The sequence below is a fragment of the Amycolatopsis sp. lyj-23 genome, from assembly GCF_046549135.1.
Classification (GTDB): Bacteria; Actinomycetota; Actinomycetes; order Mycobacteriales; family Pseudonocardiaceae; genus Amycolatopsis.
In genome coordinates this window covers 1-110,540 of record NZ_JAJPWN010000016.1, presented here as the reverse complement: position 1 = coordinate 110,540, position 110,540 = coordinate 1, and the positions used below count along the sequence as shown (strand labels likewise).

General features: G+C 71.6%; 111 protein-coding genes (1 of these 111 running past the window's edge). 56 read left to right on the top strand and 55 right to left on the bottom strand.

Features of this window, described 5'->3' with window-relative positions:
* On the top strand, positions 1-1,081 hold the 3' portion of the coding sequence (locus tag ACLJPY_RS34990) for a citrate synthase 2 (RefSeq protein WP_410595253.1). Its footprint begins 68 nt before the window's first position; 1,081 of the gene's 1,149 nt are visible here — the last part of the coding sequence; the start codon falls outside the window, past its left edge; the stop codon is at positions 1,079-1,081.
* 7 nt (positions 1,082-1,088) lie between these two features.
* Here the strand turns inward: ACLJPY_RS34990 and ACLJPY_RS34985 are convergent, their stop codons facing one another.
* Together ACLJPY_RS34985 and ACLJPY_RS34980 are read right to left on the bottom strand one after the other, a co-directional pair.
* Positions 1,089-1,691 carry a TetR/AcrR family transcriptional regulator gene (locus tag ACLJPY_RS34985; protein WP_410595406.1) on the bottom strand — a complete coding sequence of 201 codons (603 nt, stop codon included), beginning with the start codon at positions 1,689-1,691 and terminating at the stop codon, positions 1,089-1,091.
* 14 nt (positions 1,692-1,705) lie between these two features.
* A complete protein-coding gene (locus ACLJPY_RS34980) occupies positions 1,706-2,992 on the bottom strand; it encodes an SDR family oxidoreductase (RefSeq protein WP_410595251.1) in 1,287 nt (428 codons plus the stop codon).
* Positions 2,993-3,193: 201 nt separating this feature from the next.
* Between ACLJPY_RS34980 and ACLJPY_RS34975 the strand changes: the two genes are divergently transcribed.
* Genes ACLJPY_RS34975 through ACLJPY_RS34955 form a run of 5 tightly spaced genes read left to right on the top strand, consistent with a single transcriptional unit; the run spans position 3,194 to position 7,986 of the window.
* Entirely contained in the window at positions 3,194-4,033 is an 840-nt protein-coding gene (locus ACLJPY_RS34975; protein ID WP_410595249.1) for an ABC transporter ATP-binding protein, read from the top strand.
* Entirely contained in the window at positions 4,030-4,851 is an 822-nt protein-coding gene (locus ACLJPY_RS34970) for an ABC transporter permease (protein WP_410595247.1), read from the top strand. Before ACLJPY_RS34975 ends, ACLJPY_RS34970 begins: the two co-directional genes overlap by 4 nt.
* The gene (locus tag ACLJPY_RS34965) at positions 4,848-6,005 is read left to right on the top strand and encodes a sensor histidine kinase (RefSeq protein WP_410595405.1); all 1,158 of its coding nucleotides are present in this window, start codon (positions 4,848-4,850) and stop codon (positions 6,003-6,005) included. Before ACLJPY_RS34970 ends, ACLJPY_RS34965 begins: the two co-directional genes overlap by 4 nt.
* Positions 6,002-6,622, top strand: a complete 621-nt coding sequence (locus tag ACLJPY_RS34960) for a response regulator (protein WP_410595245.1) — start codon at positions 6,002-6,004, stop codon at positions 6,620-6,622. The genes ACLJPY_RS34965 and ACLJPY_RS34960 overlap by 4 nt, the downstream gene beginning before the upstream one ends.
* Positions 6,623-6,645: 23 nt before the next feature.
* Positions 6,646-7,986: a serine hydrolase domain-containing protein gene (locus ACLJPY_RS34955; protein WP_410595243.1), complete on the top strand. Its 1,341-nt coding sequence runs from the start codon at positions 6,646-6,648 to the stop codon at positions 7,984-7,986.
* A gap of 46 nt (positions 7,987-8,032) precedes the next feature.
* On the opposite strand, the gene ACLJPY_RS34950 is transcribed toward ACLJPY_RS34955, so the two are convergent.
* Together ACLJPY_RS34950 and ACLJPY_RS34945 are read right to left on the bottom strand one after the other, a co-directional pair.
* Entirely contained in the window at positions 8,033-8,350 is a 318-nt protein-coding gene (locus ACLJPY_RS34950) for a hypothetical protein (RefSeq protein ID WP_410595241.1), read from the bottom strand.
* A 10-nt stretch (positions 8,351-8,360) separates the two neighbouring features.
* Complete coding sequence (locus ACLJPY_RS34945; protein ID WP_410595239.1) at positions 8,361-9,230, bottom strand: hypothetical protein; 870 nt, start codon at positions 9,228-9,230, stop codon at positions 8,361-8,363.
* Between the two features lie 68 nt (positions 9,231-9,298).
* Here ACLJPY_RS34945 and serC point away from each other — a divergent pair, with 68 nt between their 5' ends.
* Positions 9,299-10,432 carry a phosphoserine transaminase gene (gene serC / locus ACLJPY_RS34940; protein WP_410595237.1) on the top strand — a complete coding sequence of 378 codons (1,134 nt, stop codon included), beginning with the start codon at positions 9,299-9,301 and terminating at the stop codon, positions 10,430-10,432.
* On the opposite strand, the gene ACLJPY_RS34935 is transcribed toward serC, so the two are convergent.
* Positions 10,425-11,660, bottom strand: coding sequence for a glycosyltransferase 87 family protein (locus ACLJPY_RS34935; protein ID WP_410595235.1), 1,236 nt, complete (start codon positions 11,658-11,660; stop codon positions 10,425-10,427). The genes serC and ACLJPY_RS34935 overlap by 8 nt on opposite strands.
* A gap of 124 nt (positions 11,661-11,784) precedes the next feature.
* On the bottom strand, positions 11,785-12,354 hold the full coding sequence (locus ACLJPY_RS34930) for a TetR/AcrR family transcriptional regulator (RefSeq protein WP_410595233.1): 570 nt from the start codon (positions 12,352-12,354) through the stop codon (positions 11,785-11,787).
* Between the two features lie 116 nt (positions 12,355-12,470).
* Between ACLJPY_RS34930 and ACLJPY_RS34925 the strand changes: the two genes are divergently transcribed.
* A complete protein-coding gene (locus ACLJPY_RS34925; protein WP_410595231.1) occupies positions 12,471-13,493 on the top strand; it encodes an aldo/keto reductase in 1,023 nt (340 codons plus the stop codon).
* 57 nt (positions 13,494-13,550) lie between these two features.
* Here the strand turns inward: ACLJPY_RS34925 and ACLJPY_RS34920 are convergent, their stop codons facing one another.
* The 4 genes from ACLJPY_RS34920 to ACLJPY_RS34905 form a co-directional block, all read right to left on the bottom strand.
* Positions 13,551-14,684, bottom strand: a complete 1,134-nt coding sequence (locus tag ACLJPY_RS34920) for an ABC transporter permease (protein WP_410595404.1) — start codon at positions 14,682-14,684, stop codon at positions 13,551-13,553.
* 71 nt (positions 14,685-14,755) lie between these two features.
* A complete protein-coding gene (locus ACLJPY_RS34915; RefSeq protein ID WP_410595229.1) occupies positions 14,756-15,442 on the bottom strand; it encodes an ABC transporter ATP-binding protein in 687 nt (228 codons plus the stop codon).
* Positions 15,439-16,533, bottom strand: a complete 1,095-nt coding sequence (locus ACLJPY_RS34910; protein WP_410595227.1) for a peptidoglycan-binding protein — start codon at positions 16,531-16,533, stop codon at positions 15,439-15,441. Before ACLJPY_RS34910 ends, ACLJPY_RS34915 begins: the two co-directional genes overlap by 4 nt.
* Positions 16,530-17,075: a hypothetical protein gene (locus tag ACLJPY_RS34905; protein WP_410595225.1), complete on the bottom strand. Its 546-nt coding sequence runs from the start codon at positions 17,073-17,075 to the stop codon at positions 16,530-16,532. The genes ACLJPY_RS34910 and ACLJPY_RS34905 overlap by 4 nt, the downstream gene beginning before the upstream one ends.
* 113 nt (positions 17,076-17,188) lie before the next feature.
* On the opposite strand from ACLJPY_RS34905, the gene ACLJPY_RS34900 reads away from it, so the two are divergent.
* From ACLJPY_RS34900 to sepH, 3 genes are all read left to right on the top strand, one after another.
* Positions 17,189-17,851 (top strand): response regulator transcription factor, encoded by a 663-nt coding sequence (locus ACLJPY_RS34900; protein WP_410595223.1) that lies wholly within the window; start codon positions 17,189-17,191, stop codon positions 17,849-17,851.
* Entirely contained in the window at positions 17,848-18,996 is a 1,149-nt protein-coding gene (locus tag ACLJPY_RS34895) for a sensor histidine kinase (RefSeq protein WP_410595221.1), read from the top strand. The genes ACLJPY_RS34900 and ACLJPY_RS34895 overlap by 4 nt, the downstream gene beginning before the upstream one ends.
* A 230-nt stretch (positions 18,997-19,226) precedes the next feature.
* Positions 19,227-20,072, top strand: a complete 846-nt coding sequence (sepH, locus tag ACLJPY_RS34890; RefSeq protein WP_410595219.1) for a septation protein SepH — start codon at positions 19,227-19,229, stop codon at positions 20,070-20,072.
* Here the strand turns inward: sepH and ACLJPY_RS34885 are convergent.
* Genes ACLJPY_RS34885 through ACLJPY_RS34875 form a run of 3 tightly spaced genes read right to left on the bottom strand, consistent with a single transcriptional unit; the run spans position 20,069 to position 21,921 of the window.
* Entirely contained in the window at positions 20,069-20,422 is a 354-nt protein-coding gene (locus ACLJPY_RS34885; protein WP_410595217.1) for an MmcQ/YjbR family DNA-binding protein, read from the bottom strand. The two genes, sepH and ACLJPY_RS34885, sit on opposite strands and share 4 nt — an antisense overlap.
* Positions 20,423-20,472: 50 nt before the next feature.
* Entirely contained in the window at positions 20,473-21,084 is a 612-nt protein-coding gene (locus ACLJPY_RS34880; protein WP_410595215.1) for a DUF2537 domain-containing protein, read from the bottom strand.
* A 30-nt stretch (positions 21,085-21,114) separates the two neighbouring features.
* Entirely contained in the window at positions 21,115-21,921 is an 807-nt protein-coding gene (locus ACLJPY_RS34875; protein ID WP_410595213.1) for a TrmH family RNA methyltransferase, read from the bottom strand.
* Between the two features lie 210 nt (positions 21,922-22,131).
* On the opposite strand from ACLJPY_RS34875, the gene ACLJPY_RS34870 reads away from it, so the two are divergent.
* From ACLJPY_RS34870 to ACLJPY_RS34850, 5 genes are all read left to right on the top strand, one after another.
* Entirely contained in the window at positions 22,132-23,631 is a 1,500-nt protein-coding gene (locus tag ACLJPY_RS34870; protein WP_410595211.1) for a glutamate-cysteine ligase family protein, read from the top strand.
* A gap of 15 nt (positions 23,632-23,646) precedes the next feature.
* Complete coding sequence (locus ACLJPY_RS34865; protein ID WP_410595209.1) at positions 23,647-24,243, top strand: TetR/AcrR family transcriptional regulator; 597 nt, start codon at positions 23,647-23,649, stop codon at positions 24,241-24,243.
* A gap of 73 nt (positions 24,244-24,316) precedes the next feature.
* Positions 24,317-24,976 carry a heme oxygenase (biliverdin-producing) gene (locus ACLJPY_RS34860; RefSeq protein WP_410595207.1) on the top strand — a complete coding sequence of 220 codons (660 nt, stop codon included), beginning with the start codon at positions 24,317-24,319 and terminating at the stop codon, positions 24,974-24,976.
* 189 nt (positions 24,977-25,165) lie between these two features.
* A complete protein-coding gene (locus tag ACLJPY_RS34855) occupies positions 25,166-25,789 on the top strand; it encodes a superoxide dismutase (RefSeq protein WP_003088226.1) in 624 nt (207 codons plus the stop codon).
* A 103-nt stretch (positions 25,790-25,892) separates the two neighbouring features.
* Positions 25,893-26,705, top strand: coding sequence for an arylamine N-acetyltransferase family protein (locus ACLJPY_RS34850; protein ID WP_410595205.1), 813 nt, complete (start codon positions 25,893-25,895; stop codon positions 26,703-26,705).
* 238 nt (positions 26,706-26,943) lie between these two features.
* Here the strand turns inward: ACLJPY_RS34850 and ACLJPY_RS34845 are convergent, their stop codons facing one another.
* A complete protein-coding gene (locus ACLJPY_RS34845) occupies positions 26,944-28,200 on the bottom strand; it encodes an MFS transporter (protein ID WP_410595203.1) in 1,257 nt (418 codons plus the stop codon).
* A 113-nt stretch (positions 28,201-28,313) separates the two neighbouring features.
* Positions 28,314-28,745, bottom strand: a complete 432-nt coding sequence (locus ACLJPY_RS34840; protein WP_410564292.1) for a MarR family winged helix-turn-helix transcriptional regulator — start codon at positions 28,743-28,745, stop codon at positions 28,314-28,316.
* A 107-nt stretch (positions 28,746-28,852) separates the two neighbouring features.
* On the opposite strand from ACLJPY_RS34840, the gene ACLJPY_RS34835 reads away from it, so the two are divergent.
* The gene (locus ACLJPY_RS34835; protein ID WP_410595201.1) at positions 28,853-29,434 is read left to right on the top strand and encodes a hypothetical protein; all 582 of its coding nucleotides are present in this window, start codon (positions 28,853-28,855) and stop codon (positions 29,432-29,434) included.
* Here ACLJPY_RS34835 and ACLJPY_RS34830 read toward each other — a convergent pair whose 3' ends face one another.
* On the bottom strand, positions 29,435-30,904 hold the full coding sequence (locus ACLJPY_RS34830) for an NCS2 family permease (RefSeq protein WP_410595403.1): 1,470 nt from the start codon (positions 30,902-30,904) through the stop codon (positions 29,435-29,437). It lies immediately after the preceding gene.
* A gap of 82 nt (positions 30,905-30,986) precedes the next feature.
* On the opposite strand from ACLJPY_RS34830, the gene ACLJPY_RS34825 reads away from it, so the two are divergent.
* Entirely contained in the window at positions 30,987-31,214 is a 228-nt protein-coding gene (locus ACLJPY_RS34825; protein WP_410564771.1) for a DUF2530 domain-containing protein, read from the top strand.
* On the opposite strand, the gene ACLJPY_RS34820 is transcribed toward ACLJPY_RS34825, so the two are convergent.
* Together ACLJPY_RS34820 and ACLJPY_RS34815 are read right to left on the bottom strand one after the other, a co-directional pair.
* Positions 31,211-34,018 carry a sacsin N-terminal ATP-binding-like domain-containing protein gene (locus ACLJPY_RS34820; protein WP_410595199.1) on the bottom strand — a complete coding sequence of 936 codons (2,808 nt, stop codon included), beginning with the start codon at positions 34,016-34,018 and terminating at the stop codon, positions 31,211-31,213. The two genes, ACLJPY_RS34825 and ACLJPY_RS34820, sit on opposite strands and share 4 nt — an antisense overlap.
* On the bottom strand, positions 34,015-36,201 hold the full coding sequence (locus tag ACLJPY_RS34815; RefSeq protein WP_410595197.1) for a DUF3027 domain-containing protein: 2,187 nt from the start codon (positions 36,199-36,201) through the stop codon (positions 34,015-34,017). Before ACLJPY_RS34815 ends, ACLJPY_RS34820 begins: the two co-directional genes overlap by 4 nt.
* Here ACLJPY_RS34815 and ACLJPY_RS34810 point away from each other — a divergent pair.
* From ACLJPY_RS34810 to ACLJPY_RS34800, 3 genes are read left to right on the top strand one after another with little or no spacing between them, the layout of a single operon-like run.
* A complete protein-coding gene (locus ACLJPY_RS34810; protein WP_410595196.1) occupies positions 36,130-36,897 on the top strand; it encodes a glutaminyl-peptide cyclotransferase in 768 nt (255 codons plus the stop codon). The two genes, ACLJPY_RS34815 and ACLJPY_RS34810, sit on opposite strands and share 72 nt — an antisense overlap.
* Before the next feature lie 50 nt (positions 36,898-36,947).
* Positions 36,948-39,128: an MFS transporter gene (locus tag ACLJPY_RS34805; RefSeq protein ID WP_410595194.1), complete on the top strand. Its 2,181-nt coding sequence runs from the start codon at positions 36,948-36,950 to the stop codon at positions 39,126-39,128.
* 9 nt (positions 39,129-39,137) lie between these two features.
* Positions 39,138-39,614: a DUF2771 family protein gene (locus ACLJPY_RS34800; RefSeq protein ID WP_410595192.1), complete on the top strand. Its 477-nt coding sequence runs from the start codon at positions 39,138-39,140 to the stop codon at positions 39,612-39,614.
* Here the strand turns inward: ACLJPY_RS34800 and ACLJPY_RS34795 are convergent.
* Positions 39,611-39,997: a cold-shock protein gene (locus tag ACLJPY_RS34795; RefSeq protein WP_013230216.1), complete on the bottom strand. Its 387-nt coding sequence runs from the start codon at positions 39,995-39,997 to the stop codon at positions 39,611-39,613. The genes ACLJPY_RS34800 and ACLJPY_RS34795 overlap by 4 nt on opposite strands.
* A gap of 131 nt (positions 39,998-40,128) precedes the next feature.
* Here ACLJPY_RS34795 and ACLJPY_RS34790 point away from each other — a divergent pair, with 131 nt between their 5' ends.
* Positions 40,129-40,365, top strand: a complete 237-nt coding sequence (locus ACLJPY_RS34790; RefSeq protein ID WP_410595190.1) for a hypothetical protein — start codon at positions 40,129-40,131, stop codon at positions 40,363-40,365.
* On the opposite strand, the gene ACLJPY_RS34785 is transcribed toward ACLJPY_RS34790, so the two are convergent.
* The gene (locus ACLJPY_RS34785) at positions 40,362-40,982 is read right to left on the bottom strand and encodes an HAD family hydrolase (protein ID WP_410595187.1); all 621 of its coding nucleotides are present in this window, start codon (positions 40,980-40,982) and stop codon (positions 40,362-40,364) included. The two genes, ACLJPY_RS34790 and ACLJPY_RS34785, sit on opposite strands and share 4 nt — an antisense overlap.
* Positions 40,983-41,128: 146 nt before the next feature.
* Here ACLJPY_RS34785 and ACLJPY_RS34780 point away from each other — a divergent pair, with 146 nt between their 5' ends.
* The gene (locus ACLJPY_RS34780; RefSeq protein ID WP_410595185.1) at positions 41,129-41,737 is read left to right on the top strand and encodes a TetR/AcrR family transcriptional regulator; all 609 of its coding nucleotides are present in this window, start codon (positions 41,129-41,131) and stop codon (positions 41,735-41,737) included.
* On the top strand, positions 41,734-42,702 hold the full coding sequence (locus tag ACLJPY_RS34775; protein WP_410595183.1) for a R2-like ligand-binding oxidase: 969 nt from the start codon (positions 41,734-41,736) through the stop codon (positions 42,700-42,702). The genes ACLJPY_RS34780 and ACLJPY_RS34775 overlap by 4 nt, the downstream gene beginning before the upstream one ends.
* A gap of 39 nt (positions 42,703-42,741) precedes the next feature.
* On the opposite strand, the gene ACLJPY_RS34770 is transcribed toward ACLJPY_RS34775, so the two are convergent.
* Positions 42,742-44,400 (bottom strand): AMP-binding protein, encoded by a 1,659-nt coding sequence (locus ACLJPY_RS34770; RefSeq protein WP_410595182.1) that lies wholly within the window; start codon positions 44,398-44,400, stop codon positions 42,742-42,744.
* 488 nt (positions 44,401-44,888) lie between these two features.
* On the opposite strand from ACLJPY_RS34770, the gene ACLJPY_RS34765 reads away from it, so the two are divergent.
* From ACLJPY_RS34765 to ACLJPY_RS34720, 10 genes are all read left to right on the top strand, one after another.
* Positions 44,889-46,505 carry an AAA family ATPase gene (locus ACLJPY_RS34765; protein ID WP_410595180.1) on the top strand — a complete coding sequence of 539 codons (1,617 nt, stop codon included), beginning with the start codon at positions 44,889-44,891 and terminating at the stop codon, positions 46,503-46,505.
* 8 nt (positions 46,506-46,513) lie between these two features.
* Complete coding sequence (locus ACLJPY_RS34760) at positions 46,514-46,711, top strand: DUF2997 domain-containing protein (protein ID WP_410595178.1); 198 nt, start codon at positions 46,514-46,516, stop codon at positions 46,709-46,711.
* Positions 46,699-47,274: a 4Fe-4S single cluster domain-containing protein gene (locus ACLJPY_RS34755; RefSeq protein ID WP_410595176.1), complete on the top strand. Its 576-nt coding sequence runs from the start codon at positions 46,699-46,701 to the stop codon at positions 47,272-47,274. Before ACLJPY_RS34760 ends, ACLJPY_RS34755 begins: the two co-directional genes overlap by 13 nt.
* Positions 47,271-47,714 carry a hypothetical protein gene (locus tag ACLJPY_RS34750; protein ID WP_410595174.1) on the top strand — a complete coding sequence of 148 codons (444 nt, stop codon included), beginning with the start codon at positions 47,271-47,273 and terminating at the stop codon, positions 47,712-47,714. Before ACLJPY_RS34755 ends, ACLJPY_RS34750 begins: the two co-directional genes overlap by 4 nt.
* Positions 47,711-48,907, top strand: coding sequence for a hypothetical protein (locus tag ACLJPY_RS34745; RefSeq protein WP_410595172.1), 1,197 nt, complete (start codon positions 47,711-47,713; stop codon positions 48,905-48,907). Before ACLJPY_RS34750 ends, ACLJPY_RS34745 begins: the two co-directional genes overlap by 4 nt.
* 23 nt (positions 48,908-48,930) lie before the next feature.
* The gene (locus ACLJPY_RS34740) at positions 48,931-49,632 is read left to right on the top strand and encodes an ESX secretion-associated protein EspG (RefSeq protein ID WP_410595170.1); all 702 of its coding nucleotides are present in this window, start codon (positions 48,931-48,933) and stop codon (positions 49,630-49,632) included.
* A gap of 72 nt (positions 49,633-49,704) precedes the next feature.
* Positions 49,705-50,202: a hypothetical protein gene (locus ACLJPY_RS34735; RefSeq protein ID WP_410595168.1), complete on the top strand. Its 498-nt coding sequence runs from the start codon at positions 49,705-49,707 to the stop codon at positions 50,200-50,202.
* Positions 50,199-50,759, top strand: coding sequence for a DUF3558 family protein (locus tag ACLJPY_RS34730; RefSeq protein ID WP_410595166.1), 561 nt, complete (start codon positions 50,199-50,201; stop codon positions 50,757-50,759). The genes ACLJPY_RS34735 and ACLJPY_RS34730 overlap by 4 nt, the downstream gene beginning before the upstream one ends.
* Before the next feature lie 14 nt (positions 50,760-50,773).
* Positions 50,774-52,189, top strand: a complete 1,416-nt coding sequence (locus ACLJPY_RS34725; RefSeq protein ID WP_410595164.1) for a hypothetical protein — start codon at positions 50,774-50,776, stop codon at positions 52,187-52,189.
* Between the two features lie 131 nt (positions 52,190-52,320).
* Positions 52,321-52,695, top strand: coding sequence for a YccF domain-containing protein (locus ACLJPY_RS34720; RefSeq protein ID WP_410595162.1), 375 nt, complete (start codon positions 52,321-52,323; stop codon positions 52,693-52,695).
* Here the strand turns inward: ACLJPY_RS34720 and ACLJPY_RS34715 are convergent.
* Entirely contained in the window at positions 52,692-53,492 is an 801-nt protein-coding gene (locus ACLJPY_RS34715) for a metallophosphoesterase family protein (RefSeq protein WP_410595160.1), read from the bottom strand. The two genes, ACLJPY_RS34720 and ACLJPY_RS34715, sit on opposite strands and share 4 nt — an antisense overlap.
* A 37-nt stretch (positions 53,493-53,529) precedes the next feature.
* A complete protein-coding gene (locus ACLJPY_RS34710; protein WP_410595158.1) occupies positions 53,530-54,324 on the bottom strand; it encodes an HAD-IIA family hydrolase in 795 nt (264 codons plus the stop codon).
* A gap of 190 nt (positions 54,325-54,514) precedes the next feature.
* On the opposite strand from ACLJPY_RS34710, the gene ACLJPY_RS34705 reads away from it, so the two are divergent.
* Complete coding sequence (locus tag ACLJPY_RS34705) at positions 54,515-56,290, top strand: multicopper oxidase family protein (RefSeq protein WP_410595156.1); 1,776 nt, start codon at positions 54,515-54,517, stop codon at positions 56,288-56,290.
* Between the two features lie 4 nt (positions 56,291-56,294).
* Here ACLJPY_RS34705 and ACLJPY_RS34700 read toward each other — a convergent pair whose 3' ends face one another.
* The 5 genes from ACLJPY_RS34700 to ACLJPY_RS34680 are packed head-to-tail and all read right to left on the bottom strand — an operon-like array spanning position 56,295 to position 59,971.
* Complete coding sequence (locus ACLJPY_RS34700; protein WP_410595154.1) at positions 56,295-57,362, bottom strand: sulfate/molybdate ABC transporter ATP-binding protein; 1,068 nt, start codon at positions 57,360-57,362, stop codon at positions 56,295-56,297.
* Entirely contained in the window at positions 57,359-58,126 is a 768-nt protein-coding gene (locus ACLJPY_RS34695) for an ABC transporter permease (RefSeq protein WP_410595152.1), read from the bottom strand. The genes ACLJPY_RS34700 and ACLJPY_RS34695 overlap by 4 nt, the downstream gene beginning before the upstream one ends.
* Before the next feature lie 58 nt (positions 58,127-58,184).
* On the bottom strand, positions 58,185-58,994 hold the full coding sequence (modA, locus tag ACLJPY_RS34690; RefSeq protein ID WP_410595150.1) for a molybdate ABC transporter substrate-binding protein: 810 nt from the start codon (positions 58,992-58,994) through the stop codon (positions 58,185-58,187).
* A 59-nt stretch (positions 58,995-59,053) separates the two neighbouring features.
* The gene (locus ACLJPY_RS34685; RefSeq protein WP_310968721.1) at positions 59,054-59,458 is read right to left on the bottom strand and encodes a molybdopterin-binding protein; all 405 of its coding nucleotides are present in this window, start codon (positions 59,456-59,458) and stop codon (positions 59,054-59,056) included.
* A 33-nt stretch (positions 59,459-59,491) separates the two neighbouring features.
* A complete protein-coding gene (locus ACLJPY_RS34680) occupies positions 59,492-59,971 on the bottom strand; it encodes a MarR family winged helix-turn-helix transcriptional regulator (protein ID WP_410595148.1) in 480 nt (159 codons plus the stop codon).
* Positions 59,972-60,121: 150 nt separating this feature from the next.
* Here ACLJPY_RS34680 and moaA point away from each other — a divergent pair, with 150 nt between their 5' ends.
* From moaA to ACLJPY_RS34665, 3 genes are all read left to right on the top strand, one after another.
* Entirely contained in the window at positions 60,122-61,129 is a 1,008-nt protein-coding gene (gene moaA / locus ACLJPY_RS34675) for a GTP 3',8-cyclase MoaA (protein WP_410595146.1), read from the top strand.
* A gap of 10 nt (positions 61,130-61,139) precedes the next feature.
* Complete coding sequence (locus ACLJPY_RS34670) at positions 61,140-61,391, top strand: MoaD/ThiS family protein (RefSeq protein ID WP_410595144.1); 252 nt, start codon at positions 61,140-61,142, stop codon at positions 61,389-61,391.
* A gap of 1,021 nt (positions 61,392-62,412) precedes the next feature.
* On the top strand, positions 62,413-63,057 hold the full coding sequence (locus tag ACLJPY_RS34665; protein ID WP_410595142.1) for a transglycosylase family protein: 645 nt from the start codon (positions 62,413-62,415) through the stop codon (positions 63,055-63,057).
* A 195-nt stretch (positions 63,058-63,252) separates the two neighbouring features.
* Here the strand turns inward: ACLJPY_RS34665 and ACLJPY_RS34660 are convergent, their stop codons facing one another.
* The 4 genes from ACLJPY_RS34660 to ACLJPY_RS34645 all read right to left on the bottom strand — a co-directional run bounded on the left by ACLJPY_RS34660 (position 63,253) and on the right by ACLJPY_RS34645 (position 66,333).
* Positions 63,253-64,173, bottom strand: coding sequence for a molybdenum cofactor biosynthesis protein MoaE (locus ACLJPY_RS34660; protein WP_410595140.1), 921 nt, complete (start codon positions 64,171-64,173; stop codon positions 63,253-63,255).
* Positions 64,170-64,640, bottom strand: coding sequence for a cyclic pyranopterin monophosphate synthase MoaC (moaC, locus tag ACLJPY_RS34655; protein ID WP_410595138.1), 471 nt, complete (start codon positions 64,638-64,640; stop codon positions 64,170-64,172). The genes ACLJPY_RS34660 and moaC overlap by 4 nt, the downstream gene beginning before the upstream one ends.
* Before the next feature lie 20 nt (positions 64,641-64,660).
* Positions 64,661-66,049 carry an NAD-dependent malic enzyme gene (locus ACLJPY_RS34650; protein WP_410595136.1) on the bottom strand — a complete coding sequence of 463 codons (1,389 nt, stop codon included), beginning with the start codon at positions 66,047-66,049 and terminating at the stop codon, positions 64,661-64,663.
* Between the two features lie 104 nt (positions 66,050-66,153).
* Positions 66,154-66,333 carry a hypothetical protein gene (locus ACLJPY_RS34645; RefSeq protein ID WP_191315889.1) on the bottom strand — a complete coding sequence of 60 codons (180 nt, stop codon included), beginning with the start codon at positions 66,331-66,333 and terminating at the stop codon, positions 66,154-66,156.
* 89 nt (positions 66,334-66,422) lie between these two features.
* Here ACLJPY_RS34645 and ACLJPY_RS34640 point away from each other — a divergent pair, with 89 nt between their 5' ends.
* The gene (locus tag ACLJPY_RS34640; protein ID WP_410595134.1) at positions 66,423-68,660 is read left to right on the top strand and encodes a helicase-associated domain-containing protein; all 2,238 of its coding nucleotides are present in this window, start codon (positions 66,423-66,425) and stop codon (positions 68,658-68,660) included.
* Between the two features lie 55 nt (positions 68,661-68,715).
* Entirely contained in the window at positions 68,716-69,300 is a 585-nt protein-coding gene (locus ACLJPY_RS34635) for a hypothetical protein (protein WP_410595132.1), read from the top strand.
* On the opposite strand, the gene ACLJPY_RS34630 is transcribed toward ACLJPY_RS34635, so the two are convergent.
* The 6 genes from ACLJPY_RS34630 to ACLJPY_RS34605 form a co-directional block, all read right to left on the bottom strand.
* Positions 69,297-70,574 carry a DUF742 domain-containing protein gene (locus ACLJPY_RS34630; RefSeq protein WP_410595130.1) on the bottom strand — a complete coding sequence of 426 codons (1,278 nt, stop codon included), beginning with the start codon at positions 70,572-70,574 and terminating at the stop codon, positions 69,297-69,299. The genes ACLJPY_RS34635 and ACLJPY_RS34630 overlap by 4 nt on opposite strands.
* Positions 70,575-70,580: 6 nt before the next feature.
* The gene (locus ACLJPY_RS34625; protein ID WP_072476021.1) at positions 70,581-70,997 is read right to left on the bottom strand and encodes a roadblock/LC7 domain-containing protein; all 417 of its coding nucleotides are present in this window, start codon (positions 70,995-70,997) and stop codon (positions 70,581-70,583) included.
* Between the two features lie 378 nt (positions 70,998-71,375).
* Complete coding sequence (locus ACLJPY_RS34620; protein WP_043776338.1) at positions 71,376-71,984, bottom strand: GTP-binding protein; 609 nt, start codon at positions 71,982-71,984, stop codon at positions 71,376-71,378.
* The gene (locus tag ACLJPY_RS34615) at positions 71,965-72,744 is read right to left on the bottom strand and encodes a DUF742 domain-containing protein (RefSeq protein ID WP_410595128.1); all 780 of its coding nucleotides are present in this window, start codon (positions 72,742-72,744) and stop codon (positions 71,965-71,967) included. Before ACLJPY_RS34615 ends, ACLJPY_RS34620 begins: the two co-directional genes overlap by 20 nt.
* A gap of 25 nt (positions 72,745-72,769) precedes the next feature.
* Positions 72,770-73,231: a roadblock/LC7 domain-containing protein gene (locus ACLJPY_RS34610; RefSeq protein WP_003085376.1), complete on the bottom strand. Its 462-nt coding sequence runs from the start codon at positions 73,229-73,231 to the stop codon at positions 72,770-72,772.
* Between the two features lie 20 nt (positions 73,232-73,251).
* Positions 73,252-76,407 (bottom strand): nitrate- and nitrite sensing domain-containing protein, encoded by a 3,156-nt coding sequence (locus ACLJPY_RS34605; RefSeq protein WP_410595126.1) that lies wholly within the window; start codon positions 76,405-76,407, stop codon positions 73,252-73,254.
* 724 nt (positions 76,408-77,131) lie between these two features.
* Here ACLJPY_RS34605 and ACLJPY_RS34600 point away from each other — a divergent pair.
* The 5 genes from ACLJPY_RS34600 to ACLJPY_RS34580 all read left to right on the top strand — a co-directional run bounded on the left by ACLJPY_RS34600 (position 77,132) and on the right by ACLJPY_RS34580 (position 81,309).
* Positions 77,132-78,139 carry an ABC transporter substrate-binding protein gene (locus tag ACLJPY_RS34600; RefSeq protein ID WP_410595124.1) on the top strand — a complete coding sequence of 336 codons (1,008 nt, stop codon included), beginning with the start codon at positions 77,132-77,134 and terminating at the stop codon, positions 78,137-78,139.
* Between the two features lies 1 nt (position 78,140).
* Complete coding sequence (locus ACLJPY_RS34595) at positions 78,141-78,911, top strand: ABC transporter permease (RefSeq protein ID WP_410595122.1); 771 nt, start codon at positions 78,141-78,143, stop codon at positions 78,909-78,911.
* Positions 78,908-79,741: an ABC transporter permease gene (locus ACLJPY_RS34590; protein WP_410595120.1), complete on the top strand. Its 834-nt coding sequence runs from the start codon at positions 78,908-78,910 to the stop codon at positions 79,739-79,741. Before ACLJPY_RS34595 ends, ACLJPY_RS34590 begins: the two co-directional genes overlap by 4 nt.
* A 20-nt stretch (positions 79,742-79,761) precedes the next feature.
* Positions 79,762-80,622, top strand: coding sequence for an ABC transporter ATP-binding protein (locus ACLJPY_RS34585; protein ID WP_410595118.1), 861 nt, complete (start codon positions 79,762-79,764; stop codon positions 80,620-80,622).
* Positions 80,623-80,733: 111 nt separating this feature from the next.
* Positions 80,734-81,309 (top strand): dihydrofolate reductase family protein, encoded by a 576-nt coding sequence (locus tag ACLJPY_RS34580; RefSeq protein ID WP_410595116.1) that lies wholly within the window; start codon positions 80,734-80,736, stop codon positions 81,307-81,309.
* 12 nt (positions 81,310-81,321) lie between these two features.
* Here the strand turns inward: ACLJPY_RS34580 and mdlC are convergent, their stop codons facing one another.
* The 8 genes from mdlC to ACLJPY_RS34540 all read right to left on the bottom strand — a co-directional run bounded on the left by mdlC (position 81,322) and on the right by ACLJPY_RS34540 (position 91,371).
* Positions 81,322-82,908 (bottom strand): benzoylformate decarboxylase, encoded by a 1,587-nt coding sequence (mdlC, locus tag ACLJPY_RS34575; RefSeq protein ID WP_410595114.1) that lies wholly within the window; start codon positions 82,906-82,908, stop codon positions 81,322-81,324.
* A 9-nt stretch (positions 82,909-82,917) separates the two neighbouring features.
* Complete coding sequence (locus tag ACLJPY_RS34570; protein ID WP_410595112.1) at positions 82,918-83,076, bottom strand: DUF397 domain-containing protein; 159 nt, start codon at positions 83,074-83,076, stop codon at positions 82,918-82,920.
* The gene (locus ACLJPY_RS34565) at positions 83,076-83,921 is read right to left on the bottom strand and encodes a helix-turn-helix domain-containing protein (RefSeq protein WP_410595110.1); all 846 of its coding nucleotides are present in this window, start codon (positions 83,919-83,921) and stop codon (positions 83,076-83,078) included. Before ACLJPY_RS34565 ends, ACLJPY_RS34570 begins: the two co-directional genes overlap by 1 nt.
* Before the next feature lie 81 nt (positions 83,922-84,002).
* Positions 84,003-85,652 carry a protease pro-enzyme activation domain-containing protein gene (locus tag ACLJPY_RS34560; protein WP_410595108.1) on the bottom strand — a complete coding sequence of 550 codons (1,650 nt, stop codon included), beginning with the start codon at positions 85,650-85,652 and terminating at the stop codon, positions 84,003-84,005.
* A 166-nt stretch (positions 85,653-85,818) separates the two neighbouring features.
* Positions 85,819-86,781, bottom strand: coding sequence for a hypothetical protein (locus tag ACLJPY_RS34555; protein ID WP_410595106.1), 963 nt, complete (start codon positions 86,779-86,781; stop codon positions 85,819-85,821).
* 44 nt (positions 86,782-86,825) lie between these two features.
* Positions 86,826-87,038, bottom strand: coding sequence for a hypothetical protein (locus tag ACLJPY_RS34550; protein ID WP_410595104.1), 213 nt, complete (start codon positions 87,036-87,038; stop codon positions 86,826-86,828).
* Between the two features lie 417 nt (positions 87,039-87,455).
* A complete protein-coding gene (locus ACLJPY_RS34545; RefSeq protein ID WP_410595102.1) occupies positions 87,456-88,133 on the bottom strand; it encodes a copper homeostasis protein CutC in 678 nt (225 codons plus the stop codon).
* A gap of 13 nt (positions 88,134-88,146) precedes the next feature.
* Complete coding sequence (locus tag ACLJPY_RS34540; RefSeq protein ID WP_410595100.1) at positions 88,147-91,371, bottom strand: nitrate- and nitrite sensing domain-containing protein; 3,225 nt, start codon at positions 91,369-91,371, stop codon at positions 88,147-88,149.
* 187 nt (positions 91,372-91,558) lie between these two features.
* Between ACLJPY_RS34540 and ACLJPY_RS34535 the strand changes: the two genes are divergently transcribed.
* On the top strand, positions 91,559-92,524 hold the full coding sequence (locus ACLJPY_RS34535) for an ABC transporter substrate-binding protein (protein WP_410595098.1): 966 nt from the start codon (positions 91,559-91,561) through the stop codon (positions 92,522-92,524).
* Here the strand turns inward: ACLJPY_RS34535 and ACLJPY_RS34530 are convergent.
* Positions 92,521-93,132 carry a hypothetical protein gene (locus ACLJPY_RS34530; RefSeq protein ID WP_410595096.1) on the bottom strand — a complete coding sequence of 204 codons (612 nt, stop codon included), beginning with the start codon at positions 93,130-93,132 and terminating at the stop codon, positions 92,521-92,523. The genes ACLJPY_RS34535 and ACLJPY_RS34530 overlap by 4 nt on opposite strands.
* A gap of 72 nt (positions 93,133-93,204) precedes the next feature.
* On the opposite strand from ACLJPY_RS34530, the gene ACLJPY_RS34525 reads away from it, so the two are divergent.
* The 6 genes from ACLJPY_RS34525 to ACLJPY_RS34500 all read left to right on the top strand — a co-directional run bounded on the left by ACLJPY_RS34525 (position 93,205) and on the right by ACLJPY_RS34500 (position 99,526).
* On the top strand, positions 93,205-94,851 hold the full coding sequence (locus tag ACLJPY_RS34525; RefSeq protein ID WP_410595094.1) for a DNA repair helicase XPB: 1,647 nt from the start codon (positions 93,205-93,207) through the stop codon (positions 94,849-94,851).
* Positions 94,852-95,042: 191 nt separating this feature from the next.
* Positions 95,043-95,804, top strand: a complete 762-nt coding sequence (locus ACLJPY_RS34520; RefSeq protein WP_410595092.1) for a DUF4253 domain-containing protein — start codon at positions 95,043-95,045, stop codon at positions 95,802-95,804.
* Between the two features lie 1,015 nt (positions 95,805-96,819).
* On the top strand, positions 96,820-97,665 hold the full coding sequence (locus tag ACLJPY_RS34515; RefSeq protein ID WP_410595090.1) for a DUF72 domain-containing protein: 846 nt from the start codon (positions 96,820-96,822) through the stop codon (positions 97,663-97,665).
* Between the two features lie 53 nt (positions 97,666-97,718).
* Complete coding sequence (locus ACLJPY_RS34510) at positions 97,719-98,648, top strand: o-succinylbenzoate synthase (protein ID WP_410595088.1); 930 nt, start codon at positions 97,719-97,721, stop codon at positions 98,646-98,648.
* 88 nt (positions 98,649-98,736) lie between these two features.
* The gene (locus ACLJPY_RS34505) at positions 98,737-98,955 is read left to right on the top strand and encodes a PspC domain-containing protein (protein WP_410564197.1); all 219 of its coding nucleotides are present in this window, start codon (positions 98,737-98,739) and stop codon (positions 98,953-98,955) included.
* 250 nt (positions 98,956-99,205) lie between these two features.
* Entirely contained in the window at positions 99,206-99,526 is a 321-nt protein-coding gene (locus ACLJPY_RS34500; RefSeq protein WP_410595086.1) for a hypothetical protein, read from the top strand.
* 48 nt (positions 99,527-99,574) lie between these two features.
* On the opposite strand, the gene groL is transcribed toward ACLJPY_RS34500, so the two are convergent.
* The 5 genes from groL to ACLJPY_RS34475 form a co-directional block, all read right to left on the bottom strand.
* On the bottom strand, positions 99,575-101,203 hold the full coding sequence (gene groL / locus ACLJPY_RS34495; RefSeq protein ID WP_043776303.1) for a chaperonin GroEL: 1,629 nt from the start codon (positions 101,201-101,203) through the stop codon (positions 99,575-99,577).
* Positions 101,204-101,443: 240 nt separating this feature from the next.
* Positions 101,444-102,913, bottom strand: coding sequence for a serine/threonine-protein kinase (locus ACLJPY_RS34490; protein ID WP_410595084.1), 1,470 nt, complete (start codon positions 102,911-102,913; stop codon positions 101,444-101,446).
* 64 nt (positions 102,914-102,977) lie between these two features.
* Positions 102,978-103,184 carry a cold-shock protein gene (locus tag ACLJPY_RS34485; RefSeq protein ID WP_003085446.1) on the bottom strand — a complete coding sequence of 69 codons (207 nt, stop codon included), beginning with the start codon at positions 103,182-103,184 and terminating at the stop codon, positions 102,978-102,980.
* A gap of 111 nt (positions 103,185-103,295) precedes the next feature.
* Complete coding sequence (locus ACLJPY_RS34480) at positions 103,296-103,919, bottom strand: AIM24 family protein (RefSeq protein ID WP_410595082.1); 624 nt, start codon at positions 103,917-103,919, stop codon at positions 103,296-103,298.
* Positions 103,919-104,596: a TIGR00266 family protein gene (locus ACLJPY_RS34475; protein WP_410595080.1), complete on the bottom strand. Its 678-nt coding sequence runs from the start codon at positions 104,594-104,596 to the stop codon at positions 103,919-103,921. Before ACLJPY_RS34475 ends, ACLJPY_RS34480 begins: the two co-directional genes overlap by 1 nt.
* A 73-nt stretch (positions 104,597-104,669) precedes the next feature.
* On the opposite strand from ACLJPY_RS34475, the gene glp reads away from it, so the two are divergent.
* Positions 104,670-105,863, top strand: a complete 1,194-nt coding sequence (gene glp, locus ACLJPY_RS34470; RefSeq protein WP_410595078.1) for a gephyrin-like molybdotransferase Glp — start codon at positions 104,670-104,672, stop codon at positions 105,861-105,863.
* Here the strand turns inward: glp and ACLJPY_RS34465 are convergent.
* Positions 105,817-107,070 carry an MFS transporter gene (locus ACLJPY_RS34465; RefSeq protein ID WP_410595076.1) on the bottom strand — a complete coding sequence of 418 codons (1,254 nt, stop codon included), beginning with the start codon at positions 107,068-107,070 and terminating at the stop codon, positions 105,817-105,819. The genes glp and ACLJPY_RS34465 overlap by 47 nt on opposite strands.
* Positions 107,067-107,627, bottom strand: coding sequence for a helix-turn-helix domain-containing protein (locus ACLJPY_RS34460; protein WP_410595074.1), 561 nt, complete (start codon positions 107,625-107,627; stop codon positions 107,067-107,069). Before ACLJPY_RS34460 ends, ACLJPY_RS34465 begins: the two co-directional genes overlap by 4 nt.
* Before the next feature lie 72 nt (positions 107,628-107,699).
* On the opposite strand from ACLJPY_RS34460, the gene ACLJPY_RS34455 reads away from it, so the two are divergent.
* Positions 107,700-107,984, top strand: coding sequence for a GlsB/YeaQ/YmgE family stress response membrane protein (locus tag ACLJPY_RS34455; RefSeq protein ID WP_410595072.1), 285 nt, complete (start codon positions 107,700-107,702; stop codon positions 107,982-107,984).
* A gap of 39 nt (positions 107,985-108,023) precedes the next feature.
* Here ACLJPY_RS34455 and ACLJPY_RS34450 read toward each other — a convergent pair whose 3' ends face one another.
* Positions 108,024-108,254: a hypothetical protein gene (locus tag ACLJPY_RS34450; RefSeq protein ID WP_410595070.1), complete on the bottom strand. Its 231-nt coding sequence runs from the start codon at positions 108,252-108,254 to the stop codon at positions 108,024-108,026.
* 247 nt (positions 108,255-108,501) lie between these two features.
* Here ACLJPY_RS34450 and ACLJPY_RS34445 point away from each other — a divergent pair, with 247 nt between their 5' ends.
* Positions 108,502-109,227 (top strand): phosphatidylserine decarboxylase, encoded by a 726-nt coding sequence (locus ACLJPY_RS34445; RefSeq protein ID WP_410564182.1) that lies wholly within the window; start codon positions 108,502-108,504, stop codon positions 109,225-109,227.
* A gap of 3 nt (positions 109,228-109,230) precedes the next feature.
* Entirely contained in the window at positions 109,231-110,175 is a 945-nt protein-coding gene (gene pssA, locus ACLJPY_RS34440) for a CDP-diacylglycerol--serine O-phosphatidyltransferase (protein ID WP_410595068.1), read from the top strand.
* Positions 110,176-110,540 lie beyond the last annotated feature (365 nt).

Genomic DNA, 110,540 nt, shown 5'->3' with positions numbered 1-110,540 from the left:
GGAGGGTGTCGTCGCCTTCCACACCGAAATCGCCGAACCCGACCGGGACGGCGGTGCCCTGCGCTACCGCGGCGTCGACATCGAGGACCTCGCCGGCAAAGTGACCTTCGGCGACGTGTGGGGCCTCCTCGTGGACGGCCGGTTCGGCCACGGCCTCCCGCCCGCCGAGCCGTTCCCGCTGCCGGTGCACACCGGTGACGTCCGGGTGGACGTCCAGGCCGCGCTGGCCATGCTCGCCCCGATCTGGGGCTACCGCCCGCTGCTCGACATCACCGACGAAGAGGCCCGCGAGCAGCTGGCCCGCGCCTCGGTGATGGCGCTGTCCTACGTCGCCCAGTCGGCGCGCGGCATCGGCCAGCCCGCGGTGCCGCAGACCCGCGTCGACGAGGCCCACTCGATCACCGAGCGGTTCCTCGTCCGCTGGCGCGGCGAGCCGGACCCCGCGCACGTCAAGGCCCTGGACGCCTACTGGGTGTCGGCCGCCGAGCACGGCCTCAACGCCTCGACCTTCACCGCCCGCGTCATCGCCTCCACCGGCGCCGACGTCGCGGCGGCCATGTCCGGCGCCATCGGCGCGATGTCGGGCCCGCTGCACGGCGGCGCGCCGGCGCGCGTGCTGCCGATGATCGAAGAGGTCGAGCGCACCGGGGACCCCGAGGGCCTGGTCAAGGGCATCCTCGACCGCAAGGAACGCCTGATGGGCTTCGGCCACCGCGTCTACCGCGCCGAGGACCCGCGGGCGCGGGTGCTGCGCCGGACCTGCCGGGAGCTCGGCGCCACCCGCTACGAGGCGGCCGCCGCGCTGGAGCAGGCCGCGCTGAAGGAGCTGCGCGAGCGGCGCCCGGATCACCCGATCGAGACCAACGTCGAGTTCTGGGCCGCGGTCATCCTGGACTTCGCGCAGGTGCCGCCGCACATGATGCCCGCGATGTTCAGCTCGGCCCGCACCGCCGGCTGGGCCGCGCACATCCTGGAGCAGAAGCGCACCGGACGCCTGGTGCGGCCGTCGGCCAAGTACGTCGGCCCGGCGCCGCGCAGCCCCGAGGACGTCGAGGGCTGGGAGCTCGTCACCAAGCACTGACGCTTTCTCACGAACCGGCCGTTACCCCCGTGGTACCGGCCGGTTCGTGCTGCGCGGTGGTGGTGAGCATGGCCGTGAGCTGGTCGACCAGCCAGGTGTCGAGGGCTTCCCGGGGCACCGTGCGTTCCTGCAGCCAGCTCAGCAGCGCGCCTTCGACCACCGCCGTCCAGCAACGCAGGGTCAGCGACAGCAGCGGCGAGGGCTCGGCGACGCCGATGGCGTCGAGGATCAGGGCCACCGCGCGGTTGCGGACCTCGTCGATCGCCGCGTCCGTTTCGGACGTCGCGATCACCGAACCGCTGCGCAGCAAGGCGATGTACCCCGCGCGGTAGTGGTCGGCGACGTCGATCAGGCCGCGGACGGCGGCGCGCAGCCGCACCTCCGGCGGGCCCTCCTCGAGCCCGGCCAGTCCGTCGATCAGCCCGTCGGTGACCGTGCGCAGCGCCTCGACGTGCAGCTCTCGCAGGTTGGCGAAGTACCGGTAGAACAACGGCCGCGACACTTCGGCGCGCGCGACGATGTCGTCCACGGTGACCAGCTCCGGTGCCCGCGAACCGAACAGGTCGAGCGCGGCGCGGATCAGGTCGTCGCGACGGGCCTGCGGCGACATCCGCCGCGGCCGGCTCACGGCGTGAGGCCCTTTTCCGCGGCACGCAGGATTTCCCGCAGCACGGCCGCCGACGCCAGGGGGATGACCTGGCCGCCTTCGGCGCGCTCGGCGAGCATCGCCGCGAACGCGCGGGAGCCGTGGACGCCCGCATCGTCGACGACGATGTCCGGGACGCCGTGCTCGGCGCGGACCCGCTCGGCGAAGCGGCGCACGGCCGCACCGTCCGAAGTGTCCACTGTGTACTCGGCGACACCGTGACCCTCCAGCAGCTTCAGCGTTTCCGCGGCACCGGCTGCGTCGGCGACGATGACGTCGGCACCTTGCTCGGCGAAGGCGAGCGCGGTCGCCCGGCCCAGCCCGCCGCCCGCCCCGGTGACCACGACGAGACGGTGCTCGAACGGCCCGGCGTCCACCCGGGCCCGCCGCAGCCCGCGGCTCTCGAAACCGCTCTCGGCGTATTCGATCAGTTCGGCGGCCGCGGTGGCGACCACCTCCGGCCGCGCCCGGGTCACCCAGTGCGTCCCGACGATCCGGCGGATCCGCAGGTCGGGCACCCAGCGGGCGACCTCGGTCTGCAGCGGCGTCGTGACGTAGGCGTCGCCGGTCGGGGCGAGCACCTGAACCGGGATCTCGGCGGGCCGGGGCGCGGGCCGCGAAAGCCGGGTGAACATGTTCGCGCGGTAGAGCTCGAGGCCGTGCAGGCCGTCGGACTTCTCCGGCGGCGCCGCGTCCGGTTCCATCCGCTGGATCTGCTTGCCCAGCAAGCCGGTGCGCCACAACAGGTCCGGGATCAGCGGTACCTGGAACGCGAGGATGTACCACGAATGCAGGAACTGGCTCAGCGCGTTCTTGAGGCTTTTCGGCGTCGGACGGCGCAGCTGGGCGCGGAACCACGCGCCGGCGTGGTCGAGGCTCGGGCCGGAGAGGGACGTGTAGGAGGCGATCCGCCCGCGCAGCACGTCGCCGGTGACGGCGTGCCAGGTCTGGATCGAGCCCCAGTCGTGGGCCACCAGGTGCACCCGGCCGGTCGGCTGCACCGCGTCGACGACCGCCCGCAGGTCGTCGGCCAGCTGGTCCAGCCGGTAGGACGCGCGTCCCGACGGCTTGTCCGACTGTCCCGCCCCGCGGACGTCGTAGGTGACGACCCGGTGTTTCCCGCCCAGCGACGCGGCTACCCCGCCCCACATCGAGCTGTTGTCCGGATAGCCGTGCACGAGCACGACCGTGGGCCCGTCGACTCGCCCGTCGATGGTGACGGAGAGGCGGACACCGTCGCTGGCGGTCACCCAGTTGTGAGACATTCTGTCATGTTAGACAACTTGTCAACAGGGGGTTCACCCACGCGGCGGTTCCGCGGGCGGGGATGCTCGGGTTTTTGCTGGCATGACAGCGTTTTCGTGGTTTCCCGTGGAACCAAAGCGCCCGTGTCCACCGAACGGTGGACAGCCGGATTCAGCCGCCTGTTGGTCGGATCCGGCCCCCTGGACGACCACGCTTGGGCCATGACCACAGCAGTGAGCGTGCGCGGCCTGCGCAAGCAGTACCCGGGCCACCTCGCGGTCGCGGGGCTCGATCTGGAGATCGAGCAGGGCGAGGTCTTCGCGCTGCTCGGCCCGAACGGCGCCGGCAAGACCACGACCGTCGAGATCCTCGAGGGGCACCGGCGGCGGACGGACGGCGAGGTCAGTGTCCTAGGCGAGGACCCCGGCAAGGCCGGCCGCGCGTGGCGGGCGCGCCTGGGCATCGTCCTGCAGACGGCGACCGACGCCGCCGAGCTGAGCGTCGCCGAGACCGTCCGGCACTTCGCGAAGTACTACCCCGATCCGCGCGACCCCGACGAGGTGATCGAGAAGGTCGGGCTCACCGAGAAGGCCGGAACGCGGATCAAGGCCCTCTCCGGCGGTCAGCGCCGCCGCGTCGACGTCGCGCTCGGCATCGTCGGGCGGCCTGAGCTGCTCTTCCTCGACGAGCCGACCACCGGCTTCGACCCCGAGGCGCGCCGGCAGTTCTGGTCGCTGATCAGCGACCTCGCCGCCGAGGGCACCACCATCCTGCTGACCACCCACTACCTCGACGAGGCCGAAGCGCTCGCCGGCCGGGTCGCGGTGATCGCGCGCGGCGAGATCGTCGCACAGGGCACGCCGCAGAACCTGGGCGGACGGGCGGCCGCCGAAGCCACCGTGCGCTGGGTCGACGAACGCGGCGAGCACGTCGAGCGCACGGCGTACCCGACCAAGCTCGTCACCGAACTCTCCGCTGGGGGTGGCGAGCTCGCCGGGCTGACCGTGACCAGGCCGAGCCTGGAGGACATCTACCTCGACCTGATCGGAGACAACGCATGACCGCCGCGGCCTCGCCACAGACCCTTCCCGGCCCGCTGGCGCTCGGCCTGGCCCGCGGCGGCACCGAGCTGCGGCAGTTCTTCCGGAGCCGGGAGCAGGTGGTCTTCACCTTCTCCCTGCCCGCGGTGCTGATGGTCCTGCTCGGGTCCATCCTGGACGGTCCGACCCGGCTCGGCGGCGTCACGTCCGGCCAGCTGCTCGCGGCCGGGATGATCGGCTCCGGCATCGTCTCGACGTCGTTCAACAGCATCGCGACCGGCGTCTCGGCCGACCGCGAGACCGGGTCGCTCAAGCGCCTGCGCGGCACGCCGATGGCGCCGGCGTCGTACTTCGTCGGCAAGATGGCGCTGGTCGCGGTGTCCAGCCTGGCCCAGACCGTGCTGATGGCCGCGGTCGCCGTGCTGCTGTTCGGGCTGCGGCTGCCGTCCGACCCGGCGAAGTGGCTGACGCTGCTGTGGGTGTTCGCGCTCGGCATCGTTTCGTGCACGCTGCTCGGGATCGCGGTCAGCTCGCTCGCGAAGTCCACCAACGGCGCCGTCGCCATCGTGCAGATGCTGTACCTGGTGCTGCAGTTCATCTCCGGCGTGTTCGTTTCGCCGATCACGAACCTGCCGAAAGTTATGGTGGACATCGCGTCGTTCTTCCCGCTGAAGTGGATCTGCCAGGGCTTCCGGTCGGTCTTCCTGCCGGACGACGCCGTGAGGATGGAGATGGCCGGGTCATGGGAGCTTCCGCGGGTGGCGCTGGTGCTGGCGATCTGGTGCGTGGTGGGAGCGGTGCTGGCGCGGCTGACGTTCCGGTGGACCGACGCGAAGTGAAGGACGCCTGGGACCGGTTCAACTGGCTCTGGGAAATCCTCTTCGCGGTGGCGTACCTGGCCACGACGCTGCTGGTCGTGCTGGACGAAAAGGACCCGGTGCGCACGGCGGTCGCGGTCGGGGCGCTGACCGGGCTGGCGCTGACCTACCTGGTGTGGGGCCGCCGGGTCGTCCGCGACGACGGGCACGTGCGGGCGCGGTGGACCCTTTCCCTGGTCGTGCTGGCGCTGGTCGCGGTGGCCATGTTCGCCAACACGACGTCGAGCTTCATCCTGTTCATGGTCTGCCCGCTGGTGTTCTCGACGCTGGAGTTCCGGCCGGCCGCGGTGCTGACCACCGTGGCGATCCTGCTGAGCCCGGCGTCGTCGATCGCCAACGAGGGCCTCCGCGGGCCGGCCCTGCACATCCTGCTGCCGATGACCGCGATCCTCGTCGTCTTCGGCGTGCTGTCCGGGAAGTTCATCCTGCACGTCGTCGAGGAGAGCCGGGGGCGCGCCGAGCTGATCGCGAAGCTCGAAGCGAGCCAGGCGGAAGTCGCACGGCTGTCCCGGGAGGCCGGTACCGCGACCGAGCGCGAACGGCTCGCCCGCGAGATCCACGACACGCTCGCGCAGGGGTTCACCAGCATCGTCACCCTCGCCCAGGCCATCGAGTCCGAACTGGACACCGACCCGGCGGCGGCGCGGCGGCACGCGGAGCTGGCCGCCCGCACCGCGCGCGACAACCTCACGGAGGCCCGCGCGATGGTGGCCGCGCTGGCGCCGGCGGACCTCGCGGCGGGCTCGCTGGTGGACGCCGTCCGGCGGCAGGCCGACCGGCTGGCCGATTCGTCCGACGTGGCGGTCCGGTACGAAGTGGACGGTCCGCTGCCCGCGCTCGGCATGGCCGGCGAAGTCGTCCTGCTGCGCGGCGCGCAGGAGGCGCTGAACAACGTGCGGCGGCACGCGGCCGCGTCGGCCGTCTCGGTGCGGCTGTCCGCTGTGGACGGTTCGGTGCGGCTGTCGGTGCGCGACGACGGCGCCGGCTTCGACCCGGACCACGCCACCGGTTTCGGGTTGCGCGGCATGCGGTCCCGCGCCGAGCAGGTCGGTGGCAGACTGAGCGTCCGGAGTGGCCCGAGCGGCACCGAACTCACCCTGGAGGTGCCGGCTTGATCCGCGTCATGCTCGTCGACGACCACCCGGTCGTCCGCGAAGGCCTCCGCGGCATGCTGGAAGCGGAGCCGGACCTGACGGTGGTCGGCGAAGCGGGCTCCGGCGACGAGGCCGTCGCGCTCGACCGGGTCGCCGTTCCCGACGTCGTGCTGATGGACCTGCGGATGCCGGGCCTCGACGGCGTCGGCGCGACCAAGCGGATCCTGCGCGAGCAGCCCGGCCGCCGGATCGTGGTGCTGACGACGTACGAAACGGACGCGGACATCCTGCGCGCGGTGGAGGCCGGCGCGTCGGGTTACCTGCTGAAGGACGCGTCCCGCGTGGAGCTGGCGAACGCGATCCGCGCGGCGGCCCGCGGGGAGACGGTGCTGGCGCCTTCGGTGGCCGGGAAGCTGGTCAACCGGGTCCGCAACCCCGAGCCGCAGCCGCTGTCGGCCCGCGAGGTGGAGGTGCTCCGGCTGGTCGCGAAGGGCGGCACGAACGCCGACATCGGCCGCGCGCTGCACATCAGCGAGGCCACGGTGAAGACCCACCTGCTGCGGGTGTTCGGCAAGCTCGGCGTCTCGGACCGGACGGCCGCGGTGACCACGGCGATGGCCCGGAACCTGCTGGGTTGAGCCGACCGCGGCAGAATGCCTTCATGCTTGCCTCGACCGAACTCGCCCTGTTCCGCCGGATCGCCCACGAGCAGGCCGCCTGCCGGGCTCCGTCGCTGGTCGCCGCCGTCGTGCGGGACGGGGGGATCGTCTGGTCCGGTGGCCGGGGCCGCGTCGGCGGCGAAACCCCGGGCACCGACACCCAGTACCGGCTCGGCTCGATCACCAAGACCCTCGTCGCCACCGCCGTCATGCGGCTGCGCGACGAAGGCCTCCTCGACCTCAACGACCCGCTCGAAAAGCACGTCCCCGGCACGCCGTTCGGGGCCGCCACCGTCGCCCAGCTGCTGTCCCACACCTCCGGCCTGACGTCGGAGTCACCGGGCCTGTGGTGGGAGCGCACGCCCGGCGCCGACTGGGACGCGCTCGTCGGCAGCCTCGCCGAAGGCGCGACCAAGCACCGGCCGGGCGCGCGGTTCCACTACTCGAACGTCGGCTACGGCGTCCTCGGCGAGCTGCTCTCCCGCCACCGCGGCAAGGGCTGGCTCTCCGTGCTCGACGAGGAAGTCCTCGGCCCGCTCGGCATGACCCGCACGACGCCGCACCCGGTGGGCGCGCACGCCGACGGCTTCGCCGTGCACCCCTTCGCCGACGTCCTGCTCCCCGAGCCCAGCCCGGACGCCGGCGCGATGGCCCCCGCCGGTCAGCTGTGGTCGACGGCGCAGGACCTCGGCCGCTGGACGGCGTTCCTCGGCGGCGAAACCGGCGGCGTGCTCGCGCCGGAGACCGTGGCCGAGATGCGGACCATGGTCACCGTCGACGACACCGACGTCTGGACGACCGGGTTCGGGCTCGGCCTGATGCTCGTGCGCCACCAGGGCCGCCGGTTCGCCGGGCACACCGGCTCGATGCCCGGGTTCCTCGCCGTGACGCTGGTCGACCCGGCCGCGCGGACCGGCGCGCTCGTGCTCACCAACTCGACGTCCGGGGTCGGCATCACCCAGCTGTGCCTCGACCTCATCACGATGACCGACGAGCTGGAGCCGCGGCTGCCCGCCGAATGGCTGCCGTCGCCGGTCGACCCCGTGCTGCTCGCGCTGACCGGGCTCTGGCACTGGGGGCCGACGCCGTACCACCTGCGCGTCCAGGGCGACGGCCTGCTGCAGCTGGCGCCGGTCGAGGGCGCCGGGCGCGGCTCGCGGTTCCGGGCCACCGGCGAGGACACCTACGTCGGCCTCGACGGCTACTACGCCGGCGAGACGCTCCGGGTGGGCCGAAACACCGAGGGCGTCGCCACGCACCTCGACCTGGCGACGTTCGTCTTCACCCGCACGCCGTACGACCCGGCCGCGCCGGTGCCGGGCGGCGTCGAAGACTGGCGCTGACCCGGAACGGGTCCCGCTCGCACCCCCAGGGTGGCGAGCGGGACCCTCAGTTCAGGGCGGCCGTGCCCGCCGCGTACGCGACCGCGGCGGCGAACCGGTTGGCGATGCGCTTGCCCTCGCCCCAGTCCCAGACACCGAGCTTGAGCACCGTGTCGATCGTGAGCGCCGAGCCGCCGTCGGCGTGCGACACGGTCACGTTCACGTGCTGGCCCCAGCTCAGCAGCGACATCCCGGTGCGGCAGGTGGCGAACGCGCGCGGACCGTCGTAGACCGGCTGCTTGCCGCCGATCGCCGCGACCCCGGCCGGGAGCGCGTTCCACAGCACTTGCGGCGGTACCGGATACCTCTGCTGCACAGTTGTCACGGGCGGCACGCTACCGGTGTCCGGCGGGGTCGGTAACCGTGTTTTTACCCCCACGGCGGTGGACCCCGATGAGCCCGATGGCGTAGCTGTCGCCGTCCGGCAGACCGACGATCAACCCCGGCGAAGGCCACCCTGCGAGCCAGAGCCGGCGCCGGTCCCGCAGCTCGGCGGCGATGTCGGCGGGCACCGCGGGCAGGTGGAACTTGATCCGCACGTCCTCGGGCAGCACGGCCCAGCCGTCGACCGGCTCGCCCGGGCGCACGTCGAAGGCCGCGGCCGTGACCGGCGTCCAGCTGCCGCTCGCCAGGGGCCGGGCCGCGAAGAGGAGGTCCGAGCGCCACAGCGCGAGCGCCACCACGGCGACCACGCCGGGCACCGGCAGGAACCACGGCAGCCAGCCACCGGTCACGACGATGGCCGCGACCTCGGCCGCCAGCGCGAAGACGGCGACCGCCCACACCGACGCGGTGGCGAACGCGAGCCGTCGACGCAGGACGGTCCGCCGCGTCACCGGCCGCTTCGGCAGCAGCTTGGTCAGGCCGTACGCCGACCCGCCGAGGAAGAGCGCGACGAACACCCCGGCGTACACGATGTCCGCGCCGTGCGGCGGGTGCTCGACGAGCCCGTCGGCGATCGCGGCGGCCACCAGCAGCCACAGCACCGCGAACGCGGCCACCTTCAAGCGGCGGCGCGGCGAGCCGGTGCGGGCCTCGCCGGTCGCCCACCACGGCAGGGGCCGGACGAAAACCAGCACCAGCGTCACCACGAACCCGACCGGCAGGCCGATCGCGGTCGTGTCCGTCCAGCCTTCGATCGCGAGGTGCGCCACGGCCACGACGGCGAACCACGCGAAGAAGTACCAACGAGGTCGATCGGTCATCGATTCCACATGTCGGACTCGATCGCACCTGTGTTAGCAGCTGGATCCCGACCTGAGAGACTGGCCACATGACCGACGCTGAGTTGACCATCCCCGCCGACCTCAAGCCGGCCGACGGCCGCTTCGGCTGCGGCCCGTCGAAGGTCCGCGCCGAGCAGCTGAGTGCGCTGGCGGAGTCCGGCTCCACCTACCTCGGCACGTCGCACCGGCAGAAGCCGGTCAAGTCCCTCGTCGGGCGCGTCCGTGCCGGTCTGTCCGAGCTGTTCTCCCTGCCCGAGGGCTACGAGGTGATCCTCGGCAACGGCGGCACGACGGCGTTCTGGGACGCGGCCGCCTTCGGCCTGGTCCGCGAGCGCGCGCAGCACTTCACCTACGGCGAGTTCTCCTCGAAGTTCGCCACCGTGACCAAGGGCGCGCCGTTCCTGGCCGACCCGATCGTCGTCAAGGCCGAGCCGGGCAGCGCCCCGGAGATCGCCTACGAGGCCGGCGCCGACCTGGTCGGCTGGGCCCACAACGAGACGTCCACCGGTGTCGCCGTGCCGGTCCGCCGCCCCGAAAACCTCACAGCCAGCGACGGAGCGCTGGTGGCGATCGACGCCACCTCCGGCGCCGGCGGCCTCCCGGTCAAGGCCGAGGACTTCGACGTCTACTACTTCGCGCCGCAGAAGTCGTTCGCCGCGGACGGCGGGCTGTGGATCGCGCTGGCCTCCCCGGCCGCGGTCGAGCGGATCGGCGAGATCGGCGGGAGTGACCGCTGGATCCCCGAGTTCCTGTCGCTGACCACCGCGCTGGACAACTCCCGCAAGGACCAGACGTACAACACCCCGGCCGTGGCCACACTGTTCCTGCTCGCCGAGCAGATCGAGTGGATGAACGGCCAGGGCGGCCTCGAGTGGACGACCTCGCGCACGAAGGACTCCTCGTCGCGGCTGTACGAGTGGGCCGAGAAGACGAGCTACACCACGCCGTTCGTGCAGGACCCGGAGCTGCGCTCGCAGGTCGTCGGCACGATCGACTTCTCCGACGACGTCGACGCCGCCGCGGTGGCGAAGGTGCTGCGGGCCAACGGGATCGTCGACACCGAGCCGTACCGCAAGCTGGGCCGCAACCAGCTGCGCGTCGGCCTGTTCCCGGCGATCGACCCGGACGACGTCACCAAGCTGACGCAGGCCGTCGAGTACGTGGTCGAGCGGCTCAGCTGACCTGAGGCTCCTTGGCGGGGACCTCCGCCGCTTCGGCGGTGGGGGTCCCCTTCTTCGTGCCCAGACGACTTGCGCCGAACGCGGCCAGGGCCAGCAGGAGCAGGCCGAACAGTTCGTAGGACTCCGTCGCCAGCCACCAGCCGAAAGAAGGCGCCGGACGCGGGGCGAACCACATCGGGCCGGCGATGAACAACGCCAGTCCCGCGACGACGACCGCGGCCGCCACCCACCGGGCCGCCCGCCCGAAACGCCACGCGTACCACCCGGCGAGGACGAGGATCGGCACGCACCACGTCCAGTGGTGGGTCCACGAGATCGGCGAAACCAGCAGCCCGCCGAGCGCACAGGCGGTGAGCCCGAGCACCGGCTCGGCGGCGCGCACGATGATCACCGCGACCACGGCCATCACGGCGAGCGCGGCCAGCACCCAGACGAACTCCGGCAGGCCCGCGCGGGTGACCAGGCCGTACAGCGACTGGTTGCCAACGTAGTCGACGCCGCCGATGCGGCCCGCGTCGAAGACGAGCTTCGTCCAGTACGTGAAGGACGCCGACGGCCGCAGCAGCCACAGCAGCGCCCCGGCGACGACGAACCCGGCGACCACCCGCGCGGCCGACCGGAAGTCGCGGCGGAACAGGAAGTACACGACGAAGACGGCGGGGGTCAGCTTGATCGCCGCGGCCACGCCGATGAGCAGGCCCTTCGTCCGCTTGCGCTCGCCGGGCAGCAGGACGTCGAGCACCACCAGCACCATGAGCAGCGCGTTGATCTGACCGAAGCCGAGGGTCGAGCGCACCGGCTCCAGCAGGGCCCCGGCGAGCTGCGCGCCGATGGCGACCAGCGCGGCCACCGCCCGGCCGCGGACCTTCGCGGCGTCGGTTAGCGAACCGTTGAGCGTCGCGACGTAGAGGTAGGCCACGACGCCGGTCGCGAGGATCGACGCGATGCTGACCAGCTTCATCGTCACCGCGAAGGGCAGCAGGGTGCCGGGCAGGAACACGGCCGCGGCGAACGGCGTGTAGGTGAACGGCAGCAGGATCTGGTGCGTGGTCGGCACCCAGGCGTCGTACGGCGAGCCCTGCTCGGCCAGCGCCTTCGCGCCGCCGAGGTAGACCTCCAGGTCGAGGCCGTCGAAGCGCTTCAGCACGAGCACCAGGACGACGGCGGCGACCTCCAGGACGACCAGCGCTCCCGCGAGCTTCCGCCCGGACCACCCCGCCAGCGCCACGCGTCCCCCTCAGCCAGGTCTTCGACCGGCCGAGATTACCGGTCGCGCCCCGGTCGGCTCGGCTGACCACCGGTTACGCGCTCCGGCAACGGGCTCACGAGGCCGCCCCTCTCGCCGCCGCCCGTCAGCCGGCGCCGTAGCGGAGGCCGTCGACGAGGACGGCGACCATGCGCCGGGCGTGCGCCGGCTCGCGACCGGGTACGGGACGGCACAACAACGCGATCGCGTGCAGGAGGTCCTCGGCGCCGAGGTCGCCGCGGATCGCGCCGTCGGCGGCCGCCGCGTCGAGCAGCGCGGTGAGCGTGGGGCCCAGCCGCTCCATGAAGTAGCCGGGCAGCCCTTCGAACGCCGGATCGCCCGAGTGCAGGGCCGAGGCGAGCCCGCGTTTGGTCTCGAGCAGCTCGACGAACCGGTCGATCCAGAGCTCGAGCGCCCGCGCGGGCGGGTGGGCGGCGCTCAGCTCGGGGCCGGCGTCGGCGACGGCGTCGATCCCGGTCCGCACGACGGCTTTCACCAGGTCCGAGCGCTGCGGGAAGTGCCGGTACAGCGTGCCGACGCCGACTCCGGCGAGGTCGGTGATCTCCTTGGCCGGCGCGTCCACACCGGAGGTGTCGAAGACCGTCCGCGCCGCCTCGAGCAAGGCCTCGACGTTGCGCTGGGCGTCCGCGCGCCGCCGCCGGGTCTCCTGGGTCACTTCGCCCCTCTCGGTTGCCTAACCGGAAAGCCTTTCCGTATAGTTCCGGAATAGGTTTCCACTTACGGCCAGCGTACGGCACCCGCGCCGGCCGGCACCTCGGCGGGAGAGAACCCATGCAGTACCGCACCCTCGGCCGGACCGGGATCAAGGTCAGCCCGTACGCGCTCGGCGCGATGATGTTCGCGACGTCCTTCGGCAACCCCGACCCGGACGACTCCGCCCGCATGATCCACAAGGCACTGGACGCGGGCCTCAACTTCATCGACACCGCCGACGCCTACGGCGACTCCGAAGAGGTCGTCGGCAAGGCGTTGCGTGGCCGCCGCGACGACGTCGTGCTCGCCACCAAGTTCGGCCGCCAGGTCGGCGACGACCCGCAGCACCAAGGCGCGTCCCGGCGCTGGATCGTCACCGCCGTCGAGGATTCGCTCCGGCGCCTGCGGGTCGACCACATCGACCTCTACCAGCTGCACCGCACCGATCCCGCGACGGACATCGAGGAAACGCTTTCCGCGCTGACCGACCTGCTCCGCGCCGGCAAGGTCCGCGCGATCGGCACGTCGCAGAGCCTCGCGTCCGACATCGTCGAGGCCCAGTGGGTCGCCGAACGGCGCGGCCTGGCGCAGTTCCGCGCCGAGCAGGCGGCCTACTCCATCCTCAACCGCGGCGTCGAACGCGAAGTGCTGCCGCTGGCCCAGCGCTTCGGCATGGGCACGCTGATCTGGGGACCGCTCGGCCAGGGCCTGCTCACCGGGCGCATCCGCAAGGGCGAGCGCAACGACCTGCGCCGGGCCCACCTGCTCAAGCACCTCAGCGACGAACGCCGGCTCGACGTCGTCGAGCAGCTCGTTCCGCTGGCCGCCGAAGCGGGCCTGCCGATGACCCACCTCGCGATGGCCTTCGTGATCGCCCACCCCGGCGTCACCAGCGCGCTGCTCGGCCCGCGGACCATGCCCCAGCTCGACGACCTGCTGGACGGCGTCGAGGTCCGGCTCACCGACGACGTCCTCGACCGCATCGACGAAATCGTGCCGCCCGGCACCAACATCGGCGCGCTGGACCAGAACTACCAGCCACCGGCCGTGCACGACCCGGGCCTGCGCCGCCGCCCGCTCGCCGAGCGCGCCGCGGCCTAGGTGGAGAAGGGCGTCCGGATCCGCTGCCACCAACGGATCCGGACACCCATCACTCGGCTACGCGAGGGCCTGCGTGGGCGCCAGCCGGGCCGCCCGCATCGCCGGGTACGCCCCCGCCACCGCACCCACCAGCGCCGCCACCCCGACGCCGCCGGCCAGCGTGCCTGCCGGCAGTACCGCCGGCCAGCCCTGGCTGAGCGCGTACCCCGCCGTCACCAGGACGCCGGCCAGCACCCCCGCCAGCCCGCCGAGCCCGGACAGCAGCACCGACTCGGCCAGGAACTGGCCCCGGATCTGCCGCTTCGTCGCCCCCAGCGCCCGGCGCAGGCCGATCTCGCGCCGGCGCTCCAGCACCGAGATCACCATCGTGTTCGCCACCCCGACCCCGCCGACCAGGAGCGCGACGCCGCCGAGGCCGAGGAACAGCGCGCTGTAGGTCGTGTCCGTCAGCTTCTGCGCCGCCAGTGCGTCCGACGGACGGCGCACCTGGACCTCGTTCGGCGCCTGCGGGTTCAGCGTCGCGGCCAGCACCGACCGGACACCGTCCACTTGGGACTCCTCGGCTCGCACGTACACGGTGGACGGGTGGCCGTCGAACCCGAGCAGCCGCTTCGCGACGTCCCAGCCGACCAGCGCCGAACGCTCGACCTCCGGCGCGAGCGGCATCGGCGCGAGGATGCCCACCACGGTGAACCACTGCGTGCCGATCAGCACCTGCGGGGGCCGCGCGGGGTCGACGTGGTCGATGCCCAGCCGGGCCGCCGCCTGGGATCCGAGCACCGCCACCGGGTAGTCCTGGTTGCCGGTGGCCAGGAAGGCCCCGGCCCGCACCTTGCCGCCCAGCACGGCGAGCAGGTCCGGCCGCGCCGCGTACACCGCGAGCCCGGACGTGTCGTCCGGCGCGATCTTGTCGCTGCGGCGGACGCTCGCCGACGTCGTCCCGGTGCCGGCGGCCGCCCGCACCGGGCCGATCCGCTTGGCCATCGCGACCGCGTCGTCCGGCAGCTTCGCGTTGTCGCCGAACAGCGTCTGCCCCGGCCCGGCGGTCAGCAGGTTGGGGCCGAGCGCGGCCAGCCGGTCGTGCAGGGCCTGCGCCCCCGACGCCGGGATCGCCAGCACCGCCACCATCGCGGCGACGCCGATCGCGATACCCAGCGCGGACAGCACCGCCCGCACCGGCCGCGTGCGCATGCCGTGCGCGCCGAGCGCGACGACGTCCGGCGGCTTGAGCCGGGCCGGTTCCGGGAGCTTCACCGCCGCGGTCACCGCGCACCCACCAGGCCGGTGTCGAGCCGCAGGTGGCCGTCGAGCAGCTCGATCCGGCGGGGCATGCCCGCGGCGATCTCGCGGTCGTGGGTGATCACGACGATCGTGGTGCCGCCGGTGGACAGCTCCCCCAGCAGCGCGAGCACGGACGCGCCGGTGCCGGTGTCGAGGTTGCCGGTCGGCTCGTCGGCCAGCAGGATCGCCGGGTCGTTGACCACGGCCCTGGCGATGGCGACGCGCTGGCGTTCGCCGCCGGAGAGCTCGCCCGGGCGGTGCCACGCCCGGTGCCCGAGCCCGACCCGGTCGAGCGCGGCCAAGGCCCGCGCGCGCCGCCGTCGCCGCGGCACCCCCGCGTAGAGCAGGCCGGTGCACACGTTGTCCACCGCGCTCATCCCTTCGTCGAGGAAGAACTGCTGGAACACGAACCCGATCCAGCGGGAGCGCAGCGCCGAAACCTTGCGGTCCGGCAACGCGGCGACGTCGTGGCCGCGCAGCTCCACCCGGCCCGACGACGGCCGGTCGAGCGTGCCCATCAGGTGCAGCAGGGTGGACTTGCCGGACCCGGACGGCCCGACGATGCCCACCATTTCGCCGTCTTCCAGGGAAAGCGAGACGCCGTCGAGCGCGGCGACCCCGCCGGGGTAGGTGCGCGTGACCTCGTGCACGCGCAGCACGGGCGTCACGACGTCGTCACCACCCGCATGCCCGCGGCCAGCCCGCTGCCGCTGACCTCGACCTTCCCGCCGCTGAACAGTCCGGTCCGGACGGCGACCAGCCGTCGCTGCCCGTTGTCGTCGACCTCGACCGCGTACCCGCCTTCGGCGAGCGCGAGCAGCGCGCCGACCGGGACCGCGAGCACGCCGGAGTGGACGTCCTTGGTGAACCGGACGCTCGCGGGGGCCGAGTCCAGGCGGCCGGCCGCGGCCGGGTCGTCGAGCCGGACGGTCACGGTGATCTTGGGCTTGCCGTCGTCCTGGCCCGCCTGGTCCTTGCCCTCGACGGCGGTCCGCCCGACGTCGGTGATCGTGCCCGGCGTCGTCTTCCCGTTGATCGTCACCGACGCCTTCGCACCCGGCTGGGCGAGACTCTGCTTGGCCGCGTCGAGCTTCACCTGCACCGACCGGACGGTGCCGGTCGTCTTGAGGAGCTCGCCCTGCGCGGGCGCGCCCGGCTTCGCCGCCAGTGCCGAGACGCGGACTTCGCCCGCGGTCAGCACGACGTCGCCTTGGCCGAACGCGCCGGTCTGGTCGAGGCCGAGGGATTTCTGCCACTTCTTCAGCGCGGCCGCCGTCGCCGCGGTGAACTTCTTGTCCGGCGTCCCGAACCCGCCGAAGCCGCACGCCTTGAGGTTCTCCTCCAGCTGCTTGACGTCGGCGCCGTCGTCCACACCCGTGGCGAGGTCGCGGTAGAACGGCAGGGTGCCGTAGAACAGCGGCACCGGCTTCGCGTCCACGCCGTACACCGCCTGGCAGCGGGTCAGGGTGGCGCCGGCGTCCGGCAGCGACGTGATCGTGCCCGGCTTGCGGCCGCCGACGACCGATTCCTCGCCGTAGCCGAGGGTGCCGTCGGCTTCCTCTTCTTCGCTCAAGTCGGTCTTGGCCACCTCCGCGGTCTCGACCGCGGGCGGGGCGGCCTCCTTGACCGGCGTCGCACTCGACACCCGCGTCAGGATCACGACGGAGCCGGTGCCCAGCACCACGACGACGACCGCGGCGGCGATCAGCCAGCGGGCCCGGCCACGGCGGCGGGGCTTCAAGTGCGTCACCTCGTTCACTTGGCTGCCTCGGAGTGGACGCTCATGCCGAGCCCGCACGCCTTGGCGGCTTCTTCGAACTTCTTCGGGTCGTCACCCGGGCCACCGATGCGCATGGCGCCCTTGCCGCTCGGGTCGGGGTCCGGCATGTCGACGCCGTGCTCGCGCATGCACTTGGCTTCCTTGCGCATCTTGTCGAGCTCCTCGGCGCTCGGCGGCTTCATCTCGCCGCCGTTGGGCAGGAAGCTCTTGCACGCGTTGTGCGCGGCTTCGGCCTTCGAGCGGTCGGCGTCGCCGCCCTCGCCGGGACCGACCGCGATCATGCCCTTGCCGTCACCGGCCGGCTTCGGGTCGGGCATGTCGACGCCGTGCTCGCGCATGCACTTGGCGAACTCGCGCATCTTGTCCACGTCGCTCTTGCCGCTGCTGTCGGCCGCGGCGGGCCCGCCCGTCTGGGACGGCGTCGAGATCGAGGCGACCTTCGACCCGTCGTCGGTCTTCGCGCCGCAGCCCCCGAGCAGCAGAGCCGCCCCGAGCGCCGCGACGACCATCCGTGTCCGCATGGTGCGCTCCTTTCGTGTCTTGACGGGTCACAGGTCTACGGAGCGGGGGATTCCGGCGCGCTAAGCGAAGTCGCTTATGCGGCCCTTATGGCCCGCGTGCGCAGACTGGACGGGTGCGAGTGCTGGTGGTGGAAGACGAACGGCTGCTGGCCGACTCGGTCGCGGAGGGGCTGCGGCGCTTCTCGATGGCCGTCGACGTCTGTTACGACGGCGAGCAGGCCCTGGAACGCGTGGGCGTGCACGGCTACGACGTCGTGGTCCTCGACCGCGACCTGCCGAAGGTGCACGGCGACGAGGTCTGCGCCGCCGTGGTGAAGGCGGGCGGCGAGGCGCGCGTGCTGATGCTGACCGCGGCCGCCGACGTCACCGACCGTGTCGCGGGCCTGGGTATCGGCGCCGACGACTACCTGACGAAGCCGTTCGCGTTCGCCGAGCTGGTCGCCCGGGTCCAGGCGCTGTCGCGGCGCGCGCGGCCCGCGCTCCCGCCGGTGCTGGAACGAGACGGTGTCGTCCTCGACCTGCCGCGGCACCAGGCCGCCCGCGACGGCCGGTTCCTGCTGCTCTCGCCGAAGGAGTTCGCCGTGCTGGAGGTGCTGATGCGGGCCGAGGGCACGGTGGTGAGCGCCGAAGACCTGCTGGAAAAGGCGTGGGACGAGCACGCGGACCCGTTCACCAACGCGGTCCGCGTCGCGGTGATGACGTTGCGGCGCAAGCTGGGCGACCCGCCGGTGATCGAGACCGTGCCGGGCGCCGGGTACCGGTTCGGCACGCCGTGAACGGCTTTTCCGTCCGGACGAAGCTCACCGCGTGGTACGGCGCGCTCTTCCTGGTCGCCGGGCTGGTCCTGGTCGTGATCAACTACCTGCTGGTGCAGAGCACGCTGCCGGACCCGGCCCGGTTCGCCACGACGGCGGTCGCCGGCGACGTGACGTTCGGGGTCGCGCAGCGGCCGGACTCCCTGTCGCCCGTGCCGGCGGTGCAGCTGGTCAGCGGGTCGCTGGACGAATACCGCACGTCGACGCTCTCGACGCTGCTGGTCGGCTCGGCGATCGCGCTGGTGGCGACGGCGGCGCTGGCGGTGTTGTTCGGCTGGCTGATGGCGGGCCGCGCGCTGCGGCCGCTGCACGACATCACGTCGGCCGCGCGCCGGCTGGAGGCGGGCAAGCTCGACCGGCGGATCAACCTGGAAGGGCCGCCGGACGAGCTGAAGGAGCTGGCGGACACGTTCGACGGCATGCTCGACCGGCTCGCGGAGTCGTTCGACAGCCAGAAGCGGTTCGTCGCGAACGCGTCCCACGAGCTCAGGACGCCCCTGGCGGTGCAGCGGACGCTGATCGAGGTGGCGATGGCCGACCCCGAGGTCCCGGCGGAGCTGAAGAAGCTCGGCACGCACCTGTTGCACACGAACGAGCGCAGCGAGCGGATGATCGAGGGCCTGCTGATCCTGGCCCGCAGCGACCGCGGCCTGCACGCACGCGCCCCGGTCCGCCTCGACGAGGTGGCCGCCTCGGTGGTCCGCGCGACGGCAGCTTCGGCGGCCGCGGCCGGGGTGACGGTCGAGACGCGGCTGCGGCCGCGGGTGGTGGCGGGCGACCCGGTGCTCCTCGAACGGCTGGTGACGAACCTGGTGGTCAACGCGATCACGTACAACGCGTCGGGCGGCTGGGTGTACGTCGAGGTCCGCGGCGACCCGGCACTGGAGGTGCGGAACTCGGGACCGGTGGTACCACCCGAAGCGGTCCCGACGCTGTTCGAGCCGTTCCGGCGGCTCGGCGGCGCGGAGCGCACCGGCGACACGCGCAACGCGGGCTTGGGCCTGTCGATCGTGCGGTCGGTCACCCAGGCCCACGGCGGCCACGCCGAAGCCCAGCCCGGCCGCCGCGGCGGCCTCACGGTGACGGTCCGGCTGCCGCACGGTTGACGGGGGCCGCCGGGCCGGGACCGCCGGCCGCTTCTTGATCCACTCGATCGTGACTTTCCGTGTCCGGCGTGTCACCCCGTCCCCCCTGACCTGGGTCCGCGACGATGCGGAGGACACAACATGAACAGTGGGCAGTTCGGTGCGGACTCGGCGCGCCTCGCACGTCAAGCCGACGCGCCGTTCTAACGTGGGTACCCACAACGGTGAAGAAGATCGGGGAGGCGAGAACAATGCGGGCGCTGCGAGTGGTCGGACTGCACGAGGACGGGAAGTCCATCGTGCTCGAAGACCCGGCGAGCCGTACTCGTTTCCTGCTCCCGGCTGATGAGCGACTGCGCGCGGCGGCGCGGGGTGACATCACCCGCCTCGGCCAGATCGAAATCGAGTTGGAGAGCCAGATGCGGCCACGCGAGATCCAGCAGCGCATCCGGGCCGGCGAGTCCGTCGAGCAGGTCGCCGCGAGCGCCGGTGTCTCGACGCAGCGCGTCGAGCGCTACGCCTACCCGGTCCTGCTCGAGCGGTCCCGGACCGCCGAGCTGGCGCAGAGCGCCCACCCGGTCCGCGAGGACGGCCCCGACGTGCAGACGCTCGGCGAAGTCGTCGCGCACAGCTTTGGCGTCCGCGGGCACGACTACTCGCAGGCCACCTGGGACTCCTGGAAGGGCGACGACGGCCGCTGGGTCGTCGTGCTCCGGTGGAAGGCCGGGCGGTCGGACAACCGCGCGCACTGGGCCTTCTCCCCCGGCGCGCACGGCGGCACGGTGACGGCGCTCGACGAGAACGCCGAGGTCCTCCTCGACCCGAACGCCTACCGCGCCCCCCGCACGGTCCGCGCACTCCCGCCGTCCCGCGACGCGGAGTTCCAGCCGACGCTGGACTCGGTCGAACCGGAACGCGCCGAGCTCCCGTCGGCCGAGCCGGACCCGGACGACGACACGCGCGAAATCCCACGCGTGCCGACGGACCCGGACGAGGACGCGGCGGTGCCGGAACCGCGGCCGAAGGCCAAGAAGAGCCACCCGATCGTGCCGTCGTGGGAGGACGTGCTGCTCGGAGTCCGTTCGCAGCGCGGCTAATCCAGCCGCGCCGCGAGCGTCTTCGGCGCCACCTGCCGGTACGCCTCGCGCACGATCCGCTCCACCTCCGCCCAATCGACGTCGACGTCCAGCCGGACGCCGATCCAGCCGCGGTGCCCGACGTACGCCGGCCGGAAGAACCGGCCGGGCTCGGTGCGCACGAGCTCCTCCTGCGCCCCGGGCGGCGCCGGGCACCAGAAGGCGAGCCTGCCGTCGCCGTGGTGGTCGTCGGCGAACATCGCGAACGTCTTCTTGCCGCGCACGAACCACGCCGGCGACCCGTGGCTCAGCCGCTCGGTCGCCTCCGGCAGGTCGAGGCACAACTTCCGCAAAGCGTCCAGCTGCTCCATCACGCAAGGCTACGTGTCACGCTGTTCCGGCCCGCCGGCCGGCGGCGGCGTCAGAAAGCGATGACCAGCACGCCGATCCACGCGACCACGACACCGGCCGCCGCGCCGTAGGCGGCCCAGCGCAGGATCGGCGTGCGGCGGATCAGCCACAGCGACGGCGTGATCCCGGCCGTCACGATCACCGAGGCGACCAGCGCCAGCCAGCCGCTGGTTTCGCGCGCCAGCGTCGAGGCCAGCGCCAGCATGGCCACGACGACCACGGCCGCGATGAACGCCGAGACGGTCAGCCCGGTCAGCCACGGCGTCGGCTCGCCGGGTGGGCCGGGCGGCCCGAGCACCGAGCGGAGGAACCGCTGGCCGGGTTCGGCGGACGGCGCGGGCGGCTCGACGACCGTGTCGGCCCCGGTCACCGGGTCCACGAACCGCACGGCGGTGCCCATCACCGCGGCCAGTCGCCCGGCCAGCTGGCGGCCGCGCTGCGAAACCACCGCGCCCGCCTCCGCGCCGGGATCGGCGGTGACCGCGGACGCCACGCGCGCCCACTCGTGCAGGGCCTGCGCCAGTTCGGCGCCGATCGCGAGCTTGTGCGGGTCCACTTCGCGTGCGTGCTCCCCGCCCGGTCCGGCCAGCACGGCGCGCTCGCCGCGGATCCGCAGCTCCATGTGTCCCTCCCCACCTCGGAAAGCAGAACTTTAGCCGCCCCGGGCCAGTTCGTAGAAGGCAACGGCGGCGGCGGTGGCGATGTTCAGTGAATCGACTCCGGCCGGCATGGGTATCCGGACGGCATGATCCGCCGCCGCGAGCGCCGTCTCGGTCAGCCCGGGACCTTCCGCGCCGAAGAGCAACGCCACCCGCCCGGGCGCGTGCTCCCGCAACGCGGGCAGCGGGATCGAGCCCGGGCGCGGCGTGAACGCCGCGACGGTGAACCCGCGCGCCCGGAGGTCGTCGAGCCCGCCCGGCCAGTCCGTCAGGTGCCCGAACGGCACGCGCAGGACGTGCCCCATCGACACGCGCACGCTGCGCCGGTACAGCGGGTCGGAACAACCGGGGCCGAGCAGCACGCCGCCGACGCCGAGCGCGGCCGCGTTGCGGAACAGCGAGCCGAGGTTTTCGTGGTCTCCCACGCCTTCCAGCACGGCGATCGGCCCCGTTCCCGCCGTCACTTCGGAAACCGTCGAAGGCGCGGGCCGGTCGGCGACGGCGATTATCCCGCGGTTGAGGTGGAACCCGACGACTTCGGCCATCGTCTCCGCGGAGGCGACGTACTGCGGCACGTCGAGCCCGGCCAAGCCGTCCGCCAGCTCGGCGAACCGCCGCTGCACGCCCAGCAGCGCCCGTACCGGGTAGCGGGACGCCAGCAGCCGGGACACCACGACGGTGCCTTCGGCGATGACCAGCCCCCGGCCACCGGGCCGGTCGGGCCGACGGTCCGCAGTGGACAGGTCGCGGAAATCGTCGACGCGGGGGTCCCCGGAGTGGTCGATGTGGATCACGCCCATCCGACCAGTCTGTCATCCGCTTGCCGGGCGCTTCACTGGTCCGAACGTCCACCCCCGGGTGGTACGAACGGGGCTATTTTGCTTTCGGTTAACCGCCCGTGACGGAGAGCACCAGTTTGGCCGCTAGCCCGGGTGCATCGGCTGTGTAACGGTTGTCCGCCGGGGCCTGAAACACGTCCTAGTCCACGCCGACACGAAGCAGGGATGGTCATGGGGATGGACCTCGAGGTTCAGTCGTTCAACACGCTGGACCGAGGAAGGTACCGCCGGAAGGTGCAGCGTTGCCTGGACACGCTGGCCCGGATGCTCACCGACGGCAGCTTTTCGTTCCCCCGCAAGAACATCGGCCTCGAAGTCGAGCTGAACCTCGTCGACCGCGAGCTGCGCCCGTCGATGACGAACACCGCGGTGCTGGAGGCGCTCGACGACCCGTCGTTCACCACCGAGCTGGGCCAGCACAACATCGAGCTGAACGTCCCGCCGCGGCCGCTGGCCGGCGATTCCGCGCTCCAGCTCGAAGACGACCTGCGCGCGTACCTCGACACCGCCGCGACGAAGGCCCGCGACACCGGCTCGTCGCTGGCGATGATCGGCATCCTGCCGACGTTGAAGCACGAGCACTTCGACCAGAAGTGGCTCACCAACAAGACCCGGTACTCCACGCTGAACGACCAGATCTTCGCCGCGCGCGGCGAGCGCACGGTGCTCGCGATGGAAGGTTCGGCGCTGCCGGGCCAGCAGCCCGAGCGCTTGCGCAGCTACGCCGAGTCGATCCTGCCCGAGGCCGCGTGCACCAGCGTTCAGCTGCACCTGCAGGTCGCGCCCGAGGAGTTCGCGGCGCACTGGAACGCGGCCCAGTGCCTGGCCGGGCTGCAGATCGCCCTCGCGTCGAATTCGCCGTTCCTGCTCGGCAAGGCCCTCTGGCACGAGACGCGGATCCCGCTGTTCCTGCAGGCGACCGACACGCGGCCGGAGGAGCTGAAGAACCAGGGCGTGCGGCCGCGGGTTTGGTTCGGCGAGCGCTGGATCACGTCGATCTTCGACCTGTTCGAGGAGAACGTCCGCTACTTCCCCGGCCTGCTCCCGGAAACCGACGCCGAGGACCCCATCGAGGCGCTCGACGCGGGGCAGGCGCCGAAGCTGACCGAGCTGCGCATGCACAACGGCACGATCTGGCGCTGGAACCGGCCGGTGTACGACGTCGTCGACGGCCTGCCGCACCTGCGCATCGAGAACCGGGTGCTGCCGGCCGGCCCGACGGTGGTCGACACGGTGGCGAACGCGGCCTTCTTCTACGGTGCCCAGCGGGCGCTGGCCGAGGCGGAACGCCCGGTGTGGAGCCAGATGTCGTTCCAGGCCGCCGAGGAAAACCTTTACGCGGGCGCGCGGCGCGGCTTCGACGGGCAGCTGTACTGGCCGGGCATCGGCTGGATCCCGCCGGACGAGCTGGCGCTGCGCGTGCTGCTGCCGCTCGCCCACGAGGGCCTGCGCCGCTCCGACGTCTCCGACGAGGCCCGCGAGCGCTACCTCGGGATCATCGAGCGCCGGTGCCTGGCGCGGCGGACCGGGGCGACCTGGCAGCGTGACTACGTCGTGCGGGCCCAGGAACGCGGGCTGGACCGCGAGGCGGCGCTCGGCCTGATGCTGGGCCGCTACCTCGAGCTGTCGGAGTCCGGCGAACCGGTTCACACGTGGCCGGTGGCCGATTGACGCTAGCCTGGGCGGATGCCGAAGATTCTCGGTGAGTCGCTGGAGGCGCACCGGCGCGAGGTGCGGGCCCGGGTCTTCGACGTCCTGCGGGCGCAGCTCTACGAGCGCGGCTTCGACGCGATCACCCTCGCCGGGGTCGCCTCGGCGGCCGGGGTGGGCCGCACGGCGCTGTACAACCACTTCCCGGACAAGGAAAGCCTGCTCGTCGCCTTCGTCGAGGACGAAGCGGCGCAGTACGTCACCCGGCTGACCGAAGCCGTCGAGGCCCAGGCCGATCCGGTCGACCAGCTGGCCACCTTCGTCCGGCTGCAGCTGCGGGTGCTGGCCGAGTACCACATGCCGCCGGGCACGGCGCTCGCGTCGGCTTTGGCGCCCGCGGCGTACCGGCGGATCAGCGCGCACGCCGACCCGATCACCGACCGCCTGCGCGCGATCCTCGCCGGCGGGGTCGACCTGGGCCGCTGGCCGGCCGAGGACCCGGACGTGCTGATCCCGATGATCACCGCGGCGCTGGGCAACCGCGCCCTGGTCGACGGGCCCGCCGGCCGGCTCGAAGACGTCGTCGAGGCGGCGGTGCGGTTCGTCCTGCGGGCGGTGGGCGCCACAGTTTAGGGTGGCCTAAGTCCGAATCATGCCCTACGATCTTTCTGACAGCCTGTCAGATCGATCGCCGGGAGGCCTGCCCATGTCGGTGACCACGGACGCCCGCCCGTTTTCGGCGACCCTGCGCGCCTCGACGCTCGAGGTGCACGAGAAGGCGAACTACTCGACGTACATGCGAGCCTTGCTCGGCGGCGAGCTGACGCAGGAGGGGTACGCCCGGCTGGCGGTCCAGTACTACTTCGTCTACGGCGCGATCGAGGCGGCCAGCGACGCGATGGCCGGCGACCCGATCGGCGGCGAGTTCGTCTTCGACGAGCTGCGGCGGCTGCCCAGCCTGGAGCGCGACCTCGCCCACCTGGTCGGCCCGGACTGGCGCTCGACGATCACGCCGCTCGCTTCGACGCAGGCGTACGTCGATCGAGTGCGCGAAGCCTCGTCGTGGGCCGGTGGGTACGTGGCGCACCACTACACGCGCTACCTCGGCGACATCGCGGGCGGCCAGGCCATCCGGCGGCTGCTGGAGCGGCAGTACGACGTCGCCGAGGCGGGCACGCTCTTCTACCACTTCGACGGCATCGGCAGCGCCCCGCGGTTCCGCGACCAGTACCGCGCGAAGCTGGACAACGCGCCGTGGGACGAGGCCGAGCGGGCGCGGGTGATCGACGAGACCGTAGTGGCGTTCGAGTGCAACGTCGCGGTGTTCGACGAGCTGGCGTCGAAGCTGGACGAGTTCCGTGCCTGATCTCACACGCCGTTGACCTCCAGTTAACTCCAGGTTGCAGGCTCGGTTTCGGGTGCCGGGCCCTCGGGTACGCCACCCACGAGCCGGTCATCCCAGGCGGTGATCACGACACGCCCCCGCTCGCCGCGGAGGGGCGTGTGCTACTAGGTTCGGTACCGGAAACTTGTGTCGAAGACAGAAGGAGGGCCAATGGCCCGCTACGAGCTGCCCGATCTCGACTACGACTACGGCGCCCTCGCGCCGCACATCTCCGGCGAGATCAACGAGCTGCACCACAGCAAGCACCACGCGACCTACGTCAAGGGCGCGAACGACACGCTCGACAAGCTCGAAGCCGCCCGCGAAGCGAACGACTTCGGCTCGATCGTCGGCCTGGAGACCACGCTGGCCTTCAACCTGGCCGGCCACGCCAACCACGTCGTGTGGTGGAAGATCCTGTCGCCGGAGGGTGGCGACAAGCCGACCGGCGAGCTGGCCGCGGCGATCGACGAGGCGTTCGGCTCCTTCGACAAGTTCAAGGCGCAGTTCACCGCCGTCTCGACCACGATCCAGGGCAACGGCTGGGGCGCGCTGTCCTGGGACCCGATCGGCAAGACGCTGATCACCCAGCAGCTGCGCGACCACCACAACAACCTGATCCTGCCGACCGTGCCGATCCTGCTGGTCGACGTCTGGGAGCACGCGTTCTACCTGGACTACAAGAACGTGAAGCCGGACTACGTCAAGGCCCTGTGGAACATCTTCAACTGGGCCGAGATCAGCAAGCGCTTCGACAACGCCGTCGCGGGCGGCAACGGCCTGCTGCTCGGCTGAGTTCTTCGTCGAACGGGGTCCTCCCTCCGGGGTGGGCCCCGTTTTTCGTCGCCGGGTGAAAATCCCTTGACCTCGAGCGCGGTCGAGGTGTTTGAGTGGGCGCATGGACATCGACGCGTACCTGGCCCGCACCGGCGTCGCCCGCCCGGCGGCCCCCGACCTCGCGACGCTGCGCCACCTGCAGGAACGCCACCTGGCCGCGGTGCCGTTCGAGAACCTGAGCAGCCACCTCGGCGAGCCGGTCGTCCTGGACGAGGACGCGTTGTTCACGAAGATCGTGCACGGCCGGCGGGGCGGGTTCTGCTACGAGCTGAACGGCCTGTTCGCGGCGCTGCTGCGCGCGCTGGGCTACGACGCCTCGCTGCACGCGGCCCAGGTGTTCCACGCGGACGGCACGCTGGGCCCACCGCTGGACCACGCGGCGATCGTCGTCTCACTGGACGGCGAGGACTGGCTGGTCGACGTCGGTTTCGGCCGGTTCTCCCGGCATCCGCTACCGCTGTCCGCCGTGGACGCGCAGCTCGACCCGGAGGGCGAGTTCCTGCTGCTGGACGCCCCGTTCGGCGACATCGACGTCCTGCTGGACGGCAAGCCGCAGTACCGCCTGGAGCGCCGCCCGCGCCCGCTGGCCGACTTCATCCCGATGGCGTGGTGGCAGACGACGTCCCCGGAGTCCCACTTCACGCAGTCCCTGACGTGCTCCCGCCCGACGTCCCAGGGCCGGGTGACGCTCTCGGGCGACAGGCTGATCGAGACGGTGGACGGCGTCCGGAACGAGCTCCGCTTGACGTCGCCGGAAGCGATCCGCACGGCGTACCGCGTGTACTTCGGGATGACGCTGTCGAAGCTGCCGGTCCCACCGGGCGGGAGTCCCTTGACGCCCAGTGCGGCCGGAGCCGAGACTGCCCTGACGTGAACGAAGCCCCGGCCTGGGGTTTTCCCAGGACCGAGGCTCCGTCCGTTCCCGAACTGACTGCCGCTCCCACCACGAAGCGGACGTGTATGAGGTTAGCCTAACCTCATATCTTCGGGCAAGAGGTTCGGCTCGGAGACCCCGATCTCACTCTTCCGGGTGACATGGGGGCCGGGAACCGCCGGTTTTTGTCGGTGGCCGCCGATACGGTCGCGCCATGAACACGACCCGACACAGCCCGTCAGATCTTTGCTCGCTTGAGCACCCGCAGCCCGAAGCCCCGCTTGACCGGCCACGAAACCCCGCCCCGCCGGATCAGCACCACGGCGCACACCACCGCGGCCACCGCCGACACCGCTCCGCCGATGTAGAACGGAGATCGCCCGCCGAACTCCTGGGCCATCCACCCCACCATCGGCCCGCCGATCGGGTTGCCCCCGATCAGCACCAGGACGTACAAGCCCATCACGCGTCCCCGCATCTCCGGGCTGACCGAGGTCTGCACCAGCGCGTTCGCCGTGTTGAGGAACGTCATCGTGGCGAAGCCGAGCGGGATCAGGCCAAGGCCGAACGTCAGGTACGTCGGCATGAACGCCGTGAGCAGCTCGAACACGCCCAGGAAGAACGCCGAGACCAGCATCAGCCGCACCCGCGGCCGCCCCTTGGTGCCGCGGCGGGCGGACATCAGCGCGCCGGTGAACGTACCGACCGCGACCAGCGTCGAGAGCAGGCCGTAGCCGTCGGCCGCGGTGTGGAAGACGTTCGCCGCGACGATCGGGAGCGAGCTGAAGTACGTGATGCCGAACGTGCTGACGAACAGCACCAGCACCATCACCGTCATCAGGTCCGACCGGCGGCGGACGTACCGCAGGCCCTCGGCCAGCTGCCCCTTCTCGCGCGGCACGGCCGCGACGCGGAACAGCTTGTCCGGGTTCATCAGGACCAGCCCGGTGATCACCGCGACCGTGCTCAGCGCGTTCGCGATGAACAGCCAGCCGGTGCCGATCCAGGTGATCGCGAACCCGGCGATCGCCGGGCCGACGATCCGCGCCATGTTGAAGATCGAGGAGTTGAGCGCGACGGCGTTGGTCACCTGGTCGCGGCCCACCATCTCGGCGACGAACGACTGCCGCGTCGGCACCTCCAGCGCCGCCGTCACGCCGAGGGTGAAGCACAGGACGTAGACGTGCCACAGCGCGGCGAACCCGCTCAGGTCGAGCACGCCGAGGAGCACCGCCTGCGCGCACGCCGCCACCTGGATCCAGGTGAGCAGCCGCCGCTTGTCGACGCGGTCGGCGAGGACGCCGGCCCACAGCGAAAGGAACAGCGTCGGCGTGAACTGCAGGGCCACCGCGATCCCGAGGGCGATCGGGTTGTTGCCGCTGAGGGTGAACACCAGCCAGTCCTGGGCGATGCGCTGCATCCAGGTGCCGATGTTCGAGATGACCTGGCCGGTGAAGAACAGCCGGTAGTTGCGGACGCGCAGCGACGCGAACATGCTGCCGCGCTTCGCGGGGGACGGGGGTGAGGCGGACGGCGGTGAGGCCGTTTCCCGGGTAGCAGTGGTCTGGATCGAACGCTTGGTTTCGCTACCCGTGGCCGTCACCGTGGTTAGTTCCCCGCCATCCTGTCGATGATTTCGGCGGCTTTCGAGAGCACTTCACGCTCTTCGTCGCCGAGTTCTGCCAATTGCCGGTCCAGCCAGGCTTCCCGCACGGAGATGGCCTTGAGCACGTACGCCAGCCCGCTCTCGGAGAGCTCGACGATGGCTTGCCTGCCGTCGGTCGGGTGCGGGCGCCGCTCGACGAACCCCAGCTCCTCGAGCGCGGCGATCACCCTCGTCATCGAAGGTGGCTGGACGCCTTCCTTCGCGGCGAGCTGACCGGGGGTCAGCGCACCGCACTTGTGCAAGGTGGACAGCGCCGCGACCTGCGTCAAGCTGAGGTCGCCCCCGACGCGCTGTGCCCGCAGCCGGCGGTTGAGCCGGACCACCGCGAGACGCAGACGGCTCGCCAAGGAGCGTTCGTGCGTGTCGCCGGACATATAGTTAGCATACCTTACGAAACTTCGGCCGCACGGGTGATCTCGGTCAACCGGCAACCCGCGCCGGGCCCGCACGTCCTCACCAGGGGCACAACCTGGGGAGCCGGATGAACAAGAAGCTGGTGGGCTCGGCCGTGGTCGGCGCGGCGGTCCTGGCGATCGTGGTGGCGCTGTTCGCGGGCGGCGGTGACGACACGCCCGCAGCGGCGCCGGCACCGTCGGCGCCCGCGCCGACGGTCACCACCCCGCCGGTCCAAAGCACCGAGCGGATCTACGACTTCCCGGCGGAGGCCGGGCGCGGGACCGGGGGCTTCGACGTCCGGATCCCGGTCCCGGCCGGCTGGGCCGTCACCGAAGACAAGGAACGCGCGAGCTACCGCCACGGCGATCTCCTGCTCGAGACCGACCGGCTGCCGCTCGAGCAGGAGGACCCGGTGAGCGGCCTGCGCGCCGTGGCCGAGGCCGCCGGCCACGGCGGCTCCGTCGTCGCGCACCCGGCGGTCGCCGACTACGACGCCGCCGAGTGGGACTACACCGAAACCCGCGACGGAAGCCCGCGCCGGGTCACCGTGATCGGCCTCGGCGTCGGCGACCGCCTGATCACGATCCGGTTCGCGGCGCCGCCCGCCGAATTCGACCGCAACCGGGGCGTCCTCGACGCGGCGCTGAACGTCACCGGCGCCGGCTGATCAGCGGAACGCCGCCTGGATCGGCCCGACCGCGAAGTACGCCACGAAGGCCAGCGCGATGACCCACATCAGCGGGTGCACCTGCCGGGCCTTGCCGGTGGCCGCGCGGATCACGACGTAGCTGACGAACCCGGCGCCGATGCCGTTGGCGATCGAGTACGTGAACGGCATGACGACGATGGTCAGGAAGGCCGGCAGCGCGATCGAGTAGTCGGTGAAGTCGATGTCGCGGACCTGCGCCATCAGCATCGCGCCGACGACGACCAGCGCCGGCGCGGCCGCCTCGACCGGCACGACCTGGTAGAGCGGGGTCAGGAACATCGCGGCGATGAACAGCACGCCGGTGACGACGTTCGCCAGCCCCGTCCGCGCGCCCTCGGCGATACCGGACGCCGACTCGACGAACACCGTGTTCGAGCTGGCCGAGCCGAAGCCGCCGGCCGCGCCCGCGAGGCCCTCGACGAACAGCGCCTTGCCGACGTTGGGCAGCTGGCCGTCCGCCGGCAGCAGGTCGGCCTCCTTCGCGAGGCCGGTCATGGTGCCCATCGCGTCGAAGAAGTCGGCCAGGACCAGCGTGAACACCAGCAGGCAGACGGTGATGATCGGCAGCCGCGTCCAGGCGCCGAACGAGACGTCGCCGACCAGCGACAGGTTCGGCAGGCCGACGACCTGGTCCGGCAGCGCCGGGTAGCCGAGGTTCCAGCCCTTCGGGTTGGTGCCCTGCGACGGCCCGGCCTTGACGATCGCCTCGACGACGATGGCCAGCACGGTCGAGCTCAGCACGCCGATCAGGATCGCGCCCTTGACCTTGCGGACGACCAGGATGCCGGTGACCAGCAGGCCGACGACGAACACCGCGGTCGGCCACGAGGCGATCGAGCCGCCGATGCCCAAGCCCACCGGGACGGTCGTGTGCGCGGCGTCCGGCAGCCGCCGCACGAACCCGGCGTCGACGAGGCCGATCAGGCAGATGAACACGCCGATGCCGACGGCGATCGCGGACTTCAGCGAGGCGGGCACCGCCCGGAACACCGCGGTCCGGAACCCGGTGAGCACCAGCAGGACGATGATCACGCCCTCGATGACGACCAGGCCCATGGCCTCCGGCCAGGTCATCTGCGGCGCGATGGTGACCGCGACCAGGCTGTTGATGCCGAGGCCGGTCGCGATGGCGAACGGGTAGTTCGCGACCAGGCCCATGAGGATGGTCATCACGCCGGCGACGAGCGCGGTCACCGCGGCGACCTGCGGCACCGGCAGGATGCCGCCGAGGACGTCCTTGTGCGCGCCCGCGTCGTCGGCCGAGAAGCTGCCGATGATCAGCGGGTTCAGCACCACGATGTAGGCCATCGTCACGAAGGTGACCAGGCCGCCGCGCAGCTCGCGCGGCACGGTGGACCCCCGCTCGGTGATCCTGAAGAACCGGTCCAGTGTGGACGTCCCGGTGCGGGTCGTCTCCTGCTCCGCCATTCGCCTGCCCATTCTCTCGCTGCTGCGGAGTACCCTGCACCTCGTGAGTGAACCGATCAATCCACCGGAGGTTACGGGCTCGTTGCGGCACACGCCGGAGCTGCCCAAGAAGCTGACCGACCTGACGCCGGTCGTGATCGTAGGCACCTCGATCTGGGCTGTCGCGCTGGTGGTGCTCTTCTTCACGACTTCGGGGCTGTGGGTGCAGACGGCGCTGTCCGGTTTCGCGCTCGGCTTCGTCGGCATGGCGATCATCGCCTGGCAGCGCGCCGCCGCCCGCCGCGGGTCGAAGTCGGCCCAGCGGCTCTAGGCGAGCATCGTCCGGGGCGACGGGTCGTCGAGCAGCGCCGTGATGAGGTGCCGGTCGGGCCAGCGCCCGGCCGCCCAGGCGAACGCCCGCGCGAGCCCTTCCGAGGTGTCGGCCGCGTGCAGCCGTCCGTCGGACCACCACTGGACTTCGTGCTGGGCGCCGTCGATGCGCACGCTGAGCGGGTCGTGGACGAGCACGCCGCCCTCGGGCAGGCCGACGCCGAGCTGGTCCGCGACGAGCTTCAGCGCGGGCAGCTCCGCCCAGGGCGCGTACTCGCCTTCGCTGGTCACCTCGGCGGCCGCGCCGCTCGCGAGCGGCAGGTCGAGCAGGTCCGCGAGCCGCTCCGGGTCCTCGGGGGCGACCACGTACCGGTCCGGTTCCAGCGCCCCGGCGACCCACGGCACGTCCAGCACCAGGGCGTCGTCCACGACGGACCCGTCCGCGGCCCGCACGGCCCGCGGCACGCCCGGCTCCAAGCCGGACTCGACGACGGCGTCGTAGGCACGCGTGGTCAGCCCCGGCGAGACCACCCGGTCCGGGTCGGCGAGCCGGGCGAGCAGGTCCGCGGCCTCGTCCACTGTGGACAGGGTGAGCCCGGCGCGCACGCCGGCGATCCTGAGCAGGTCTTCGCCGAGGCCGACGTCGGGGACCTCGTCGAAGAGCCCGGCCAGGTCGGCGCCCGGCAGCCGCCACTCGTTCGGCGCGGCCCCGTCGAGCACGGCGTACTGGGCGATCCACCAGGCAGCGTGCCCGTGCGGCGTGCGCAAGGCGTGCCAGGTCTCGGGTCGCGCGGCGAGCAGCCTGATGGCCGCGGGCCAGGCGTCGTCGGCCACGAGATCGAGGTCCCGGATCGCGACGAGCGTCGACGGCGGCTCCGGCAGGGCGTCCCACCAGGCTTCTTCGTCGGGCAGGTCGTGGTCGGGTTCGTGCGGCTCGTCGTCGACGACCACGGCGAAGGAGTCGAGCACGCCGGCGGCCTCGAGGGTGCTCTGCGGCCAGTCCCCGGCGAAGTCCTCGTCGAGGACGTCCAGCGGACCGTCTTCTTCGAACACCTCTTCGTCGAAGATGTCGAGCAGCGGAGACGCCGGGAGGACGAGTTCGTCGGCGCGGCGCCAGGTGTCGGTGCCGGGCAGCGCGAGCGCGCCAACCCAGCGCGGGGCGTCGTCGCCGCAGTCGGCGATCAGCCGCAGCACCGCGCCGGCGAGCGTCGTACCGTCCAAACCGGACCGGACGTCCTCGGCACTGCGCTCCACGGCGTCACGCAGCTCGTCGGCGTTGAGCAGCTCGCGAGCGTCGGCGTGCTTGGCGCCCAGGCGTTCCAGCAGCGGGTGCGACGCGGCCGGGTGCACCAGCCGCAGCCCCGGGATGTCCACATCGGACAGCAGGTCGAGCAGTTCGGCCGAGCCTTCGACGAGCAGGCAGCCACGGGCCCCCGGCAGCGTCCGGCCGTCCGAGAGCGGAACCGGCAGCCCGTCGAGCCGTTCCGCGGCGAGCGCGTGCGACTCGACGGCGATCGCCAGAGCCGCGTAGACCTCCCGCCACCAGCCCGGAGCACGGGTGACGCCGGTCAGCGTTTCCAGCACCTCTTCGATGCCGATCACTTGCCCCGCAACGGACTTGAGCACCTGCACAGGTCCTTCGACCAGACCGGGCACAAGATCGACGAGAAGCGCGGACAGTCCCGGAACGTCGACGTCGAGCACCCGGGCCTGACGCCCGGCGACCTCGTTACCGTCCTTGGTAGCCACCCACGGTTCCACGCTGAGGGCCGCCAGGATTTCGTCACGCAGCTTGTTGTCCACAGTGGACTTCGGAAACCCGGGCACGGGAACGAGGGCGAACCGCTGCTCGGACGGCAGCAGCCGGACGAACCCGACGTACTCCTTCGCAGCAACTTCGAGCGCCTGCGCCAGCTCGGGCCCGGGCAGCGCCCGGCGACGCGACGGTTCGACCGGAACGGAGGCGATCAGCCTGGCGGGTAGCGAAAGCCCGTCATCGGTCGGCGTCGGGGCGCGCAGAACGTCCTCTTCGAGCGGCCGCGGTGCGCCGCCGGCATCGACCGGAACGGCCCACACGACGTCACCGCGGTGCGTCAGCCAGCGCGTTTCCGTTCCGGGACCGCGGATCCCGACGACGTCACCATCGGTCTCCCGTGTCCAAACGCGACCATCGACGTCGAATTCTTCCAGCCACGGCAAGGCAAGCAGCAGATCGGCTACGTCCCGGGCGAGCTCGTCGAGCAGGGCTCGCCCATCGACACCGTCCCGCAGCGGCAGCCGCACTTCGGTGTCGAAGCCGGGCGGCACGTCGGCGGACACGGGCCAGGGAAGCCGCAGGACGGGAACGTCGCCGTCGACCCCGGCGGCGAGCCGGGTGCGCTCGGCGGAGAAGGCGACCCCACCACTGGCGGAGACGACAACGGGTTCATCGGAGACGGTCCGCACGGCGGCGAACCCGACCCCGAAGCGCCCGACGGTGTCACCGGACTTCCCGGACGCCCGCAGCGACGCGAGCGAGGCAACACCCCGCGCGTCGAGCGGAGCGCCGGTGTTGGCGAACCGGAGTTCAGCGTCCACAAGAGACACCCGAACCCGCCCGGGCTTGCCCGCGGCCATCGCGGCATCGGCGGCGTTCTGCGCAAGCTCGACGAAGAGCCGATCCCGGTAGGCGCCAACCCGCAGATCCCGTTCGACGTTGGTGTCTTCGGTCAGCCGGGTGGGCGAGTCCCGCCAGGAGCGCAGGGTGGCGTCGCGGAGCCGAGCGGTCCCGAAGGGATCACTCGGTTCAGGGGTGTCGCCGATCACCGTTCGGGAGCGTTGTCGGCCTGGGCTTGCGCTTCATCGGCTGGAGAGCCCGCGGTTCCCTCGGTCCCGGAAGGGGACGCCTCGGAGCCGACCGGCAGGTCGGTCACCTCGGCAGGAACAGGATCCACTTCGGTCGCATCCGACTCCGCAGCAGCGGGAGTCGATTCATCCCCACCACCCGGAAGCGGCTCAGCAACCCGATCAGCCACCTCCGCCGGAACAGGATCCACCTCGGCCGCATCGGACTCTGCAGCAGCGGGAGCTGGTTCATCCCCGCTGCCCGGAAGCGGCTCGGCAACCCGATCGGCGATCTCAGCCGGAACAGGATCCACCTCGGCCGCATCCGACTCTGCGGCCGCGGGAGTCGATTCATCCCCACCACCCGGAAGCGGCTCGGCAACCCGATCAGCCACCTCGGCCGGAACAGGATCCACCTCGGCCGCATCCGACTCCGCAGCCACCGGAACCTCCTCCGGCTCGGCCTCGGCCGATGCTCCCTGCGGCTCCGAGGAGGCGGGCAGCTCGATCGCGTCGGTCACCTCAGCCTGAGTGGGCTCCGCTTCCGCAGGCTCCGGCACCTCGGTCACCACCGGCGCCGCGACCTCATCGGTCGCCTCCGCCCCAGCGGGCTCAGCAACCGGAGCCTCGCTCGACTCGGTGGCACCGACCGGCGCAGCTTCACCAGCCGCCTCGGGTGCCACCGGCTCAGCCGCACTTTCGGTCGCCACCTCAACCGGCTCCGCCGCCGCACCCTGTTCGGCGACCTCATCAGCCGACCCGGACTCCTGCCCGGTCGGCTCTTCGATCGCTCCGGCCGCTGCAGCTTCATCGACCGTCTGGAAAACCGCCGGCTCCGGCGCCGAACCCTCCGACGCCACCGGCTCAGCCGCATCCTCGACCACCGTGGTCGCCGCCTCAGAGACATCAGCCTCGGGCGCCGCTTCCTCCGCTGCTACCGGGCCACCCGCGGCTGCCGCGGTCTCGGCCGAGTCAGCCGCCTCCGGAACCACCGGCCCAGCCCTACCCTCGGCCACCGTGGTCGCCGCTTCCGAGACAGCGGCCTCGGGCGCCGCCGCCACCGGCTCAGCCGTCGCGGCCTCGGGCGCCGCGGCCTCGGCCTCCGCGCCCTCAGGCGCCGTGGCCTCAGGCGCGCCCTCACGCACCGCGGCCTCCGTCGAGTCAGCCGCCGACCCAGTCTCGCCCTCGACCGCTGCCGCGAGCTCCGGTTCCACCTCGGCCGGGGACACGTCCGACTCCGCCACCGCCGTCTCCGGCTCGGCCGCCGCCGTCTCCACCACCTCCGGGGCCGGTGCGAAGTCCAACAGGGAGTCGTCGTACACCAGCTCGGCCACCGGGACCGAGGAGGTCACCTCGACCTCCACCTCCGAGTGGGCTCCGCAGCCGTACTCCACGTCCACCACGTGGCCGTCCGCCGGGGCGATGTCGTTCGTGCACACCCCGAACGCTCCGCGCAGCGAGCCCGCCAGTGGCACGAAGAACCCGCACCTCCCGCACACGTCCGGCGCGCTGCGGGCCATGTCCGAGCGCGGGCCGAACTCGCCCGCGTGCCAGCGGGCCGCCGCCTCCGTGCGGCCGAAGCGGGACAGCACGTGGATGCGGCCCAAGCCCGCCTCGTGGGCGACCTCCTCCACCGCCGGGTCGTCCGACCGGACGTACGCCGGGGCCAGGCGGGGGTCGTTCTCCGACGTCGGGAAGATGTCGCCGACGCCGAGGTCGCCCGCGCGCACCCGGCGCTCCCACGGCACCCACGCCGGCGCCACCAGCGCCGACGGGCCCGGCACCAGGACGACCTCGCTGACCGTCACCGGCTCGTCGTCGCCCGCCAGGGCGACCGTCACCGACCAGCGCCAGCCGCCGTAGCCCGGGACCTGGGCCTCGAACAGGTGACTCGCCGTGACCGCGTCTTCGCGGGTGACCCCCACGTGCGCGCCGAGCTGCTCCTCGGGTGCGTCCTCCAGCACCGCAGCTCGCGCGAACTCCACCGCATCGGCGAGTTTGCGCTGCACGGAACCGTCGTCCAGGGTCAGCAGCAAAGTCATGCGGCCAATTGTGCCGCACGCATCCGCGGCGCCCGTGCCAGGCTGTTCATCGTGCGCACGCCGATCGTCACCTCGCTGCTGCTGGCCGCCGCCCTCGGCGGTTGTGCCGGCGCCCCCGCGCAAGAGCCGGGCGCCGAACGGCTCACCGTCCAGGTGGCCGGAACCCTGCCGCACGACCCCGCCGCGTTCACCGAAGGCCTGGAGTTCGCCGGTGACACGCTCTACGAGAGCACCGGGCTCGCCGGGAAGTCCACCCTCACCGCAGGTCCGGCCGGTGGACCGCCCCGCGTCACCGCCACCCTGCCGTCACCGCTGTTCGGCGAGGGCGTCACCGTCCTCGGGCCGACGCTGTGGCAGCTCACCTGGCAGGACGGCTTCGCCATCGAACGCGACGCCACCACCCTCGCCGAGCTGCGGCGCGTCCCGTTCCAGGGCGAAGGCTGGGGCCTGTGCCACCAGGCCGACGGGCGCCTGGTGATGAGCAACGGCTCCTCGCGACTGACCTTCCGGGACCCGAAGACCTTCGCCGTCACCGGCAGCGTCGACGTCGGGCGCGACCAGCTCAACGAACTCGAGTGCGTCGGCGGCGACGTCTACGCAAACGTTTGGCACACCGACACCGTGCTGCGGATCGACGCCGCGACCGGACGCGTCACCGGCACGATCGACGCAGGTCAGCTGCGTGCGAAGGCGAACGTGACCGGCAGCGAAGACGTGCTCAACGGGATCGCCGCCGTCCCGGGCACCGGCGAGTTCCTGCTCACCGGGAAGCAGTGGCCGGTCACGTTCCGGGTGAGGTTCGTCCCGGCTCCGGCGTGAAAGCACGGATGAGCAGGCGGAACCGGCCCCCGGTAAGGCAGGATTGACACGTGGCACTCTTCGGCTCCCGCTCCGACGGCACCCCGCCGGGTCAGCCGCGCGGCCGGAAGTCCAAGCGGCGCTGGACGCCGGAGCCCGGCGCCGCGCGGGCCCGGTCCTGGCGCGATGCCGCCGCGCCGCGCGCCGAGCACGGCAGCCCGCCGCCACCCACCCGCGTCGCCCCGGCGCCGTCGCGCGGCGAACCGCCCACCCGCGTCGACCGGCCCGCCCCGCCGCCACGCGCCGGTCGTCCCGAAGACGCCGGTCGCTGGACGCCGGAAAACGGCGGACGCCGCGCCCCCGAAGATGCCGGACGCCGGGCCCCGGAAGATGCCGGACGCCGGGCCCCGGAAGATGCCGGACGCCGGGCCCCGGAAGATGCCGGACATCGGGCTCCGGAAGACGCCGGTCGCTGGACGCCGGAAGACGGCAGCAACCGAGCTCCACGAGACGCCGGGCGCCGCGGCCCACAAGACGCCGATCGCTGGGCCCCCGAAGATGCCGGACGCCGGGCCCCGCAGGACGCCGGACGCTGGACCCCGGACGCGAACGAGGCACCCACCGCCGCCACGCGCCGGCCGCCGCCACCGCGTGGCGCCCGGCCGTACGACCCGCACCGCACCGAGCCGGTCCGCCGCGAGCCGCCCGGCAGTGGCTTCTACCAGGGCGAACGCCACCCCGGCAGCGGCGAGTACGAGCACTACGACACCGGCGGCTACGCGGGCGAGCCACGCCCCCCGGAACCCGAACCGCAGCCGCCGCGCGAAGAGCCGCGGACCCCGGGCGGCACGCCGAAGCTGCCGAAGAAGATCACCGTCACCCGGGTGGCGGCGATGCGCAGCCGGCAGCTGACCGGCCAGGCCGTCGACGCCTTCCAGCGCGCGACGAAGGCCGACGGCGCCGAGAAGTCCGGCCTCACGTCGCTGACCTACGCCGTGATGCTGAACTACGCCAGCGACGCGGCGATGGCGATCGCGCTGGCGAACACCCTCTTCTTCGCCGCGACCAGCGGTGAGAGCAAGGGCAAGGTCGCGCTCTACCTGCTCATCACGATCGCGCCGTTCGCACTGGTCGCGCCGGTGATCGGGCCCGCGCTCGACAAGGTGCAGCGCGGACGGCGCCTGGCGATGTGCGCGTCTTCGATCGGCCAGGGGCTGATGGCCGTCGTGATGGCGCTGCACTTCGACGACTGGCTGCTGTACCCGGCCGCGCTCGGGATGATGGTGCTGTCCAAGTCGTTCACCGTGCTCAAGGCCGCGGTGACGCCCCGGGTGCTGCCGTCGGAGATCACGCTCTCCAAGACGAACGCCCGGCTGACCACGTTCGGGCTGGTCGCCGCGGGCGTCTTCGGCGCGCTGGCCAGCGGGATCAACGCGATCACCGGCTCGGCGGGCGCGCTGTGGTTCACGGCGCTGATCTGCGTCGCCGCGGCCGTGCAGTCGATGCGGATCCCGGCCTGGGTCGAGGCGACCACGGGCGAGGTGCCGACGTCGCTTTCGGCGCACCCGAAGGAGAAGAAGCGCCGCCAGCCGATGGGACGCCACATCGTGGTCGCCCTCTGGGGCAACGGCTCGGTGCGCGTGCTCACCGGCTTCCTGATGATGTTCGCCGCGTTCGCGGTCAAGGCGCAGACCGAGCACAGCGGGCAGACGCCGTTCATGCAGCTGCTGCTGCTCGGCGTGATCGGGGCCGCGGCGGGCGCCGGCGGGTTCCTCGGCAACGCGCTGGGCTCGCGCCTGCACTTCGGGAGCCCCGATCAGGTGATCGTCGGGTGCGTGGCGGGCTGCGTGCTCGCCGCGCTGGTCGCGACGGTCCTGCCCGGCCTGGCCACGGCCGCGATCGTCGGCCTGGTCGGCGCGACGGCCAGCGCGCTGGCGAAGATCAGCCTCGACGCCGTCATCCAGGAGGACCTGCCCGAGGAGTCGCGCGCGTCGGCGTTCGGCCGCTCGGAAACCGTGCTGCAGCTGGCCTGGTGCCTCGGCGGCGCGGTCGGCCTGCTGCTACCGCCGACGTACTGGATCGGCTTCCTGGTCATCACGGTCGTGCTGGCCGTCGGGCTCACGCAGACGTACCTCGTGCGCCGCGGCGGCTCGCTCGTGCCGGGCCTCGGCGGCGACCGGCCGCTGCGCCCGGAGCCGACCGGCAGCTTCCCGGCCCAGGGCCTGCCCAGGGACCCGGCGCCCCGCCGGTAGGCTCCGGCCATGCGACGTTCCCGGGTGGTGGCCCTGCTTGCGGCCGGAGGGTTCGCGGTGGCCGGCTGCTCGGCCCCCGGCCCGGCCGAGGTCACCTTCTACGCCGACGGCCACACGATCAACACCACGCCGGTGCTCACCTGCGACTATTCGCAGAAGCTCGCGCAGCCGTGCAGCGCCAAGGGTGACACGCGGACGCTGAAGGTCCGCCCGGGCAAGCCGGTGCAGATCTCGGTGCCCGGTGAGGTCGCCGGCTCGCCGTGGCAGATCGTCTTCGAGTACGTCACCCCGCGGGGTGAGTTCAAGCAGAGCGACCCGATCCCGTTCACCTCGCTGGACCGCTACGCCTACACGGTCACGCCGCCGACGCCCGCCGACCGCATTTCCGCGGTGGACGTGCAGAAGTACACGGCCGTGCTCAACGCGGACACCGGCGAGTCCGGCCTGCTGCCCAGCGACGTCTGGGGCCTGCGGCTGGAAGCCTAGGGATCGATGTCCCGGGCGACCGCGCGCATGATCTCGGCGATCTGCTTGGTGTGCTTGCGGTCCGGGTAGCGGTTGCGCCGCAGGTCCGGCTGCACCTTGAGCTCGAGCAGCTTGATCATGTCCTCGATCAGGCCGTGCAGCTCCTCGGCCGGGCGGCGGCGCGCTTCGGCGACGGACGGCGGCGGGTCGAGCAGCCGGACGGAGAGCGCTTGCGGCCCGCGGCGGCCGTCGGCGACGCCGAATTCGAGCCGCTGCCCGGCCTTGAGCCCCTCGACGCCCTGCGGCAGCGCGGCCTTGCGGATGTAGACGTCGGCGCCACCGTCCTGCGTGACGAACCCGAACCCCTTCTCCGCGTCGTACCACTTGACCTTGCCGGTCGGCACTTCCCTCACCAGTCCTTCTGCTGTCCGCTCATGACTAACGCGCCCGGGGCGTACCCAGGGCGCGCTGGGTAAAGGGTATCTCGCCACACGCCCTGGGGAGAAGCCGATACCGCCGGATACCCTCTTGCGTCATGAAGAGCACGACGAAGGAGGCGGGCGTGGCCGCTCCCGGCAAACCGTTCCTGATGCGCATCGGCATCGGGCTGTTCGGCCTCGGCATGCTCGCCGTGCTGGCGGTCTTCATCATGTTCGCCGCCGGCCTGGAGAACCTGCCCATCTGGCTTTCGGTCGCCGCCGGGGTCATCACGCCGCTGGGCCTGCTGCTCGGCCTGATCGCCCTGGTGATCGAGGCGCGCGCCAAGAACTAGCCGACCGCTGCGAACGTCTTCTCGAACCACTCCGGGAACTCCGTCAGCGACTCGAACACCACCTCCGCTCCCTCGCTCAGCAGGAGCGTGCGATCACACGGTCCGGTGGTGACGCCGACCGCGACCGCCCCGGCCGCGAGCGCACCCCGGATGTCCCCGGCGTGATCTCCGACATACACGCGCGCGTCGTGCGCCAGTAGTGCCTCGGCCTTCTGCGTCGACCACAGCTCGCCGACGACCTCGTCGACGTCGAGCCCGAGCGCGTCCACGTGCAGTTGCGCGTTGGGCCCGAACTTCCCGGTGACGACCAGCGTGCGCCCGCCCGCGGCCCGCACCGCGCGCAGCGACTCGACCGCGCCCGGCAGCGCGACCGTGCTCGGCACGACCACTTCCGGGTAGATCGCGCGGAACCGGTCGACGAGCCCGGGGATGCGTTCCTCGGGCGCTTCGAAGCCACGCAGGATGTCGTCGAGCGGCGGCCCGAGGTTGGCCGCGAACGCCTCGCCGTCCAGCGGCAGGCCGGATTCGGCGCCCAGCGCGTTCATCGCCGCGGCCATGCCCGGCCGGGCGTCGATCAGTGTCATGTCGAGGTCGAACCCCACGGTGATTCCATCCATGCCCCCACCACCACCCTCAACGGAGGCGCTTCGCGCCGCTGGTTTGATTCCGACCGACACGTTAGCCGCCACCCCCGACAGTTTTACACGTAAGCCGATCATGTACAGCACCTTGACAGCAGAGTGATCTGTGTCAAGGTGAGAGTGTGACCAGCTTCACTGAACGGACGAAGGCGTCCCTCCGGGAAGCGCTGCTCGACGCCGCCGCCGACCTGCTGCCGGACCGCGGTCACGCGGGGCTGCGGATGGCCGACGTCGCCGCGAAAGCCGGGGTGAGCAGGCAGACGGTCTACAACGAGTTCGGCAACAAGGCGGCGCTGACCCAGGCGGTGGCGCTGCGCACCGCGTCGGAGTTCCTCGACGGGATCCGGCAGCGGTTCGAAACGGCGGACGGGCTCCTGGCGGGCATCCACCACGCCGTCGTCTACACGATCGAGCACGCGCGGGAGAACCGCCTGGTCGCGGCGGCGCTCGGCACCGAAGCGGGCGAGGACCTGCTGCCCCTGCTCACGACTAGGGGCGAGCCGATCCTGTCGGCGGCCGCGGACCTCGCCGCCGAGCAGTACCGCGAGTTCGAACCCGGGCTCTCCGCCGAGGCCGCGGCCCTGCTCGCGGAGACCGCCGTCCGGCTGTCCCTGTCACACCTGGTGCTTTCCACGCATTCGGCGACCGAAGCGGCCGACGCCGTCACCGCGGTCCTGGAACCCGCCATCCGCCAATTCATCCACTGGATCCCTATCGGAGTGAACCGATGACCGAGACGCTGCCGGAGCTCCGAAGCGGCTTTTCCTCACTGCGCAAGGGCGGCCTGAACTGGGACTCGTTCCCGCTGCGGCTGTTCGTCAAGGGCAACAAGAAGTTCTGGAACCCGGCCGACATCGACTTCAGCCGCGAGCGCGAGGGCTGGGACACGCTCAACGACGAGCAGAAGCGCAGCACGACATACCTGGTCGCGCAGTTCATCGCCGGCGAAGAAGCCGTCACCGAGGACATCCAGCCGTTCATGCGCGCGATGTCGGCGACCGGCCGGTTCGGCGACGAGATGTACCTGACGCAGTTCTGCTTCGAGGAAGCCAAGCACACGGAGGTGTTCCGGCGCTGGATGGACGCGGTCGGGCTGACCGACGACCTCCACCCGTTCGTCGCCGAAAACCCGCACTACCGCAAGCTGTTCTACGAGGAGCTCCCCCAGTCGCTGCGTGCGCTGGAGGACGACCCCAGCCCGCTCAACCAGATCCGCGCGAGCGTGACGTACAACCACGTCATCGAGGGCTGCCTCGCGCTGACCGGCTACTACTCGTGGCAGCTGATCTGCACCCAGCACGACATCCTGCCGGGCATGCAGGAACTCGTCCGCCGCATCGGCGACGACGAGCGCCGCCACATGGCCTGGGGCACGTTCACCTGCCGACGGCACGTCGCCGCGGACGACTCGCTCTGGGACGCGGTGCAGCAGCGGATGGGCGAACTGCTTCCGCACGCGCTGAACATGATCCAGTGGGTGCAGGACCAGTTCGAGGAACTGCCGTTCGACAACGACCCGCAGGAGATCGTCCAGTACGCGGCCGACCGGGCGCAGCGGCGGCTGGGCGCGATCGAGTCGGCGCGCGGGATGCCGGTCGAGCAGATCGACCTGGACTACTCGCCCGAACACCTCGAAGAAACCTTCGGCGAGGAAGACGCGAAGGCGATCGCGGAAGCGGCCGCCGCGGTTTCGTGATCAGTGCCGGGGCGGCCGGATCCGGCCGCCCCGGCCCGGTCAGGCGTGCTTGGTCGCGGCCGCGGTTTCCAGGCCCAGCAGGCTGATCGACTTCTGGCGCATCTCGACCTTGCGGACCTTGCCGGTCACCGTCATCGGGAACTCCTCGACGACGTGGACGTACCGCGGGATCTTGTAGTGCGCCAGCTTGCCGCTGCAGAACTCGCGGACCTTTTCCGCCGTCAGCGGCGAAGCGCCTTCGCGCATCCGGATCCACGCCATGAGCTCTTCGCCGTACTTCTCGTCCGGGACGCCGATGACCTGCGCGTCGAGGATGTCCGGGTGCGTGTACAGGAACTCCTCGATCTCGCGCGGGTACAGGTTTTCCCCGCCGCGGATGACCATGTCCTTGATGCGGCCGGTGATGTTGACGTACCCGTCGCCGTCCATCACCGCGAGGTCGCCGGTGTGCATCCAGCGGGCCGCGTCGATCGCCTCCGCCGTCTTGTCGGGCTGTTCCCAGTACCCGAGCATCACCGAATACCCGCGCGTGCACAGCTCGCCCGGCTCGCCGCGGGGCACCGTGAGGCCGGTTTCCGGGTCGACGACCTTGACCTCCAGGTGCGGCCCGACCCGCCCGACCGTCGACACGCGACGCTCGATCGAGTCGTCGGAGCGGGTCTGCGTCGACACCGGGGACGTCTCGGTCATGCCGTAGCAGATGGACACCTCGCTCATCCCCATCCGGTCGATGACCTGCTTCATCACCTCGACCGGGCACGGCGAGCCCGCCATGATCCCGGTGCGCAGCGACGAGAGGTCGAACCCGCCGAAGTCCGGGTGGTTGAGCTCGGCGATGAACATCGTCGGCACGCCGTAGAGCGACGTGCACCGCTCGGCCGCGACGGCTTCGAGGGTGGCTTTCGGGTCGAACGCGGGCGCCGGGATGACCATGCAGGCGCCGTGGCTCGTGCAGGCCAGGTTGCCCATCACCATGCCGAAGCAGTGGTAGAAGGGCACCGGGATGCACACCTTGTCTTGCTCGGTGTAGCTGCACAGTTCGCCGACGAAGTAGCCGTTGTTCAGGATGTTGTGGTGGGACAGCGTGGCGCCCTTGGGGAAACCCGTGGTCCCGGACGTGTACTGGATGTTGATCGGGTCGTCGGCCGACAGCCCGGCCTGCAGGTGCGCCAGCTGCGCCGGGTCACCGCCGCGGCCGGCTTCCAGCAGCGCCTGCCACTCCTCGCCGCCCAGGATCACCACCTGCTCCAGCGCGGCGCACTTCTCGCGCACCTCCTCGGCCATCGCCGGGTAGTCGGACGTCTTGAACGCGTCCGACGCCACCAACAGCCGGATCCCGGCCTGGTTGAGGACGTACTCCAGCTCGTGCGCGCGGTAGGCCGGGTTGATGTTGACCAGGATCGCGCCGATCTTGGCCGTCGCGTACTGCAGGAACGTCCACTCGGCCCGGTTCGGCGACCAGATGCCGACCCGGTCGCCCTTGCCGAGGCCCCGCGCGACCAGGCCCAGCGCCAGCGCGTCGACCTCCGCCGCCAGCTCCCGGTAGGTCCACCGCTTGCCGGCCGCGCGGTCCACGAGCGCGTCACGATCACCGAACGCGGCCACCGTCCGGTCGAAGTTGTCGCCGATGGTGTCCCCGAGCAGCGGGACCTCGGCGGTTCCGGAGGCGTAGCTGGGCAGGGCGGGCGCGTCAGGCATGGTGCCTCCTGAAGTCGGCGGTGACTGGCGCCGAGTCTAAGAAACCGGTGCCGGGTCAGCCAGCACGGTGGGAGGATCCCCTCGGGAAAGAGGGAGGGGAACCCATCCGAAGAACCCTGGCTCTGGTGTCCGCTGTCCTGCTGCTGGCGGTGGCCGCACCGGCGTCCGCGGCGACCCGGGTGATCGTGCTGCCCGGCGCTACGTCCGCCGAAGGCATCACCGCGGCGGGCGGCGGCGAGTAATACACCGGCGACCTGATCGCCGGCACGATCTTCCGCGAGAACCTGGACCGGGGCACGGCCGAGCGCTTCATCGAGGCGCCGCCCGGCACCATGGCGGCCGGTCTCGGCGATCGAGGTGGGCAACCGGCTCGCCGTCGTCAACTCCCACATCTACAGCGGTTGCCCGCCCACCAGCCCGACGTACGAGGTCCTCGTCGTCGGCGCGTGAGTTGGTAAGGTCGCAGCGGACTTCGAGGGGGGCGATCGATGGCCGGGTTCCGCGACGAGCTGACCGAGCTGCTGCAGGCGCGCTACCCGCTGCTCGTCGTCGAGACGCACGAAGAGCAGCGGGTGCTGCGGGAGATCCGCGCGGTCGCCGAAGACGCCGGCCGGCTGCGCACCCCGCGGCGGGTCTACGTCTGGTCGGCCACCACCGGGCTCGCCCCCGCGGGCGGGCCGCCGATCAGCGAAACCCGCGCCGCGGCCGCGGCCCTCGAACGGATCTACGGCTGGGGCGAGCCCGCCGTGTTCGTCTTCGCCGACCTGCACCCCTCGCTGGTCTCCGAGGGCGGGCACCGGCCCGATCCCGACGTCGTGCGCCGGCTGCGCGAGCTCGCCGCCGCGTTCAAGACGCGGCCGGTGCCGCTGAGCGTGATCCTCGTGTCGCCGTCGCTGCCCGTGCCGCCGGAACTGGAGCACGACGCCACCGTCGTCGACTTCCCGCTGCCCGACCAGCGCCAGATCGGCGAGCTGCTGGACGGCATGGTCGCCGCGCACCGGCAGCACGTCCGGATCAGCATCGACCGCGAGGACCGCGACCGGATCATCGCCGCCGCGCGCGGCCTCACGCTGCCGGAAGCCGAAAACGCGTTCGCCAGGGCGCTGGTCGAGGGCGGCGGGCTCGACCCCAGCGACCTCGAGCTGATCCTCGCCGAGAAGCGGCAGGCCGTCCGCCGGTCCGGGATGCTCGACATCGTGCCGGCGGAGACGAGCTTCGACGCCGTCGGCGGCCTCGACCGGCTCAAACGCTGGCTCACCAAGCGCACCGGCACCTGGACGCCCGCCGCGTCGGCGTACAACCTCGCGGCGCCGAAGGGCCTGCTGCTCACCGGCGTCCCCGGCTGCGGCAAGAGCCTCTCCGCGGTGTGCGTCGCGAACATGTGGCGGCTGCCGCTGCTGCGGCTGGACCTCGGGCGCGTCTTCGCCGGGCTGGTCGGCTCGAGCGAGAAGAACATCCGCACGGTCATCCGCACCGCCGAGGGCATCGCGCCGTGCGTGCTGTGGGTCGACGAGATCGAGAAGGGCCTCGCGGGGGCCGGCGGCGGTGGCGACGGCGGCACCGCGCGGCGCGTGTTCGGCACGTTCCTGTCCTGGATGCAGGAGAAGTCGGCGCCGGTGTTCGTGATGGCCACGGCGAACCAGGTCGGCTCGCTGCCGCCGGAGTTCCTGCGCAAGGGCCGGTTCGACGAGATCTTCTTCGTCGACCTGCCGTCCGCGCCCGAGCGCGCCGCGATCTGGCGGATCCACCTGGCCAAGCGCGTCACCGATCCGTTCGTGGGCAGCGAACTGCGGCTGGACGACGGACTGTTCGCCGAGCTCGCCGACGTCAGCGCGGGCTACAGCGGCGCCGAGATCGAGCAGGCGGTGCTGTCCGGGCTGGTCGACGCGTTCGCCGAGAAGCGGCCGCTGCGCCGCGACGACCTCGTGCGCGCGGTGGAGTCGACCGTGCCGCTGTCGGTCACCCAGGCCGACGAGATCCTGGCCATCCGGAACTGGGCGCAGACCAGGGCCGTGGCCGCCACGGACACGGCAGGCGAAGCGGTCGCCGAGCGGGTCGCGGCGCCGCCACCGGCGCTGTCGAGCGGGAGGACGATCGACGTATGACGCACCGCGTGACCGTGACCATCGGCAAGGACGGCTCGATCAGCGCCGAAACCCACGGCGTGACCGGCTCGAAGTGCCTCGACTACATCCCGCTGCTGGAGGACCTGCTCGGCGCGGAGACCGTGACGTCGGAGTTCACCGAGGACTACCGCCGGGTGGCCACGGAGAACACCGCTTCGCAGCAGCAGTCGCAATGGAACTCCTGAACCTGCACCGGATCGTCGACGCCACCGCGGCCGAGGGCCCCGGCGTCCGGTGTGCCGTGTGGACGCAGGGGTGTTCGGTGCGCTGCCCGGGGTGCTTCAACCCGCAGACGTGGACGACCCGCGGCGGGTTCGGCCGGTCGTGGGAGGACCTGGTTTCGCGCGTGCTCGCCGTGTCCGGGATCGAAGGCGTCACGCTGCTCGGCGGCGAGCCGTTCGACCAGGCCGCGCCGCTGGGCCGCTTCGCCGCCGCCGTCCGGTCCGAAGGGCTTTCGGTGATGACGTTCACCGGGCACGTGCTGGAGGACCTGCCGCCGTCGGAGCTGCTGGCATCGACGGATCTGCTCGTGGACGGGCCTTTTCTGGCCGATCGGCCGGAGCCGGCCCGGCCGTGGGTGGGCTCGGCGAACCAGCGGTTCCACTTCCTGACCGACCGCTACGACGAGTCGATCTTCACCACCCCGAACCGCCTGGAACTGACGATCGCCCGCGACGGCGCGATCGAGCTGAACGGGTTCGCCACCACCGGAGTACTGGAAGCGCTGCTCGAAGGGGATCGCCGATGAGTGTCACGCTCAAGCTGCGCAGCGAGGCGCTGGCGCAGCTCGACGCCGCCACGATCGCCGCGCACGCGCAGGCCCAGCCGGGGGTCGTCACGGTGCGGACGCGGATGCGCCACCGCGACCTGCTGGCCCGCGCGCTCGTCGGCCTGCGGGCCCAGGTCACCGACGACGGCACGTCGGTCGTCGCCGCGTGGGAGGGGCGGCGGATCACGTTCGGCTACGGCCCCGAGGGCGTCCAGGTGGCGCACGTCGACGGCCCGGGCCTGGTGCCGGCCGAAGCGTCGCGGCTGGTGTTGTCGGTCGACGAGGCGTACGCGGCCGAAGTGCAGCGGGCGGTGCTGGCCCGGCTGAAGGACCGGGCGGCCCGGGCCGGCCTGCGCGTCGAATCGGAGCGGGTCAACGCCGACCAGTCGATCAGCGTCACGCTGGCCGCCACGTCGTGACCGAGACGCGGGTCGGGCTGATCGAGTTCGGCAAGGCGATCCACGACTCGGTCACCGTCCCGGGCCTCGGCGAGCTGCCCGGCGGCCAGGTGAGCACGGGCCGCGCGGTCCGCGGCGCCCGGGCGCGGCTGCGCCGGGGCGACCGGATCGTCGAGGACGACCTGCGCATCGGGATCATGGTGCGGAAGAAGTATTTTTCCAGCGAGGTCGAGCCGGTGACGGAGGCCGGCTTCCTGAAGGACGTGTACGTCGCCGTCGGGCGGCGCGACCTCGGCAACGGCGACGCGCTGGAGCTGTACACCGACGACGCGGTGGGGCCGGACCTGAGCCGCCAGGAGGGTGCGGCTTCGGTGGTGGCGCCGGGTTTCGACCCGCTGACGGGCTTCTACGCGCAGGTGCACGTCCGGGAGGGCGTCCTGCGGTCCGGCGCGTTGGCCACGCTGTCGCGGGGCGGGCAGCCGATGCGGGTGCTCGCGCTGTCGGGACCGCTCGAGGAACTGCCGCGGGGCCAGGTGGCGACGGTGTTGCTGGGCTTCCAGTGCGACGTGCCGCCGCTGGCCGGCGACGTGCTGACGGCGTTTCCGTCACCGGAATCCGTGGAGCAGCGCAACGGGACGGCGGTGGTGCACGGCGTCAGCGACCTCGGCACCGGTTCGGTGGTGGCGGCGGTCGAGGTGCCGGAGGGGCGCGCGGCGACGTTCACGGTGGGGGCGAGCATCCGGGTGCTGCGGCCGATCGGCACGACGTTCAACGAGCGGCACACGGTCATCGCGGCGGGGCTGCCGGTGCTTTCCCTGGCGCGGGGCGGGGTCGCGGTGCGGAGTTCCGCGGGGTCCCGGGTGTTCACGGTCGGGTTGGGCACGCGGGATCTGCGGCAGAACGACGTGCTCGAGGCGTATGTGCCGGGGGTTTCGGCTCCGTCGGCTGTGTTGGCGCCGCCGCCTGCGCCGCCGGTGGCGCTGGTCGACGTCAATTCGGCTCCAGGAGAGTCGTTGGCGACCCTGCCGGGCCTCACCCCACCCCGGGTGGCGACGGCGTTGGAGCTGCGCCGCCGCCAGGGCGGCTTCCCGGACGTGGAGGCGTTCGGCGTGGCGATCGGCTTGCAGCCGCACGAAATTGTCCGCCTCCGCGGACGGGCGACGGCCGGTCGGGTGGCGTTGCCCGAGACGGGCGTTCGTCAGCTGGACATCTGAGGGATTCCGCTACGCTCGAGACCGTGCCGGAGGAATTCTCGCTGGGCTTGCCGGAGGTCGCCGCCGCGATCCGGCGCACGGGCTTCCCGGCGCACTGGCACCCGTTCGAGATCCCCAGCCCGGGCCACACGCTGGAGGAGAACGACCGCATCCTGACGGCGGCGTGGGACGCGATGCGGGCCCGCGGCCTGGCGGGCGTGGACAAGCTGGACATCGAGGTGGAGCAGACGCTGAGGTCGTGGACGCAGCCGGAGGTGCTGATCATCGTCCGCGCGGCGGAGGTGGCGGACGGCCGCCAGGTGTTCTACCGAGCCACCATCGGCCACGGCCTGGGTGTGTTTTCGGAACTGGCCGGCGACGAGATCCTGTTCGCGCAGGCGCGACCGGACCGGCTGGTCGACCTGGTCGTCGGCATGCTCCCGGCCTACCGGCCGGTACCACTGGCGGAACTGGCGTTCGTGTCCCCCGGCACCCACGAGGACACCGCGGCGGCGGCCGAGTTCTCGCGGTGGCCGCTGCACCGCTACGGCACGTTCGAGCTGTCGGTCCGGCAGGGCCAGGGCGCCCTCCACCCGGTCGGCTCAGCCACGTTCGTCGACAACGACGGCGGCCGGTTCCTGATGTTCAACGAGCCGCTACCCGGCCACGAAACCCGGCTCCGATTCACCCCTTCGGATGGTTCTCACCTGCGAAGCTGGCTCCACGAGCGTGGCCGGAACCACTGACGCCGCCGGTTCGTCACTAGTACAGTGCGGAGGGACCACGCAGGGTGGTCCCAGGACGACGGGGAGGGCGTCATGGGCGGTTCACAGTTCGGGGCGCCGGGATCGTTCACACCGCCACCCGCAGCCGGCGACGCCGGGGCGAACTTCCTGTCGGGGTTGCTCGAGGAACCGGTGAGCTCGGACGCGGCACAGCGGGTCAGTGAAGGCGGCCACCACCTGAAGTCGCTCGCCGAAAGCGGCCAGTTCGCGGTCAACGAGGCAGGCTTCCAGGCGTACCTGAAAGCTTGCGACTTCTTCCTCGACGGCTTCGGCCGGATGCTCAGTGACGTTCGCCAGCTGGCAACTCAAGCCGGGATGGGTGGCAGCGAATACGCCAAAGCGGTCGCCGCCTTCAACGTGAAGGTCGCCGACGGGGATGAGCAGTCGTTGATCCCCAACCTGATCCGGATGCGTGACGGGGTTCAGCAAGCGCGCGAAGCAATGGTGATCGCACGCAAGAACTACCGTGAGACAGAGGATGCCCACAGCATGACCTTCAGTCAGCTCAACAAGGGGCTGCAAGAGCAGTGACCATCCGACGCGTCGTCTTGGCCGCTACCTCGGCTTTGGTCCTCTGCCTGGCCGCCTGCACTAGTCAAGTCGGAGGCCAGGCGACTCCTGATCCGCAGAGCGGATCGACTCCGCCGGTCACCACCAGCGCCACGGCCGACCCCGGCAACCCGTTCGCCGGGCTGAGCCCGTGCACCGTTCTCGACCAGGCTCTTGCCGGGCAGGGTTTCCCCAAAGCCCAGCCGATGGTCGCGGACACCAAGAACAGTTGCCGCTCCTCCAAGCCGACGTCCGGCGACACCCCGGGGGTGGACGTAGGGCTTTCCTTCCAAGCCGGCCAGGGCTACAAGGACAACGTCGGAAATCCCAGCCAGGCGAGCGAAGGCCAGGTGAACGGGCGTCCTGCAGTCGAGGAACGTGAGCCGCTGAACGCAAAAGGGCAGTGCGATGTGTGGCTGGAAGTAAAACCCAAGTCGCGTGCTTTCGTCCTGCTTGCGTCGGGGTCGGACACCGCAAGGGCCTGCCAGCTGGTCGGAGACGTCGCTGCGAAGGTCGAGCCACTACTGCCGAAGAACTGAGACGGAGTCCAGCCATGAGTCAGCCGCACCGGGCGCAGCATCGCCAGTCCGAGGGTGACTACTACGCGGAAACCGCGCAGAAGCTCGACGGCAACGCCGAAGGCCGGCAGCTCACCGAGAAGGCTGCATCGAACTACTCGGTCGCCCAAGGAAAGCTGCTGCAGGAAGGGCAAAGCTTGCGGGGCGACTCGCCGGCGCCTGGCGAGAACTACGCCAACAGCCCGCACGAAGTCCTGTACGACATGGTGCACAAAGACCTGGACATCGAGGGCATCAACAACCGCAGCCGAGTAGCGAACGTCTACGGCAACTGGCTGGCCGACGCCTCCAACCAGTTCCGCGACGCCGCGACGGCCGCGGGCGGTTCTTGGCAGGGCCCCGCCGCCGAGCAGGCGAACACCTTCTTCCAGAGCACCGCCGGCCACACCGAACAAACCGGCGACGCCATGCAACTGGTGTCCAACCACTACTCCCAGCAGTCCGCCGCCGCGCACTACGCCAAGACCAACATGCCCGAGCCCACCGGGTTCGACCAGCAAGCCGAGATCGACAAGGCCCGGCGACAGTACGAATCCGGTGACCTCGTCGGCATGAACAGCACCATGGACGGGATCCAGGCCAAGCAGCAGCAGGCGGATGCCGCGCACCAGCAGGCCGTGCAGGTCCTTCAGAACCTCGACTCCACCTACCACGAAACCGCCAGCACCCAGCCCACCTACACCCCGCCACCGCAGCTGGGGCAGGGAGACTCCACCTCGGCCAGCGGGTTCCACGGCACCAGCAGCGCCGGCTTCACCGGCGCACCCACCATCGGCGGCACCGGAACCGGCGGAACAGGCATCGGCACCGGCGGAACAGGCATCGGGACCGGCGGCACAGGAGGAACACCCCCGGGAATCAGCCCCGGCACCACCCCACCGGGGACGACCACGTACGTCCCCCCGGGCGCCACCAGCGGCACCGGCACCTTCAGCGGCAACTCCAACTTCCGCGCCGCACCCGCCGCCGGGACCTTCGGCCGCGTCACGCCCGATGGACTCGCCATGCCCGGAACCGGCACCGGCTCCGGCGGCAGCACTTCAGGCGGCGACATCACCCGCGGCAAAGGCATCGGATCCGGGCGCGCCGGCAGCGGGTTCGCCGGATCGCGGGTTTCCGGGAGCGCCGGCGGCAAGGAAGTCCCCGGTGAAGGCGGGAAAACCGGGAGCAAAACCGGCGAACGGCTCGAACGCGGAGCCACCGCGGCCGCCGCGGCCAAGGGGAAGGGCGGTAACGCCGCCGCTGGGCCAGCCGGAGCCGGGAAGAAGAAAGACGACGACAAAGAGCACAAGAACAAGTACGCCGTCGACGAAGAGGTGTTCGACTTCAAGCCGGAACGTGGGCCGGATGGGGAGAAGGTCGTGAAGCCGACCATCGGGGAGACCTCTTAGGGGGCATCCCTGGGATCTCGCTCGATCCCGGGGATGCGCAAAACCCGCCGCTACATTGGGTTCATGCGCTTGTTCATCGCCAACGCCGAGACGTGCCCGATCGACGAAGTCCCCGTCCCGAGCGGGGTCTGATGCGCACGCTGCTGAACATCATCTGGCTCGTCCTGTGCGGCTTCTGGATGGCCGTCGGCTACCTGATCGCCGGCGTCATCTGCTGCGTCCTGATCGTCACCATCCCGTTCGGGCTGGCGTCCTTCCGGATCGCGCACTACGCCTTCTGGCCGTTCGGGCGCACGGTCGTCGACCGGCGGGACGCCGGCGTCGCGTCCTGCCTCGGCAACGTCGTCTGGTTCGTCTTCGCCGGGTGGTGGCTGGCGCTCGGGCACGTCGTCACCGGCGTCCTGCTCTGCCTGACCGTCGTCGGCATCCCGCTCGGCGTCGCGAACTTCAAGCTGATCCCCGTGTCGCTCGTGCCGCTCGGCAAGGAGATCGTCGAGATCGCCTAGGACTGCGGCGCGAACGGCAGCTCGACCACCAGGCACGGCCCGCCGACGAACAGGCCGCCGTCGACGCCCAGCGCCTTGCCGCCCGCGTACAGGAACGGGCCCTCGATCTGGGTCGGGTGGATGCCCAGCTGGTCGGCGATGACGCTGTGCCCGTGCACGATCCGCGACCCGCCCAGGGCGTCCATCAGCTTCTGCGCGTTCTCCTCGCCGTCCGGGCCGCGGAAGGCGTAGCGCGTCGTCATCCGGCGCCAGACGTCCCACCACGACTCGATGTCGCTGCCCTCGAGGATCTCGCGAGCGGCCTCGTTGATCTCGTCGATCGACGAGCCCCAGTCGAGGTACTCCAGCGTGTCCGAGTGCAGCAGCAGGTGGTCGGCGGCGACGGCGGCCAGCGGGCGCGCGGTCAGCCACTCGATGTGCTCCGGGGTCAGCCTGTCCTGGTCCGACAGCAGGCCGCCGTTGATCTCCCAGCTGCGGGCGAAGCTGCGCGGGCCGAAGTCGGACGGCACCGGCTCGTCGCCGAAGTGGTACATCCCCAGCGCGAGGATCTCGTGGTTGCCCAGCAGGGTCTGGACCTGGCCGCCGGCTTCGGCCGCCTGCGCTTCGAGCCGCATGACCAGGTCGATCGCGCCGACGCCGTCCGGGCCGCGGTCGACGAAGTCGCCGAGGAACCAGAGCTGGTCCTCGCCGCCGGACCAGTTGTCCTCCTCGTCGACCAGGCCTTCGGATCTCAGTGCGTCGGCGAGTTCGTCACGGTGGCCGTGGACGTCGCCGACCACGTACGTCGACTTGCTCATCCGCTGACGATATGCCCTGCGGCCGCCCGGCTCGCGCTCAGCCTTCGCCGAACGGGTCCAGGGTTCGCCCGATCAGGTCGGCGACCGAGTCGATCACCATCGTCGGCCGGTACGGATAGCGTTCGGCCGACTCCCGGCTGGAGATGCCGGTGAGGACGAGGATGGTCTGCAGCCCGGCCTCGATGCCGGAGTGCACGTCGGTGTCCATCCGATCGCCGATCATCAGCGTCGACTCCGAGTGCGCGCCCAGCCGCCGCAGCGCCGAGCGCATCATCAGCGGGTTCGGCTTGCCGACGTAGTACGGCGAGCGCCCGGTGGCCTTCTCGATCAGCGCCGCGACGGACCCGGTGGCCGGCATCGAGCCCTCCAGGCTCGGGCCGGTCGCGTCGGGGTTCGTCGCGATGAACTTCGCGCCGCCCTCGATCAGCCGGATCGCGCGGGTGATCGCGCTGAAGCTGTACGTGCGGGTTTCGCCCAGGACGACGTAGTCGGGGTCACGCTCGGTGAGCACGTAGCCGACCTCGTGCAACGCCGTCGTCAGGCCCGCTTCACCGATGACGTACGCCGAGCCGTTCGGCCGCTGCGACGAGAGGAACTTGGCGGTCGCCAGCGCCGAGGTCCAGATCGACTCCTCGGGGATGTCCAGCCCGGTGCGCTCCAGCCGCGCCCGCAGGTCGCGCGGGGTGTAGATCGAGTTGTTCGTCAGCACCAGGAAGCCGATGCCGTTCGCCTTCAGCTCGGCGAGGAACTCGTCGGCCCCCGGGACGAGGTGCTCCTCCTTCACCAGGACGCCGTCCATGTCGGAGAGGTACGTCCACCGGCGTTCGCTCATAGTGCGGAACCTATCACGCGCGCGAGACACCTGCGTGCCACGCCGAAAAGGGCTACCATCGGAATTGCCGGTAACGCGAGGGGAGTCGCGCTTCCGGTCACCGAGGGGGTTCGGGGGAATACTTTTCGACGTCGACGGCGTGCGCGCCGCCGCGCAATTCTTCCTGCCCCCGCACCGAAGGGGGAGAACCATGACCGAAATCATCGAGCGCCCGGCGACGACCGGGCCGATCACCGCTCCGAACTGGGGACTCACCAAGTTCCTCGACCCGCTGCGCGTTCCACCGGTGTTCCGGCCCCGCGGCCGGGAAACGATCACCATTCCGATGACCACGAAGCGGCAGCAGCTGCACTCGGAATTGCCCGAAAGTACGTTGTGGACGTACGCGGGGCATTTCCCGGGTCCGACCTTCGAAGTGCGCAGCGGCCGGCAGCTGCGGATTTCGTGGTCGAACGAAATCGACGGCGAGTTCCCGCTCGTGGCCGTTCAGGGCCCGCTGGGCGACGCGCCCACCAGCCGCCCGGGGCGCGAACTGGACAAGCCGGGCTACTCGATCGTCGACGGCGTCGCCGACCTGCCGGCGTGGACGGTCGTCCACCTGCACGGCGCGCGCACCAACGCGGGCAACGACGGCTGGGCGCACAACGCGGGCCTGGCGGGGACGTCCCAGCTCGCGGAGTACCAGAACCGCCAGCAGGCGATGCCGCTCTGGTACCACGACCACGCCATGGCGATCACCCGCTTCAACGTCCACACCGGTCTCGCGGGGATGTACCTCATCCGCGACGACGAGGAGGACGCGCTCGGGCTGCCGCACGGCGACCGCGAGATCCCGCTGATCATCACCGACCGCAACCTCGACACGGACCCGGCGACCGGCGCGCTCACCGGGCAGCTGCTGTACAAGTTCCCGGTCATCCCGGGCGGCCCGGCGATCCCGTTCTCCGGGCCGTTCAACCTGGTCAACGGCGTGATCTGGCCGCACCTGGACGTCGAGCCGCGGTGGTACCGCTTCCGGCTGCTCAACGCCGCGAATTCGCGGTTCTACACGCTCGAGCTGGTCGACGAGGACAACGTGCCGGTCAACGACGCCGTGCGGCTGATCGGCACCGACGGCGGCCTCCTGCCCGCGCCGGCGCCGCTGCCGTCCGGCGGGCTGACCGTCGCCCCGGCCGAGCGCTTCGACGTCCTGATCGACTTCAGCCGTTTCAAGGGCCAGAAGCTCAAGCTGCGCAACGCCGACCCGCGGCTGGGCACGATCGAGCCCGACCTGATGGAGTTCCGGGTGGACGGCCGGGGCGGGCCCGACCCGTTCACGCTGCCCGAGAAGGTGTCGACGTCGTACGTGCGGCTCCAGCACGGCACGACGCTGCCGGAGGACCACGACCACGTCTGGATCGCGCTGCTGCTCAACAAGGCGGGGCACCCGGAGCTGTGGGACCTCGAGCAGGTCGACGCGGACCCGGGCGGCGAAGGGGTCATCCAGCTCCAGGACCCGAACGGCGGGCTGAAGACGTTCCGCATGATCGGGCGGATCTTCGACGACACGACCGGCGTCTTCATCGACCACGACCGGTGGGCGGTGTGGAACATCCTGCACGTGGCGAACGGCGGCCCGGCGCACCCGATCCACATCCACCTGACCGAGTTCCAGGCGCTGTTCCGGCGCGCCTTCACGACCACGTTCGACCAGCCCACCGAGCGGACGACGGCGCCGATCGACGGCTTCACCGACATCCCGCTGGAGAAGTACGAAGAGGGCTGGAAGGACACGATCATCGTCAACCCGGGCCAGTGGGTGAGCGTCGCCGGGCGGTTCGGGGGCGGCACCGGCGAGTTCATGTACCACTGCCACATCCTCGACCACGAGGACGAGGGCATGATGCGCCCGTTCGTCGTGCACCCGCCGGCGGTGGCGAAGTTCCACGTCCACCCCGGCGGCGGTCACCACCACGACGCCGCCTGATCGGTCAGGAGGCGGCGGCCGGGTGGATCGACACGGTCGCCGCCTTCACCGACAGCGTCACCGCCGAGCCCGGCTCCAAAGCGAGCTCGGCGACGGCGGCCGGGGTGAGGTCGGCGGTGAGGCCGTGGGCCCAGCCGTCGGCCTCCGCGCGGACGCGGATCACCGGCCCGTGCGGTTCCAGGGCGGCGACGACGGCGTCGGCCGTGTTCCGGGGGCTGCCGCGGTGCTCGCCGTCGTGCGGGTAGACGGCGACCGCGTTGGGCGGGAACACCGCCACCGCGGCCTCTCCCGCCACCACGTCCGGCGCCGGGAGGCCGCTGACCACCTCGCCCGACGCCGTCCGCAGTCCCTCGGCGACCGCGGTGCCGGCGACGAGGTTGAGGCCGGCGATCCGCGCGGTGAACGCCGTCCGGGGGGCCGAGAGGACTTCCCGCGTCGGCCCGCGTTCGACGATCCGGCCGTCGTTCAACACCGCCACGTGGTCGGCGAGCGCGAGCGCGTCCAGCGGGTCGTGCGTGACGAGCACGGTGGTCGGGCCGGTCTTGAGCACCCGCCGCAGCAGGCCGCGGATCGCGGGTGCGGCGTCGACGTCGAGCGCGGCGAAGGGCTCGTCGAGCAGCAGCAGATCCGGTTCGGCGGCCAGGGCCCTGGCGATCGCGACGCGCTGGGCCTGGCCGCCGGACAGCTGCGCGGGCCGCCGGTCGGCCAGCGCGACGGCGTCCACTTCGGCCAGCCAGTAGAAGGCCCGCTCGCGCGCGACGCGGCGGCCGGCGCCGGTCGAGCGCGGCGAGAACGCCACGTTGTCCACCGCGGACAGGTGCGGGAAGAGCAGCGCGTCCTGGGACAGCAGGCCGATCCCCCGGCGGTGCGGTGCGACGCCGGCCAGCGCGCGCCCGGCCACCGCGATCTCCGCCGACGTCGGCGTGATCAAGCCCGACAGGCAGCCCAGCACCGTCGACTTGCCCGAGCCGTTCGGGCCGAGCAGGGCCAGCACGTGCCCGGCGGGCACGTCGAGCTCGACGTCCAGGTCGAACGAGCCGCGCGCGGCGGTGATCCGGGCGGCGAGGCTCACCGGAGGCCGCCTTCCCACGAGCGCGGGCGCGCGACGGCGATCACGAGCACCGCCACGACGATGAGCAGCAGCGAGAGCGCGACGGCGCTGTCGATGTCCACTTCGGCCTGGGTGTAGACCTCGAGCGGCAGCGTGCGGGTGACGTCTTCGAGGCTGCCGGCGAAGGTGATCGTGGCGCCGAACTCGCCGAGCGCGCGGGCGAAGCTGAGGACGACGCCGGAGCCGAGGGCGGGCAGCAGCAGCGGCAGCGTGACCCGGCGGAACACCGTCCACGGGCGCGCGCCGAGGGTCGCGGCGACCTGCTCGTAGCGGTCGCCGGAGCCGCGCAGGGCGCCTTCGAGGCTGACGACCAGGAACGGCATCGCGACGAACGTCTGCGCGATGACCACGGCGGTCGTGGTGAACGGCACGGACTCCCCGGTCAGCGCGGTGATCAGGGCGCCGAGGAAGCCTTTGCGGCCGAGCAGGTACAGCAGCGCCAGGCCGCCGACGACCGGCGGCAGCACCAGGGGCAGCAGCACGATCGACCGCAGCACCCGGACCCCGCGGAAGGTCGCCCGCGCGAGGACGACGGCCAGCGGCACGCCGAGCAGCACGCAGGCCAGTGTGGACAGCGCCGCCGTGAGCAGCGACAGCCGCAGCGCGTGCCACGACGACGGCGTGACGATCAGCGACGGCAGCCGCGTCAGGTCCGAGCGCACCAGCAACCCGACGACCGGGAGGACGACGAGGGCCAGCGCGACGGCGGCGGGGATGCCCAGCACCCACGGGACGCGCGAACGGCCGGCCGGGACGGATCCCGGCCGGCCGCTCGCGAGGCGCTCACTGCGCAGAGCCGAACCCGACCTTGCTCAGCTCGGCCTTGCCCTCGGCGCCGAGGACGAAGTCGTCGAACTCTTTGGCCAGTGCACCCTGGCCGCCCTTGACCGCGGCGATCGGGTAGCTGTTGACCGCGCCGCTCGCCTCGGGGAAGTCGACCTTGTCGACCTTGCCCGCGGCGGAGGTGACGTCGGTGACGTAGACGAGACCCGCGTCGGCGTCACCGGAGGCGACCTTGTTCAGCACCTGCTTGACGTCCTGCTCCTCGCTCTTCGGCTTGAGCGTGACGCCGGTGGCCGTCTCGACCTTCTTCGCCGCCGAGCCGCACGGCACCTGCGGGGCGCAGGTGACCACGGCCAGGCCGGGCTTGTTCAAATCAGCAAAGGACTTGATGCCCTTGGGGTTGCCGGGCGCGACCGCGATGGCGAGCTTGTTGGTCGCGAAGACCGTCGGCTGGCCGTCGATCACGCCGCCCTGGACGGCCTTGTCCATGTTGGCCTGGTCGGCCGAGGCGAAGACGTCGGCCTTGGCGCCGTTGGTCAGCTGCTGGACCAGGCCGGACGAGCCCGCGAAGCTGAACTTCACGGTGACGCCGGGGTGCTTGGCCTCGAACTCCTTGCCGAGCGCGGTGAACGACTCGGTGAGCGACGCGGCAGCGAACACGGTCAGCGTGCCGCCACCGGAGCCGCCGGCCCCCTTGGGCGCGGGTGCGGTGACGGACGACCCGCCGGTCTGCGTGCTGGGCTCGTCGGAGCTGCTGCACGCGCCCGCGAACAGGGCGACAGCAGCCACGGCGAGAGCGAGCTGCGTCAAGCGAGGCTTCGCCTCGGGCCGGGGGCTCCGCCACCCGGACCCCCGAAAAGCGGACTGGTTCATCTACTTCCTTCCGGTGTTTCCACCACGACAGTGGTCGCCTTGACCACCGCAACCGCGAGCACGCCGGGGCGCAGGCCCAGCTCGCGGACGGCTTCCGTACTCATCAGGGACACCACGCGGTGCGCCCCGCACTGCAGTTCCACCTGCGCCATCACCTTGTCGGCGATGACCTCGGTGACCAGCCCCACGAACCTGTTGCGGGCGGACCGGCCGACCGCCGACGGGTCGTCGGGCGCGGCGGCCTGCGCCCGGGCGAACCCGGCGAGCTGGGCGCCGTCGACGACCTTGCGGCCGGCGGCGTCGTCGGTCGCGGTCAGCTGCCCCGCGCGCACCCACCTCCGGACGGTGTCGTCGCTGACGCCGAGCAGGCGCGCGGCCTCGGACAACCGAAATTGCGGCATGCCGCAGACATTATCTCCGCAGTTGAGGAAAAGCTACGCGGGGCGCGAATTGCCCATGACTTCGGCGCGCAGCTGTTCGAGGATGACATTCTGATAACGCTCGATCACTTTTCGGTCGGCCGGGGAGAACTGCGCGAGCAGGTCGCGCAGGGCGCCGAAGGCCGGCTCGAAGAGCGGCGCGAAGCGGTCGGCCGCCCCCGGCACCACCTCGACGAGGACCTTGCGCCGGTCCTCGGGGTCGCGCACGCGGCGGACCAGCCCGACCTTCTCCAGCCGGTCGACGACGCCGGTGACCGCGCCGGTGGACAGGCCGGTCAGCCCGGCGATCCGGCCGGCGGTGAGCGGGCCGCCGACCTGGAGGAGCAGGTCGAACGTCTTGTGGTCGGTGCCGGACAGGCCCATCCGCTCGGCGATCCTCGCGTGCCGCAGGACGGTGAACGTGCTGCCCGCGCGCCCGAGTTCCGCGAACCGGAAGAGCTCGTCTTCCGTGACCGGGTAAGTCTTTTCCGTCACAAGCCCTCATTAGTTCGGCCGCTGAACCACTCACTGCGCAAAGTATCCTAGAGAAGAAGTCACTCCGCCCGTTCCGGAGCTACGCTGTGCGTAATGACGGCAGTGGATCTCGGGTTTCCTCGCGTCCCCGGCACACGAGGGTCATCTCGCGTGCCCAGGCCCGAGAACCCGCACCTCATCGACACCTTCGGCCGGGTGGCCACCGATCTCCGGGTTTCCCTGACCGATCGGTGCAACCTGCGCTGCACCTACTGCATGCCCGCGGATGGCCTCGACTGGATGCCCGGCGAGCAAGTGCTGACCGACGACGAGCTGGTCCGGCTGATGCGGATCGCCGTCGAGCAGCTCGGGGTCACCGACATCCGGCTCACCGGCGGTGAACCGCTGCTGCGGCCGGGCCTCGAGGACCTCGTGGCGCGGATCACGGCGTTGTCGCCCCGGCCGCGGTTGTCCATGACCACCAACGGGATCGGGCTGGCCCGCCGGGCGGGGGCACTGGCCGAAGCCGGGCTGGCCCGGATCAACGTCTCGCTCGACACCGTCGACCCCGAGCTGTTCAAGACGATCACCCGCCGCGACCGGCTCTCGCACGTGGTGGCCGGGCTGGCGGCGGCGCGCGACGCCGGGATGTCGCCGGTGAAGGTCAACGCCGTGCTGATCCGCGGGCTCAACGAGTCCGAAGCCGTGCCGCTGCTGAAGTTCTGCCTCGACGAGGGCTACCACCTGCGGTTCATCGAGCAGATGCCGCTGGACGCCCAGCACGGCTGGAACCGCGGCGAGATGATCACCGCGGCCGAGATCCTCTCGATGCTTTCGGCCTCCTTCGAGCTGACGCCGGCCTCGGAGGCGCGCGGCGGGGCGCCGGCCGAGCGCTGGCTGGTGGACGGCGGCCCCGGCGACGTCGGCGTGATCGCGTCGGTGACCCGGCCGTTCTGCGCGGCCTGCGAGCGGACGCGGCTGACCGCCGACGGCGCGGTGCGTTCCTGCCTGTTCAGCAACGACGAGACGGATCTGCGGTCCCTCGTGCGCGCGGGCGCGCGCGATGAGGAGGTGGCGGACGCCTGGCGGGCGACGATGTGGGGCAAGCTCGCCGGCCACGAGATCAACGACGCCGGGTTCGCGCAGCCGATCCGGCCGATGAGCGCGATCGGCGGTTGAGGTGGCGACGATGACCATCGTGGTGCGGTACTTCGCGGCGGCGCGGGCCGCCGCGGGCGTGGAAGAGGAGAAGGTGCAGCTGCCGGACGGCGCGTCGGTCGCCGACGCCGTGGCCGAGCTGCGCCGCCTCCACCCCGAGAACCTGCCGCGGCTCCTGGCGGCGGTCAGCTACCTGCTGGACGGGATCGCGGTCCGCGACCTCGGCAAGCCCCTGCGCGACGGCGCCGAGCTGGACGTCCTCCCGCCCTTCGCCGGCGGCTGACGGCTGCCCCGGCTTCACGCGTGTAACCAGCCGGTCGGCCGACGTACCTGCGCCGTCGGTTGGCGTACCCGGATGGTCGGTTGGCGTACCCAGAAGGTCGGGCTGCGTACCTGGAGGGTCGGCTGCGTACCTAGGCAGTCGGCTGGCGTACCTGGGGGGTCGGGCTGCGTACCTGGGGGGTCGGGCTTCGCGTCGGGGGTTGACCAGCCGCCTGCGGGGTGGGATTGGGCCGTCCGGTGGAGGGCCGGGAAGTTCGTCCGGCCTGTAAAACGGCGACCGCTCGGGTACGGCCGCCGACCGCTCGGCGACCGGTGTTGCGGCCCCCGGCGTGGCGCGTCACCGGATCCGGGTGTTCGCGAGAAGCTGACGCGGAATCGGCCGCCACCCATCCGGTGACCCGTTCGACCTGGTCCGTCGCCCTGCGTCAGCCCAGGTGCGCGGGACGATCGGCCGGCGTCGCTCCGACCGGGTCGGGAAACCCCACGAACAGGTGGGACTCTTGTGACTGTTGGGGCAGCCGAGGCAGGATTGTCAAGTCTGGCGCGGTCCCCGCACCGGTCATAAGATGCGCGGTCCAATCGCGATCCGGGCGGCACGAATGGGCCATTCGCTACGCGAAACACGTGATGCAAGCCTCACGATCCGTGTTTTATCTCGGCCAGGAAACGGGCAGATAACGGCCCCCTGACCTGCGCAAACACCCGTATCGACCGGGGTTGCGTGCCGTTACTGTGACGTAGGTCACGCCCCGAATAATTTCCGATCACGGCCATCGTTACGTACCGTCGCTTTTCGGTTGGCCCCGACCGACCGACGCAAGACCGGGAATCCGTAGCGCCTAGCCCTGTCCAACGGATCCCGGACCCATACCCCGAGCGAAAGCATTTCCGGACAGGGACGAGGGGACGACGAAGACGCGGCGTGCGTCGGGCTCGTCTGCCGGTCTGAGATGGCCGGTGCAGGACCCCGATCCTGACCCTCAACACAGGTTCGTAGGCGCTGGAAGCCGAGAAGCATCCAAATGTCTTACCGAGGCAAGCACCGCAAGATGTCCGCTGCCACCCGCACCGTCGCTCGCGTCGCCATCGCGGGCATCGCGGTCGGCGCGCCCATCGCGATCGCCGCGACCCCCGCGTCGGCGACCAACTGGGACGCCATCGCGCAGTGCGAGAGCAGCGGCAACTGGAACACGAACACCGGCAACGGCTACTACGGCGGCCTGCAGTTCACGCAGAGCACCTGGAAGGCCTACGGCGGTACCGGCAGCGCCGCGAACGCTTCCCGCGACGAGCAGATCGCCGTGGCCGAGCGCGTCCTGCAGGGTCAGGGCATCGGCGCGTGGCCGGTCTGTGGCAAGAAGGGCGGCGGCGGTTCGTCGGCCCCCAAGGCCACCGGCCACACCACCAAGAAGGTGACCCCGAAGAAGAGCACGACCGCGCCCGCCCCGAAGAAGGCGGCGGCCCCGGCTGCCCCCGCGGCAGCGGCCACCGGCGTGACCGGCTCCAACCCGAACGGTGACTACACCGTCGTGGCGGGCGACACCCTGTCCAAGATCGCCAAGCAGTTCAACGTCCAGGGCGGCTACCAGAAGCTGCAGGAGCTGAACGCGAAGTACATCCCGAACAAGGACCTGATCCTCGTCGGGCAGAAGATCGCCACCAAGTGACGATCTCGCAGTGATGCGCGGGTCCGGCCTCGAGCCGTGACCTGAACGGGCTCCCACCGCCGATCCCCCGGGCGGTGGGAGCCCTTCACTCGTTTCCGGCCGCCAAACGCGCCCTGACGCGCCGGAGGCCGCCGCCGGGCCCGTGCCGGGTCCCCGGGCGCAGAACGCGCGTACGGCGCTCTCAGGCGTGCCGGATCAGGGCGAGTTGACCCATTCGTCCGTGCCGTCCGTGAAGTGCTGGTGCTTCCAGACCGGCAGCCGGGCCTTGACCTCGTCCACGAGCTCCGCGCACGCCGAAAACGCCTGCCCGCGGTGCTCCGCGGCCACCGCGCAGGCCAGGGCGACGTCGCCGACAGTCAGCGCCCCCAGCCGGTGGCTCACGGCCACCGCGCGGACGCCCGTCCAGCGCGCCGACAGGTCCGCGACGACGTCCGCGATCACCTGGCTCGCGCTCGGGTGGCCCTCGTAGGCCAGGTCGCGGACGCCCTTGCCGCCGTCGTGGTCGCGGACCACCCCGGCGAACGTCACCACCGCACCCGCGGCGTCGTCCTCGACCAGGCGGGCGTGCTCCTCGACCGACAGCGGCTCCTCGGTCACCAGCGCCCGCGCCACGCGCACGGCGGGCCCGGCGGCGGCCGGCCGCGGGTGATCGCCCCCGGCCAGCTGGTCGACCGCGTGGTCCAGGATGCCGTCCAGCACGCCCAAGCCGTCCTTGACGCCGCCGGAGGAGCCCGGGAGGTTCACCACCAGGGTCCGCCCGGCCACGCCGGCCACCCCGCGCGACAGCACCGCCGTCGGCACCTTCGGCAGCCCGGCCGCGCGGATGGCGTCGGCGACGCCCGGCAGCTCGTGGTCCAGGACCGCGCGGGTGACGTCCGGGGTGCGGTCGGTCGGCGAGATGCCGGTGCCGCCGGTGGTGAGGACCACGGCGACGCCGTCGGCCAGCGCGGCCCGCAGCGCGACCCCCACCGGGTCCCCGTCCTCGACGACGACCGGCGCCGGCACGTCGTACCCGCGCCCGGCCAGCCACGCGACGATCACGGGGCCGGTCTTGTCCTCGTAGACGCCCTTCGCGGCGCGGTTGGACGCCACGATCACCCGCGCGTTGCGCTTCACGGCCGCTCCCAGGTTCCGGTCTTGCCGCCGTCCTTGCGGAGCAGGCGGACGTCGTCCAGCGTGGCCGCCGGGTCGACGGCCTTGATCATGTCGTGCAGCGTCAGGCCGGCGACCGCCACCGCGGTCAGCGCCTCCATCTCGACGCCGGTGACGTCGGTGGTCTTCGCGGTCGCCCGGATGCCGACCTCGGCCTCGCCGAGGGCGAACTCGACCTTGACCCCGGACAAGGCGATCTGGTGGCACAGCGGGATCAGCTCGGGCACGCGTTTGGCGCCCATGATCCCGGCGATCCGCGCGGTGGCGAGGGCATCGCCCTTGGGGAGACCGTCGGTGGCCAGCAGCCGCAGCACCTCGGCGGTGGTCCGCACGGTCCCGGCGGCGAGCGCGGTGCGCGCGGTGGCGGTCTTGCCGGAGACGTCGACCATGCGGGCGGCACCGGTCTCGTCGACGTGGCTGAGTTCACTCACACGGCGAGGCTACTTCGGGCTCAGCGCTCCGCGAGCACAGCCTTCCGGACCGCCTCCGCGACCGCCGGGGCCACCGCGCTGTCGAACACGCTCGGCACGATGAACGACGCGTTCAGCTTGCCGTTGTCGACCACGTCCGCGATCGCGTCGGCCGCGGCCAGGAGCATCGAGTCGTCGATGTTGTTCGCGTGGGCGTCGAGCAGGCCGCGGAACACGCCCGGGAACGCCAGGACGTTGTTGATCTGGTTCGGGAAGTCGCTGCGGCCCGTCGCCACCACCGCGGCGTGCTTCTGGGCCTCCAGCGGGTCGATCTCCGGGTCCGGGTTGGCCAGCGCGAAGACCACCGCGTCGGACTTCATCGTCGCCACCTGGGCCGCGCCGAACAGGTTGGGCGCGGAAACGCCGATGAACACGTCCGCGCCGGCCAGCGCCTCGTGCAGGGTGCCGCTGACCTGCTGCTTGTTCGTGTGGGACGCGATCCACGTCAGGTTGTCGTCGAGGTTGCCGCGCGCGGAGTGGACGATGCCGTCGATGTCCGCGGCCACGATGTCGCCCGGGTTCTTGTGCAGCAGCAGGCGGATGATCGCCGAACCGGCCGCGCCGACGCCGCTGACCACGATCTTGCAGTCCTCGATGCGCTTGCCGACCACCCGCAGGACGTTGCGCAGCGCCGCGACGACCACGATCGCCGTGCCGTGCTGGTCGTCGTGGAACACCGGGATGTCCAGCTGCTCGCGCAGGCGCTTCTCGATCTCGAAGCAGCGCGGCGCGGCGATGTCCTCGAGGTTGATGCCCGCGTACACCGGGGCCAGCGCCTTGGCGATCATGATGATCTCTTCGGTGTCCTGGGTGTCCAGGCAGACCGGCCACGCGTCGACGTCGGCGAACTTCTTGAACAGCGCCGCCTTGCCCTCCATCACCGGCAGCGCCGCGGCCGGGCCGATGTTGCCGAGGCCCAGCACCGCGGAACCGTCGGTCAGCACCGCGACGGTGTTGCGCTTGATGGTCAGCCGGCGCGCGTCCTCGGGGTTCGCGGCGATCGCCTGGCAGACGCGGGCGACGCCCGGGGTGTAGGCGCGGGAGAGGTCGTCACGGTTGCGGAGCGCGACCTTCGGCGTCACCTCGATCTTGCCGCCGAGGTGGATCAGGAACGTCCGGTCCGAGACCTTGCGGACCTTGACGCCGGGCAGCGAGTCGAGGGCCTGCGTGATGTCGTTCGCGTGGTTCTCCGACAGCGCGTTGGCACTGATGTCGACCACGATCGCCTCGGAGTGCGACTCGACGACGTCGAACGCGGTCAGCACGCCGCCCACGCGCCCGACCGCGGTGGTCAGGTCACCGGCCGCGGTGGACGAGGCCGGGGCCTCGACCCGGACCGTGATCGAATACCCGGGACCGGGAACCGGCATGGCACTTACCCCCGCATGGGAAAGGTGGCTGGGACGGAAGGGAACCTACTCCCGTGACCGCCCTCACCAGGCCCCGATACCGGTACTGACCAGTAACTATGCGGTCAGCGGTTGATCTCGGTCTCGGGGTGCACGTAGGGCACGGTGTCGAGCGGGAAGGTGACGTCGCCGAACGGCGACAGGGCGCCCTGGCGGTCGGACGCCAGCTCGGTCACGGGGTGCTCGCCCGCCTCGCCCGGCCAGGTCGGGTCGATGCCCTTGTGCTTCTTTTCACCCTTGGCCACAACGTCCTCCACAGCCGTTCACGGTCTTACGGGGACAGTCTGCCTGAGCCCGGGCGGCCCGGCGCAACCGCCCGGTACCCTGGTCGTCTATGCCCGCGACCTCTTTGGCGGACTGGCTGCGTGCGGAGTCCGACGACGCACTCGCAGAGCTGCTCCGCACGCGGCGCGACCTGTCCACGCCCCCGCCCTCCGACAGCACGGTGCTGGCCACCCGGGCCGGCACGCCGGGCTCGGTCGCGCGCGCCTGCGAGGACCTCGACACCTTCACCCTGGCCGTGCTCGAAGCGTGCCTGCTGGCCGGCGCGGACCGCGATCCCGTGCCGGTCGAAGCGGTCGCCGAGCTGGTCGGCGCCGACATCACCGCACCGCTGGCCCGCCTCCGCGCCCGGGCGCTGACCTGGGGGCCGGACGACGCCCTGCGCGTCCCGCCCGCCGCCCGGGAGGCGCTCGGGCCGTTCCCGGCCGGGCTGGGCGCGTCCTCGCCCTCGCTGGCCGGCGAGGACCTCGGCGCGCGCTTGGCCGAGCTCCCCGACGACGAACGCGGCGTGCTGACCGCCCTCGCCGCCGGGCCGCCGATCGGCCGCACCCGTGACGCCGGGCTCGACCTCCCCCTCGGCAAGGCCGAGACGCCGGTGCAGAAGCTGCTGGCCCGCGGCCTGCTGCTGCGGCGCGACGACCAGACCGTCGAACTGCCGCGCGAGCTCGGCGTCGCGGTGCGCGGCGCGGTCTTCCCGCCCGGGACGCGCACCGAACCCGAGCTGCCGGTCCACCCGCACCAGCCGTCTACTTTGGACGAGGCGGCGGCCGGTGAGGCGATGGAGTTCCTGCGCCACACCGAAGCCCTGCTGCGCGCGTGGTCGGCGGCGCCGCCGCCGGTGCTCAAGTCCGGCGGCCTCGGCGTGCGGGAGCTGAAGAAGCTCGCGAAGGACCTGGAGATCGACGACACGCAGGCGATCCTGCTGGCCGAACTGGCCGTGGGCGCCGGGCTGGTCGCCGACAGCGAAGCGAGCGTGCCGGAGTGGGTGCCGACCACGCTGACCGACTCGTGGCTCGCGTCGCCGACCGCGCAGCGGTGGATGACGCTCGCCCAGGCCTGGCTGGAGCTGCCGCGCCTGCCGGGACTGGCCGGCGGCCGCGACGCCAAGGACAAGCCGATCGCGCCGCTGTCGGAAGACCTGCGCCGCCCGCTGGCGCCGGTCGGGCGGCGGCGGGTGCTCGCCGCGCTGGCCGACCTGCCGCCGGGCGCCGGGGTGAAGAGCGTCGACGAGCTCGTGTCGGTGCTGGCCTGGCGCGCGCCGAGGCGGGGCGGGCGGCTACGCGACGAGACCGTCCGCTGGACGATGGCCGAGGCGAGCGCGCTGGGCATCGTCGGGCTCGGCGGCGTCACGACGGCGACGCGGGCACTGCTCGCCGACGACCGGCCGGGCGCGGTCGAGGCGATCCTGGACGCGCTGCCCGCGCCGGTGGACCGGGTGCTGCTGCAGGCCGACCTGACGGTCGTCGCGCCGGGACCGCTGGAGCCGGAGCTGGCCGCCGAGATGGCGGCGGTGGCCGACGTCGAGTCGGCGGGGCACGCGACGGTCTACCGGATCACCGAGGCCTCGATCCGGCGCGCGCTGGACACCGGGCGCACGGCCGACGAGCTGCACGCGCTGTTCAAGACGAAGTCGGCGACCCCGGTCCCGCAGGGGCTGAGCTACCTGGTCGACGACGTCGCCCGGCGCCACGGACGGCTGCGCGGCGGCGTCGCGGCGTCGTTCCTGCGCTGCGACGACGAGGCGCTGCTGGCCGAGGTGCTGGCCCACACGGTCGCGGCGGAGCACGCGCTGCGGCTCATCGCGCCGACGGTCGTGATCAGCCCGGACCCGCTGCACGAGGTCCTGGCGGCGCTGCGCGGGGCGGGGTTCGCGCCGGCGGCGGAGGGCCCGGACGGCCGGGTGGTCGACATCCGGCCCGGCGGCCGCCGCCTGCCGGCGAAGGCACGGGCGGCCCGCCGCAGCCCCGGCGAGCAGGCGGTGCTGACGGAGGACCAGGCGGCCCGCATCGTCTCCAACCTGCGAGCGGGCGACGCGGCATCGGCCCGCCGCCGCGGCTCGGCGGTACGAGCACCGGTCGGCGGCGGCACGGACACCTCGGCGACGCTGGAGTTGCTGTCCCGGGCCACGCTGGAGCGGCGTGAGGTCTGGATCGGGTTCGTCGACTCGAAAGGCATCGCCAGCCAACGCGTCGTCCGCCCCGTGCGCGTCGGCGGCGGCGTGCTCGAAGGCGACAACAACGAGCGGTACTCCCTGCACCGCATCACCTCCGCCGCCCTCGTCGAAGACTGACGCCGGATTCGGTGAATTCCCGGCGAACCGGGCGGGCAGGTGGTAAGCCTGAGCCATGAAGCGGGCAACGCGCGTGACCGTGCTCGCGGCCGCGGCGGTCGTGGGCGGGGCGGGCTTCGCCGGACCGGCCGACGCGGCCGGGCCGCCGGTCTACTCGAAGTACACCGTCACCGGGACCACGCACATCGCGAAGCCGGACGCCGACCTGGGCCTCGGGCCCGGGCAGTTCGACATGTACACGCTGATCGGGCCGTACACCTACTCCGGGACGTTCACGCTGCCGCCCGCCGAGGTCACCCGGTCGGTGCCCGGGGTCGGCAAGGTCAGCGGCACCGTCACCTTCGGCCCCGGCCACGCGGAAGGCTCGGTGTTCGGCGGGTTCTCCGGCTCGGCGACCTGGCCGGTGACCATCTCCGGCGTCCGGGTCAACGGCGTGCCGTTCGACGTCGGTGCCGGGTGCCGCACCGCCGAGCCGGTGACGACCGAACTCGCGTCGGACGACTTCGCCACGGGCACGGGCGGGCACCTCGAGTCGACCTACGCGATCGGTGCGTTCGAGAACTGCGGTGCGGCGACGCCGCTGATCAACGGGTTCGTGCCCGGCGAAGGCAACACCCTGGCCCTCGACCTCGCCGGTTAGAGCGCGCGCAGGCCGGCCAGGACGCGTTCCATGAACTCGCGGGACGAGCGGTCGCCGAGGATCAGCTCCGTCTGGTGGATCAGCACCAGGCCGATGTCGGCCATGTCGCCGACCAGGACCTTCACCACGCCCAGGGGCAGCCGCAGGTGCGCGGCGATCTCGGCCACGGACCGCGTGTCCAGGCACAGGTCGCAGATCCGGCGGTGCTCGACCGAGCGGACCCCGCGGTAGCGGCGGCCGTCGTCGGACGTCGAGACCAGCGCCTCCAGCGCCAGGTTGTGGTCGGAGCGGGTGCGGCCGCCCGTGCGGGTGTACGGGCGGACCCGCGACCCCGGCGAAGCGACCGGCGCCGGGCTCGCCACGCGGGCCGGCTCGTTCCAGGCCGGGTCCTCCCACGGTTCCGGGGTCGGGATCCAGCGGGTTTCCGGGTCCGGCGGCGGGGTCCAATCGGCGGGCGGCGGCGGGGCCCAGGCGGGCGGCGGTGCGGCCTGCCGCGCGACCGGAGCGGGCGGCCGGGGCGCCGGTGGCCGGGGCGCGAGCGGGCGCGGGGCGGCCGGGTGCCGGGACGGCGGCGCGGGCGGCCGCGCCCCCCGCGGCGGGGTCCACGCCGGCTCCAGCGGCGGGGGCTCCGGCTCGTACCGGTCGTCGTCCTGCCACTCGGGCTCGACGGGGTCGTAGCCGTCGTCGGCCACGACCGGCGAATGCGCGCCCTGGAAGCCGAAGGGTTCGGGCGCAGGCGCGCCCGGGTAGCCATCGTCGCCGTACCCGGGCGAACGGTGGTCCGGAACCGCCCCGGATTCCGGACGCGAATAGTCACCGAACTCGGGCGCGCGGCCCGGGAAGCCCCCGGTACCCGGACCTGCATAGCCCTCGTCGCCGTACCCGGGCGAACGGTGGTCCGGGAAAGCCCCGGTACCCGCGTCGGTGTACTCGGGCGAAGGCGCGGCCGGGTAGCTCGGACCTGCGTATTCCTCATCCGGCGAAGGCGCGCGCCGACGCCGGCGGCCCACCGGCTCGCGGTCCTCCTCCTCGGCGGCGAACTCCGATTGGAAACCCGGGTCCTCGTCGTCCGCCGACGAGCCCCATTCGCGGGTGTCCTCGTCCGTGTAGCCCTGCGCGTCCGGCTGCGGGCGGGCCGGCTTGCGCTTGGGCATGATCATCGACAGCGTCGACATGTCGAACTTGCTGGGCGAATCGAAACTCTCGCGCTCGGTGCCGCGGTGCAGTGCGTCCCAGCCGCTGGAGTCCGGATCGTCGAATCCCGAAATCCTCATCTCGCCCTACCCACGCACGCCGCCCTGGAGCTGGGCGCGCAGTTCGGGGGTGATCTGCTGGCCGACCCGCTCGACGAGCAGGGTCATCTCGTACGCGACCGTGCCGATGTCGCACGTCGGCGCGGCCAGCACCGCGAGCGACGAGCCGTCCGAAACGGACATCAGGAACAAGTAGCCGCGCTCCATCTCCACCACGGTCTGGTTGACGCCGCCCGCTTCGAAGCAGCGCGCCGCCCCCTGGGTCAGGCTGATCAGCCCGGACGCCACCGCCGACAGCTGCTCGGCGCGTTCCTGGGGCAGCCCTTCCGACGGCGCCAGCAGCAGCCCGTCCGCGGACACCAGAACCGCGTGCGCGGCGCCGGGTACCCGGCGGACGAAGTCCGTGATGAGCCAGCCGAACGTGCCCTGGCCGGAAGCCGTCACTCCTGCTCCTCCTTGCTCGTGCGGCGTCGCCCGCCGCACCCCGGAGCGCCCGGCACGGCCGGTCGGCGACGCCAAGGTAAAGCGTATTCGCACCGCCGGTGGTGTCGAGCCCGCCACCGGCCGGCCGCAGGGCACCCTACGGGCCCACCCGGCCGGGTTCCGCCGCGCCCCGGTCGACCTCCCCCATCCGGGGGACGTACCGCGGCTCGCACCCGCGGGCTGTCCGCGCAGGTCAGCGCCGGTACCGGTGGCACCGGCCGCCGACGCCACCGGACCACGCCGCCGGGCGGATCCTGCGGACGGTGACCGCACTCCCCGAAGTGGGTGAAGCACGTGGAGTTCACTCCAACGGCCGCATCCGGGTCGGGGTGTCATGGGCTAGCCCGCGCGCAACGCCGAATCGTGCGCGATCGCGTGCTGGACGACCGAGATCAGCACCTGCTTCGCGGACTCGCGCTCCCGCGCGTCACACGCCATGATCGGGACCGACGGCGCGATGGTGAGCGCGTGCCGGACGTCCTCGATCTGGTGGTGCAGCAAGCGGTCGAAGCAGTTGATGGCCACGACGTACGGCAGCTTCCGGTTCTCGAAGAAGTCGATCGACGGGAACGCGTCGGCCAGCCGCCGCGTGTCGACCAGCACGACCGCCCCGATGGCGCCGACCGCGAGGTCGTCCCACATGAACCAGAACCGGTGCTGACCCGGGGTGCCGAAGACGTACAGCACCAGGTCCGAGTCCAGCGAGATGCGCCCGAAGTCCATCGCCACGGTGGTGGTGGTCTTGTTGGGCGTGGCCGAGGTGTCGTCGTGCCCGACGCTGGCCTCGGTCATCATGGCCTCGGTGGTCAGCGGGTCGATCTCGGAGATCGCCCCGACCAAAGTTGTCTTCCCCGAACCGAACCCGCCGGCGACCACGATCTTGGCCGACGAGGTCGGACCCGTCACCTGCGGCGCGTTCGCGTCGGAGTCAAATTCTCCGAAGCCCACTGAGCACCCTTTCCATGAACTCGATACTCGGGCGGTCGCCCACGGTCGCGCTGCTGGAGTGCACCAGCACCAGCCCGAGGCCCGCCACGTCACCAATCAACACGCGCACCACGCCGAGCGGCAGGCGCAGCAGCGCCGCCACCTCGGCCACCGACCTGGTGTCGAGGCACAGGTCGCAGATCGACCGGTGCTCGGGCACCCGGACCCGGTCGAGCATCCGGCCCTGTTCGCTGGTCGAGATCAACGCCTCGATGGCCAGGTCGAGCGTCGCCTTCGTCCGCCCCCTGGTCCGGAAGTACGGCCGGACCAGGCCCGACGTCTCCATCTCGGTGGGCGGCGGCTCGTCTACGTACTCCTGGCTGGCCTGCCGCGGCAGGGCCGCGGCGAACTCACCGGAGTCCGGCCCCGCACCGAAGTCGCGCTCGGTCGTGTACGCCGCGAAGTCGCGTGCGTCGTACAGCGGCCCGCTCGAACCGCCGAACAGCTCCGCACCCGGACCGCCGAGCAGGCGGTCGCGGTACTCGGTGCCGCCGGCGATCGGCCGGATCGGTTCCTGCCCGGCATTGCTGTCGGTCAGCCAGTTCGGCGGCTCCCGCACGGGGTCGCTGTCGGAGGCCTGCACCCGCCGCGCGCGCCACTCGCGGTCGACGCGGTCCCGGAACGACTGCCAGTCCTCCCGGCCCTCGTCCGACTGGTCGGACCACCCGCCGGAGAAGTCGTCACCGAGCCGGCCATCACCCCTCAAGCGCCCGTCGTCCACGGCTCTCTCCTCGGTTCCCAGGTCCTCAGCGGCGGACGGCCGCACCCTGCAGTTGCGCCCGCATCTCCGGAGTCAGCTGCTGGCCGACCCGCTCCACCAGCAGGGTCATCTCGTAGACGACCAAGCCGATGTCACTCTCCGGCGATCCCAGCACCGCCAGACACGAACCGTCGGAAACCGACATGAGGAAGAGGAAACCGTTGGCCATCTCGACCACGGTCTGCGCCACCGTGCCGCCCTCGAACACCTTGGCCGCGCCGCGCGCGAGGCTGGTCAACCCCGACGCCACCGCGGCCAGCTGGTCCGCCCGGTCCTTCGGCAAGCCCCGCGAGGCCGCCAGGAGCAGGCCGTCGGCCGACACCACGACCGCGTGGGCCGCGCCGGGCACCCGGTGCACGAAATCCGTGATCAGCCAAGCGAAGCTGCCGGCATTGTTCGCCTTGGCATGCGCCTGGCCGTTCGGCTGCGCGGAGCCACCCGGCTGCATTGCACCCGCCCGTGTCACTTTCACTCCTCACTGCTGTCTGTGGTGTTGCCACGCCCCGGAACCCTGCTGCCTTGCAGCTGTTCTTCGGCCGGGAGTTCCTTCAAGGCGTGCCGTCCCGAGGTGTAGCCCCGTTGGAAGCTTGCCATCCGGCTCCGCGCCGCGGACGCCGAGCGGGTGATCGCACCCGTTCCGGGCATCCCCGCCGTGTTGTCCGCGAAGCTGTTCTGCGGCGGCGCGTCGACCGAAGGACTGCTGATCGACCCCGGCACCAGGTACTGGTTCGGGACGCGCTTGGGCAGCCCGGCCGGGGTGATCTCCTCGTTCTTGGTCTCCAGCAGCGACTGCGCCGCCTGCCAGCCGTCGTCGGACGCACTGTGCCAGCCGTCGTCGGCGGGCAGCAGCGGGTGCCGGGTCGCCGCGGTCGGGCGGAGCTCGTCGCGGGACGGCTCTTCGGGCGCGGGCGCAGGCGGCGGCTTCTGCTCGCCGTTGCCGGTGAGCGGCGGCAGGTTGGGGTCTTCGCCCTCGCTCTGCGCCGGCACCGGGTCGGCGGCCGAGTCGTCACCCTCACTGAACCAGCGTGACAGCACCGACTGGTAGATCGGCAACCGCCGGGTGGGTACATCGTCCTCGAGCGCGGCCGAGCCGACCTCGTTCACCGGCGGCTGCGCCGGGGGCGGCTCCTCCGGCGGCACGAACTTCGGCTCGCGCTTGGGCAGCACCAGCGGCGCGAACTGCGTGTCCCCGGCCCGGGAGCTCGCGCCGTCGCCGTTGTGCGACGGCGTCAGCGGCGCCAGGTCCTCGGCGGTCGGCCAGGCCGGCGTCTCGGGTTTCGGCAGCTCCGGCGAGAGGAACGGGCCCGCGGCACGGCCGCCGCTGACCAGGTCGTCCAGGCTGATCGGCTGGTCGAGCGGCACCAGCCCGCCCTGGCTCGGCACGGGGTCGTGCGCCGGCGGGGCCGGGGGCGGCGTGGGTGTCGGCTTCGACGGCGGCGGAGGCGTCTGCGCGAACGACTGCGTCTGGTCGAAGTCCGAGCGCGCGGCCGGGATCGGCGGGATGCTCGGCATCGACATCGACGTCTCGGACCGGTTCGCCGGCGGCGGGGTCTGCCGCTGCATGCCCGGGCGGAGCTGGGTCAGCAGCTCGGCCGGGACGACGACCCGGGCGATCACGCCGCCTTCGATGTCCTCGTTCTCGCGCAGGCGGACCTCGATGCCGTGGCGCTTGGCCAGCCGCGAAACCACGTACAGACCCATTCGCCGGGTCACCGACACGTCCAGGTCCGGCGGGTCGGCCAGGCGCGCGTTGACCTCGGCCAGCCGCTCCTCGCTCATGCCGACACCGTGGTCGGTGACCTGGATGGCGAGCGCCTTGCGGCGGGTCACCACGGCCCGGACGATGACCTTCGTCTCCGGCTCGGAGAAGTAGGTCGCGTTGTCGAGCAGCTCGGCGAGGACGTGCACGAGGTCGTGGATCGCCAGGCCCTGGACCGCGACGTCGGGCACGATGCCGACCTCGATCCGGGCGTACTGCTCGATCTCCGACACCGCGGCGCCGATGACGTCGGCGGCGGGCACCGGCTTGGGCACCGACTTGGCCAGGCCGGCGCCGGAAAGCACCAGCAGGGACTCACCGTTGCGCCGCAGCCGCGTCGCGAGGTGGTCGAGCTCGAACAGGCTGGCCAAGTGGTCCGGGTCCTGCTCGTCGGCCTCCAGCCGGTCGATGACGCCGAGCTGGCGTTCCACCAGCCGCTGCGACCGCCGCGACAGGTTCACGAAGATGCCGTTGACGTTCTCTCGCAGGAGGGCCTGCTCGGCGGCCATCTTGACGGCCTGTTCGTGGACGATGTCGAACGACCGCGCGACCTCGCCGATCTCGTCGCGGGAGGTGACGGGCACCGGCTGGACGGCCTTCTTCGAGGCGCCGACCGGGTCCGGGTCGTCGAGGATCGCCTGCACGGTTTCCGGCAGCCGGGTGTAGGCGACGTCCAGCGCGCTCTTCCGCAGCACCCGCAGCGGGCGCAGCATCAGGCGGGCGACGACGAGCATCAGCGCGATCGCGGCGGCCAGCGCCAGGAGCACCACGGCACCGCCGACCCACGCGGAGTTGACCGCCGCCGTGGCGAGGTCGTCGGCTCGGGTCTTCAGCTGCGCCAGCAGGTTCGACTCGACCGCGTGCAGCTTGTCGGCCGACACCGTGCTGTCCTTGCCGAGCGCGGTGGTGTCGATGTTCGGCGGGTCACCCAGCTGGGCGTAGGAGAACGCCGCGGTCTGGATCCGCCGACGGTCGTCGACCTCCGGGCCGGAGTAGGTGTCGTTGTAGAGCTGCCGCTGGTCGTCGTCGGCGTTCGCGAGGAAGGCCGCGACGGAGGCGTCCGCGCTGGAGGCCGACGCGCGCGTCTGGTCCAGCAGGTCGCCGGGGAAGCTGCCGCGGAACGCGGCGATCTGCAGTTCGGCGTCGGAGCGGGTGGTGAACTCCTTGGCCTCGCTGATCGCCTGCGTGCTCGTGCCGAGGCGCAGCACGTCCCCGTCGGTGACCGCCGTGGTGACCTCGCGGCCCAGTTCGATGAGCGAGTCCAGGACGCCCGAGTACGCGGTGAGCACCGTGATGTCGGGCAGGCTGTTCTGCGTGTTGAACGCCGCCCGCAGCGGCCGCAGCGCGTCGAGGCGCTGGAGACCGCGGGTGTAGCGGTCCTTCGTCGCCTGGTCGTCGTACTGGAGGCTGTTCGCCGAGCCCCGCAGGTCGGCGACCTCGCGGTCGACCTTGGCGATCTGCGAGTCGAGCCCGGTCTGCAGCAGCGGGTTGTTCGAGGCGATCCGGGCGACGGCCAGCGACCGCTCGTTCTGCAGCTCGTGCACCACTGTGGTGACCTTGACGGCGAACGCGACCTGGTCCGCGGTGCGCTGGAACTCGGCCGCCTCGCGGGCGTCGTCGATCACGCGCAGCGTGCCCAGTGCGAGCGCCGTCAGGGTGGGGATGATCAGGACCGCGGCCAGCTTGGACCGCAGCCGCCAGTCGCGCATGCCGGAGAACAGCCCGGCTTTCCGGCCCGGATCCGCTCCGGGTGACTGCGCAGGGGCCCCTCCCACCCCCGCGGCGTCTTCGTTCGGCACCGCCGCTCCACCATCATCGTTCGTGCTCGGGAAACCCTGGTCGGTCCAGCGCCCGCCAGGGCGCATCGCGTTCTCCTCAGCCACTCGTCTGCACGCTCCCGGCGATCCGGCGCTCCGGCCCATCGGAAGGAGCCCAGCGCAAGACGCTACCCGTAAGGGTGAAAAGATCGTCTCCAGTGTCGGCACTGGGGGTACCTGAACCCCGTCCAGCCGGACGGAATCGGTTCAGCTCGAGCATCACGGTCGGGTCCCTGCGCTGGTCCTGCATCGTCTGTTGGTTCGGCCTAACCCACCGGCGCGGCGGGTGTGCCCGGCCAGGCAGTGGTCTTCGCGGGGAAGATTCTCTCAGGAAAAGCACAGTGTGTGCTGGTAGACCGACGTGGGATTTCTTGATCGGCCATCCAGGCACTCTCTCTCACTACATCGGAGGTTGATACCTCCCCGCAGGTGCAGAGGGTAGCGAACGGCAGGGGAAGATGTAACCCTCCCGACAGGACCCGCTCAATCTTGCACAGCGTTCGCTCAGTCGACGCACAGCAGACGTCGCTGATTCAGGATCATCACCCTACGCTGGGTAAACCGTTACGGCGAGTGGAGCAGTGGGTCTAGACCAGAGGCCAAAAGAGTGACGTGCGCCACTCGGTCCGGTAGTCATTCCACCCATTGTGAGCGAGCTGTCACGTTCTCTACAGTGGCCCGCGTGACTCCCGAGAATGAGTCACGCACTTCCACTGGATCCGGTTCCCCAACCGTCACTTTCTTCAAGGAGCAGGCCTTGCTTGGAAACGCCATGAGCAGTGGCCGGGTTCGCACTCGCCGCGCCGCGCTCGGGCTCGCCCTCACCGTCGCAGCCGCCACGGCCCTCACCGGCTGCAGTGCGCTCGGCTCGGACGACTCGAACGCCTCGTCGAACGGGGGCGGCCTGGAGAAGTCGAAGATCAAGGTCTCCATCATGCCGACCACCGACCTCGGGCCGTTCTGGCTGGCCCAGGACGGCGGCTACTTCAAGGCCGAGGGGCTCGAGGTCGAACAGATCGTCGCCAAGAGCGGCCAGGAGTCGATGCAGAAGGCCACCACCGGCGAGGCCGACATCGCCCTCTCGACCTACACGCCGTTCTTCGTCGCCAAGAGCAAGGGCGCCGCGGACATCCAGCTCGTCGCCGACGGCACGTCGGTGAACGCGAAGAGCAACGCGATCGTCACGGTGCCGAACTCACCGGTGAAGACGGTCAACGACCTGGCCGGCCGTCGAATCGCGATCACGGCCAAGAACACCGCGTCCGACATCCTCACCAAGTCGGTCATGAAGGACCACGGCGTCGACTTCAACGGCGTCAACTGGGTGCTGGTCCCGCTGCCGAACATGGCGGCGGCGCTGAAGGACAACCAGGTCGACGCGGCCTACATGCCGGAGCCGATGCTGACGCAGGCGGCGAAGACCGTCGGTGCGACGCCGGTCATCGACATCAACACCGGCGCCAGCCAGGACTTCCCGCTGACCGGCTACGGGGCCACGAGCAAGTGGGTCCAGGCGAACCCGAAGACCCTCGCGGCCTTCCAGCGGGCGATGAAGAAGGCCACCAGCGACGCGATCAACGACCGCTCGAAGGTCGAACCGCTGCTGGTCAAGTACGCGAAGATCGACGAAGACACGGCCAAGCTGCTGACCCTGCCCGGCTACGGCTCCGTCCTGGACGCCCGGCGCCTGCAGCGGGTCCCCGACCTGCTGCTGCAGATGGGCGTCATCACCACCAAGGTCGACGCCGCGCCGATGATCGCCCCGCAGGCGACCAACTAAAGTGAAGAAACTGCTTCGCGGCCTGGCCGGCCTGGTCGGCTTCCTCCTGCTCTGGGAGGTCGTCGTCCAGGTCGGCCTGGTCAGTAAGACGTTCACCCCGCCGCCGAGCGTCGTCCTGGTCACCGTCGCCGACCTGCTGGGCGACCCCGAGTTCATCCGGGACATCGTCGCGACGATGCTGGCCTGGCTGATCGCCGTCCTCGTCGCGATCGCGATCGGTGTACCCGCCGGGCTGCTGCTCGGCAGCGTCCCGGCGTTGCGCACGGCCACCGCCGCGATCGTGGAGTTCCTCCGCCCGATCCCGATCACCGGCCTGGTGCCGCTGGTGCTGCTGGTGCTCGGCTCCGGCCCCGACGCGAAGATCACCCTCGCCGCCTACGCCTCCCTGTGGCCGATCATGTTCAACACGATCTACGGCATGGGCGAGATCGACCCGGTGCTGATGGAGACCGCCCGTGCGTGCGGGACCAGCCGGTTCCGCATGCTGTCGTCGGTGGCGTTGCCGCAGACGGCGCCGTTCGTGTTCACCGGCGTCCGGTTGTCGGCGACGATCGCGCTGATCGCCGTCGTCAGCGTCGAGTTCCTGGCCGGTTCCCAGGTCGGGCTCGGCAGCTTCATCATCGTCGCCAGCACCGGTTCCACCCGGTTCGACCTCGTACTGGCCGGCACGGTGGTCGCCGGGGCGCTGGGCTACCTGATCAACGAAGGGCTCGAACAGGTGGGCAAGCGGCTGTTCCGGTGGAGCACGGTGGACCGGGAGGCGATCGCGTGACGGCGGCGACGCTTTCGGGCCGGGTGGGCAGGCGCGCCGCGCGCGGTGCCGCCGCGGTCGTGCGCAACTGGCTGCTGTTCGCGGTCATGGTGGTCGCCTGGGAGTTCGCGGCCCAGGCCGCGGGCAGCAAGTTCTTCCCGCCGCCGACGGAGATCGCGGTCACCGCCGTCAAGCTGTGGTTCACCGGGCCCGCGTCGCACCTGTTCCTCACCGACGCGGTGTTCGACAACGTGGTCCCCAGCCTCGCCCGGACGCTCGGCGGCTGGGCGCTGGCGGCGGTCATCGGCATCGTCCTCGGCGTGCTGCTCGGCCGGTCCACGACGGCGATGGACTACGTCGGCCCGCTGTTCGCGTTCTTCCGCTCGATCCCGCCGCCCACGCTGATCCCGGTGTTCGCGGTGCTGTTCGGGCTGAGCTCGGGCATGCAGGTCGGGTCGATCATCTTCGGCGTGGTGTGGCCGGTGCTGCTCAACGCGGTCGACGGGGTCCGCTCGGTCGACCAGGTGAAGGTGGAGACGGCGCGGTCGTTCCGCACGCCCAAGGCGTACTGGCTCGGCATGGTCGTGCTGCCGGCGGCGGCCCCGAAGATCTTCGCCGGGCTGCGGGTCAGCCTGTCGATCTCGTTGCTGCTGATGGTCGTCTCCGAGCTCGTCGGCGCGTACAACGGCATCGGGCGGTCGCTGCTGAACGCCCAGCAGGACTTCGACTTCCCGACCATGTGGTCGTGGCTGGTGCTGCTGGGCATCCTCGGCTACGTCTTCAACACGATCTTCCTGGCCGCGGAGCGGCGGGTACTGGCCTGGCAGCCGGCCCGCCTCGGCCGCGACTGACGCTTCGAAAGGCCTCTCCCATGTCCACCATGCTCGAAGTGTCCGGCCTCAGCCACACCTACGGCACCGGCGCGAAGGCGCACACCGCGGTGAACGACCTTTCGTTCACCGTCGAAGCCGGTCAGCTGGCCAGCATCGTCGGCCCGTCGGGCTGCGGGAAGTCGACGCTGCTGCGCTGCATCGCCGGGCTGACCCCGCCGACCGGCGGCACGGTCAACCTGCACGGCGACCGCGTCTCCGGGGTGCCGGACGACCTGGCCGTGGTGTTCCAGGACTACAGCCGGTCGCTGTTCCCCTGGCTTTCGGTGCAGAAGAACGTCGAATTCCCGTTGCGGTGGCGGCCGATCCCGAAGGCCGAACGCCGCCGTCGTGCGGCCGAGGCGCTCGAGCAGGTCGGCCTGTCCGGCGTCGGCGGCAAGTACCCGTGGCAGCTGTCCGGCGGCATGCAGCAGCGGGTGTCGATCGCCCGCGCGCTCGCCAGCCGCCCGGCGCTGCTGCTGATGGACGAGCCGTTCGCCTCGGTCGACGCCCAGACGCGCTTCGAGCTCGAGGACCTGACCCGGCGCGTGCAGCGCGAGCAGGGCAGCACGGTCCTGGTCGTCACGCACGACATCGACGAGAGCGTGTACCTGTCGGACCGGGTGCTGGTGCTGTCGAAGTCACCGGCGTCGATCGTGGCGGACCTGCCGGTGGGCCTGCCCGCCGCGCGGGACCAGATCACCACGCGCGAGTCGGCGGAGTTCGTGACCCTGCGCGGTGAAGTGGCGCGCCTGCTGCACGGCGGCACGCCGGAAGAGGCCGCCACGGCCGCGTCCGACGCCGCCGAGTGGGAACTGGCCGAGCGGACGCCGGACGTCTCGGAGACCAAGACGCGGAGCTGATCCCCGGGCCGCCCGGGAGAAATCCCGGGCGGCCGTCGGATCGGGGCGGCGGCGTTCGTAGCAGGGGTGAGGCCGGGCACCAGGCTCGGCCGCTTCCCGCAAGGAGCTCCGATGGTCGCCACGTACACCTTCGACGTCTTCTCCTCGCTCGACGGCTTCGCCAACCACAGCGGCGACTGGGGCGGCTACTGGGGCAAGCAGGGCCCCGAATTCCTCGCCCACCGCGCCGCCACCTACCGCGGCCCCCTGCGCATGGTGCTCGGGGCCCGTACTTACACGTCCAACGCGCCCTTCCTGAGCCCGGGCGTCGACCGCAGCCGGTTCGACGAGTGGATCACGCGCATGTTCGGCGCCCCCGTCACGGTGCTCTCCAGCCGGCTGACCGAGCCGCTCGACTGGCCGGGCACGACCATCGAGCGCGGCGATCCCGTCGAGGTGGTCGAGCGCCTCAAGGCCGGATCCGACGTGCCGCTGCGGTCACACGGAAGCCTGACGCTCAACCGGGCGCTGCTGGACGCGGGCCTGGTCGACACCATCGAGCTGACCGTCTTCCCGGTGCTCACCGGGAAGACCGGCGTGGACCGGGTCTTCGACAGCGTGGCCGACTTCGACCTCGAACTGCTCGAAGCCCGGACCTTCGACGGTCACACCCAGGTGCTGACCTACCGGCCGGCCCGGCACGGTTGAGCGGGTCCGGGGTCAGTACAGCGTCTTGGATGACGCGGCCACCCGGACGTGGACGAGCGTCGGGCGCGGGTCGGCCAGCGCTTCGGTGAGGCCGGGGACCAAGCCGGCCGGCTCGGTGATCGTCACGCCGTGGCAGCCCATGCTTTCCGCCAGCGCCGCGAAGCCGATGCCGCCCAGTTCGGTGCCCGGCAGCTTCTCGCCGCCGATCGCGTCGCCGAGGATGCGGACGGCCGCGTACTCGGAGTTGTCCATGATCACGAACGTGACCGGCAGTTCGTGGCGCGCCGCCGTCCAGAGGGCCTGGATGCCGTACATGCTCGAGCCGTCGCCGATGACGCCGACGACCTTGCGGTCCGGGCGGCCGAGCGCCGCGCCGACCACGCCGGGGACGCCGTAGCCGAGCGTGCCGCTGGCCATCGTGAGGAAGCCGGTGTCGGTGGCCGTGATCGGCAGGTGGTCGTGCAGGATCCCGCGGTGGCTGGGCGCCTCTTCGACGACGAGAGCGTTGTCGGGCAACACATCCGCGAGCGTCGAGTAGACGAACTCGGCGGTCAGCTCCTCGTCGCTCGGTTTCGCGGGCCGCGTCCGCGGGGCCGGCGCGGGCCGGGTGCTGCGCTCGACGACGTTGAGCAGCGCCCGGATGCCCAGCTTCGGCGTCGCGCGGATACCGGTGCCTTCGAAGGTGCGGGCGAGGATCTGCTCGTCGTCGCTGACGATGAACAGCGGCGGCAGCGGGGTTTGCCCGCGTCCGCGGTCGACGTGGTAGGTGAAAGCGGGCGCCCCGAGCACGACGACGAGGTCGTGCCGCGCGAGCGCGTCGGCGACGGCCCCGCGTTCGGGATCGAGGAACCCTTGGAACAGCGGGTGGTCCTCGGGGAACGAGCAGCGGTAGGACATCGGCGCCACCCACACGCCGGCGTTGAGCCGTTCGGCGAGCGCGACGGTTTCGACGACGGCCCCGTCCTGGTCGACGGCGCCCCCGACGACGAGCGCCGGCCGCTCGGCGGCTTCCAGCGCGGCGACGAGTTCGTCGACGGCCTCGGGATCCGGGGCGAACCCGCGGATCCGCGGGCGCGACACGATGGGCCGTTCGGTGGTGGCGGACCAGTCGTCGGCGGGAACGGAAACGAAGACCGGACCGGACGGCGCCTGCGTGGCGATGTGGTAGGCCCGCGCGAGCGCGGCCGGGACGTCCTCGGCGCAAGCGGGTTCGATCGACCACTTCACGTACGGCTTCGGGAACTCGGGCGCTTCCACGGCCCCGAGGAAGGGTTCGTGCGGCAGGAGCGCCCGGATCTGCTGCCCGGCGACGACGATCATCGGCGTCCGGTTCCGGTAGGCGGTGAAGACGCTGCCGAGCCCGTGCCCCACGCCACCGGCGGAGTGCAGGTTGACGAGCACGGCCTGCCGGGTGGCCTGCGCGTAGGCATCGGCCATCGCGACGACGGCGGATTCCTGCAGGCCGAGGACGTAGTCGAAGTCGTCGGGCCAGTCGGTGAGGAACGGCACCTCGGTGGTGCCGGGGTTGCCGAACACCGTGGTGAGGCCGAGTTCGCGGAGGAGTTCGCGGGTGGCGTCCAGCACCGTGCGCTTGATCATGCGGACAGGTTAACGCTTAGCCTTGCGAAGGAAAGCCCGCCAAGCGGCCGAACTGACGGCGAGGGTGCCCCCGGAGCGGTCCTTGGTGTCGCGGATCTGTGACACCCGCCCGAGATTCACCTCGACGCAGTTCTCTTCAGTCCCGCTGTAGCTGGACTTACGCCACATCACGCCTCCAAGTCGGCGATCACCTCCCGGATGAGCGAGCAGGATTCCTGCTCGCCCAGAGCCAGTGCCGCCATCGCCCGCTGGGCCGCCCGGTAATCGGCCACCTGCTGGTCATCGTAGAGGTAAGCACTGCCCCGGTACTGCTCGAGGAAGACGATCGGAGGCAGGTCGGCGAAGTCGAAAATGACAAAGGAACCGTTGAGCCCCGGGTGGAAATCCTCGTTGTCCGGCAGGACCCGCAGGCTCACATTCCGCCGCTGCGCCATCTCGGTGAGGTGCCTGAGCTGCGGGATCATGATCTCGGCGCCACCGCGCCGCTGCCTCAGCGCGGTTTCGGCGAGGAGTGCGGTGTATGGCAGGGGATTCCGGCCGGTCAGCACCTCCTGCCGCATCAGGCGGACCTTGATCCGCAGCTCTTCCTCCGCTCGCGGCCGCCCAGCGGCCGCGAGGATCGTCCGCACGTAGTCGGAGGTCTGCAGCAGCCCGGGGATCAGCAACGGCTCCCAGGCGAAGATCGCCGAGGCCGTGCGCTCGTACTCGATGAAGGCCGAAAGCTTCGGCGAAATCCCAGGAAGGCTGTGTTCGAGCCAGTTGGGCTCGCGGGCGTTCCTCGCCAGCTCCAGCAATCGCGCCCGCTCGACCGGCTCCACCCGCAGCGCACCGAGCAGCAGCGCCACCTGCTCGATCTTGGGCACCCTCGTCCCGCTTTCCCAGTGGGAGAGCTCCTGCGCACTCACCCCGGCCAGCCGCGCCAGTTCGCGCACGCCGAGGTTCCTCGCCTTCCTCGCCGCGCGGATGCCGAAGCCCAGTGCGCGGGACCGCGGTGTCGCTACCCGTGTCGCCATGCGCACATTGTGTCACCGGCCACCGACAAAACCGGGAAACCGGGGCTGTCGCCAACTCGCGACAGCCCCGGTCCCGCACACTCAGCCGATCAGGCCGGAGAGCCCGCTCGCCTTGAACGAACCCCAGCCCGTCACCTGGTCATACCCGGTCCCGGCGGTGAACCCCGTCGTGCCGTGCAGGGTGTTGTTGCCCGATGTCACGTCGTGGAAGCCCGTGCCGTACGACGATCCGTTGCCGATCGCGTAGAACTTCGGGTTCAGGTTGCCCAGGCCGCCGCCGTGCACCTGGTTCTGCAGCGCCGCGAAGGCCGCCCACAGCGGCGTTGCGCCCGACGTGCCGCCCACCGTCTCCCACGTGCCCGCGCTGTAGATGTAGTAGCCCGACGTCGGGGACGCGTCCGCGGCCACGTCGGGGACCTTGCGGTACGTCGTGCTCTGCGCGGACTGCCACGACGGCGCCGTGAACACCGTCGAGGTGCCGCCGCCCGTCGAGCCGCCGCTGCTGCCGTCGTTCCAGACCACTTCGCTGCTGTAGCCGTTGGACGACGTCACGCTCAGCTTCGTGCCGCCGACGCCCGACACGTTCGGGCTCGACGCCGGGAAGTCGACGCCGCGGGCCGCCGAACCGGTCTGGCGGTAGCAGTCGGTCGTGCCGTCGTCGCCCGCCGCCGCGAAGTACGAAATGCCCTCCGCCGTGCCCGTCGCGATCGCGCTGCTCACGCTCTTCGCCGCGCTCGAACCTTCGGCCGCTTCGCAGGCGCCCCAGGAAATCGAGACGACGTTGACCTTCGCGTCCGAGGCGATCTTCTGGTACATCGCCAGCTCGCCCGCGCTCGTGTTCGGGGCCTCGTAGACGTAGTCGTTGGCCGCCGCGGCCAGCGCGTGCACGACCTCGATGTCGAGCTCGACCTCGATCTGGCCGTCGCCCGGCGCGGAGTCGTAGTTGGCGCCGCTGACCCCGACCGTCGTCACCGAGCCCGCGGACAGGCCGTACGTGCTGTCGTACCTGGTGATGTTGGCCTTCTGGTAACCGTCGAACTCGACGAAACCGACGTTCACGCCGCGGCCGGTCGCCGATAGGCCGCTGGTGCCGTAGGCGGTCTTGAGCACCGGCGGGGTGACGGACTTGACGACGTTCGGCTGCGCGAGCGGCTTCGACGCGTGCGTACGCACGGCGTGGTCGTCGAGGCCGACGACGCCGCCCACGACGTCCGAGACGCTCGCGGGCACGGCCGGCACGGCGTCGTTGGCGAAGAAGTCACGGCCTGACACCCGGTCGTGGTAGGTCCCGATCCCGGTCCGGAAGGCCGACTCGAGCTGCGCCGCCGAGCCGGTGAACGTGATGGCCTGCCGGTTGCCGGAAACGTCGATCCCGGACACGCCCGCTTTCCCGAGAAATGAGACGGCCTTGTCGACGTCGGCCTGCGTCGGACCGAACCTGGCATTGAACTGCGCCGGGGTCAGGAACCGGTGGTATTGCGGCGACGCCGGATTCTGCACGTCGGAGAGGAACTTTTCCAGCGCCTGCTGGTTGTGCAGTTTCAGCGAGAGCGCGGCGGTGATCGGCCGGTCGGGCGCGACGTCGCCGGTGCGAGCGCTGTCGACCAGCGGCGCAGCGTTGTCGGCCAGCGTGACCAGCGGTTCCGGCGCGGCGGCGGCGGGGACGGCCACGGCGAGGCCGAGCAACGCAGGCAGCGGCACAGCGGCCGCGACGAGCTTGCGCAAGCGCATGGGGAATTTCCTCTCGGCGGTGGGGACCGGGCCTGCGCGGAATGCTCGCCGCAGGTTGCCGAGAAGCATAAGAAGCCGTGATCACGCCGAGGAACCTACTTTTGTCTGTCCTTCCACGAATCCCATTTTCATTTTCCGAGCGGTTTACCTCCCCATGGCAAACCGATTATTGTCCGGATTGCCCGACCGTTTCGATGCGTTCGATGATCTCGCGCGCCTCCACGTTGCCGGCGAACCGGCCCGCCGCCGCCCTCAGCGAGTGCAGCCGCTGGCGCACCCGCGGCGACCGCAGCGCGCCGGCCAGCTCGACCGCCTCCCCGCCGACCGTGGTGGCGACGTCGAGGTCGCCGTCCAGTGCGTGCACGGTGGCCAGCCAGATCAAGGTCAGCGACCGGCTGCGCGTCATGCCCCGCGGGTAGCCCTCGATCGCCTCGGCGAGCGCGGGGATGCCGTCCCGCCCGTGGCGGATGTCGACCACCTGCGCCAGTTCGCCGTGCACCGTCCCGACCATGGCCGCCATGTCGGTGGCCCCGAAGAACGCCGCCCACGGCGCCGGTTCGCGCCCTTCGGCCTCCGCGAACTCCTGCCGGGCGCGGCGCAGGTAGGTCAGCGCGCCGGTGACGTCGGCCTTCTTGGCGTGCGCCCACGCCTGGTTGGCCGACAGGATCGCCTGTGCGAGCTTGGAGTGCGCCGCCAGCGCCGCCTCCCGGCCCAGCGCGAACTCCGCCAGTGCCGCGTCGACCGCTTCGTAGTGCAGGTGGAGCCGCCCGATGCGGTACCGGATGTTGGCCTGGAGGTCGTCGTTGCCCGCTTCGATGGCCAGCTCCAGCGCTCGCCCGAACGCCTCCAGCGCGGCGGCCGGGCGGTCCTGGTCGAAGTTCGTCCAGCCGGCGAGGTTGTACAGGTCGGCGACCGCGGTGTACAGCCTCGCCAGCACCACCGTCTTCGTCACGCCGTCCAGCAGGGCCACGGCGGCGGGCAGCCTCGTCTCCACGGCCACCCGGCACGAGCCGCCGCCGTAGCGGTAGTCCAGCGCCCTGAGCTCCGCAACGCTGTCTTCGAGCTGCCGCACGTCGGCCAGGCCCACGCGCGTGCCACTCCGTTCTTCGCGCCCGTCGCTGCCCGTCATGGCAGCCCTCCGTCCGTAGAGAGCTGCCGACCGGGCAGCTCCGCTCATTCCCCGCCGGGCCAGGCCGGAGCCCGCTCCTTCGAGGGGTTGGCACCGGGCAACACCCCGGTGGCGGTCAGCACCACACCCGTGGCGGTTTCCGCGATCTTGACGGCGGCCAGCAGGCCGGTGAGGACGAGGGAGCCGCCGAGCCCCAGTTTCACGAATTCGTCTTCGGAGGTCTCGGTTCCGCGTTGCCGCGGTATCGCGCCGGTCACGATTCCACCTTCCGGCCGCCCGGGACGGCACCCGGGCGATATCCGCGTGGAATCAACCTGCCCCAGGTGGCGGATATCCACCTGATCGTCGAAGTCCTGGCTTCCTGCTGTCCACGCAACGAGTTCCCGAACTGAATACGCGCGCACACGGCGCCGCCTCCCGCACTGCAGATCGATTCCTGAAGATCGGCCGGATCGCGAAATGCGGGACAACCGTAGCCAGCCGCTCGCCGGAAAATCAGCCACCAACCAGGTCAAACTTGGCACCGACCGTGCAGCGGCACGCGCGACCCGGCGGGCGACACCCGAACGGGCGGATGCAATTTCACCAGTCAGGTCAAGATTGCCGCAGGCACGGCAAAACATCGGCGGAAATCGTTGCACTCCGCCGATTCTCCGTGAGATTCGCCAACCAGGTCAGGATTTGACGAGGTCGACCCAAGTGCGCACGGTTCCCGCGTCGACGGGCGACTGCCAGCCGCCGGGCCGGACGGCGCTGCCGACGTGAAATCCCCGTACGCCGCCCGCGCGCAGGAGGTGGACCTGCTGGGCACGCAGGCCGCCACCGACGAGCAGATCCGGCCCGCCGTCGCGCTGCGCGAGCCGCTGCAGCACCGAAAGGCCGCTGGCCACGCCGTTCGGGTGACCGGCGGCGAGCACGGTGTCACAGCCGAGCGCGGCCAGCTGGTCGTACGCGCGCAACGGGTCCCGCGTCCGGTCGATGGCGCGGTGGAACGTCCACGGCAGGCCGTCGACCTCCTTGATCAGCACTTCGCAGGCGTCGAGGTCGATTTCGCTGTCCACGTCGAGGAAGCCGAAAACGAACTCCCGCGCGCCCGCGTCGATCAGCCGGGCGGTGTCCGCGCGCAGGCCCTCCAGGTCACCGACGGCGAAGGAACCGTTGTCCCGCAGCATGACCCGCACCGGGAGGTCGGTCGCCGAGAGCACGGCCCGCAGCGTTTCGACCGACGGCGTCAGGCCGTCCTGGGCCATGTCCGCAACCAGTTCGAGGCGGTCGGCCCCACCTGCCTGCGCACCTTCGGCGTCCGCCGCGTCCAGCGCGATCACTTCCAGCAGGGGCGTCTTCGAGCTCATGCCTCAATCCGTTTCACTGGTTCCGGGTGTCGTCCCCCCTCGCGTGCCGCCCTCGCCGGAAGCCGCCTTGAAGGCTCGTCATCCGCTCGCGCACCGCTTCCGGGGAAAGCGAGAGTATCGGCCGCTGTTCCGGGACCGCCCCCGGGCTGGCCGCGGAATCGATCGGCTGCAGGAACGGCCAGGTGTCCTCCGCACCGTCCTCCTGCTCCAGTTCGGCGGGGGTGGGCCAGTCGTAGGCGGGCTCGATCGCGGCGGGCGGCGCAACGGGCGTCAGCCGCGGTTCGGTGTCCTCGTCGTCCGGCCTCGGCTCGCGGTTTTCACGCGAAAGGGGCGCCTCGGCGGGCAGCGGCGCGGAGTTCTCCCGTGGCGGCGGCGGGGGCGGCCAGGAGCCGTCCCGTGAGGGCGGGGGCGGCGCGGAACCCTCTCGCGACGGCAGCGGCGGGCGCGACGCCGAACTGTCGCGTGAGGGCAGCGGCGCGGAGCCTTCCCGCGACGGCAATGCCGGGCGCGACGCCGAACTGTCCCGCGATGGCAGCGGCGCGGCGCCCTCGCTCGAGGGCAGCGGCGCGGAGTTCTCCCGCGGAGGCGCCGCCTGGACGGGAGCGGGGGCACTTTCACGTGAAGGTGCCCCGGCGGCGGGTGGCGGCGCGGCGAGGGCGTGCCGCGGCTGGGGATCGGCGGGACGCGGCTGCCCGGCGACGGGCCGCGGCACCTCACCGACCGGCCGCGGCGACTCAGCAACCGGGCGCGACTGCCCGGCAACCGGCCGCGGCGTCTCAGCAACCGGGCGCGACTGCTCGGTGACCGGGCGCGGTGACTCGGTGACCGGGCGCGGTGACTCGGCAACCGGGCGCGGCGACTCAGCAACCGGGCGCGGCGACTCGGCAACCGGCCGCGGCGACTCGGCAACCGGGCGCGGTACCTCGGCGACCGGGCGCGGTTCCGCCGGTCGCCGTGGCTGTTCGGGCGCGGCCGCGGCGTCGAACCAGCGGGACAGGACGTCGCGGTAGGCGGGCATCCGCTCGGTCGGGGCGTCGAGGTCCAGGTGGGCTTCGTCGTCCGTGGTCGGCCACTCCGGCGTGTGGTCGCGGGCCACCACCGGCGCCCGGCGCGGCGGGCCGGCTTCGATCGACGGCGGCGTCAGCTCTTCCGGCTCCGGCTCGGGTTCGGGCTCCGGCGGCGCCAGCGGGGCGAGCGGTGCCAGCAGCTCCGGCTCGGGTGCGGCCGCCGGCTCGGCGGGCGGGGGCGGCGCCGGCATCGGCGGCAGCTCGACGATCAGCGCCGCGGGCACCAGCACCGTCGCGACCAGCCCGGATTCCGCGCCCGCACTGAGGCTGACGTCGATGTGGTGGCGCGTGGCCAGCGTCGCGACGACGAACAGCCCCATCCGGCGGGACACCTCGACGTCGACGTCCGGCGGCTGCGCCAGCCGCGCGTTGGTGCGGTCGATCTCCGCCTGCGGCATGCCCGCGCCGTGGTCGATGATCTCGATCTGCCAGTCGCCGTCGTGGGTTTCGGCGCTCGCGACCGTGACCGGCGAGTCGCCGGAGTAGCGCGTGGCGTTCTCCAGCAGCTCGGAAACGACGTGCACGAGGTCGTTGACGGCCTCGCCGCGGACGGCCACCTGCGGCGCCGGGCCGAGTTCGATCCGCTGGTAGTCCTCGACCTCCGAGAGCGCGGCGCCGACGATTTCGTCCGCCGAGACCGGGCCGGCGTCCTCGCGCGCGGAGTCGTGGCCGGACAGCACCAGCAGGTTCTCGCTGTTGCGCCGCATCCGCGTCGCGAGGTGGTCGAGCTCGAACAGCCCGGCGAGGGTGTCCGGGTCCTGCTCGTCGGCCTCCATCCGGTCGAGCACCGACAGCTGCCGTTCGACGAGGTCCTGGCTGCGCTGCGAGAGGTTGACGAACATCGCGTTGACGTTCTCGCGCAGCATCGCCTGTTCCCCGGCGAGCCGGACGGCTTCGCCGTGCACCGCGTCGAACGCGCGCGCCACCTGGCCGACCTCTTCGCGGGTGAACACCGGCACCGGCGCGACGGCGAGCCGTTTCCGCAGGTTCTCGGGGGCGGGCTCGGGATCGGTGAGCAGGTTCTGCACGGCGGCGGGCAGCCGGTGCTCGGCCACCTCCAGCGCCGTCCGGCGCAGGATCCGCAAGGGGCGCAACAGGGACCGCGCGATGACCACCGACAGCACGCCCGCGACGAGCAGGACGCCGAGGACCACGCCGCCGTCCCACAGCGCGGCCGCGCGCGCCTGCGCCGCCAGTGCGTCGGTGCGTTCCTGCAACTGGACCAGCAGCGCCTGCTGCACCTGGTGGGCGAGGTTGACCGTGTACGTGGCCGAGGTGTCCCACTGGTTCGGGTCGAGGCCGGAGAGGTCCTGGCCGTTTTCCGTACGGGTGAGCGCGGATTCGACCAGGTCGTTGCCGATGTCGACGACCAGGCCGATCACCGTGTCGTCGAACATCCGCTGCTGGGCGGGGGTGGCGAACGTGCGGTAGTCGCTGCGCGCGGCTTCGAGTTCGGCTTCCGCGCCGAGGAGCGCGCGCGTGCGGTCGCGGTTGAGGCTGCCCGCCGCGAGCGCCTCGGCCATCACCGCCCGCTTGACCGACATCTGGTCCTTGATCCGGGCGAGTGCGTTGCCCGCCAGCCGCATCCGCGCGAGCTCCGGGTCGGAGACGTCGGCGGCCGCGGAGTCGCTGATGTCGAGCAGGCCGGAGATCAGCTCGCTGTAGGAGCGCAGCACGGCGTCGGCGGGGAACGCCGAATGCTCTGCGGAGAACCGGAGGCCGCCGAGCACGCGCAGCCGGTCGTCGGTCTGCTGCAGGCTTTCCGCGGCGTTCGCGTCGAGCCGCGGCTTGCTGTCGGCCAGCGTCCGCTCGAAGGCGCCGATGGCCCGGTCGACGCGGCTGCGCTGGGCGGTGAGGTCGGTGGTGTCGCCCTGGCGGTTCTGGGCGACGAGCCGCACGGTGAGGTCGCGCTCGCGCTGCAGCTCGTGCAAGGCTTCGGCGACGGTGCTGTCGACGCGGCCGCGCGTGGCGAACTCGGCCAGCTGCCGGGCGTCACGCAGGTCGGAGCTGATCCGCAGGCCGACGAGCGCGATCACGGCCAGTGCGGGGATGAGGAGGACGGCGAAGAGCTTCGTGCCGAGGCGCCAGTTCCGCAACCGCCAGCGGCCACCCGCCGGACGCGGATCCGCCGCGTCGCCGCCCTTGCGGGGACGCTTGTCGCGACGGGTCACCTGGTTTCCTTTTCCGCCGCGGGCGGGAACCCGCGGATCGAACGACACATCGAACCTACTGAACGGTAGCCCGCCCCATGGAGATCCGGAAGCCGCGCTGGCACGATCCGGCCCTGCCCGCGATCGTATGGGGCGCGGACCATACGATCCAGCACGAGAACCAGATTCTCGCGGTAGGTGAAGGTTCATGATCGGACGCGGACGGTTGATTCCGCTGGTAGCGGCGCTCCTGGCGACCGCGGGCTGTTCCGTGTTCTCTTCCGGCGCTCCCGCGGCTCCGCCGCCGCTGGAGCGCAGCACCCTGCGCGTCGGTGTGGGCAACGCCATCGACACGGCCCCCCTGCGGATCGCCGTCGCGGGCGGGAAGTTCGGTGCCGCCGGGCTGAACGTGCAGCTCGTCGAGCTCGGCGCCGACGACGGGCTCGCGAAGCTGGCCTCGGGCGACCTCGACGTCACCTTCGCTTCCGACATCGCGATGTTCCGCGCGGCGGCCGGCGGAACGGCGTTGCAGCTGCAGGGCGAGGCCTACACGTCCGGCCCCAACACGATGGCGCTGGTCACACTGCCGGACGCGGACTACACCGTGCCGACCGGGAAGCGGTCGCCGAAGATCGCGGTGAACACGCTGGACGACGTCGGCGCGCTCGTCGCGCGGTCGGTGCTGGTCACCGCGGGTGTCGACCAGACGAAGATCAAGTTCACCGCGGTGCCGTTCGACCGGATGCCGCAGGCCCTGCAGGCGGGCGACGCCGACGCCGCCCTGATGATCGAGCCGTACATCACGCGTGCCGAGAAGGACCTCGGCGCGCACATCCTGGCCGACGGCGCCCGCGGTTCGACGCTCGACTTCCCGCTCTCCGGTTACGCGGCCGCCAAGCCGTTCGCGCAGGCCAACCCCCGGACCCTCCGTGCGTTCCGCACCGCGCTGGGCGCGGCCCAGCAGAGCGCAACGGACCCCGCGACCGTGCGCGACGCGCTGCCGAAGTTCTCCGACATCGACGCGACGACGGCCGCGCTGATCTCGCTCGGCTCCTACCCGGCGTCGCTCAACGGCATCCGGCTGCAGCGGGTCGCCGACCTGATGCACAACTCGGGCCTGCTGGCGAACCGCCTCGACGTCCAGGGCCTGCTGCCCGAGGAAACCGGCTACTAGATGTTCTCCCCCGACTTGATCAGGCACACCGTGCGGGACGGCGGGCCGGAGTAGCTGAGCACCTTGTCGGCGCCTTCGCACTTGTCGTCGCTGCCGAAGCCGGAGAGGATCTCGACGCGCTCCTGCGCCGCCGGGTCGCCGCAGGAAACCTTGCCGATCGTGCTCTCGTCTTCGACGTCGCGCAGGCAGTCGCCGGCCTTGACGTTCAGCGCCAGGCACAGCGTCTGGCCGGCGCCCGAGCCGAGCCGGAACCGCACGTAGTCACCGGACGCGCACGCAATGCCACCGCGGTAGGTGTTTTCGACCTTGTACGTGGCGTTGTTCGCGGTGCAGCCCACGCGGTGGTAGGCGAGCTTGCCCGCCCCTTCGCGCGTCAGGTACAGGCAGTCGCCGTTCGACGGCGGTCCGCTGCGGCTGATCCAGTAGACGCCCATCGCGCCCAGCGCACCCAGACCCAGCGCAGCGACGACGCAGACGGCCAGCGTGATCCGCACCTTCGTGGTGAACCAGTGCGGGATCGGCGGCCGGCCCGGCCCCGGCGGCATCGGCGCGAGCGGCGCATAACCCGGCGACCGGAACGGGTTGCCGTCGAACGGTGGTGTGGTCAACGTGCCCTCCAGTGATCCCCTCGGCACCCCGTCCCACCGGTGGACCGGAGCGAGCCACGTATAACAGTAGTTGTGACTGATGGCCCGCTGATCGTCCAGTCCGACAAGACCGTGCTCCTGGAGGTGGACCACCCCCAGGCCGATGACGCGCGCATCGCCATTGCGCCGTTCGCCGAGCTGGAGCGCGCGCCGGAACACGTGCACACCTACCGGATCACGCCGCTGGCCTTGTGGAACGCGCGCGCGGCGGGGCACGACGCCGAGCAGGTCGTCGACGCGTTGACGACGTACTCGCGCTTCCCGGTGCCGCAGCCGCTGCTGATCGACGTCGTCGACGTCATGGGCCGGTTCGGGCGGTTGCAGATCGCCAACCACCCGGCGCACGGCCTGGTGATGTCGACCACCGACCGCGCGGTGCTGACCGAGGTGGCCCGGAACAAGAAGATCAGCCCGATGCTCGGCGCGCGGATCGACGAGGACACCGTCATCGTCCACCCGTCCGAGCGCGGGCGGCTGAAGCAGGCGCTGCTGAAGGTCGGCTGGCCGGCCGAGGACCTCGCCGGGTACGTCGACGGCGAGGCGCACCCGATCGCGCTGGACGAGACGGACTGGCAGCTGCGCGACTACCAGCGGCAGGCCGCGGAGGCGTTCTGGGCGGGCGGCTCGGGCGTCGTGGTGCTGCCGTGCGGCGCGGGCAAGACGATGGTCGGTGCGGCGGCGATGGCCAAGGCGGCGGCGACGACCCTGATCCTGGTGACGAACACGGTCGCCGGTCGGCAGTGGAAGCGCGAGCTGATCGCGCGGACGTCGCTGACGGAGGAGGAGATCGGCGAGTACTCCGGGGAGAAGAAGGAGATCCGGCCGGTCACCATCGCGACCTACCAGGTGATCACCCGCAAGACCAAGGGCGAGTACAAGCACCTGGAGCTGTTCGACTCCCGCGACTGGGGCCTGGTCGTCTACGACGAGGTCCACCTGCTGCCGGCGCCGGTGTTCCGGATGACGGCGGACCTGCAGTCCCGGCGGCGCCTCGGCCTGACGGCGACGCTGGTGCGCGAGGACGGCCGCGAAGGCGACGTCTTCTCGCTGATCGGCCCGAAGCGCTACGACGTCCCGTGGCGCGACATCGAGGCCCAGGGCTGGATCGCCCCGGCGGAGTGCACCGAGGTCCGCGTCACGCTGACCGACGCGGAGCGGCTCGAGTACGCGACGGCCGAGGCCGACGAGCGCTACAAGCTGGCCGCGACGGCGTTGACGAAGACCCCGGTGATCAAGTCGATCGTGGCCAAGCACGCGGGCGAGCCGACCCTGGTGATCGGCGCGTACCTGGACCAGCTGGAGATGCTCGGCGACGAGCTCGACGCCCCGGTGATCCAGGGCGCGACCCGCAACAAGGAGCGCGAGGAGCTGTTCGACAAGTTCCGCCGCGGCGAGATCCGCACGCTGGTCGTGTCGAAGGTGGCGAACTTCTCGATCGACCTGCCGGAGGCCTCGGTGGCGATCCAGGTCTCGGGCACGTTCGGCTCCCGCCAGGAGGAGGCCCAGCGCCTGGGCCGGCTCCTGCGTCCGAAGGGCGACGGACGGCAGGCGCACTTCTACTCGATCGTCTCGCGCGACACGGTGGACACGGAGTACGCGGCGCACCGGCAGCGGTTCCTTGCGGAGCAGGGCTACGCGTACCACATCGTGGACGCGGACGACCTGCTCCGGCCGCTGTGACGGCCGTGCCCCCTTCGGCCTAGCGAATCGTCACAGGAACAACTTCCGCAACTTTACTCTCACGCAGCACTCTGACCTGCGGTTTTGTCGATTCACTCGAACGGCTGAGCGGCTTTGTCGCTGGAAATTGTCGGACCCTCGAACTACTGTTCGACGTGCAGCAGCCGAACACAAGTTCGAGGGGACGCTCCATGACGATCGCACCGCTCCGCCCCGGTACGCCCGCACCGCCGGTCCAGACCCTCCCACCGGGGTCGTGGCACGGCCGGCTGTGGGTGTCCGACCTGCCGCTGACCCGGCCCGAGCGCTACCTGGGCTGCGTGGCCGAGTTCGAGCGGTCCGGCCTGTGGCCGGTGCTGATCCCCCACGACCAGCGGTTCGCGGCGAACGGCGAGGACTGGATCGACGACCGCGGCCGCCTGGCCCCGGCCGGCCACCGCGTGGCAACGGCCGACCCGGCGGGAGCATTGTCCCGCTGGTGGGACACATCCTGCTGCGACGGCGCCTGCCTGCGCCCGTTCGGCGCCCGGTTCCCCGGGCTGGCCAAGCGCAGCCCACGCAGGTCCGACCCGTTGGCCGAGGCGGGCAACACGGGCTCGATCCTGGCGACGCGCGCACCCCACCGGCTGGGCCTGGTCCAGACCGAGCGCCCGGCGGACATCCCGGCCCTGCTCGGCTGGACGGGCATGATCAAGTGCACGGACCAGGTGGCCGAGCTGTCGGCGGTGCTGCGCAGCTGGGAGGACCGCTTCGGGGCAACGCTGGTGGTGCTGGGGTTCGACGCGATGGAGCTGTCGGTGGCAGCACCCCCGAGGAACCAGGCAAGGGCATTGACGGTGGCGGCGGAGCACCGGGCATTCAGTTTGCCGACGTTCGCCGGGCAGCCGGGGAACCTGCGGGAGTACGCGTCGGGGTTGGTCCAGTCGCGGCACTGGCGGTTTTCCTGGGCGTGAGGGGAGGTCGGGTAGGCGGGGGGCGGGGCTGGGCTCCGCGCGGGGTAGGTCGGCGCCGGGCTGGGCTGAGCCGGACAAGCCGGGGCCGGGTTGGGGCCGGAGCCGGGCGCCGGGGACGGGCGGCCGGGCGGGCCGGGGCTGGGCTGGCCGGGGCTGAGCTGAGCCGGGCGGGGCGGGCCCGCAGGAGGCAGGTCGGCGTCGGGGCTGGGCTGAGCCGGACAAGCCGGGGCCGGATTGGGGCCGGAGCCGGGCGCCGGGGACGGGCGGCCGGGCCGGGCGGGCCGGGGCTGAGCTGAGCCGGGCGGAGCGGGCGGGCCGGGCCCGCAGGAGGCAGGTCGGCGCCGGGGCTGGGCTGAGCCGGGGACGGGCGGCCGGGCCGGGGCTGAGCTGAGCCGGGCGGGCCGGGCCGGGCGGGCCGGGCTCGCGGGAGGCAGGTCGGCGCCCGGGGCCGAGCCGCCCGGGCCGGGGCTGAGCCGAGCGGGCCGGGTCGGGGCTAAGCCGGGCGGGCCGGGGCCGCTCGGGCCGGAGCTTGGTCAGCCGGGATCGGGGCCGGAGAGCCGGGTCGGCAACCCCACCCCGCCGCCGAGCACCCACCCCAGCAGCAGGCGGCAGCGGCAGCTGGCGGCAGCGGCCGCCAGGCCGCCCCCCAAAACGAGCTGGGTGGTCATCCCGTCGCCTGAGGCCGTCAAAATCACTTTGAGCCAGGCCCGCAACCCACACCCCGACCGCAACCCAACAACGCAACCTTGCGGGCCTGGCTCAAAGTGATAGGCCTCGCCAAGGCGACGGGATGACCACCCAGCGACCCACCCGAAAAGGCAAGAGAACAGCGCCCCCAAGGCCATCCCAGAGCCTGCCCGTCCGGCGAGGACAGTCTTTGAACCCCGGCAGACCGCCACAGCCCGAGACAACCGCCCACCAACTCAGGTCACCCGTCCCAACCCCCAGCCCACCCGTCCCACCACGCCCGAGTTTGGCCACCCGACCGAACGGGAAAACCCCTCCCGGAAAGGCGGTGAGGGCGATCGCCGAGATCCGGATCGGAACCTCAGGATGGCGGTACCCGCCCTGGCGCGGGGTCTTCTACCCACCCAAGCTCGCCCAGCGGCGCGAGCTCGAGTACCTCTCGCGCCGCATGAACGCCGTCGAAATCAACGGGTCCTTCTACTCCCTCCAGCGCCCCGAGCGGTACCGCGCCTGGTTCGACGAGACCCCCGCCGACTTCGCGTTCGCCGTCAAGGGCGGCCGCTTCATCACGCACATGAAGCAACTCCGGGACGTCGAAACACCCCTCGCGAACTTCTACGCCTCCGGCGTCCTCGCCCTCGGCGCGAAGCTCGGCCCCTTCCTCTGGCAGCTCCCGCCGAGACTCGCCTTCGACCCCGAACGGCTCGAGAACTTCTTCGCCCTGCTGCCGCGCACCACCACCGAAGCCGCCCGGCTCGCGATGAAGCACGACGACAAGCTGAAAGGCACTCCCCACCTCGAAGCCGGCCCGAAGAAACCGTTGCGGCACGCCCTCGAAGTCCGGCACCCCAACTTCGCCGAACCCGCGGCCATCGACCTCCTCGAACGACACGGCATCGCGCTCGTCGTCGCCGATACCGCCGGCAAGTGGCCGTTCCTCGAGAACCAGACCGCCGACTTCGCCTACGTCCGGCTGCACGGCGACGAAGAGCTCTACGTCAGCGGCTACTCCGACCGCGCCCTGCGCGGCTGGGCCGAGAAGATCCGGACCTGGCACGACGGCGGGCGGCGTGACGTGCACGTCTACTTCGACAACGACGTCAAAGTCGAGGCTCCGCGCAACGCCGAATGCCTCGCCGACCTGCTCGGGGTCGCCCCGGTCACGAGGCAGTGAGCGCCGTCGGCTCGATCGGGCGCGCCGGCCGGGCGGTGGCATGATCGAGCTCGATGAAGGTCTACGCGATCCCCCTGCGCACCCGGTTCCGCGGCATCACCGTCCGTGAGGGCGTGCTGTTGCACGGCCCGGCGGGCTGGGGCGAGTTCTGCCCGTTCGCCGACTACTCCGACGCCGAGAGCGTGCCCTGGCTGCGGGCGGCGGTGGAAGCGACCGAAGCCGGCTGGCCCGCGCCGGTCCGCGACCGCGTCGAGGTCAACACGACGGTCCCGGTGGTCGAGCCGGCGAAGGCGTACGAACTGGTCCGCGCTTCCGGCTGCCGGACGGCGAAGGTGAAGGTCGCGGACCCGCGCGTTTCCCTTGTGGACGACTGCGCGCGGGTCGAGGCGGTGCGCGACGCGCTCGGCCCGGGCGGCGCGATCCGCGTCGACGCGAACACCGCGTGGGACGTCGACACGGCGGTGCGCGCCCTCGCGGACCTCGACAAGGCGGCGGGCGGGCTGGAGTACGCGGAACAGCCGTGCCCGTCGATCGAGGAACTGGCCGCGGTGCGGCGCCGGGTGGACGTCCGGATCGCGGCCGACGAGTCGATCCGCCGGGCCGAGGACCCGCTGAAGGTGGCGGTCGCCGGAGCGGCGGACATCGCGGTCCTGAAGGTCTCCCCCCTCGGCGGCGTGCGGCGGGCGCTGGAGGTGGCGGAGGCGTGCGGGCTGCCGTGCGTGGTGTCGTCGGCGGTGGAGACGAGCGTGGGCCTGGCGGCCGGCCTGGCGTTGGCGGGCGCCCTGCCGTCGCTGGAGTTCGCTTGTGGACTCGGCACGCTTTCCTTGCTGGAAGGGGACGTCTGCGCTTCGCCGTTGTCCCCTGTGGACGGATACCTCCCGGTCCCGCGCACGGCACCGGAGCCGTCCGCGGTCTACGCGGCGACGCCCGAAGTCGCGGCGGCCTGGGAAGCCCGGCTGAACCGGGTCCGCGCGCTGAGCTGAGCACGTGGTTTTCCCCGAGGGAAGTTCAGGGTCGGCATCCGGGCCGTTCCCGATACCGGACCGCGCCCCCGGACGACACCATTGAGCCATGACCAACAGCGTGTACACCCCGGAAACCACCAAGAAGCTCCGCCGCAGCCGGACCGACAAGATGCTCACCGGCGTCTGCGGGGGCTGGGCCACCTACCTCGGCGTCGATGCCAACGTCCTGCGCATCGGGCTCGTCGCCGCCGTTTTCCTCTCCGTCGGCATCGCCATTCCCATCTACGTCGCCGCCGCCATCCTGACGCCGGAAGAGGACTCCTGAACGCGGGCGGGCTCCGGCTCGCAGGGGGAGCCGGGGCCCGCCGGGGGCCGGGGACGCACTGAGATCAACTCGCAGGACAACCCGCGCCGGGGGGCGCGGGTCGGGGGGACGCCGCCGTCGGGGGACGCGGTGGGCACGGAAACGATCGGCCCGGACGCCAGGGGACGTCCGGGCCGTTCGGTCGTGGCCGTTGGGCCGAGTGGCCCAAAACCACGGCGCGGATCCCGTTGGAGGGACTAGATTCGCGCTCGTGGATCACGGAAACACCGCACCGAAGGTCGTCGTCGGGATCTTGGGCGGGTTGTACCTGATCGCCGGGCTGGGGCTGACCGCCTTCGCCGCCTACGCCGTGCTGTCCGCCGGGGACCCCGCCGGGGCCAAGGCCGCCAAGACCGTGCTCTACACCGCCGCGGGGCTGGCGATCTGGGTCCTGCTCACCGGCATCGGTGCCATCGTCGTCGGGATGGAAGCCGACGAGAAGAGCACCGCCTGGCTCGGGGGCCTCGGCGTGCTCGCGCTCGGCGTCGTCATCGCCGGCGCCTACGCCGTCTGGTTCTTCACCCGCCCATGAGAAACGCCCGGCCCGCCGAAGCGGACCGGGCGTTCGAAGCAGCCGGACTCAGAAGTCCATGCCACCCATGCCACCGGACGGGTCGGCGGGAGCGGCCGAAGCCTTCTCCGGCTTGTCCGCCACGACGGCCTCGGTGGTCAGGAACAGCGCCGCGATGGAGGCGGCGTTCTGCAGCGCGGAGCGGGTGACCTTCGTCGGGTCCGGCACGCCGGCGGCGAGCAGGTCCTCGTAGACACCCGTGGCGGCGTTGAGGCCGTGACCCTGCGGCAGGCCCTTGACCTTCTCCACCACGACGCCGCCCTCGAGGCCGGCGTTGATCGCGATCTGCTTGAGCGGGGCCTCGACGGCCACCTTGACGATGTTGGCGCCAGTGGCCTCGTCGCCCTCGAGCTTCAGGCCCGCGAACGCGGCTTCGGCGGCCTGGATCAGGGCCACGCCACCACCGGCGACGATGCCCTCTTCCACGGCGGCCTTCGCGTTGCGCACCGCGTCCTCGATGCGGTGCTTGCGCTCCTTGAGCTCGACCTCGGTCGCGGCGCCGGCCTTGATGACGGCCACGCCGCCGGCCAGCTTCGCGAGCCGCTCCTGCAGCTTCTCGCGGTCGTAGTCCGAGTCCGAGTTCTCGATCTCGGCGCGGATCTGGTTGACGCGACCCTGGATCTGGTCGGCGTCGCCCGCACCCTCGACGATGGTCGTCTCGTCCTTGGTGATGACGGCCTTGCGGGCCTTGCCCAGCAGGGACAGGTCCGCGTTCTCCAGCTTGAGGCCGACGTCCTCGGAGATGACCTGGCCACCGGTCAGGATCGCGATGTCCTGCAGGATCGCCTTGCGGCGGTCACCGAAGCCCGGGGCCTTGACGGCGACGGACTTGAAGGTGCCGCGCATCTTGTTGACGATGAGGGTGGCCAGGGCCTCGCCCTCGACGTCCTCGGCGATGATCAGCAGCGGCTTGCCGGACTGGATGACCTTCTCCAGCAGCGGCAGGACGTCCTTGACGGTGGAGATCTTGGAGCCGAAGAGGAGGATGTACGGGTCCTCGAGCTCGGCTTCCTGACGCTCCGGGTCGGTCACGAAGTAACCGGAGATGTAGCCCTTGTCGAAGCGCATGCCCTCGGTGAGCTCGAGCTCGAGGCCGAAGGTGTTGCTCTCCTCGACGGTGACGACGCCTTCCTTGCCGACCTTGTCCAGCGCCTCGGCGATCAGCTCGCCGATGGTGCGGTCAGCGGCCGAGATCGAGGCGGTAGCAGCGATCTGCTCCTTGGTCTCGATCTGGACGGCGGCCTTGTGCAGCTGCTCGGTGATGGCCTCGACGGCCGCTTCGATGCCGCGCTTCAGGCTGATGGGGTCGGCGCCGGCCGCGACGTTGCGCAGGCCTTCCTTGACCAGGGCCTGGGCGAGCACGGTGGCGGTGGTGGTGCCGTCACCCGCGACGTCGTCGGTCTTCTTGGCAACTTCCTTGACGAGCTCGGCCCCGATCTTCTCCCACGGGTCCTCGAGCTCGATCTCCTTGGCGATGGAGACGCCGTCGTTGGTGATGGTCGGCGCGCCCCACTTCTTTTCGAGCACGACGTTCCGGCCCCGCGGGCCGAGGGTCACCTTGACGGCTTCGGCGAGGGTGTTCAAGCCGCGCTCGAGACCGCGGCGGGCGTCCTCGTCGAACGCGATCAGTTTGGCCATTGCGGTGTGGTCCTCCGGTATTGGGCGCAGCCGCCGCGCTGTGGTTCTTGCAGCGGCGGCAGCAGGACTCTTCCTCGGCCAGGCTCGGTGCCCGCGACGGACGACTGGACCCGGGTGGGGGTTCAGCCTCACCGTCCCGACCTTTGGCACTCGACGGCGTCGAGTGCCAAGTCCGTGTTTAGCACTCTCGGGGGGAGAGTGCAAGAAGCCCAGCTCAGCGTCGCACGATCTCGCGAAGTCTCAGCTGCTCGGCTTGATGCTGATCGACGTCGGGGGCGCGTTCAGCGACGACGTCGGGTGGCCCTGCGAGTCGCCGCCGGGGCCGACCGGGATGTTCGGGGCCGTCGTCTGGCCGCCGCCACCGTTGCCACCGTCGCCGAACAGGAAGATCGCCCCGACGACCAGGCCGGCCACGACCACCAGGCCGAGCACGGCGAAGAGCCACTTCTTGCCGCCGCCGCTCTTCGGCTGGTGGAACGCACCCGCACCACCGGCGGGCATGGGCGGGCGCAGGCGCATCGGGTCCTGGCCGTAGCCCGGCGGGGGCAGCCCCGGCTGCTGCGGGTAGCCGTAGCCCTGGGGCGGCATCCCCTGCGGGTGCATCCCCTGCTGCGGCGGCGGGTAGCCGTACCCGGGCGGTGGGCCCTGCGGCGGCATCCCCGGCGGCGGCCCCTGCGGACCACCGGGCCCGTGCGGCCCTTGGCCGTAGCCGGGCTGCTGCTGTCCTCCGTACGGGTGCACGGGGGCCCCCTCTCCCTGCGGTGCGCTGTTCTGGTGCGGCCCTTGTTGTACCTGACCAGGACGCTGCGGCGCGGGGATTCCGCCCGAATGGGACCCGGGCGGACCCGGCGGGGTGTCGGACGTGGCGAGGGGGCCGAGCGCGCGGCGCGCGGCCGCGACCATCTCGACGCAGCTGGGGTAGCGGTCGGCCGGGTTCTTGGCCATGCCGCGCCGGATCACCTCGTCGATCGACGGCGGCAGCGCGACGGCGCGGGAGATCGCGGGCGGCTCGCCGTTGAGGTGCCCCTTGATCACCGTCGGGACGTCGCCCTTGAACGGCGGGCTGCCGGTGAGGCAGGCGTAGAGGACGCACGTCAGCGCGTACTGGTCGGTCCGCCCGTCCAGCGGCTCCCCGCGCAGGTGTTCGGGAGCCGCGTACGTGGGCGAGCCGAGGAAGTCGCCGCCGCGCGTCCGGTGCCCGGTCGCGCCGCGCCGCGTCAGCCCGAAGTCGGCCACGTACACGTGCTCGCGCGACGTTTCCTTCTTCGTCACGAGCACGTTCGCCGGCTTGACGTCGAGGTGGACCAGACCACGGTTGTGCAGCGTGTCGAGCGCGTCCGCGACCTGGTCGAGCATCGTCAGGGCGCGCGCGGGTGCGATCGGGCCCGCCGAGATCAACCCGGCGAGATCGCCGCCGTCGACCATGCGCATGGCGATGTAGAGCATGCCGTCGAGCTCGCCGAAGTCGTACAGCGGCACGACGTTGGCGTGGTCGATCGCGGACGTGTTGCGCGCCTCGTCGACGAACCGTTCGCGGAACTCGGCGTCGGCCCCGAGGTGGTCACCGATGACCTTCAGGGCCACCTTGCGGCCGAGCCGCACGTCGGTGGCCTTGTAGGTCACGCTCATGCCGCCCTTGCCGAGCACCCCGTCGATGCGGTAGTTGCCCAGCCGGCGACCGGTGAGGTCCCCCGACACTTCGCCTGTCACGCCCGCAGCCTAACGTCCCTGGTTCGGCGCCTGCCGGGGGTTCACCGATCAGCGGCGGGGTGTGCTACGAAACCTTGCGCACGTCGGCTGCCTGACTACGACCATCGCGGCCGGACTGCACTTCGAACTCGACCCGGTCGCCTTCGTCCAGAGTGCGGAATCCTTCGGACTGGATGGCCGAATAGTGGACGAACACGTCCGGGCCCTCCGTGGATTCGATGAACCCGTAGCCCTTTTCCGAGTTGAACCACTTGACGGTGCCGACAGCCACGGCGCCCTCCCTCAGCACAAAGGATCCGCTGGCCCGAGCGGATGCCAGCGGCGGAGTGTCAATCACGCTACCGGAATTATTGTCCGCGGCAATGGGCAATTCGTCCGAAGATCACGAACCCGAAAGGCGTCTGTTCCGCGCGTGCACGAGCACCGTCCCGGGACCCGCGAAGTCGACCGCGAGCCCCTCGCCGGTGCGCAGCGACTGCGCTCCACCGGGATCGAGGGCCCGCAACCGGCACTGCACGGTGTCCGGGTAGGCGAGCAGGTAGTCCGGCCGGACCGTGACCAGCTCGCCCTTGCCGAGCTCGAACGCGTCCACCGGGCCCGGCGCGGCCAGCACGAGCGGCCCGGTTCCGCTGTAGTGGTCCAGGAACCCCGAGTCGGCGCCGAACATCTGCTGCAGCGGCACCCACCCGCTGTCGTGCCGGACCGACGAGGGCTGCACCAGCACGGCGTCGCGGTGCACCGACCAGCCCGTGCCCCCGCCGACGTCGAGCGGGTAGACGTCGCCGGGGCGCAGCGGCGCGAAGTCGATCCAGCCGCCGTCGGACGGCGCGGTGTAGACGGCGGTCGCCGGCTTGCCCGCGCGGGCGCCACCGCGGCCCGACGGCGTCTCGGTGACGCCGAACCGGCTGGCGAGCAGGGTTTCCGGCGCGGCCCGCACGGCCTCGCCCGGGTCCAGCAGGACGCGGGCGACGCCGAAGGCGGGCGTGTGCCGGGTCTGGACGCGCATCAGCGTGACGGGACGTGGGAGACGAGCCAGCTGATCAGCTGGGACGGGTTGCGCGTCTGCGTCATGATCTGGCCGGGGCCGACGAAGTCGAACACGAGCCCTTCGCCGCTCTTCATCGACTGGATGATGCCCTGGGCGACCTTCCGGATCTGGTACTGCACGGTGTCGGCGTAGGCGACGACGTGCCCGGTGTCGATGGTCACCATCTCGCCCTGCTGCAACGTGATCGTCTCGACCGCGCCGTAGCAGCTGACGAGCAGCTGGCCCTGACCGGTGGCGTGGGTCAGGAACCCGCCCTCGCCGCCCATCAGGTTCTTCATCCCGCCCCACTTGGTTTCGGTCTGCACGCCGTGCGAGGACGCGAGCCAGCAGCCGCGGGTGACGGCCCAGCCGGTGCGGCCGTCGAGGGTGATCACCTGGATGTCGCCGGGCAGGTTCGCGGCGACGTCGACCCAGCCGCCGTTCTGCGGTGCAGTGAAGGTGGAGATGAAGAAGGACTCGCCGGAGAGGAACGCGCGGCCGAGGCCCTTCATGATCCCGCCCTGCGCCTGCGACTGCACCTGCACGCCGTAGCTGGTGGCCATCATCGCGCCGGACTCGACCTGGCACGGCTCACCGGGCGCCAGCATCAGCCGGGCGACGGCGAACGAAGGCTGTTGACGGATTCCGACCTGCATGCGTGCTCCCCATCGGCGTGCCTGTGACGGGGCAGAGTCTTGCACGCGCCCGAAAGCCGGGGAGGATGGTCCGGTGATCTCCGTCGACGACTACCGCGACCGGGTTGCCGCACTACTGGGCACCTCCCCCGCGACCGCCCTGCCCCTCGCCGCCGCGGCCGGTCTCGTCCTGGCCGAGGACGTGACGGCGACCGTGTCACTGCCGCCCTTCGACAACTCCGCGATGGACGGCTACGCGGTGCGCGCGGCCGACGTGCCGGCCGCGCCGGTGACCCTGCCGGTCGCCGACGACATCCCGGCCGGCCGCGTCGACGTCCGGCCGCTCGAACCGGGCACCGCGCACCGGATCATGACCGGCGCGCCGCTGCCGCCGGGCGCGGACGCGGTCGTCATGGTCGAAGACACCGACGGCGGCACGGAAACCGTCACCATTTCGGCGCCCGCACGCGAAGCCGCGCACATCCGCCGGACCGGCGAGGACGTCGTCGCCGGCAGCGTCGCCCTGCACGCAGGCACGGTGCTGGGCCACTCCCAGCTGGGCCTGGCGGCCGCGGTCGGGCTCGCCGAAGTGCGGGTGCACCGGCCGCTGCGGGTGCTGGTGGCCTCGACCGGCACCGAGCTGATCGACGCGCCGGCCCCGCTGCGCCACGGCCAGATCTACGAGTCCAACAGCGTCATGCTCGCCGCGGCGATCCGCGGCCTCGGCTGCGAGGTCGAGGTGGTCCGCAGCGTCGTCGACGACGTCGAGGAGTTCCGGAAGGTCATCGAGCCGAAGCTGGCCGGCGCCGACCTGCTGGTCACCTCCGGCGGTGTCAGCGCGGGCGCTTACGAAGTGGTGAAGGACGCCCTGACCGGCCAGGGCGTCGAGTTCGCGAAGATCGCGATGCAGCCGGGCGGCCCGCAGGGCAGCGGACGCTGGCAGGGCGTGCCCGTGGTGGCGCTGCCCGGCAACCCGGTCAGCGTGCTCGTGTCCTTCGAGGCGTTCCTGCGCCCGGCGATCCTGACGGCCTTGGGCCACACCGACGTCTCCCGCCGCCGGGTGCGCGCCCGGCTGACCGAGGAGATGAGCTCGCCGCCCGGACGCCGCCAGTACCGCCGGGGCGTCTTCGCGCCGTCCGACCGGGAGGTCACCGGGATCGTCGGGCCGCGCGGCGGGCCGGGCTCGCACCTGCTGGCCGCGTTCACCCAGGCCAACTGCCTGATCGTGCTCCCGGAGGACGTCACGTCGGCTGCGGTTGGGGAAGAGGTGGACGTCCTGCTGCTCTGACCGGGAAGTCGCGCAGCTTCCGGTAGGGCGCGAGCAGCGGCAGCGCGAGGATCGCCACTCCCGCGGCCGCCCAGAGGGTCTCGCGGATGCCGATCGCCTCGCCCAGCAGGCCGCCGAGGACCCCGGCGAGCGGAATCGACCCGTAGTTGACGATCGACATGCTGGAGTTGACCCGGCTGAACAGCTCGGGCGGGCAGTACTGCTGCCGGAACGTCGTCACCAGCACGTTGCCGGCGACGACACCGCCGCACACCCCGAACAGCGCGAGCCCGAACGGCACCAGGCCCCAGCCGGGCCCGCTCAGCGGCCCGAGCAGCAGCATCGGTGCCGCGGAGACCTCGCACAGCAGCCACGCGCGCACGGCGCCGAGGCGCGCGGCGAGCCGTCCGGCCGCGGCCGCGCCCACCACCCCGCCGGACGCACCCAGCGCCAGGACCAGTCCCACGAGCCCGGGCGCGGCCCCGAGCGTCCGGGACAGGAACACGATCTGGATGGCGCTGTAGCCGGTGAGCGCGAGGTTCGAGACAGCGCCGAAGGTGATCAGCGACCGCAGGTACCGGTCGGCGGCGACGAACCGGAGTCCCTCGGCGATCTGGCTGCGCAGCGGCGCGCGCTCGCCGGGGTCGACGGTTTCGCGCGCCCGGATCGCCCGCACGCACAACACGGAGACGCCGAAGCTGACCGCGTCCGCCAGGATGCCGCTGACCGGCCCGAACGCCTGGGCCAGCAGCCCGGCCAGGCCCGGTCCGGCGACCTGGGTCGCGGACTCGCTGCCCTGCAGCTTCGCGTTCGCTTCGAGGAGTTCGCCGTCACTGACGAGCGCCGGGAGGTAGGCGCGGTAAGCGAGGGTGAAGAACACCTTGGCGACCCCGCCGAGCAACGCGGCGGCCAGCAGGTAGGCCATGGTGAGCGCGCCGAACGCGGCGACGACGGGGACGCTGCCGAACACCGCCATCGACACCGTGTTGCAGAGCAGCATGACCGGGCGCTTCGCCAGCCGGTCGACCCACGCGCCGGCGGGCAGGCCGATCACCAGCCACGGCAGCCAGGCGACCGCGGTGAGCAGCGCGACTTCGAACGTGCTCGCCTGCAGCGTGACCACCGCCACCAGCGGTAACGCCGTGCTCGCGACCATGCTGCCGAGCATGCTGGTGGTCTCGCCGGTCCACAGCAGCCGGAAGTCGCGGTTCCCCCAGAGGCCCTTCACGGCCGGCCCAGCGACGCTCGCGCGGCGAAGAAGACCGGGCGGCGCTCGACGCCGTCGCCGGGTTCGGTCCGGTTCTCGAACTCGCTGATCAGCAGGAAGATCCGCTCGTTGAGCTCGTCCAGCTCCTCGCGCGAGAGCCGCACCCACGTGTCGATGCTGAACGGCGCCCCGCGCCACTGTTCGGGATAGGTCTCCCGGCTGGCGATCCATTCACGGGCGACCGCCGTCTGGTGGTCGAGCACGAGGACCTCGGCGGCTTCGGCGACCGGGTCGCCGGGGAAGTCGGCCGAGGCCCACCGCAGCGTCCTGGCACTGCGCTTCCACCAGCGTTCGCGCTGGTCGCGGGCGAGTTCCGGAGCCTCCTCGACCAGCTTCGCGGCGGCCAGGACCTTCATGTGGTGGCTGACGTTGCCGACCGCCTGGCCGGTCTTCGCGGCGAGCATCGACGCCGTCGCCGGGCCGTCGAGGTGGAGCAGTTCCAGGAGCCGGCGGCGCAGCTGGTGGGACATGGCGGCGAGCACCTTGGAATCCCGGATCTCCCGGATGTCTTCGGTCATGACGCACAAGAGTAGTTGCACAACAACTCTTGTGCAATGGCGCTTGTGCAACCGCTCGCGTAAGCTCCCGCCATGGCTTTCGTCGCTTGGGTGATCTTCGGCGCCGTCGTCGGCTGGATCGCGAACCTGGTCGTCGGCGGACGAGCGCGCCCGCGCCTCGGTTGCCTGGTCAGCGTGCTCGTGGGGATCGTCGGCGCGGCGCTGGGCGGGCTGCTCTACCGGCTCGCCACCGGCCAGGCGCGGACGTTCGACTTCGACTTCCCGAGCTTCGGCGTGGCCATCCTCGGCGCGGTCGTGCTGCTGGCGATCCTGCGGCTCGCGGGCGGCTTGGCCCGGCGTCCGAGTGACCGTTCGTAACATTTGCCGGACGAAACGTGATCAACCGGCCGTCCGACGCTAGACTGCTTCCTCACGCGCATCTCCCGGTGGCCGGGTGCGTGCGCCGTCGGGGGGCGGATGCACCCGGCCCCGGTTCCTGGCTTTCGCCGCCTGCTTCGCTTCGATGACGACGTCGACCGCGCGCACCGGGTCGACGAGCGACCGCGCGGGCACCTCGTCGATCTCCCGACGCCACGCGCCCAGGAGCTCGCGAAGCCGGGCTTCGGCGGGGTCTCGGCGGTCGTCCATCGGTCCTCACAGGTCACGCGGGGCAGCGCCCCGAACGGCGGCAACTACTCAGTGTCATCGGTGAAATCGACCTTGCGTTACGACCGGGCGATCATTCCCACCCGCCGCGGTGACCCCCTCGCGGAGGAGCCGCCGGGGGCGCACGGACACCCTCACCTGGGGCAGCGGTAGCGTGGGGGCGCCCGTACGCGGCCGCCGGACGCCCGGCGCCCACCGTTCTTCCGACACGAAACCAGGGGACCCGACCATGAGCGGCACCCGGCCGGAGCCCGCCGGCAACCCAGTCGCGCACGCCCTCCAGCTCGCCCGCGAAACGCTGCCGCCGATGCACCCCGCGGGTCGCCCGTTCGTGGCGGGCGGCGTCGCCGCGACGCTGCTCGCCCGCCGGTTCTCCAAGCGCCTCGGGCTCGTCGGTGCGCTGGCGACCGTGGCCACGGCGGCGTTCTTCCGCGAGCCGAAGCGCGTCCCGCCGCCGCGTGACGGCGTCGCGCTCGCCTCGGCCGACGGTCTCGTCTCGCTGATCGAGGAAGCCGTCCCGCCCGCCGAGCTCGGCCTGCCCGCCGAGCCGCGGATGCGCGTGTCGGTGTTCCTCTCGGTGTTCGACGTGCACGTCCAGCGCGTGCCGGCGAACGGCGTGATCGAGCGCGTGGCCTACCGGCCGGGCAAGTTCCTGTCCGCCGACCTGGACAAGGCCAGCGACGACAACGAACGCAACTCCGTGCTCATGCGCACCGAAGACGGCCACGAGCTCGTCGTCGTGCAGATCGCCGGCCTGGTCGCGCGCCGCATCCTCTGCGAGATCAGCGAGGGCGACAAGGTCGCGGCCGCGTCGACGTACGGCATCATCCGGTTCGGTTCGCGGGTCGACCTCTACCTGCCGCCGGGCTCGACGGTGCTGGTCAGCAAGGGCCAGCGCACGGTCGGCGGCGAGACGGTCATCGCCGAGCTCCCTGCCGCGCCCGCGAAAGGCTGATCGATGGTCCGCGTGACCACCCCGGGTGTCCGGCTGCTGCCGAACGCCATCACCGTGCTGGCGCTGTGCGCGGGCCTGTCGGCCGTGCAGTTCGCGCTGACCAGGAACTACGCGATGGCCATCGCCTCGATCGGCATCGCGGCGGTGCTCGACAGCCTCGACGGCCGGATCGCGCGTCTGTTGGACGCGACGTCGAAGATGGGCGCGGAGCTGGACTCGCTGTCCGACGGCATCTCGTTCGGCGTCGCGCCGGCGCTGGTGATCTACGTCTGGCAGACGGGCGCGGACCGGATCGGCTGGGTGGCGTCGCTGATCTTCGCCGTCTGCATGATCCTGCGGCTCGCCCGGTTCAACACGCTGCTGGACGACACCGAGCAGCCGCCGTACGCGAGCGAGTTCTTCGTCGGCGTCCCGGCGCCCGCCGGTGGCCTGCTGGGGATGCTGCCGCTGGTGGCGTACCTGCAGTGGGGCGAGGGCTGGTGGTCTTCGCAGTACGTCGTGTGGGCGTGGACGGTCGCCATCGCGGCCCTGCTGATCAGCCGCATCCCGACGTTGTCGCTCAAAACGGTCAAGGCGCCGGCGAGGGCGATCGCGCCGCTGCTGCTCGGCGTCGCCCTGCTGGCGGCAGCGATCATCCAGTTCCCGCTGGTCGCCCTGCTCGTGGCGATGGTGCTGTACCTGGCGCACATCCCGTACTCGATATACCGGCACCGCTGGCTGGCGGCGCACCCGGAGGCCTGGACGGTCCCGCCCAGCGAGCGCCGCGCGATCCGCCGCGCCCGCTCGTCCCGCCGCCTCGGCCTCCGGCCTCCGCTGCGCCGCCGCGTCGCGGGCGCGGCGATGCGCGCGGTCCGCCTCCCGCGCGAAACAACCCGCGTCCCCCGCAGCACCTCGGAGAACGGCCAGCGCCGCCGAACCTGGCGCCAGATCGGCCTCCGCCGCAAGTAACCCGATGCCCCTCCAGTCACGCGAGATGCCTCCTCAATCACGCGAGATGCCCCTCGGATCACGCGAGTTCCGCCTCCAATCACGCGAGACACGGATCGGGACACGCGAGATCGGGTCCTGATCACGCCAACCGACCCTCCAGGTACGCAAACCGACCCTCCAGGTACGCAAACCGACCCTCCGGGTACGCGAGCCGACCCTCCAGGTACGGGCATCACCCGTGATCCGGGGGGCATCATGTGGAGTTGCCCCGGTGAGGCGGACACGGGTTTTTCAGGCAGCCAGGGCCTGACGGTAGCTGGTTCGGGCTTCGGCTGGGGTGTGGTGGCCGACCGTTGAGTGCAGCCGGTTGTGGTTGTAGTAGC

Excerpts from the sequence above, each read along its gene's own strand:
- ACLJPY_RS34510 (WP_410595088.1), top strand. The coding sequence starts at position 97,719 with ATGAAGGTCTACGCGATCCCCCTGCGCACCCGGTTCCGCGGCATCACC.
- ACLJPY_RS34870 (WP_410595211.1), top strand. The coding sequence starts at position 22,132 with ATGGGGATGGACCTCGAGGTTCAGTCGTTCAACACGCTGGACCGAGGA.
- ACLJPY_RS34520 (WP_410595092.1), top strand. The coding sequence starts at position 95,043 with ATGACGATCGCACCGCTCCGCCCCGGTACGCCCGCACCGCCGGTCCAG.
- ACLJPY_RS34710 (WP_410595158.1), bottom strand. The coding sequence starts at position 54,324 with ATGAGCGAACGCCGGTGGACGTACCTCTCCGACATGGACGGCGTCCTG.
- ACLJPY_RS34545 (WP_410595102.1), bottom strand. The coding sequence starts at position 88,133 with ATGAGCTCGAAGACGCCCCTGCTGGAAGTGATCGCGCTGGACGCGGCG.
- ACLJPY_RS34455 (WP_410595072.1), top strand. The coding sequence starts at position 107,700 with ATGGCTTTCGTCGCTTGGGTGATCTTCGGCGCCGTCGTCGGCTGGATC.
- ACLJPY_RS34800 (WP_410595192.1), top strand. The coding sequence starts at position 39,138 with ATGCGACGTTCCCGGGTGGTGGCCCTGCTTGCGGCCGGAGGGTTCGCG.
- ACLJPY_RS34905 (WP_410595225.1), bottom strand. The coding sequence starts at position 17,075 with ATGCGGACACGGATGGTCGTCGCGGCGCTCGGGGCGGCTCTGCTGCTC.
- ACLJPY_RS34610 (WP_003085376.1), bottom strand. The coding sequence starts at position 73,231 with ATGCAGCCGGGTGGCTCCGCGCAGCCGAACGGCCAGGCGCATGCCAAG.
- ACLJPY_RS34850 (WP_410595205.1), top strand. The coding sequence starts at position 25,893 with ATGGACATCGACGCGTACCTGGCCCGCACCGGCGTCGCCCGCCCGGCG.
- ACLJPY_RS34705 (WP_410595156.1), top strand. The coding sequence starts at position 54,515 with ATGACCGAAATCATCGAGCGCCCGGCGACGACCGGGCCGATCACCGCT.
- ACLJPY_RS34785 (WP_410595187.1), bottom strand. The coding sequence starts at position 40,982 with ATGGATGGAATCACCGTGGGGTTCGACCTCGACATGACACTGATCGAC.
- groL (WP_043776303.1), bottom strand. The coding sequence starts at position 101,203 with ATGGCCAAACTGATCGCGTTCGACGAGGACGCCCGCCGCGGTCTCGAG.
- ACLJPY_RS34635 (WP_410595132.1), top strand. The coding sequence starts at position 68,716 with ATGAAGCGGGCAACGCGCGTGACCGTGCTCGCGGCCGCGGCGGTCGTG.
- ACLJPY_RS34685 (WP_310968721.1), bottom strand. The coding sequence starts at position 59,458 with ATGCCGCAATTTCGGTTGTCCGAGGCCGCGCGCCTGCTCGGCGTCAGC.
- ACLJPY_RS34830 (WP_410595403.1), bottom strand. The coding sequence starts at position 30,904 with ATGGCGGAGCAGGAGACGACCCGCACCGGGACGTCCACACTGGACCGG.
- sepH (WP_410595219.1), top strand. The coding sequence starts at position 19,227 with ATGCGGGCGCTGCGAGTGGTCGGACTGCACGAGGACGGGAAGTCCATC.
- ACLJPY_RS34975 (WP_410595249.1), top strand. The coding sequence starts at position 3,194 with ATGACCACAGCAGTGAGCGTGCGCGGCCTGCGCAAGCAGTACCCGGGC.
- ACLJPY_RS34835 (WP_410595201.1), top strand. The coding sequence starts at position 28,853 with ATGAACAAGAAGCTGGTGGGCTCGGCCGTGGTCGGCGCGGCGGTCCTG.
- ACLJPY_RS34720 (WP_410595162.1), top strand. The coding sequence starts at position 52,321 with ATGCGCACGCTGCTGAACATCATCTGGCTCGTCCTGTGCGGCTTCTGG.
- ACLJPY_RS34570 (WP_410595112.1), bottom strand. The coding sequence starts at position 83,076 with ATGTGGCGTAAGTCCAGCTACAGCGGGACTGAAGAGAACTGCGTCGAG.
- ACLJPY_RS34925 (WP_410595231.1), top strand. The coding sequence starts at position 12,471 with ATGCAGTACCGCACCCTCGGCCGGACCGGGATCAAGGTCAGCCCGTAC.
- pssA (WP_410595068.1), top strand. The coding sequence starts at position 109,231 with ATGGTCCGCGTGACCACCCCGGGTGTCCGGCTGCTGCCGAACGCCATC.
- ACLJPY_RS34535 (WP_410595098.1), top strand. The coding sequence starts at position 91,559 with ATGATCGGACGCGGACGGTTGATTCCGCTGGTAGCGGCGCTCCTGGCG.
- ACLJPY_RS34445 (WP_410564182.1), top strand. The coding sequence starts at position 108,502 with ATGAGCGGCACCCGGCCGGAGCCCGCCGGCAACCCAGTCGCGCACGCC.
- ACLJPY_RS34630 (WP_410595130.1), bottom strand. The coding sequence starts at position 70,574 with ATGAGGATTTCGGGATTCGACGATCCGGACTCCAGCGGCTGGGACGCA.
- ACLJPY_RS34560 (WP_410595108.1), bottom strand. The coding sequence starts at position 85,652 with ATGCGCTTGCGCAAGCTCGTCGCGGCCGCTGTGCCGCTGCCTGCGTTG.
- ACLJPY_RS34735 (WP_410595168.1), top strand. The coding sequence starts at position 49,705 with ATGGGCGGTTCACAGTTCGGGGCGCCGGGATCGTTCACACCGCCACCC.
- ACLJPY_RS34765 (WP_410595180.1), top strand. The coding sequence starts at position 44,889 with ATGGCCGGGTTCCGCGACGAGCTGACCGAGCTGCTGCAGGCGCGCTAC.
- ACLJPY_RS34450 (WP_410595070.1), bottom strand. The coding sequence starts at position 108,254 with ATGGACGACCGCCGAGACCCCGCCGAAGCCCGGCTTCGCGAGCTCCTG.
- ACLJPY_RS34555 (WP_410595106.1), bottom strand. The coding sequence starts at position 86,781 with ATGACGGGCAGCGACGGGCGCGAAGAACGGAGTGGCACGCGCGTGGGC.
- ACLJPY_RS34480 (WP_410595082.1), bottom strand. The coding sequence starts at position 103,919 with ATGCGCGTCCAGACCCGGCACACGCCCGCCTTCGGCGTCGCCCGCGTC.
- ACLJPY_RS34880 (WP_410595215.1), bottom strand. The coding sequence starts at position 21,084 with ATGGAGCTGCGGATCCGCGGCGAGCGCGCCGTGCTGGCCGGACCGGGC.
- ACLJPY_RS34650 (WP_410595136.1), bottom strand. The coding sequence starts at position 66,049 with ATGCCGGTTCCCGGTCCCGGGTATTCGATCACGGTCCGGGTCGAGGCC.
- ACLJPY_RS34750 (WP_410595174.1), top strand. The coding sequence starts at position 47,271 with ATGAGTGTCACGCTCAAGCTGCGCAGCGAGGCGCTGGCGCAGCTCGAC.
- ACLJPY_RS34855 (WP_003088226.1), top strand. The coding sequence starts at position 25,166 with ATGGCCCGCTACGAGCTGCCCGATCTCGACTACGACTACGGCGCCCTC.
- ACLJPY_RS34970 (WP_410595247.1), top strand. The coding sequence starts at position 4,030 with ATGACCGCCGCGGCCTCGCCACAGACCCTTCCCGGCCCGCTGGCGCTC.
- ACLJPY_RS34860 (WP_410595207.1), top strand. The coding sequence starts at position 24,317 with ATGTCGGTGACCACGGACGCCCGCCCGTTTTCGGCGACCCTGCGCGCC.
- ACLJPY_RS34585 (WP_410595118.1), top strand. The coding sequence starts at position 79,762 with ATGTCCACCATGCTCGAAGTGTCCGGCCTCAGCCACACCTACGGCACC.
- ACLJPY_RS34980 (WP_410595251.1), bottom strand. The coding sequence starts at position 2,992 with ATGTCTCACAACTGGGTGACCGCCAGCGACGGTGTCCGCCTCTCCGTC.
- ACLJPY_RS34790 (WP_410595190.1), top strand. The coding sequence starts at position 40,129 with ATGAAGAGCACGACGAAGGAGGCGGGCGTGGCCGCTCCCGGCAAACCG.
- ACLJPY_RS34920 (WP_410595404.1), bottom strand. The coding sequence starts at position 14,684 with ATGCGCACGCGGCCGGTGCGGGCGGTGCTGTCCGCGCTGGGTATCGCG.
- ACLJPY_RS34505 (WP_410564197.1), top strand. The coding sequence starts at position 98,737 with ATGACCAACAGCGTGTACACCCCGGAAACCACCAAGAAGCTCCGCCGC.
- ACLJPY_RS34605 (WP_410595126.1), bottom strand. The coding sequence starts at position 76,407 with ATGCGCCCTGGCGGGCGCTGGACCGACCAGGGTTTCCCGAGCACGAAC.
- ACLJPY_RS34885 (WP_410595217.1), bottom strand. The coding sequence starts at position 20,422 with ATGGAGCAGCTGGACGCTTTGCGGAAGTTGTGCCTCGACCTGCCGGAG.
- ACLJPY_RS34565 (WP_410595110.1), bottom strand. The coding sequence starts at position 83,921 with ATGGCGACACGGGTAGCGACACCGCGGTCCCGCGCACTGGGCTTCGGC.
- ACLJPY_RS34945 (WP_410595239.1), bottom strand. The coding sequence starts at position 9,230 with ATGACCGATCGACCTCGTTGGTACTTCTTCGCGTGGTTCGCCGTCGTG.
- ACLJPY_RS34840 (WP_410564292.1), bottom strand. The coding sequence starts at position 28,745 with ATGTCCGGCGACACGCACGAACGCTCCTTGGCGAGCCGTCTGCGTCTC.
- ACLJPY_RS34845 (WP_410595203.1), bottom strand. The coding sequence starts at position 28,200 with ATGTTCGCGTCGCTGCGCGTCCGCAACTACCGGCTGTTCTTCACCGGC.
- ACLJPY_RS34725 (WP_410595164.1), top strand. The coding sequence starts at position 50,774 with ATGAGTCAGCCGCACCGGGCGCAGCATCGCCAGTCCGAGGGTGACTAC.
- ACLJPY_RS34715 (WP_410595160.1), bottom strand. The coding sequence starts at position 53,492 with ATGAGCAAGTCGACGTACGTGGTCGGCGACGTCCACGGCCACCGTGAC.
- ACLJPY_RS34580 (WP_410595116.1), top strand. The coding sequence starts at position 80,734 with ATGGTCGCCACGTACACCTTCGACGTCTTCTCCTCGCTCGACGGCTTC.
- ACLJPY_RS34460 (WP_410595074.1), bottom strand. The coding sequence starts at position 107,627 with ATGACCGAAGACATCCGGGAGATCCGGGATTCCAAGGTGCTCGCCGCC.
- ACLJPY_RS34665 (WP_410595142.1), top strand. The coding sequence starts at position 62,413 with ATGTCTTACCGAGGCAAGCACCGCAAGATGTCCGCTGCCACCCGCACC.
- ACLJPY_RS34775 (WP_410595183.1), top strand. The coding sequence starts at position 41,734 with ATGACCGAGACGCTGCCGGAGCTCCGAAGCGGCTTTTCCTCACTGCGC.
- serC (WP_410595237.1), top strand. The coding sequence starts at position 9,299 with ATGACCGACGCTGAGTTGACCATCCCCGCCGACCTCAAGCCGGCCGAC.
- ACLJPY_RS34865 (WP_410595209.1), top strand. The coding sequence starts at position 23,647 with ATGCCGAAGATTCTCGGTGAGTCGCTGGAGGCGCACCGGCGCGAGGTG.
- ACLJPY_RS34955 (WP_410595243.1), top strand. The coding sequence starts at position 6,646 with ATGCTTGCCTCGACCGAACTCGCCCTGTTCCGCCGGATCGCCCACGAG.
- ACLJPY_RS34670 (WP_410595144.1), top strand. The coding sequence starts at position 61,140 with ATGACCATCGTGGTGCGGTACTTCGCGGCGGCGCGGGCCGCCGCGGGC.
- ACLJPY_RS34640 (WP_410595134.1), top strand. The coding sequence starts at position 66,423 with ATGCCCGCGACCTCTTTGGCGGACTGGCTGCGTGCGGAGTCCGACGAC.
- ACLJPY_RS34475 (WP_410595080.1), bottom strand. The coding sequence starts at position 104,596 with ATGCAGGTCGGAATCCGTCAACAGCCTTCGTTCGCCGTCGCCCGGCTG.
- ACLJPY_RS34755 (WP_410595176.1), top strand. The coding sequence starts at position 46,699 with ATGGAACTCCTGAACCTGCACCGGATCGTCGACGCCACCGCGGCCGAG.
- ACLJPY_RS34770 (WP_410595182.1), bottom strand. The coding sequence starts at position 44,400 with ATGCCTGACGCGCCCGCCCTGCCCAGCTACGCCTCCGGAACCGCCGAG.
- ACLJPY_RS34875 (WP_410595213.1), bottom strand. The coding sequence starts at position 21,921 with ATGGGCGTGATCCACATCGACCACTCCGGGGACCCCCGCGTCGACGAT.
- ACLJPY_RS34600 (WP_410595124.1), top strand. The coding sequence starts at position 77,132 with ATGAGCAGTGGCCGGGTTCGCACTCGCCGCGCCGCGCTCGGGCTCGCC.
- ACLJPY_RS34985 (WP_410595406.1), bottom strand. The coding sequence starts at position 1,691 with ATGTCGCCGCAGGCCCGTCGCGACGACCTGATCCGCGCCGCGCTCGAC.
- mdlC (WP_410595114.1), bottom strand. The coding sequence starts at position 82,908 with ATGATCAAGCGCACGGTGCTGGACGCCACCCGCGAACTCCTCCGCGAA.